General features: G+C 51.5%; 86 protein-coding genes and 1 pseudogene (2 of these 87 cut by a window edge). 57 read left to right on the forward strand and 30 right to left on the reverse strand.

The features are described 5' to 3' along the window. The 7 genes from NST26_RS03120 to NST26_RS03150 all read left to right on the forward strand — a co-directional run. Positions 1-652: the end of a sensor histidine kinase gene (locus tag NST26_RS03120; RefSeq protein WP_340978483.1), read on the forward strand. Its footprint begins 1,448 nt before the window's first position; 652 of the gene's 2,100 nt are visible here — the last part of the coding sequence; its start codon lies beyond the left edge, outside the window; it ends in the stop codon at positions 650-652. Further along, positions 652-2,646: a hypothetical protein gene (locus NST26_RS03125; RefSeq protein WP_340978485.1), complete on the forward strand. Its 1,995-nt coding sequence runs from the start codon at positions 652-654 to the stop codon at positions 2,644-2,646. Before NST26_RS03120 ends, NST26_RS03125 begins: the two co-directional genes overlap by 1 nt. A 393-nt stretch (positions 2,647-3,039) precedes the next feature. Continuing rightward, positions 3,040-3,327 (forward strand): hypothetical protein, encoded by a 288-nt coding sequence (locus NST26_RS03130; RefSeq protein ID WP_340978486.1) that lies wholly within the window; start codon positions 3,040-3,042, stop codon positions 3,325-3,327. A 632-nt stretch (positions 3,328-3,959) separates the two neighbouring features. Next, positions 3,960-5,759, forward strand: coding sequence for an MrcB family domain-containing protein (locus NST26_RS03135; protein ID WP_340978487.1), 1,800 nt, complete (start codon positions 3,960-3,962; stop codon positions 5,757-5,759). Continuing rightward, the gene (locus tag NST26_RS03140; protein WP_340978488.1) at positions 5,731-8,145 is read left to right on the forward strand and encodes a restriction endonuclease-like protein; all 2,415 of its coding nucleotides are present in this window, start codon (positions 5,731-5,733) and stop codon (positions 8,143-8,145) included. Before NST26_RS03135 ends, NST26_RS03140 begins: the two co-directional genes overlap by 29 nt. A gap of 19 nt (positions 8,146-8,164) precedes the next feature. Further along, on the forward strand, positions 8,165-9,001 hold the full coding sequence (locus tag NST26_RS03145; RefSeq protein ID WP_340978490.1) for a copper amine oxidase N-terminal domain-containing protein: 837 nt from the start codon (positions 8,165-8,167) through the stop codon (positions 8,999-9,001). Between the two features lie 23 nt (positions 9,002-9,024). Continuing rightward, entirely contained in the window at positions 9,025-9,555 is a 531-nt protein-coding gene (locus tag NST26_RS03150; RefSeq protein WP_340956106.1) for an NADAR family protein, read from the forward strand. A gap of 206 nt (positions 9,556-9,761) precedes the next feature. On the opposite strand, the gene NST26_RS03155 is transcribed toward NST26_RS03150, so the two are convergent. Continuing rightward, the gene (locus NST26_RS03155) at positions 9,762-9,845 is read right to left on the reverse strand and encodes a putative holin-like toxin (RefSeq protein WP_219214875.1); all 84 of its coding nucleotides are present in this window, start codon (positions 9,843-9,845) and stop codon (positions 9,762-9,764) included. 1,169 nt (positions 9,846-11,014) lie between these two features. Here NST26_RS03155 and NST26_RS03160 point away from each other — a divergent pair. Next, positions 11,015-12,118 carry a slipin family protein gene (locus NST26_RS03160; protein ID WP_340958157.1) on the forward strand — a complete coding sequence of 368 codons (1,104 nt, stop codon included), beginning with the start codon at positions 11,015-11,017 and terminating at the stop codon, positions 12,116-12,118. A gap of 64 nt (positions 12,119-12,182) precedes the next feature. Here the strand turns inward: NST26_RS03160 and NST26_RS03165 are convergent, their stop codons facing one another. The 5 genes from NST26_RS03165 to NST26_RS03185 all read right to left on the reverse strand — a co-directional run bounded on the left by NST26_RS03165 (position 12,183) and on the right by NST26_RS03185 (position 19,408). Next, positions 12,183-13,940: a hypothetical protein gene (locus NST26_RS03165; protein WP_340978492.1), complete on the reverse strand. Its 1,758-nt coding sequence runs from the start codon at positions 13,938-13,940 to the stop codon at positions 12,183-12,185. A 56-nt stretch (positions 13,941-13,996) separates the two neighbouring features. Beyond that, positions 13,997-14,887: a carbohydrate ABC transporter permease gene (locus NST26_RS03170; protein ID WP_340978494.1), complete on the reverse strand. Its 891-nt coding sequence runs from the start codon at positions 14,885-14,887 to the stop codon at positions 13,997-13,999. A gap of 11 nt (positions 14,888-14,898) precedes the next feature. Then, positions 14,899-15,861: an ABC transporter permease gene (locus NST26_RS03175; RefSeq protein ID WP_339312744.1), complete on the reverse strand. Its 963-nt coding sequence runs from the start codon at positions 15,859-15,861 to the stop codon at positions 14,899-14,901. A 202-nt stretch (positions 15,862-16,063) separates the two neighbouring features. Then, positions 16,064-17,629, reverse strand: coding sequence for a response regulator (locus NST26_RS03180; RefSeq protein ID WP_340978495.1), 1,566 nt, complete (start codon positions 17,627-17,629; stop codon positions 16,064-16,066). Positions 17,630-17,641: 12 nt separating this feature from the next. After that, positions 17,642-19,408 (reverse strand): sensor histidine kinase, encoded by a 1,767-nt coding sequence (locus tag NST26_RS03185; protein WP_340978496.1) that lies wholly within the window; start codon positions 19,406-19,408, stop codon positions 17,642-17,644. Positions 19,409-19,622: 214 nt separating this feature from the next. Between NST26_RS03185 and galA the strand changes: the two genes are divergently transcribed. After that, the gene (gene galA / locus NST26_RS03190) at positions 19,623-22,394 is read left to right on the forward strand and encodes a beta-galactosidase GalA (protein ID WP_340978497.1); all 2,772 of its coding nucleotides are present in this window, start codon (positions 19,623-19,625) and stop codon (positions 22,392-22,394) included. An 8-nt stretch (positions 22,395-22,402) separates the two neighbouring features. On the opposite strand, the gene NST26_RS33960 is transcribed toward galA, so the two are convergent. The 6 genes from NST26_RS33960 to NST26_RS03215 form a co-directional block, all read right to left on the reverse strand. Further along, positions 22,403-22,465 carry a putative holin-like toxin gene (locus NST26_RS33960; RefSeq protein ID WP_445323359.1) on the reverse strand — a complete coding sequence of 21 codons (63 nt, stop codon included), beginning with the start codon at positions 22,463-22,465 and terminating at the stop codon, positions 22,403-22,405. A 457-nt stretch (positions 22,466-22,922) separates the two neighbouring features. Next, positions 22,923-24,476, reverse strand: a complete 1,554-nt coding sequence (msrAB, locus tag NST26_RS03195; RefSeq protein WP_340956091.1) for a bifunctional peptide-methionine (S)-S-oxide reductase MsrA/peptide-methionine (R)-S-oxide reductase MsrB — start codon at positions 24,474-24,476, stop codon at positions 22,923-22,925. 18 nt (positions 24,477-24,494) lie between these two features. Continuing rightward, positions 24,495-25,211 (reverse strand): cytochrome c biogenesis CcdA family protein, encoded by a 717-nt coding sequence (locus NST26_RS03200; RefSeq protein ID WP_339312759.1) that lies wholly within the window; start codon positions 25,209-25,211, stop codon positions 24,495-24,497. Positions 25,212-25,255: 44 nt separating this feature from the next. Then, complete coding sequence (locus NST26_RS03205) at positions 25,256-26,296, reverse strand: sensor histidine kinase (RefSeq protein WP_339253573.1); 1,041 nt, start codon at positions 26,294-26,296, stop codon at positions 25,256-25,258. Next, positions 26,296-27,000 (reverse strand): response regulator transcription factor, encoded by a 705-nt coding sequence (locus tag NST26_RS03210; protein WP_339253575.1) that lies wholly within the window; start codon positions 26,998-27,000, stop codon positions 26,296-26,298. The genes NST26_RS03205 and NST26_RS03210 overlap by 1 nt, the downstream gene beginning before the upstream one ends. Before the next feature lie 75 nt (positions 27,001-27,075). Beyond that, positions 27,076-27,708 carry a hypothetical protein gene (locus NST26_RS03215; RefSeq protein WP_340956088.1) on the reverse strand — a complete coding sequence of 211 codons (633 nt, stop codon included), beginning with the start codon at positions 27,706-27,708 and terminating at the stop codon, positions 27,076-27,078. A gap of 223 nt (positions 27,709-27,931) precedes the next feature. Here NST26_RS03215 and NST26_RS03220 point away from each other — a divergent pair, with 223 nt between their 5' ends. The 4 genes from NST26_RS03220 (at position 27,932) to NST26_RS03235 (ending at position 33,612) form a co-directional block, all read left to right on the forward strand. Continuing rightward, the gene (locus NST26_RS03220; protein ID WP_340956086.1) at positions 27,932-29,089 is read left to right on the forward strand and encodes a 5-methyltetrahydropteroyltriglutamate--homocysteine methyltransferase; all 1,158 of its coding nucleotides are present in this window, start codon (positions 27,932-27,934) and stop codon (positions 29,087-29,089) included. 910 nt (positions 29,090-29,999) lie between these two features. Beyond that, positions 30,000-31,067: an ABC transporter substrate-binding protein gene (locus tag NST26_RS03225; protein WP_209875348.1), complete on the forward strand. Its 1,068-nt coding sequence runs from the start codon at positions 30,000-30,002 to the stop codon at positions 31,065-31,067. Position 31,068: 1 nt separating this feature from the next. Further along, entirely contained in the window at positions 31,069-31,836 is a 768-nt protein-coding gene (locus NST26_RS03230) for a (2Fe-2S)-binding protein (RefSeq protein ID WP_340956084.1), read from the forward strand. Positions 31,837-31,887: 51 nt separating this feature from the next. Beyond that, complete coding sequence (locus NST26_RS03235; RefSeq protein ID WP_340978498.1) at positions 31,888-33,612, forward strand: AraC family transcriptional regulator; 1,725 nt, start codon at positions 31,888-31,890, stop codon at positions 33,610-33,612. Positions 33,613-33,643: 31 nt separating this feature from the next. Here the strand turns inward: NST26_RS03235 and NST26_RS03240 are convergent, their stop codons facing one another. From NST26_RS03240 to NST26_RS03265, 6 genes are all read right to left on the reverse strand, one after another. After that, positions 33,644-34,075, reverse strand: a complete 432-nt coding sequence (locus tag NST26_RS03240) for a hypothetical protein (protein WP_340980787.1) — start codon at positions 34,073-34,075, stop codon at positions 33,644-33,646. After that, positions 34,075-34,278, reverse strand: coding sequence for a helix-turn-helix transcriptional regulator (locus NST26_RS03245; RefSeq protein ID WP_036730779.1), 204 nt, complete (start codon positions 34,276-34,278; stop codon positions 34,075-34,077). Before NST26_RS03245 ends, NST26_RS03240 begins: the two co-directional genes overlap by 1 nt. Positions 34,279-34,515: 237 nt before the next feature. Further along, the gene (locus NST26_RS03250; protein WP_340978500.1) at positions 34,516-35,709 is read right to left on the reverse strand and encodes a hypothetical protein; all 1,194 of its coding nucleotides are present in this window, start codon (positions 35,707-35,709) and stop codon (positions 34,516-34,518) included. Between the two features lie 24 nt (positions 35,710-35,733). Next, positions 35,734-36,579 carry a hypothetical protein gene (locus tag NST26_RS03255; protein ID WP_340978501.1) on the reverse strand — a complete coding sequence of 282 codons (846 nt, stop codon included), beginning with the start codon at positions 36,577-36,579 and terminating at the stop codon, positions 35,734-35,736. Continuing rightward, entirely contained in the window at positions 36,576-37,262 is a 687-nt protein-coding gene (locus tag NST26_RS03260) for an ABC transporter ATP-binding protein (protein WP_340978503.1), read from the reverse strand. The genes NST26_RS03255 and NST26_RS03260 overlap by 4 nt, the downstream gene beginning before the upstream one ends. Continuing rightward, complete coding sequence (locus NST26_RS03265) at positions 37,259-37,675, reverse strand: GntR family transcriptional regulator (RefSeq protein WP_340978504.1); 417 nt, start codon at positions 37,673-37,675, stop codon at positions 37,259-37,261. Before NST26_RS03265 ends, NST26_RS03260 begins: the two co-directional genes overlap by 4 nt. A gap of 187 nt (positions 37,676-37,862) precedes the next feature. On the opposite strand from NST26_RS03265, the gene NST26_RS03270 reads away from it, so the two are divergent. The 5 genes from NST26_RS03270 to NST26_RS03290 all read left to right on the forward strand — a co-directional run bounded on the left by NST26_RS03270 (position 37,863) and on the right by NST26_RS03290 (position 45,166). Continuing rightward, a complete protein-coding gene (locus NST26_RS03270; protein WP_340978505.1) occupies positions 37,863-39,596 on the forward strand; it encodes an ABC transporter ATP-binding protein in 1,734 nt (577 codons plus the stop codon). Beyond that, a complete protein-coding gene (locus NST26_RS03275; RefSeq protein WP_340978506.1) occupies positions 39,593-41,347 on the forward strand; it encodes an ABC transporter ATP-binding protein in 1,755 nt (584 codons plus the stop codon). Before NST26_RS03270 ends, NST26_RS03275 begins: the two co-directional genes overlap by 4 nt. 73 nt (positions 41,348-41,420) lie before the next feature. Further along, positions 41,421-42,968: a GGDEF domain-containing protein gene (locus NST26_RS03280; protein WP_340978507.1), complete on the forward strand. Its 1,548-nt coding sequence runs from the start codon at positions 41,421-41,423 to the stop codon at positions 42,966-42,968. Beyond that, entirely contained in the window at positions 42,958-43,899 is a 942-nt protein-coding gene (locus tag NST26_RS03285) for a phosphotransferase family protein (RefSeq protein ID WP_340978508.1), read from the forward strand. Before NST26_RS03280 ends, NST26_RS03285 begins: the two co-directional genes overlap by 11 nt. A 97-nt stretch (positions 43,900-43,996) precedes the next feature. Then, a complete protein-coding gene (locus tag NST26_RS03290) occupies positions 43,997-45,166 on the forward strand; it encodes a DUF4317 domain-containing protein (RefSeq protein WP_036730773.1) in 1,170 nt (389 codons plus the stop codon). A gap of 472 nt (positions 45,167-45,638) precedes the next feature. Here the strand turns inward: NST26_RS03290 and NST26_RS03295 are convergent, their stop codons facing one another. Continuing rightward, on the reverse strand, positions 45,639-46,241 hold the full coding sequence (locus NST26_RS03295) for a DUF4304 domain-containing protein (RefSeq protein ID WP_340978509.1): 603 nt from the start codon (positions 46,239-46,241) through the stop codon (positions 45,639-45,641). Positions 46,242-46,393: 152 nt separating this feature from the next. On the opposite strand from NST26_RS03295, the gene NST26_RS03300 reads away from it, so the two are divergent. The 5 genes from NST26_RS03300 to NST26_RS03320 all read left to right on the forward strand — a co-directional run bounded on the left by NST26_RS03300 (position 46,394) and on the right by NST26_RS03320 (position 59,868). Next, a complete protein-coding gene (locus NST26_RS03300) occupies positions 46,394-47,128 on the forward strand; it encodes a hypothetical protein (RefSeq protein WP_340978510.1) in 735 nt (244 codons plus the stop codon). A 283-nt stretch (positions 47,129-47,411) separates the two neighbouring features. Continuing rightward, positions 47,412-53,723, forward strand: a complete 6,312-nt coding sequence (locus tag NST26_RS03305) for an S-layer homology domain-containing protein (protein WP_340978512.1) — start codon at positions 47,412-47,414, stop codon at positions 53,721-53,723. A gap of 836 nt (positions 53,724-54,559) precedes the next feature. Continuing rightward, positions 54,560-55,870 (forward strand): radical SAM/SPASM domain-containing protein, encoded by a 1,311-nt coding sequence (locus tag NST26_RS03310; protein ID WP_340978513.1) that lies wholly within the window; start codon positions 54,560-54,562, stop codon positions 55,868-55,870. Positions 55,871-56,611: 741 nt separating this feature from the next. Beyond that, positions 56,612-58,282, forward strand: coding sequence for an ABC transporter ATP-binding protein (locus NST26_RS03315; protein ID WP_340978514.1), 1,671 nt, complete (start codon positions 56,612-56,614; stop codon positions 58,280-58,282). Positions 58,283-58,623: 341 nt separating this feature from the next. Continuing rightward, the gene (locus tag NST26_RS03320; protein WP_340978515.1) at positions 58,624-59,868 is read left to right on the forward strand and encodes a S41 family peptidase; all 1,245 of its coding nucleotides are present in this window, start codon (positions 58,624-58,626) and stop codon (positions 59,866-59,868) included. A gap of 227 nt (positions 59,869-60,095) precedes the next feature. On the opposite strand, the gene NST26_RS03325 is transcribed toward NST26_RS03320, so the two are convergent. Both NST26_RS03325 and NST26_RS03330 read right to left on the reverse strand, forming a co-directional pair. Further along, positions 60,096-60,242 carry a hypothetical protein gene (locus tag NST26_RS03325; RefSeq protein ID WP_340978516.1) on the reverse strand — a complete coding sequence of 49 codons (147 nt, stop codon included), beginning with the start codon at positions 60,240-60,242 and terminating at the stop codon, positions 60,096-60,098. Positions 60,243-60,276: 34 nt separating this feature from the next. Then, positions 60,277-61,218, reverse strand: coding sequence for an AraC family transcriptional regulator (locus NST26_RS03330; RefSeq protein WP_340978517.1), 942 nt, complete (start codon positions 61,216-61,218; stop codon positions 60,277-60,279). 194 nt (positions 61,219-61,412) lie between these two features. Here NST26_RS03330 and NST26_RS03335 point away from each other — a divergent pair, with 194 nt between their 5' ends. The 10 genes from NST26_RS03335 (at position 61,413) to NST26_RS03380 (ending at position 76,103) form a co-directional block, all read left to right on the forward strand. Next, positions 61,413-62,432 carry a glycoside hydrolase family 88/105 protein gene (locus NST26_RS03335; RefSeq protein WP_036730724.1) on the forward strand — a complete coding sequence of 340 codons (1,020 nt, stop codon included), beginning with the start codon at positions 61,413-61,415 and terminating at the stop codon, positions 62,430-62,432. Positions 62,433-62,444: 12 nt separating this feature from the next. Beyond that, positions 62,445-64,616, forward strand: coding sequence for a 1,3-beta-galactosyl-N-acetylhexosamine phosphorylase (gene gnpA / locus NST26_RS03340; protein ID WP_340978518.1), 2,172 nt, complete (start codon positions 62,445-62,447; stop codon positions 64,614-64,616). A gap of 79 nt (positions 64,617-64,695) precedes the next feature. Then, positions 64,696-65,454 (forward strand): peroxide stress protein YaaA, encoded by a 759-nt coding sequence (gene yaaA / locus NST26_RS03345; protein ID WP_339312785.1) that lies wholly within the window; start codon positions 64,696-64,698, stop codon positions 65,452-65,454. Positions 65,455-65,695: 241 nt separating this feature from the next. Next, the gene (locus NST26_RS03350; RefSeq protein ID WP_340978520.1) at positions 65,696-69,079 is read left to right on the forward strand and encodes a HEAT repeat domain-containing protein; all 3,384 of its coding nucleotides are present in this window, start codon (positions 65,696-65,698) and stop codon (positions 69,077-69,079) included. A 280-nt stretch (positions 69,080-69,359) separates the two neighbouring features. Further along, positions 69,360-70,487: an ROK family transcriptional regulator gene (locus NST26_RS03355; protein WP_340978521.1), complete on the forward strand. Its 1,128-nt coding sequence runs from the start codon at positions 69,360-69,362 to the stop codon at positions 70,485-70,487. Positions 70,488-70,690: 203 nt separating this feature from the next. Beyond that, the gene (locus tag NST26_RS03360) at positions 70,691-71,731 is read left to right on the forward strand and encodes an NAD(P)-dependent alcohol dehydrogenase (protein WP_340978522.1); all 1,041 of its coding nucleotides are present in this window, start codon (positions 70,691-70,693) and stop codon (positions 71,729-71,731) included. A 689-nt stretch (positions 71,732-72,420) separates the two neighbouring features. Then, the gene (locus NST26_RS03365) at positions 72,421-73,044 is read left to right on the forward strand and encodes a glycoside hydrolase family 11 protein (RefSeq protein WP_036730699.1); all 624 of its coding nucleotides are present in this window, start codon (positions 72,421-72,423) and stop codon (positions 73,042-73,044) included. A gap of 166 nt (positions 73,045-73,210) precedes the next feature. Beyond that, the gene (locus NST26_RS03370; protein WP_340978523.1) at positions 73,211-74,071 is read left to right on the forward strand and encodes a formylglycine-generating enzyme family protein; all 861 of its coding nucleotides are present in this window, start codon (positions 73,211-73,213) and stop codon (positions 74,069-74,071) included. A 228-nt stretch (positions 74,072-74,299) separates the two neighbouring features. Further along, on the forward strand, positions 74,300-75,865 hold the full coding sequence (locus NST26_RS03375; protein ID WP_340978524.1) for a glycosyltransferase family 39 protein: 1,566 nt from the start codon (positions 74,300-74,302) through the stop codon (positions 75,863-75,865). Continuing rightward, positions 75,855-76,103: a hypothetical protein gene (locus NST26_RS03380; RefSeq protein ID WP_340956031.1), complete on the forward strand. Its 249-nt coding sequence runs from the start codon at positions 75,855-75,857 to the stop codon at positions 76,101-76,103. Before NST26_RS03375 ends, NST26_RS03380 begins: the two co-directional genes overlap by 11 nt. Before the next feature lie 62 nt (positions 76,104-76,165). Here NST26_RS03380 and NST26_RS03385 read toward each other — a convergent pair whose 3' ends face one another. Both NST26_RS03385 and NST26_RS03390 read right to left on the reverse strand, forming a co-directional pair. Next, entirely contained in the window at positions 76,166-76,696 is a 531-nt protein-coding gene (locus NST26_RS03385) for a ClbS/DfsB family four-helix bundle protein (protein WP_340978528.1), read from the reverse strand. A gap of 314 nt (positions 76,697-77,010) precedes the next feature. Beyond that, a complete protein-coding gene (locus NST26_RS03390; protein ID WP_340978530.1) occupies positions 77,011-77,565 on the reverse strand; it encodes a histidine phosphatase family protein in 555 nt (184 codons plus the stop codon). Positions 77,566-77,631: 66 nt separating this feature from the next. Here NST26_RS03390 and NST26_RS03395 point away from each other — a divergent pair, with 66 nt between their 5' ends. Together NST26_RS03395 and NST26_RS03400 are read left to right on the forward strand one after the other, a co-directional pair. Continuing rightward, the gene (locus tag NST26_RS03395) at positions 77,632-78,549 is read left to right on the forward strand and encodes an AraC family transcriptional regulator (protein WP_340978531.1); all 918 of its coding nucleotides are present in this window, start codon (positions 77,632-77,634) and stop codon (positions 78,547-78,549) included. A gap of 30 nt (positions 78,550-78,579) precedes the next feature. Beyond that, positions 78,580-79,233 carry a GNAT family N-acetyltransferase gene (locus NST26_RS03400; RefSeq protein WP_445323360.1) on the forward strand — a complete coding sequence of 218 codons (654 nt, stop codon included), beginning with the start codon at positions 78,580-78,582 and terminating at the stop codon, positions 79,231-79,233. 539 nt (positions 79,234-79,772) lie between these two features. Here the strand turns inward: NST26_RS03400 and NST26_RS03405 are convergent. Beyond that, positions 79,773-81,548, reverse strand: a complete 1,776-nt coding sequence (locus NST26_RS03405) for an ABC transporter ATP-binding protein (RefSeq protein WP_340978534.1) — start codon at positions 81,546-81,548, stop codon at positions 79,773-79,775. Then, entirely contained in the window at positions 81,535-83,310 is a 1,776-nt protein-coding gene (locus NST26_RS03410; RefSeq protein WP_340956018.1) for an ABC transporter ATP-binding protein, read from the reverse strand. Before NST26_RS03410 ends, NST26_RS03405 begins: the two co-directional genes overlap by 14 nt. Positions 83,311-83,541: 231 nt before the next feature. Here NST26_RS03410 and NST26_RS03415 point away from each other — a divergent pair, with 231 nt between their 5' ends. Beyond that, positions 83,542-84,921 (forward strand): amino acid permease, encoded by a 1,380-nt coding sequence (locus NST26_RS03415; protein WP_340978535.1) that lies wholly within the window; start codon positions 83,542-83,544, stop codon positions 84,919-84,921. A gap of 139 nt (positions 84,922-85,060) precedes the next feature. Here NST26_RS03415 and NST26_RS03420 read toward each other — a convergent pair whose 3' ends face one another. Then, positions 85,061-86,038: a DUF4003 family protein gene (locus NST26_RS03420; protein WP_036730667.1), complete on the reverse strand. Its 978-nt coding sequence runs from the start codon at positions 86,036-86,038 to the stop codon at positions 85,061-85,063. 170 nt (positions 86,039-86,208) lie between these two features. On the opposite strand from NST26_RS03420, the gene NST26_RS03425 reads away from it, so the two are divergent. From NST26_RS03425 to NST26_RS03480, 12 genes and pseudogenes are all read left to right on the forward strand, one after another. Next, complete coding sequence (locus tag NST26_RS03425) at positions 86,209-88,602, forward strand: GH36-type glycosyl hydrolase domain-containing protein (protein WP_340978536.1); 2,394 nt, start codon at positions 86,209-86,211, stop codon at positions 88,600-88,602. A 19-nt stretch (positions 88,603-88,621) separates the two neighbouring features. After that, positions 88,622-89,461, forward strand: coding sequence for an aldo/keto reductase (locus NST26_RS03430; protein WP_340978538.1), 840 nt, complete (start codon positions 88,622-88,624; stop codon positions 89,459-89,461). 158 nt (positions 89,462-89,619) lie between these two features. Continuing rightward, positions 89,620-90,516, forward strand: coding sequence for an SDR family oxidoreductase (locus NST26_RS03435; protein ID WP_340978539.1), 897 nt, complete (start codon positions 89,620-89,622; stop codon positions 90,514-90,516). Positions 90,517-90,846: 330 nt separating this feature from the next. Then, a complete protein-coding gene (locus tag NST26_RS03440; protein WP_036730659.1) occupies positions 90,847-91,548 on the forward strand; it encodes an ABC transporter ATP-binding protein in 702 nt (233 codons plus the stop codon). A 103-nt stretch (positions 91,549-91,651) separates the two neighbouring features. After that, a pseudogene (locus NST26_RS03445) lies at positions 91,652-94,108 on the forward strand (ABC transporter permease); the annotation flags it as partial. 596 nt (positions 94,109-94,704) lie between these two features. Further along, on the forward strand, positions 94,705-96,450 hold the full coding sequence (locus NST26_RS03450; RefSeq protein ID WP_339253643.1) for a peptide-binding protein: 1,746 nt from the start codon (positions 94,705-94,707) through the stop codon (positions 96,448-96,450). 120 nt (positions 96,451-96,570) lie between these two features. Next, positions 96,571-97,542 (forward strand): ABC transporter permease, encoded by a 972-nt coding sequence (locus NST26_RS03455; RefSeq protein ID WP_036730648.1) that lies wholly within the window; start codon positions 96,571-96,573, stop codon positions 97,540-97,542. Positions 97,543-97,601: 59 nt separating this feature from the next. Beyond that, positions 97,602-98,561, forward strand: a complete 960-nt coding sequence (locus NST26_RS03460) for an ABC transporter permease (protein ID WP_339257296.1) — start codon at positions 97,602-97,604, stop codon at positions 98,559-98,561. Beyond that, the gene (locus NST26_RS03465) at positions 98,528-99,544 is read left to right on the forward strand and encodes an ABC transporter ATP-binding protein (RefSeq protein WP_076081945.1); all 1,017 of its coding nucleotides are present in this window, start codon (positions 98,528-98,530) and stop codon (positions 99,542-99,544) included. The genes NST26_RS03460 and NST26_RS03465 overlap by 34 nt, the downstream gene beginning before the upstream one ends. Then, positions 99,541-100,566, forward strand: a complete 1,026-nt coding sequence (locus NST26_RS03470; RefSeq protein WP_339253646.1) for an ABC transporter ATP-binding protein — start codon at positions 99,541-99,543, stop codon at positions 100,564-100,566. The genes NST26_RS03465 and NST26_RS03470 overlap by 4 nt, the downstream gene beginning before the upstream one ends. Before the next feature lie 237 nt (positions 100,567-100,803). Further along, positions 100,804-102,183, forward strand: coding sequence for a hypothetical protein (locus NST26_RS03475; RefSeq protein WP_340978541.1), 1,380 nt, complete (start codon positions 100,804-100,806; stop codon positions 102,181-102,183). Positions 102,184-102,216: 33 nt separating this feature from the next. Further along, a complete protein-coding gene (locus tag NST26_RS03480; RefSeq protein WP_340978543.1) occupies positions 102,217-102,873 on the forward strand; it encodes a M48 family metallopeptidase in 657 nt (218 codons plus the stop codon). 366 nt (positions 102,874-103,239) lie between these two features. Here the strand turns inward: NST26_RS03480 and NST26_RS03485 are convergent, their stop codons facing one another. Continuing rightward, positions 103,240-104,115, reverse strand: coding sequence for a GNAT family N-acetyltransferase (locus tag NST26_RS03485; RefSeq protein ID WP_340978545.1), 876 nt, complete (start codon positions 104,113-104,115; stop codon positions 103,240-103,242). Between the two features lie 262 nt (positions 104,116-104,377). On the opposite strand from NST26_RS03485, the gene NST26_RS03490 reads away from it, so the two are divergent. The 6 genes from NST26_RS03490 (at position 104,378) to NST26_RS03515 (ending at position 110,101) form a co-directional block, all read left to right on the forward strand. After that, positions 104,378-106,303: an asparagine synthase-related protein gene (locus tag NST26_RS03490; RefSeq protein ID WP_340978546.1), complete on the forward strand. Its 1,926-nt coding sequence runs from the start codon at positions 104,378-104,380 to the stop codon at positions 106,301-106,303. 28 nt (positions 106,304-106,331) lie between these two features. Further along, the gene (locus NST26_RS03495; protein WP_036694602.1) at positions 106,332-106,457 is read left to right on the forward strand and encodes a paeninodin family lasso peptide; all 126 of its coding nucleotides are present in this window, start codon (positions 106,332-106,334) and stop codon (positions 106,455-106,457) included. 138 nt (positions 106,458-106,595) lie between these two features. Further along, positions 106,596-107,534 carry an aldolase gene (locus NST26_RS03500; protein WP_340978547.1) on the forward strand — a complete coding sequence of 313 codons (939 nt, stop codon included), beginning with the start codon at positions 106,596-106,598 and terminating at the stop codon, positions 107,532-107,534. Next, positions 107,531-107,836 (forward strand): lasso peptide biosynthesis PqqD family chaperone, encoded by a 306-nt coding sequence (locus tag NST26_RS03505; RefSeq protein ID WP_036730627.1) that lies wholly within the window; start codon positions 107,531-107,533, stop codon positions 107,834-107,836. Before NST26_RS03500 ends, NST26_RS03505 begins: the two co-directional genes overlap by 4 nt. Beyond that, a complete protein-coding gene (locus tag NST26_RS03510) occupies positions 107,833-108,291 on the forward strand; it encodes a lasso peptide biosynthesis B2 protein (protein ID WP_036730624.1) in 459 nt (152 codons plus the stop codon). The genes NST26_RS03505 and NST26_RS03510 overlap by 4 nt, the downstream gene beginning before the upstream one ends. Before the next feature lie 13 nt (positions 108,292-108,304). Beyond that, complete coding sequence (locus tag NST26_RS03515) at positions 108,305-110,101, forward strand: ABC transporter ATP-binding protein (RefSeq protein WP_340978549.1); 1,797 nt, start codon at positions 108,305-108,307, stop codon at positions 110,099-110,101. A gap of 595 nt (positions 110,102-110,696) precedes the next feature. Here NST26_RS03515 and NST26_RS03520 read toward each other — a convergent pair. Continuing rightward, entirely contained in the window at positions 110,697-111,893 is a 1,197-nt protein-coding gene (locus NST26_RS03520) for a nucleotidyltransferase domain-containing protein (protein WP_340978550.1), read from the reverse strand. Positions 111,894-112,121: 228 nt separating this feature from the next. On the opposite strand from NST26_RS03520, the gene NST26_RS03525 reads away from it, so the two are divergent. Further along, positions 112,122-112,823: a DUF554 domain-containing protein gene (locus NST26_RS03525; protein WP_340978551.1), complete on the forward strand. Its 702-nt coding sequence runs from the start codon at positions 112,122-112,124 to the stop codon at positions 112,821-112,823. Here the strand turns inward: NST26_RS03525 and NST26_RS03530 are convergent. Together NST26_RS03530 and NST26_RS03535 are read right to left on the reverse strand one after the other, a co-directional pair. Next, positions 112,820-113,272: a hypothetical protein gene (locus NST26_RS03530; protein ID WP_340978553.1), complete on the reverse strand. Its 453-nt coding sequence runs from the start codon at positions 113,270-113,272 to the stop codon at positions 112,820-112,822. The genes NST26_RS03525 and NST26_RS03530 overlap by 4 nt on opposite strands. A 164-nt stretch (positions 113,273-113,436) precedes the next feature. Further along, positions 113,437-114,384 (reverse strand): NADP-dependent oxidoreductase, encoded by a 948-nt coding sequence (locus NST26_RS03535; RefSeq protein ID WP_340978554.1) that lies wholly within the window; start codon positions 114,382-114,384, stop codon positions 113,437-113,439. 209 nt (positions 114,385-114,593) lie between these two features. On the opposite strand from NST26_RS03535, the gene NST26_RS03540 reads away from it, so the two are divergent. Both NST26_RS03540 and NST26_RS03545 read left to right on the forward strand, forming a co-directional pair. Further along, a complete protein-coding gene (locus NST26_RS03540) occupies positions 114,594-115,034 on the forward strand; it encodes a HEAT repeat domain-containing protein (RefSeq protein WP_340978555.1) in 441 nt (146 codons plus the stop codon). A gap of 101 nt (positions 115,035-115,135) precedes the next feature. Beyond that, positions 115,136-115,343, forward strand: the 5' end (the start) of a protein-coding gene (locus NST26_RS03545) for a hypothetical protein (protein ID WP_340978556.1). The gene runs 365 nt beyond the window's last position; the window shows 208 of its 573 coding nt (coding positions 1-208); the start codon lies at positions 115,136-115,138; its stop codon lies beyond the right edge, outside the window.

Consider the following 115,343-nt stretch of genomic DNA (forward strand, 5'->3'; position numbering starts at 1 on the left):
CCATGAAATTTATAATTTCATGCATAAAACAACTTCTACTCTTAACACCTTGGGGAGTAAAGCTCCTAGTCATCTGAAAAATGATATTGAACTTTTAGAGATTAATTTTAAGTCATTAAAGACTATGTTGTCACAGATAGATGAACAAGCTATAACCCTGCGTAGATATAAGTCTACTGTAAATCTTGTTCAAGAATTAATGAATATAGTAGAAACAATGAATAACGTTGCTCTAAAATATGAAACGCCTATCAAAATAATGTTGATAACAGAAGTTTCATCAATAAAAGTTAAGGTGAATAAAGGGCTGCTGATTCAACTGTTTGATAATTTGATACTAAATTCGCTATATTGGATAGATTCTCTTAAAATGTCGGATGGCTCGGACCACGGACTAGTGGAAATCAAAATTTTCGAAAATGGTTTAGTTTTAGTTTCTGACAATGGTCCTGGCATATCAAAAATTGATGCAGATGCAATATTTGAGCCATTCTTTACGAGAAAACAGAATGGTAGAGGACTGGGGCTATTTATTTCAAGAGAAATCGCGGCATTTCACGATATTAGCCTTGAGCTTTTGAGTCTGCTTAATCAACAAAGACGATTTTATTGTTTCCAAGTAGATTTTTCAAAGATACTGGAGGATAACTAATGATTATTAATTCCAACTCGATTAATAATTTGAAAATTCGAAAAATTTTGATGATTGATGATGAGCTGAAAGAACTTGAGGGCGATAAAAAATTTCAAATGGCACTCTCTGTTATATCGAGATTCAGTGCTGATCAAAATCTTTACAGTAAGCTCGTTCAGCTAATTGATGAAAATATAGTTGAGGATATTTTAAGTTATGAAGACTTCAATATTTTATACGAAAATGAAGATATTAGAGACATAGTTATAAATGCTGTTTGTGAATTTAAAGCAGATGCTTTCTATGGTTCTGCCTACCCTATCTATCAGAAGCTATGTACTGCTTTTCAAGGTATTAATGTTGATTTTCTTACAGATCCATTAAAACCAGGAAAGAAGAAGCTGGCAGACTATGACCTCATTTTTATGGACTATGAATACTCAACTAACACTACTGCGTTGGAGATTATACATAAATTAAAGCTCAATAGGGGATCTCTTAACTATATTATTTTTTTAAGTGGTAAAGATACCTTCACCTATCATAACGAAAGTTATAGTATGACAGGGCCAGAGTTTAAGCAGGATCTCCTTCGTAAAGTTAGGAGTGATAATTTTTCAGAATTTAGCGCGTTGATAAACTATCTGAATAAAGAAAAAACTACCGATGAAATTATCTTTAATTATGAATTGAATCAAATTCTTGAAGAGTTTAATTCTGGTAGAATAATGACTGAATCAATTGAATCATTGGGTAAATTATTAATAGACGGAGTAAATGATGCACAAAAGCAGTTAATGTTGACTAATACAAAAACAATGAAGGCAGTAATCACTGAAAAGTTGGAAAAAGAAGGTGTATCTGAAACTAGTTTTTTAATTGATTTATCTGTATCCATAGTAAAAAATTTAATAAACAGTAACATTCCCCAACTAAAAAATATACACAAAAAAATCGAAAATATTACTGGTTGGGAAGGGGCAATTTGGGACTACGAAACAGATAAACATATTAGAGATTTAAGAGAATTACAGATACTCGATAAAACAGTTAACACGCGGTTTTCTCCAGTTGATTTTGGCGATATATTTACTTTCAGTCTTAATGGAAAGCAGGTTAGAGGACTGCTAGTAGCTCAGACTTGCGATCTAATTGTAAGGTGGCAAGATGAGGCCTTAGGTCGACATGCTAATGTATCCATGTTTATTCTGGAGGAATCAGAGGAGACTAGGCAAAAAAAGGGGATACTTAAATATAGAATTGGAGAACATAAAATTACGTGGAATCTTCGCCGGAAATTATTAGTTCCGACCAAAATTTTAGATTTAGCTAGTCTTAACCTTGATGGTGCATGTTCCTTTAAGGTTGATCAAGAGATTACAAGGCAGTTTAGCTGGGGTTCTTACTATACTAATCATATGAAAAATTGTATTAAAGATATAGCTAGTGTAATAACAAAAAAAGGCGTGAACATTTTTTGGGAAGACGGGATTGCTTGGCCCTTTAAAAGAAGGAAAGATACTATAACTTTTCCATTGAGTCGGTGGGCAAGATTAGATTACCTGCATGCATTAGAGATATATAAACAGTTTTTAGATATTGAGTCGAGAGTACCAATAGTCAAAGACATCTCTGATGAACCATTATTACTAAAACAGATTAAAACTAAGTTTAATAATAAGGATGCACGAATTAATGCCTTGATTAACGAGCTTGGTGGTTCGAATTTTTACTTTGATTATGACAATTTAATCAGTTTTCTCAAACAGGAAACAAGGGCTGAAGGTTTGTTTGACTCGTTAGCTAGTGAATTAAAAATGGATCACTTTATTGCAAAACAGCAACATGGTAAGAGACTCTTAGAAATTGACCCAAAGAATTCTATCCTTACTGAGCTACTTTCAAATTATGGTATAAATATCAACCTTTCAAAAGACAAAACCTTAGTGAATATATTCTTTAAACCTAATAAATGGAAAGGAGAGGACGAAGTCGCTGCATTAAGTGAGTAAAAGGAGTATAACTTGGAATTGGCTACTCTGTGTCCAATAATTTTTATTTTAATTCGATGTTCGCATTAAAATAACATTTTCCTCGCATATAATTTGGCTATATTGTGAGGTGATATGTAAATGAAGAATTAAAAATAGTTTTCTGGTACAAAATTCATTAAAGTGCGAGTTGTAGCCTTTGAAAAGCACAGCGAATTAAAATGTTTTTTAGGAAGGGGGACAAATGCACAACTCGGGCAGCAGTAACGTAGTAACTGAAGCAGGGAATTCTAATATAATAAATAGTAATAAATTGGTTTAGGCACAGAGTCGTAAGGTGGATGAACTCATTAATCAGATTTACTCAGAAAAGAATGGATATTTTGTTTGAACTTTTGTCTTGGAGGAGATGTTGTGAGCTTTCCAGTATGGTTTATACAAACGGTTCAAGCTCGGTTGGATGAGGTGAGCACACGGCTTGAACGTCAATCGGAGCCTAGACAAGCTTTTGAACAAGAGCGTAAAGCTTTTCAAGCGTTGTTTGCCTCCATCGATATTGCACGTAAGCCAGAGTTTCAGTATTGGGAGGATAAGCTTTCTTTAAAGCACTCCCTTCTTTATGAAAGTCTATATCTACAAGGGCTTAAGGATGGAATGCAGCTTGCTAATGCAGTTGCTACTTCTTCAGTCCTATCTGATTAAGATAGGAAACTAGGGTATACCTTATGTTAGGGCTGTCCATGCGACGGTCCTTTTTGATTTGGAAGGAATACATTCCCAAATTGTCGAATTACCATATATATTGTAAGTAAGGCTGTTGAAGGTCTTCTTGAGTAATCCTATACTACTAAAATCATTAACGATTAAAATCATTAACCATCCTGGAGGATTCCATGCCACTACCAGAAATAGTCACACAGATTTTTAAGCGTAAGCAAAAGTCATATATGATGGTCCTAATCCTATCCTTAATTGAAGAGCTTAGAGCGTCCAAGCGGGAGCGAGTGTCATATGATCGCGTTAAACAGCGGTTCCTTAACTATTTTATAGCTGAACAAGAAAAAGGAAATCGGGTTGATTTGCCACAAGGGAAGAAGTTATGGAGAGAAGCATCTAACAGTCGGTTGAAAGATATCATTAACAGTCCTGTTAATGCACTTTCGCATATTTTGTATGTAGATTTGAGAGAGAACACTATTGGGTTTAATAGCCAGATTCATAGACAGCTAGGGGAAGAGGGGCTCTCACAATTAGAGCGGCTTGCCAACGAGGAGCTACAGGCTTACAACGCTGCTTTGCAGCGGTTCTCTTTGCAAGGTTATCTGGAGAAAATCTTGGCGGAGTACACCTCTGCTAAAATGGAAGGCTTTGCGGGCCATTCACTTGGCACATTGTTTCGTCAGACCCTTCCTTCGGAACTTAAAGCTTTACCCTTCATAGATGATCAATATAAAGTTCAAGGCTCGGTCGGACAAGGGAATTGGGCAGCGGTTCCTTGGCTGGCAGTTCTGGATAAACGAATCACGGAAACGACTCAGCATGGGGAATATGTTGTGTATCTGTTTGCTGAGGACATGAGTGCTGTGTATCTTACATTTAATCAGGGTGTAACAAAGCCCATTCAAGAGAAGGGGCGCAGAGACGGCTATGCTTATCTGAGAGACCGGAAAGAAGCGCTTCTAGACTTTCTTGCTCTGACTAATATGAATAAGGATGAGAATATTCGTCTCGTGGATAGCGGTCTAGGACAAGACTATCAGGTATCGACGGTTGCTTACATTAAGTACGAAAGAGGAAACGTCCCGAACGATGAGCAGCTCATTCAAGATCTTGAGAATGTAATCGAAGATTACCGTCTATATGTGGAATCGGCGATGGCTCCCAGTGATGACGAAACCAGTGATGAGGAAGTGGAACTATTGCCACAAGAAGCTGAGCCGCTGGAAGACGGACAAGTCCTAAGTATCCTCCACCACATTCAATCCCACATCCGCCGCCAAGGCTTCTTTTTCCCGGAGCACCTGATCGAGAACTTCTACCTCTCGCTGAAGGCGAAGCCTTTTGTCATTCTGGCGGGGATATCGGGGACGGGGAAGACGAGGCTGGTGAAGCTGTTTGCGGAGGCGCTGGGGGCGATGCGGGATAATGGGCAGTATACGTTGATTCCGGTGCGGCCGGATTGGAGTGATCCTGCGGATCTGCTGGGGTATAAGGATCTGTCGGGCAGGTTCCAGCCGGGTCCGATCACGCAGGTGTTCGTGGAGGCGCAGCAGCCGGAGAATCGGCATAAGCCTTATTTTATCTGCCTGGATGAGATGAATCTGGCCCGGGTGGAGCATTATTTCAGTGATCTATTAAGTGTGCTGGAGACGCAGGAGTGGCGGGAGAGTGAGATTCAGACGCAGGAGCTGATCTCTCGTGCCTTGCTGGGTACGGCTGAGGACCAAGTGACCTATGGCGGCCTGGGCATCCCGGAGAATGTATTCCTGATCGGAACGGTGAATATGGACGAGACTACGCATCCTTTTAGCAAAAAAGTTCTCGACCGCGCAAGCACCCTGGAGTTCAATTACATCAATCTGCAGCAGTATCCGCAAGGGGCTGAGCAGGACGCGGGTGATCCCGCTGATCTTAATGAGCTGAATCATCTCTTCCTCCGTTCCGATTATTTGCAGCTGGTGGATGCCTATGATACTCATCAGGAGCTTGTTGTGCGGACAACGGAGAGACTGGTTCAGATTAATACGCTGCTAGAGGATATCCATGCTCATGTGGGCTTCCGGGTGCGGGATGCGATTTGCTTCTATATGATCTATAACGAGCGCTATGGTCTGATGGATGAGGAAGAGGCGTTTGACTGGCAGCTGCTGCAAAAGATTCTGCCGCGTATCCAGGGAAGTCATTCCTCCGTGCGCCGGGTGCTGCTTAATCTGATGAAGGTTGCGATAGGCAGCGATGCTGGCATAGCGGTTAATGTTCGAGAACTCATGGACGATGATGCTTCGCCACTCTATCTGAGATGGGCTGCCGGGCAGAATCCGCTTGGGGTGAAGCATCCGCAAAGTGCCCGTAAATTGGCTTATATGCTTAGGAGGCTGGAGGAAGATGGATTCACCTCATACTGGCTCTCTTAATCAGGCGGTGGAATTGCTCCGTATCGAGACGGAGCTTTTTACACTATATGTGCAGGGGCGGCCCTATCATCCTACGGTGGAGACGTTGCAGCTTCATCGCTCCCCGGATCAGGAGTGGGTGAATGCTCAGCTTGGAATTACATGCTCGCAGCGGCTTGGGGAAGTGCAGATTAAGGTGTTCTCGCCTGAAGCCTATGGGCTGATCGACTGGCAGCCGGGAGAGTCTTCCTTTCCTTGCTTTTATGAGACGCAGCCGTATGAACTGGTGATTCAGAATAAGAAGGGGGCCAAGCTTACTTTCTATCATGACAATGTGCTGCTCCGGCAAGCGGTTAAGCCTCTGGGTGATTCTATTCTTGCAGGTGTGCTGAACTTTGGGAACGAGGTTGGGCTGACGGAATGGGAGATCCGGGGCGAAGGGCAGACGCTGCTGCGGGTGGAGATGGAGATTTTCCCCTCGAAAATGGATTATAAGCGGGATTACCAGAACCTTCTGCATGAGGTGAACGCGCAGATCTATAATTTGGCTTTTGATTTTCTGCGCCGGACCTATCAGCTAACTGGCCTTAAGGAGACGCAGCATCAGAGCCTGACGGAGTTCTTCGCGATCCTACAGCATGTATTCAGACAGCTCTTGGATGCCGTTGAGCGGATCAACAAGAATCCTAATGTTGCGCTGCTCCAGGAGCGGCGGTTAATGGATGCAGGCCGGGTCAAAAAAGCCGGAAGAGAGAACATCCGCGAGCTCGCGAAGCATCCTGAACGGTTAAGAGAAGACATGAATCATGGCTTCTTAACGATCGACAACCGTAGCTATACAGCATCGCACTTAATGGAAACACGGAAGCGCCTCGCCTATGATACGAGTGAGAACCGGTTCGTCCGCTGGATGCTGGAACGGATTCATGGCAAGCTGAAGGAGCTTAAGAGCCGCTGGAAAAAGAACGGCCGGACCTCAGATCCGCTGCTCATTCGAAGAATAGACACGATGCTCACTCAGCTGGAGCGGGTGCTTAAGATAGATTTTCTGCGGGAGGCCGGAGCGCTGAAGCAGATGTCTGTTACGCTTGTGCTGCAGATGGCCCCCGGATACCGGGAGGTCTATCGCTGTTATCTCATGCTGCTCAAAGGCCTGTCGATCCAAAGCGACCTGCTTCGCCTATCCATGAAGGATGTCGCGCAGCTCTATGAATACTGGTGCTTCCTTAAGCTGAATCAGCTGTTGGGGCAGAAGTATAGGCTGGTGAAGCAGGATATCATCAAGGTGAACCGGAACGGGATCTTCGTTACGCTGGACCGCTCGCAGAGTGCGCAGATGGTCTATGAGAATCCGGTTAACGGGGAGCAGTTCATCTTGTACTATAACTCGATTCCGAGAACGGATAAGACGCCGACACTGAGTCAGCGTCCCGATAACGTGCTTACCCTGAAGAAAAGGGATGCGGGTCAGATCAAGGAATATAAGTATGTTTTTGACGCGAAGTACCGCTTGAATCCTGCCTGTCCGGACACTCCCTATGAGAAAAGGTATGGGCAGCCCGGGCCGGAGGAGGACGACATTAATACGATGCACCGCTACCGGGACGCGATCGTGTATCAGGAGAAGAGCTCGGGGGAGTATGAGCGCAGCATGTTCGGGGCGTATGTGCTATTTCCTTATCCGGATGAAGAGCGGTTCAAGAGCCACCAGTTCTACCGCAGCATTGAGCTGCTCAACATCGGTGCCTTCCCGTTCCTGCCGAATGCCACAGGTCTGGTGGAGCAGTTCCTGGATGAGATTATCCGCGACAGTCCGGAGAAAGCCTATGAACGATCCACACGCCCGCGCGGCACGAAGGAGTATTATGCCAATAAGCTTGGGGGCAAGAATGTGCTGGTTGGTTCTGTCCGGGGGCCGGAGCAGGTTGGGGTGGCGGTGCGGAACGCTTTTTATCATATGCCGCTTAAGAATCTTGCCCTCCAGAAGCTGCTGACCCAGATCGAATACATCGCGATGTGCCAATCCCGCAAGAAGTTCATTGATCCCGCCAAAACAGGCATTCACTGGGTAGGCAAGGTAGCGGATTGGCAGGTGCTGCGGCGTAAGGAGATCACGGAAATCCCTTGTAGGCCGGGTACCAAGGAAGAGCTGTATGTACGCTTCACGATTGAGGAATGGAAGAGGTTAGCTGATCCTATCGCGCTGGGAGGACAAGGGATTTACAAGGTGCTCTTTACGAGTAAGTACATCCTGGACCGGGCCTTGGAGATTGCCGAGCTGCGGCTGGACACGGAGGAAGCGCTCCGGGAATGGCGTGAGAAGCGCCGCAAGGGCAGAGTGCAGGTGAGGCTGGATCATGAGGAGTATGTGGATTTAGGTAGGGTTGTGGAGGTTAGGAATATTTGAAGAAAAGGAGTAATGAATTATGAATGATCGACATCGTCCATTCTTTCGGCTGGCTATGAAAGCCTTAATTATGCTGCTGCTCGCTGGTCTGCTGCCAGCCGTACATACGGCGGCTCAGGTGCAGGCAGAGCCGGTACTGGGGAATCAGATCAGGCCGCTGCTGATTGATAACCAATATGTGCTGTTTCCAGGTAAGTTGGCTCCCTATATCCAGGCGGGTAAATTAATGGTACCTGTCCGTGCGTTTGCTGGTGCGCTGGGTGCACAGCTGACCTATGATGCCGCCAGCAAGAGCACCACGATCTCGCTTCTTGGGGAGAGTGTGGGGAAGCTGCGGGCCGGGCAGGCTACGGCGGTAACCAGAGACGGGAGTGCGATATCGCTGGGAGTGTCCCCGCAGTTGCAGGATGGGGTGCTGTTTGCACCCATGAACCCGATCCTCACTGGACTGAAGAAGGTGAAATGGGAGAACATGTCCAACCTGCTTAACCGCAATGTACTGATAGTGCAAGGCCGGGGTGACACAGTGCTGCCGCAGGCCAAGGCGTGGCAGAGCGTGACTCCGTTTGAAGATGTGCCTGGGGAGCGCCAGCATCCCTTTTATCCTACACTGATGACGCAGTCTGCCGACGGCAAGGGCTTCCGGCTGACTCTCAGCGTGCTTAACGCCTCCGGGTCTGTTATTCCCAAGGGCGCTTCCAGCTTGGAGTTCGTCGCTGTGAACAGCCAAGGGCAGGCGGTAGTCCGGCAGCTTCCCGGCCCTTCGCAACCGACTCCTAAGGCGGCTGCCCTGTCATTCACTATTTATGTTCCCTCAGCGCCGGATTATGTGATTTTCAATTCGCGGATCAAGTAAAAATCAAGGAGGTTAGGTCTGCCATGGACATCCCGGAACACATTCAGAAGCTGCACGATGATCATAGAAAGGAATGGTTATCGGCTAAGCCAGAGGCGCGTGTGATACGCTTCTATGAGACGGATAAGCCTTACGGCTGCTTTTCTAATTTTGCGAAGTATCCGATCCTGTTAAAGGGCAAAGAGTGGGCGACATCGGAGCATTACTTCCAGGCGCAGAAGTTTGCGGGAACAGAGCATGAAGAGGAAATCCGGCTCGCCAGTACGCCTATGATAGCGGCCAGGATGGGACGGGAGCGGAGCCGGCCGCTGCGCCCGGATTGGGAGGAATGCAAGGTTCAGGTGATGCGGGAAGCGCTCATGGCCAAGGTCGAACAGCATCCTGCAATCAAGTCTATCTTGTTATCCACTGGCGATTGTACGCTTGTTGAGCATACCTCGAATGATGCCTATTGGGGAGACGGCGGGGACGGGCAGGGCGGCAATATGCTGGGGAAGCTGCTGATGGAGATTCGGGACGGCCTCAAGAGCGAAGCAGTCACCGGAGGCTCTTAAGGAGTAAGATGCGTATTTCAATAGATAACTTCATACATTTTCTTACTTTATGAACTGATTTGTGGTATAGTAAAGGCAGAAAAAACGTAGAATACAAAGAGAGCCGTGCTGGATACACGACTCTCGGAGCAATAGCCGCTTTTAAGGGCGGTGGCTTCAAAAGGTAGACCGTCAAAGAATAGACCGTATCCCTTGGGCAGGGCGGTCTATTTCTTTTTGAGGTAATTTAGCAGCGCAATAATGAACATGCCAAACATGAACATTAGGGACAATGCTTGATAAACCTCCATTGGCGTCACCTCCCTTCCGGGAGATTAGCCGACCGCCCATATAAGCCTTTCTATTGCTCTTGCGATTATACCACGGATGGAAAATTTTGAATATACGAACAGCGCAGACTCAACCAATGGAGCCCGCCGGAAGAGTGGGCTTGGGCTAATGAGAAATTTTAAGAGAGTGGTGCAACAGGCAGGAGAAAGTATAATAAAAAAAGAGAGTCGTGCGCTAACACGACTCTCGGAGCAATAGCCATTTTTAAGGGCGGTGGCTTTGGGAATATCAGTTAAAGAATAGACCGATTCCTTTGGTGAGGGCGGTCTATTTCTTTTGGGCTAATTTTGAATACACAAACCAAATCTCCTACTCAAGCCCAAAAGCAGGCTCCCCCACCTGCCTTTGGATTTTTTTTCATTGATTGGGAAATTATTATTTCCGTGCAATGTGGATAAGTGTCTTGGAGCATCCGCAGGAGACTATACTCTGGAATGACTTCGCTGTTCACCGAACACAATGGGCTGCCCGTGGACCTCTGGGCTGGAGGCGAATATGGTCGAAAAACCGACCACATTCGCAATGGCGATGCCGCAGGCATTTTGTTCATGTCTCTTCCCCCCCTGGAAATTTATTCTCCCATCGTAATACTTCCGCCATGTTCGCCACGCTGGATATCAGCGATGATAGAGCCTGTAAGGTAACGCCAAGCGCGTTCATCCTACATCCGGTTCTTATCCGAACGGGCGTAACGAGGCGGGGATCTCAGGTGATCCCGCAGTGCCGGCATGTATGTTACGGTATCCTGTACGGTCCGTTGCGGTAAGAGCACCTAAGGGGTTCGATTCCCCGATCGCCTTCACAGCGACGTTGGTTACAGTACTCGATTTCCATCGAGCGACTATTGAAGCACAATCGGAGTAAGGAAACCAATGGACAGGATCTCTGGCGGCTAGTCTAGCGCACTGCGGAAGGGCTTTGCAATCCGTGGATACCGATAGTGCGGCAGCAGGGGAGGACAGTGGCAAGGACAGAAGGGAACGAAGGCCGGCTGAAGGTTGGGTTAGCCTCAGGTCTCAAGAGTCCTCCCGGACCTCCCGGCAGACCGCTGTCTCAAACGTGATTCCGCCCGGTCTGCAGCGGGATTCTGTCATCCATTGGTCCAATCATGAAGGGGGTAATACATATGATGTTGAAGCCAATCACGATTCAAGCGGACCAGCGTGGTCTGCTCTTTCATAAAGGAAGTTATGTGAAGCGGCTGCTGCCGGGAACCTACCGTTACTTCTCATGGTCGCAGCATACGGTAGTAGTATTGAACATTGGCAGACCGTTTAGTGTCGAGGGCAAAGACCTGGAGCTGTTCTTACAGGAGGATGAACTCCTGCGGGAGCTCGATGTCGTACGCGTACAGGATCATGAGATTGTTCTGCACTATGAGGATGGCCAATTTAAGCAGCTGCTGAAGCCGGGTGTGTATGCTTATTGGAACCTCTTGAGGAAGCACACCTTCGTGCATATGGATATCCGGCAGCCGGAGCTGCCTGCCGGGATCGACCGCTCAATTATCCCGAAGCTTACTCCGTATGTGCAGTGCTACGAGATTGCGAGCTACGAGCAGGGCTTCCTGTTCTATGATCATACACTCCAGCGGGAGCTTAAGCCGGGTAAGTATTATTTCTGGAAGGGACCGGTCTCGGTGCTGACCAAGACGGTAGATCTAAGACAGCAGCAGATGGATCTGGTGGGCCAGGAAATGATGACAGAAGATAAGGTCTCGCTGCGTCTGAACTTCGTATGCCAGTACACCATCGTAAGTCCGCACCGTGTTCTGGAGATGAAGGGGTTTGACGAGCAGATCCACATCCAGCTTCAGCTCCTGCTCCGGGAATATGTCGGGACGCTGAAGTTGGACGATCTCCTGAAACGAAAAGAGGATGTTGCCACCTTCATTCTGTCCCGTATCCAGGAGAAGGGAGAAGAATTCGGGGTACGTTTTGTCGGGGCGGGGGTGAAGGATGTGATTCTGCCGGGGGAAATGAAAGACATCCTGAACACCGTCCTGCTCGCCGAGAAGAAGGCGCAGGCGAACCTGCTTACCCGCCGGGAAGAGACGGCTTCTACACGCAGCCTGCTGAATACGGCGAAGCTGATGGACGAGAATCAGACGCTGTTCCGGCTCAAGGAGCTGGAATTCCTCGAGAAGATATGCGACCGGATCGGCTCCATCTCGGTCACCGGCGGCGGCGATCTGCTGGAGCGGTTAAGCTCACTCATCGGGGCCAATAAGTAGACGACTTAAGATATAAATAAAAGACGCCCGGGAATGTCTCCCCGCAGCGTCTTTCTTTGTTAACTTATTGATAAGTTCCAGTATACTTAGGCGATACCAGCTTAGTACCTGTGGCTTCTTTGAGTTCCTGGACGCGGGCGTTCTTCGCGGCTTCGATATCCTTCAGGCCCAGCTTGTCCAGGGTGGCGAGGGCTTCTGTGTAGACGGATTCGAATTCGGCATCGCTTTTGGCGAAAATGATTTTGGGAACGACTTGTGCCCAGTAGACATTAATTTTCGCTTCGGCATTGGCTTCCTTGGAGCCGGGCTCATACGCATCGAACAGGTTGCCGGAATCCATAACATCATTACTGAACATATATTTGGCTGTGCCGGAGAACAGCTTGTCCATATATTCCGTCTGCTCGGTCTTTTCGGCTTCTTTGACATCCTTCAACCATACCTCATTAACCATCCACCAGATGGAGTCGAAGCCCCATTTCTTGGAGGCGGCGTTCCAGTCCTTATTGATGGCTTCCTCAATTTCGGCGTTCAGCTTGTATTTACCGTCTGCTGTTACCGTGAAGGTCTCGCCTTCCTTGCCGAAGCTGTTGACGGTCTGGCCATGCTCGCTGTACAGATATTCCAGGAACTGAATTGCGCGGTCCTGCTGCTTGGACTTTTTGTTGATAAAGGTCAGGGTCCAGCCCTTGTTGAGCGATCTGCCGTATTGCGGTAGCGTGCCTTCCTTGGACTGAATAGCGTCAACGGTTACATATTTCGCTTCTTTGTCCGCTTGGTAGAGATTGTTGACCGGATCTTTGTAGTCGGCATAGCTGCCGATCTTCATGAAGATGGAGCCCTGCGTCATTTTCTCCGCAATCTGGTTGTGGTCGCTTGTGAAGTTCTCCAGTGACAGCAGATCTTCCGAATACAGCCGGTTGACGAATTTCAGCACATTCTTGAATTCGCTGGTGCGGCGGACATCTGAATAAGAGCCGTCCTCTGTCTCGCTAACGGCGCCGAAGGAGCCGCTCAGCACGCCCAGGGAGTCGTTGATATATTTATCCTTATCGTCCAGATAGACCGGAATGACATCCATACCTTTATATTTCACCCCGGCGGCCTTCACCTTCTTCAGCGCTGCAATCAGGGAATCCTCCTGCTGCAGCTCTTCCATAGTAATGCCAAGATCGTTCATGATGTCCTGCCGGACCAGAATCTGGCCGTTGGAGCGTTCATTGTAGAACTTCTTCACCCCGGGATACTGATCCAGCATCTCCGGAGATACATAGTAGTTCGGAATGGAGTAGAGATTGCCGTCCGGCTGGGTGTACCAGTCTACCATGGATGGCGGCAGAATGGTGGTCAGGTACGGATCATACTCCTCCATTAGCTTGTTAAGGGGAGCCACCGTGCCGCTGCTCATCAGCGTCTGGATCAGCGAGTTGCTGTTCCAGCGGTCGAGTGTGATAATGTCGGGCAGATTGCCGGTTGCCATCATCACGTTGAATTCGGAGTTCACATCATTCCCGGCGAGTACATAATCGACGCTGACGCCGGTCTCCCCGGTAATAAGCTTGTCTACATAGTTGTTCTGCGCATCCCATTTCTTGGAGTACCCCGGTACGCCTACATACCAGGACAAGGTGGCAGGCGCTGTGTTGGATGTCCAGCCGGGTTCTGAGGCTGTTGCTGTATTTGCGCCTGTGTCCCCGCTGCCGGCAGTCGCTGTAGGCGACGGGGTGGTTTCGTTATTGGCGTTGCCCGCTTTGGAGCAGCCGGTTAATACGAGTGTCAGACTGAGACAGATGGATAATAAGGCCGTTGCTGTTTTCTTCATTTTTTTACCCCCAAGTTATCATCGTAAGCTATATGTTCATCCCACCTTAAGCGGATTTATCCTTTGACAGAGCCTATGAGCATGCCCTTGATGAAATATTTCTGTACAAAAGGATAGATCAGCACAATCGGGAGCGATGCGGCGACCATGGCGGCTAATTGCAGGGTCGTTGTCGTGACGGTACTGTGCGCCGTACCGACGGTGCCCGACATATTAGCCAGCAGTAGAGCGGCTTCCGTGCTTTGAACCAGCTTCAGGATATAGAGCTGGACCGTCTGCAGATGATCGCCGAACGTATAGATCATGGCGTCATAATAAGCATTCCAGTGGCCGACAGCCGTGAAGAGCGAGACCGCGGCGATCACGGGCTTGGATAAAGGCAGAATAAACTTGAAGAATATAGTGTATTCCCCGGCCCCGTCGATTTTGGCCGATTCGATCAGCGCTTCCGGCAGCTCGGCGAAATAGGAGCGGAACAGAATCACGTTCCAGAAGCTGAACAGGGCCGGAATAATGAACACCAGGAAGTGATTGTACAGCCCCAGCGAGTTGATCAGAATGAAGAACGGAATCATTCCGCCGCTGAGGTACATACTGCTGAGTCCCAGCATGGAGTAGAATTTCCGGTATTTAAGGTTCCGGCGGGAGAAGGCGTAAGCGAACATAGCTGTAAACACAATATGGGTGAACGTACCGATCACCGTCCGGGCCACGGTAACCCCGAAGGCCCGGATCAGAGCGCTGTCGCTGAACAAAGCGCTGTAGTTGTCCCAGGTGAACTGCCGGGTGAACAGGTAGACGCCGCCTCTGGCATAATCTGCGCCTTCGTTGAAGGAGCCGATCACGGAATACCAGAACGGATAGAGCGTAAATACAATCAGAATGAGCATAATCAGAACATTGCATGCATTGAACAGTTGTTCACGCCATGAGCGATCCTTAACCACGAGCGTACCCCCTAGAAGATTCCTCTTTTTGTTATTTTTTTGGCCGTGAGGTTGGCAAGATAGAGCAGGACAAGCGCAATGACCGTCTTCATCAGACCCACAGCCGTAGCGTATTCCATACGGAACTCCCTGAGCCCCACCTTGTAGACATAAGTGTCAATGACCTCGCTGCTATCAATATTCAGAGGATTCTGAAGCACGAAGAACTGGTCGAAGCCGCTATTCAGGATATTACTGATGGAAAATACGAGCAGAATAACAATCGTGCCGGTAATGGACGGCAGCGTAATGTGCCAGATGCGCTGGAAGCGTGTGGCTCCGTCCATGTAGGCCGCTTCATACATTTCCTGATCGATGCCCGCAATAGCGGCGAGATAGAGTATGGCCCCCCAGCCCAGCTCCTTCACGAGGTTCGTTAGCACCGCAAGCAGCCAGAAGTAGTCCTGTTCCCCGAGGAAATGGATCGGCTCGGAAATGATTCCAAGCTGCAGCAGCACATAGTTAACGACACCGCTGCTCGGCGACAGAATGTTGATAATCAATCCGCCGAAGATGCTCCAGGAGATAAAGTGGGGCAGATAAGTGACCGTCTGCGTCAGCTTCTTGAAATGCTGTGAAGTCAGCTCGTTGAGCATCAGCGCGAACAGGATGGTCAGGGGGAAGTTGATGAGCAGCCCCAGGATATTGATGCCAAGCGTATTGCGCAGCATATTCCAGAAGTTGATATCGTTCACGAACTCCTTGAAATTGTCCAATCCGACCCATTCTGCCGTAAAGATGCCTCGAATTCCGGTGACGATGTTATATTCCTTGAAGGCAATCAGTACACCGTAGAGCGGAATAAATGTAAAGACGAGAATGAATATAATACCGGGAAGAATCATCGTCTGAAGCGACAGCTGATCCTTGTTCCGGAAGTTCCTGCCTGTGCCCGGGGATTTGCGCGCCGCGAGCGTAGCCTCTGAATCTGTCATCTGGCAACCTCTTTTCTCTTGTGCTTCATCAATTGTAAGCGGATTAAGAAAGCGATAACAGGATTGGAGGTTATGAAAAGGTATCATTATTCATCCTGAACAGACAAAAAGCCCCTCCTTTCGCGTGAGCGAAGCGGGGAGCCTGCGATCATGAGGCAGAGTGAGACAGAGTGGGGCGGAGGAAGCTCCGCTTAGGTTGAGTTCACCGGGAATGCTTCTGATATTCCTTCGGACTGACCCCGAAATAGCTTTTGAAGACACGGGAGAAGTTCTTAGGGTTGCTGTAGCCGAGCTGCTCGGATACTGTATGGATTTTGACATTGAGTCCGCTGAGGGCCTGCCTGGCGTATTCCATCCGCTTCATCGTGACATAATCCTGGAAGTTGACCCCGGTGCTGTCCTTGAACATTTTACTGAAATAGTTATAGCTCATATTACAATAATTGGCGATAAAAGCCATGTTGATGCCGTTCAGCAGCTGCTCCTGCACATAGGTCTTGGCAATCTCCACCACATCGCCGCTGTGCGCCAGACTTGCGCGGGCTTCGATCATGTGCAGGATACAGGACTTGAGGTACAGCCGCAGGGCCTCGCTTCGTTCGAAGGTAGAGAGGTCGCGCTTCTGGCCGGGCAGCCAGCCGATCGTGTGCAGGATGATATCGTAATTATGGCGAATGCTGCTCATGCTGCTGCTCTTCAGGGCTTCTTCGTTAAAATAATGCTGGATCAGCGGGAGCACCTGCTCCCGGCGCCCCATATCGATCAGCTCCACCAGCGTTCTCAGATGCTCCGGCTTGATCCGGGTATCTTCTTTGTTCAGAGTATCCTCGTACACAATAAGGCTATGCCGGGAGGCGGTCAGCTTGTACTGAAGCGTGTCCAGTGCGCTCTGGTAGGCAAAGGCCAAGCCGCTCGTGCGGCTACCGGACTCAGTAGCACCGGCTGCTGCGGGCTGAACCGCACCGGGTGCACAGTGCACCGCAGCACCGACGGCAACCGCGGTGGAGCCGTCCGCCAGGAACGGCTGGAGCAGCTTGTGTATGCCGCCAGCATCATACAGCTGATCATTATAGTTGAGCCAGAGGACCAGGTCATTATGTCGGTTATAGAAGGGGAGCAGACTGAGATGGGGCTGCTCCCAATCGGCAGCCAGCAGAAGCTGCTCCCAGTTGCCGCCGGTGGAAGGCTCGTGCGGAGCCGGTTGGCTCACGGAGACGATGGCCGCCGCAGTGACAGGATGAGGGAAGCGGCAGCCCAGCTCACCCAGTACGGCCTGGATGGCATCATGGTCATCCGGGGCAGTGTGCAGAACCTGATTCATGCCCCGGCTGGCCTTCTCCAGCAGGGCCAGTTTTTGCTCGGAGTGGCCTTCAAGGTCCTGCTGCTGCTCCTGCTGAAGCTCGTGCACTGTCTTGTTCAGCACCTCGGCAAGGTCGCCGGAATGGACCGGCTTCAGCAGATAGTCGCGCACGCCCAGCTTGAAGCTCTCCTTCACCAGATGGAAATCATCGTATCCGCTGATGACGATGATCTTATGGCGCTGGTGCCGTTCGCGGAGCGTACGGAGCATCTCCAGCCCGCCCATGCCGGGCATGTTGAGATCTGTCAGCACGATCGGCGGTTCTTCCCGCGCGATGACCTCCAGCGCATCCGCGCCATCGCGTGCGGTCAGCAGCGGGCCGATCTGAGGCACTTCCAGGTACTCGATAATATCCTGAAGGCCTTCGCGTACCATTTTCTCATCATCCACGATCAACAGCTTGTACATCCCTGAGCCCTCTCATTCATAAGGAATTCTAATCTGAACCTTCGTATAGTCATTGCTCTTGCCCTGCATGGTAATGGGGTAGGCGTCGCCGTAATACAGGCGCAGTCTGGAGTTGATATTGTGCAAGCCGATGGAGCGGCGGGGCGGCTCGGCCGCAGGGTCCTCGTAATGGAGCGGGGCGCGGAACTGTTCATTCAGGCCGGCAATCTGTTCTTCCTCCATCCCCCAGCCGTTATCGGTGATATCGATGATGACCTGCTGCTGAATGGCGTAGGCCCGCACCTGGATATGCAGCAGCTCCCGCCGGGCGGTTTGTCCGTATTTAATACTGTTCTCCACGATCGGCTGGAGCAGGAACTTGATCACCGGAAAGGTTTTTAACGATTCCTGGACCTCAATGTCCAGCCTGATCTCCTTGCTGCTGCTCAGCGATTGCAGACTGACATACTTGCGGATTAAGCCGATCTCCTCGTTCAGCGTCGTATGCAGGGTATTGTCGCTCAGGTTGTAGCGCAGGATCTGCCCGAAATCCGCCAGCCGGTCCGCCGTATCGAAGATCCTGGCCTTAATCAGCTGCATCCGGAAGATGTCTAGAGTGTTGTATATAAAATGCGGGTTGATCTGATATTGCAGCGCCTTGATCTGGGCTTCCTTGCGCAGCCGCTCCTTCATGACCACCCGGTGGATCAGCTCGTTATTGCGCTCGATGAGATCGTTGAAATCATGCGCGAGCTGTCCCAGCTCATCCGGCCTGTTATCGGGAATGCGGATCGAATTGTTGCCGGTAATGACCTGGCGCATGACCGACACAATTTTGTTGAGCCGCAGAAAAATCATTTTGAACATGAAATAACAAGTGATCATCAGCAGCAGAATACTGAACACGATCAGCAGGATCTGATTCCACACATTTTTGCGGACAGAGGCATTGAGCTGCTCCAGTGATACCTTATACACGAGGCTCTGGCCGATGGAATCGAGGTTACGATGCAAATATAAATATTCTCCCTGGATAAAATAAGCTCTCTTATCGCCGATATGCTGCTGCAGGATGGCTGCTTCCTCTGCTTCGTCCAGCTCTGCGGTAGACAGACCAATATGGCCGCCGGCATAGAGGAATTGGGCGTTCGACAGATTGGCGGGCTCCTCCTCGATGCTGAACAGGCTGTCCTCGGCCAGCGTAACCACGGCCAGTCCCAGCATGCCGCGGGCAGGCGAATACAGCTTGGTAAGCAGCGTATACTTCCTGCGCTCATCTTGTAGGCTGGCGGGGCCCAGCCCACGGTCATCCGGCAGCAGCCACAGCCGGGTCTCCGAGTCCTTTTCCACAAATTTCTGTAGCTTGGGATGAGAAGAGTAGTTGCTCAGATGAAAGAAATAAGGCCACGACTCCGGGATGGCGTCATTCCCCATATAGACACGGATGGAATAATCGTCACTCTCTGAGAAAGCGGTCGCATATTTGATAATGGGCGTGACGGTGTCCAGATATTCCTTTAGAAATTCCGATTGATCCCCCAGATAGGGGTCATTGATGAATTCGAGCATTTTGTTGTTCCGGCTGACCATGGAGGTCAGATCCGATGCTACCTGGATGCGGTCTTCAATATCCCGATAGGACTGGTCGAAGGCATGGGACATATTGGTGATGAAGCTGTCCTGGATGTTGCGCGTGGTATGGGTGCTGTTCCACACGAGCAGGACGGAGAGCAGGATAAACGGAATGGTATAGAACACTATCATTTTGACCATAATGCTGTTTCTTCGTTTGGATATCATAACGTTTCACCTTCTGCGGCAGATCTTTACGGGTCCGGGAAGCCGGTAGCCGTATGGGTATTTACGATCTACTATGAACGCTGCCGTCCAAAAGAACAATCGAAAATGCATTAATGTTCATTTTGTGCGATTGGTTCCCTCCCTTTGTACTAACGTCTTTCGTTCCGCTTTTCTACAATAGAAGTATTACAACGATAGAGAGGTATTGACCTATATGAGAGAACGGTTAAGCATGGACAAGGATTGGCTGTTCCATCACGGAGATATAGCTATCCCGGCGGAAAACAGCCACAAAGCGGTATACGGCAACGCCAAAGCAGGCGGCATCATGGGAGCGGCCAGCATCGAATGGAACGATAATGAGTGGGAGACGGTAGGGCTGCCGCATGACTGGTCTTACCGCCAGCCGTTCGACCGTGAAGGCGGGGTGCCGGACTTCGGCTACAAGCCGCGCGGCATTGGCTGGTACCGCAAGAAGTTCAAGCTGGAACCGTCCGATAACGGCAGGCAGCTGCTGCTGGAGTTCGACGGCATCGCCACCTATGCGACGATTTATTTGAACGGCAGCGTGCTGGGGCGGAACTTCTGCGGCTATACCAGCTTCGTTGTGGATATCACGGACAACGTCTTCTATGGCGACCGCCCCAATCTGCTGGTGGTGAAGGTGGATGCTTCGGTGTCCGAGGGCTGGTGGTATGAAGGCGCGGGCATCTACCGCCATGTGTGGCTTACGAAGAAAGATCCGCTGTCCATCGCAGACCGCGGCATCTGGGTCAATCCGGTGAAGCAAGATGCGGACAAGTGGCTGACGAACGTGGAGACAAGGATTACGAATGAGCGGGAGACGGCTGCGGAGGTTGAACTCCTGTCCCGGGTAGTGCGTGCCGACGGAGCAGTGGTGGCGGAGGAACGGACGACTGGCCGCGCGGAAGCGGGGGAAGCCGCCGTTCTGAAGCAGGAGCTGCCTGTTAGCTCGCCGCTGCTGTGGGATGTGGATGCTCCGCACCTGTACAAGCTGCACTCCACCCTGCTGGTGGACGGAGAAGAGCGGGACACGGTCACGACTTCTTATGGTTACCGCAGCATCCGGATCTGCCCCGATACCGGATTCTATCTTAATGAACGCCCGCTCAAGATCAAGGGCACCTGCAACCATCAGGACCATGCCGGGGTTGGCGTGGCGTTGCCGGATGCGCTGCATGAATACCGCATTGCACGGCTGAAGGCCATGGGAAGCAACGCTTACCGCTGTGCCCATCACAATCCTGCGCCGGAGCTGCTGGAGGCCTGCGACCGTCTCGGTATGCTGGTGATGGACGAGAACCGTAATTTCGACAGCTCGCCGGAAGGGCTGCGCCAGGTCGAGAATATGGTGACGCGCGACCGAAATCACCCGTCTGTCGTGTTCTACAGCCTGTTCAATGAAGAACCGCTGCAGGGCACACCGGTCGGACGCAAAATGTTCAAGCGGATGAAGCAGGCGATCCTGCGTCTGGACGATACCCGTCCGGTTCTGGGAGCCATGAACGGCGGCGTCATGGAAGACGGAGGTACCGTCGATGTGATGGATATCGCCGGATTCAACTATATGCATGGCGGCTATGACCGCTTCCACGAGAAGCATCCGGGTCAGCCGATGATCGGGTCCGAGACGGTCAGTGCTTTTGCCACACGGGGGACTTACGTCAGCGACACCGCGCTGCAGTTTTTTGACAGCTATGACCGGGAACGGGCGAATTGGGGCAACACCGCAAGAGAGTCGTGGCAAGCCATTAATACCCGCGACTATATGATGGGCACCTTTGTCTGGACAGGCTTCGATTACCGCGGCGAGCCGACGCCTTATGAATGGCCCAGCGTCAGCACCCATTTCGGCATCCTGGATACCTGCGGATTCCCCAAGGATTCCTATTACCTGTACCAGGCGTTCTGGCTGAACGAGCCGGTTGCGCATATCGCGGGCGGCTGGAACTGGCCGGGGAAGGAAGGGCAGCCGGTGACCGTCATGACGCATACCAACTGCGATGAAGTGGAGCTGTATGTCAACGGCAAGCTTCGGTACAGACAGGCTGTCGAACTCTATGAGCAATGCCAATGGGAAATTCCTTATGAGCCGGGAACGCTGCGGCTGGAGGGATATCGTCAGGGCAAGCGGGTCGCTGTGGATGAGAAAATAACGCCCGGGGCAGCTTGCGCGCTGCGCGTGGAGACGAGCAAGGCGGCTCTGCTTGGCGACGGGCGGGACGCGGTCGTGGTGAATGTCTACGCCATCGACGCCGCAGGGCGGTTTGTGGAGACGGCGGAGCAGCAGGTATCCTTCTCGCTGACCGGCAGCGGCAGTATTCTGGGAGCGGGCAACGGTAATCCCAATTCCCACGAGCTGGATCATCTTATGGAGCGTTGCCTGTTCAATGGCTGTCTCCAGCTGATTGTCGGCAGCGTTGGCAGCGATGCGGGGCATACCGCTATTGAACTGACGCTTCAGGGGGAAGGCTTGCAGCCTCTGGTGCAGGTCATCCCGGTAGAAGCGGCGGAGGAGCCTCCCTATGTATTGTCCGTTCACGAGCGGTATATTAACAACTGGCTGCTGACACAGGAGCTCTCTCCGGAGCGTCCCGACCCCAATGTGGAGATTCATCCTACGGATATGAATTCCTGGGAGAAGGTCGACGTCAGCTTCGGGCCGCAGCAGCTGCTCCAGGGAGCAGACGGCTATGTGATTTACCGCAGCTCCATTACCCTGACGGAACGGGAGAAGAACAGCAGCCCATATCTGTATTTCCACGCGCTTAGCGGGGATACCGAAATCTACGTCAATGGCCGGCTGCTGGCCAAGCAGTCCTCTCCATGGCCAATGACCCTGGAGGTTGCGCTTGACGATGTGGAGCTTGGCGATGAGACGGTTTTGTCCGTGCTGGTCGGCATTCAGCCGGATGTGTACAAGCCGGGCATTAACGGTGCGGTCTCGATGGGGTTGAGGGGGTAGGGGGCGGTCTATTTCTTTTGGAGGTAGTTTAGCAGCGCGATAATGAACATGCCGAACATGAACATTAGCACACTGAAGTCACTGGATGCGGACCAAAGAGCAAATGAAACGGCCCCTCCTTTAAAAGGACGGTGTAGCCGTTTCTACTTGGTTATCTATAAGCTGCATCAGTAAAAATGTTGTAATTTTTGCAACTTGAATCCCAAGATGCCGTGTGTTTGTGAGGCTTGTTGCACAAATTGCAACAATTGTCGGGTTAATCCGCATGCAGAAGAGGAAATGTTTACTTTTGTACAACAATTTTGAAATTGAGCCGAAATAAACAGGGGAATGTTGTATTATAGGCAGGATTTTTAAGTCGGCAGATTCACGTGACAATGTCGGCTGCCCAGGAAGTCCCCTTATTCACTTGGGGCAGGCTGGATGATGGGAACTTAAGAAATAACAATCGCCCTCCACACCGCTCTGTTGAGCGGATGGAGGGCGATCTTTTTATGAGACACTCTTCGTCTGTACGTTTCACCTAATCTACTCCACCAACCCGAGCAAATACCCGTAATGCTCCCCCTCCATCTGGTCTAGAGGGATGAAGCGGATAGAGGCGCTGTTGATGCAGTAGCGCTTGCCGCCGCGGTCAGCGGGACCGTCGTCGAAGACGTGGCCCAGATGAATGTCGCCGGATTGGCTGCGGACCTCGGTGCGTTCCATGCCGAAGCTGGTATCCGTATCATAGGTGACGACCTGCGGGGCAATGGGCCTCGTGAAGCTGGGCCAGCCGCAACCGGAATCGTATTTATCCTTGCTGGAGAAGAGGGGCTGACCCGTGGCGATATCGACATACAGGCCAGGCTCATAATTATCCCAATAGTCGTTGCTGAAGGCACGCTCGGTGTCATTCTTGACGGCTACAGCGTATTGGTCGGCGGTTAATCGCTCCTTCAGTTCTGCGTCGGAAGGGCGCGGGTACTGGGCCGGATCGATAACCGGCTCTTGCTCATCCAGGATGCTTAAGTCAATGTGGCAATACCCGTTCGGGTTCTTCTCTAAGTAGTCCTGATGATATTCCTCCGCCAGATAGTAGTTCTCCAGAGGAAGGACTTCCGTTACAATCTTCTTGTCATATTTGGTCTGCTCCTGGGCTACGGCCTGCTGGATAACAGCTGTATCCTCCGGGGACGAATAGTAGATTCCTGTCCGGTATTGAACGCCCCGGTCATTACCTTGCTTGTTGAGGCTGGTCGGATCAACGACCTTGAAATAAGCTTCCAGGAGCTGCTTCAGGGTGACCTGCTTCGGATCATACTTCACATGCACAGTCTCCGCGAACCCCCGGTCCCCGCGAATGACATCCTCGTAGGTCGGATTCTCACCTTTCCCGTTGGCATAGCCTGAGGTGACGTCCTGAACTCCCTGAATGCGGGCCATATACGCCTCAACGCCCCAGAAGCAGCCGCCCGCCAGATACAGGTCACGCAGATCCTTGTCAGCTATACTTGCGGTCTTGACCGCTGGAACTGGAGCGGCGGCTGAGGCGGAGCTCATTCCCGCGAAGGTGTCCTTAATCTGCTCGTTGGAGGCATGACCCGGGAGGGACTTCACCAGCACCCCTTCTTCATCGATATAAAAAGAACTGGGATACGCCCGTACCTGAAACTCCTTGGCCCATGTCCCATCTTCATCGAGCAGCACGGTCAGATTGTCATACGACTGCTTGTTGAACCAGTCCGTGAACTCCTTGGCGGATTTCTCGCCTTTGTAGCCGGGAGTTACAATCGATACCACCTGGAAATCCTTCTCCTGTCCGGCCAGCGTATTCAGTTCCTCCAGACCGGCAAGACAGATGGAGCACCAGGAGGCCCAGTATTTCACATACACGTTCTTGCCTTTCAGATCCTCCAGCTTCATAGGGTCGCCCTTCAGATCATTTAATGCGAATGCGGGTGCTGGCTTCCCCTTGTTCATGGTTGCCGGGGAGTCCGTCTTGCCGGATGCTGTATCGGGCTTCGCACCGCATGCAGCCAGGATCGACAGCAGGCCGCCAATCACCAGCATATATCCCATCCACTTCCATATCTTTTTCATACCAGATTCCTCCACCGGTTATTGAATCCAGCTCACAATCGTATTCAGCTGGTCTGTCATTAGCAGCAGCCCCATGGCGATCAGCATACAGCCGGAGGCGATCTTGATCCCTCCCATGAACCGGTACAAGCGGCGAATCCGCTGCACCAGATAGTCCGAGAAGACGGATAGTACGAGAAAAGGAATCGCCAGACCCAGCGTGTACAGCAGCATGAGGAATCCTCCATAGGCAGGGGAGCCTTCCCCAGCGGCGATACTGAGAATGCCCGCAAGTACCGGGCCGATGCACGGCGTCCACCCGAAGCTGAACGTCAGGCCGAGCAGGAAGGCCCCGATATATCCTCCTCGTGCTGCGCGGGGACTGGACAGCTTTTTTTCCCGTTCCAGCCAGGAGATCTTGATCAGTCCGGTCTGGTAGATTCCGAATAAGATGACAATCGCTCCGCAGACGGCAATGAACCTGGAGCTTGAAATGACATTGCCAAGAATACCGGAGCCGAAGCCCAGGGTGATGAAGACCACAGACAGTCCAAGCACGAAGATTAGGGTCCGCAGCATGAATACCGAACGGAACCGCAAGGAGCCTGTGTCCACCCCGCCCTGATTCACATTGCCCGCCAGGCTTCCGGACAGATACGAGACATAGACCGGAAGCAGCGGCAGAATACAGGGTGCAAAAAACGATAATACCCCTGCGCCGAAAACGCCGAACAGGAATACAAAATCACCAGCCATCTCTGTCACCACCTATATGAGTACTGCTTCTCTAACGCTAAGGCTTACCGGCTGGTGTAGATGGGAACAGTGAACCAGAAGCAGCTTCCTGAACCCTTATTGCTCTCTACACCAATCTTGCCGCCATGCAGCTCCACAATGGATTGTGCGATAGCAAGACCCAGTCCGGCGCCTCCGCTATTCTTACTGCGCGATTTATCTATCCGGTAGAACCGTTCGAAGATCCGTGCGGTCTCCGCCGCTTCAATTCCCTGCCCCTCATCGCTAACGGCGATCCGCAGGAACGGGCCTTCCTCGGCGGCGGACAGCACGATATGGCCTTCTTCAGGAGAATGTTGAATGGCATTCTGCACAAGATTGGACAGTACCCGCTTGATCTGCGTGGGCATCATCAGGGCCGCGGGCAGCTTATCCGGCAGCTCAATCTCGGCCTTCAGCCGCTTCTCCGCCAGATGGAAGGAGAAGCTCTCCAGCGTGCTGATCAGCAGCTCATCTGCATGGCAGGGCTGCGGGTCGAAGGTTCCGCCGCTCGCCTCCAGACTGGATAGCTCAAAGAGGTCCTGGATCAGCCCCGCCAGCCGCTTCGTCTCCAGCCGGATCGTATTCAGATACCGCTGGAAGGTCTCTTCGTCCTTGATCACGTCATCCTCCAGCGCTTCCACGAACGACTGAATGGAGGCAAGAGGGGTCCGCAGATCGTGGGAGACATTCGCGATCAGCTCCCGGCGGGCGGATTCGGACTGGTGGAGATGGTCGAAGCTCTCTTTTAGCTTACTGCTCATCTCATTGAATTGCCGGGCCAGCAGCTTGAACTCGTGCGGGCCGATCGTGGGGACTTCGGTGTGAAAATCCCCCTCGGCAATCCGTACCGTCTGCTCCGTAATCCGGGCAATGGACTTCTCCACCGGCCGTGTCAGCAGATGCTGGAGGATGAAGGAGAACAGGCCGATCCCGGCTGTGATGCCGGACAGATAATATAGCTGATCGATGGTCAGCAGCATCCGGGAATAACTGACGAATAGACAGACTAGCAATACGCCGATCCCCGTAAGACTGGACAATAGTAGATAGGTACGCAGCTTCATTAGATGCCATCACCCGCAAACTTATAGCCGATTCCCCAGACCGTCTTGATGTATTTCGGGTCAGAGGGAGTCTGTTCGATCTTCTCGCGTAATCTCCTTATATGCACCGTAACGGTAGTCGTATCTCCTTCATAGCTGAAATCCCAGATCTTGCTCAGCATCTGCGTCCGGGAGAACACCTGCCCCGGATGGCTCGCCAGCAGATACAGCATTTCGAATTCGGTCACCGTCAAGTCAATCGCCTGCCCGCTGATCTCCACGGTACGCTTCCCGACATCGAGGGTCAGTCCTTCGTACTTGATCGTGTGCTCAGCGGCGGTAGCCGGCGATACCTGGACATATCTCATTCTGCGCAGAATCGCCTGCACCCGCAGTACGAGTTCCCTTGGACTGAAGGGCTTGGTCAGATAATCATCCGCACCCATCGTCAGCCCCATTAGCCGGTCCTGTTCCTCGCCGCGCGCCGTCAGCATGATGATCGGAAGATCTTCGGTCTGCCGGATCTCGCTGCACACTTCCCAGCCATTTTTATGTGGCATCATCAAGTCGAGCACAATCAGGCTTGGAGACTGGCTGCGCCATAGCTCTAGCGCCTCCAAGCCGTCCTTGGCGGTGGTGACCAGATACCCTTCCCGTTCCAGATATCTGCGGCAGACATCGGTAATATTCGGATCATCATCCGCGACCAGCACTCGTTCATTCATCCTAACCCACCCCATATCCGGAAAAATCCATTTGATTCCATCATATCACAGGGTGAGGGCATCGCTCATCCCGTCTTATTTCATGGCCTTGGCAGGCTTCATGTACATGGTCACTACCGTATCCGCCACATAAGTGCTTCCATCGTACAGGGCAGGGGCCATGCTCAGATTGACGGTCTTACCGTCGACCATCATTTTTTTCGACCCGATCATTACCTTGATCATCTTGGCCGCCGGCTTCATGCTGTTGTCCATCATCTTGCCGTCGTCCATCATCTTGCCGTCGTCCATCATCTTGCCGTCGTCCATCATCTTGCCGTCGTCCATCATCTTGCCGTCGTCCATCATCTTGCCGTCATCCATCATCTTGCCGTCATCCATCATCTTGCCGTCATCCATCATCTTGCCATCATTCATCATCTTGCCGTCGTCCATCATCTTGCCATCATCCATCATCTTGTTGTCGTCCATCATCTTGTCGTCATCCATCATCTTGTCCATGTACATCAGCGATACGGAGCGGTCCTTGCTGTTCCATTCAATGCTGTAGCCGTACATCATGGCGGCCTGTCTTAGGTTCATTAGCTCCATGCCGTCTTTTTTCATCGTCTTGATGCCTGCCGCTGCGCCGGAGATGCCGGACACCGCCAGAGAAAGTACCAATACTGCCGCCATCATGAACCGTTTACCTGCTTTTCTGTTACCCATGCTTATCACGCTCCATATCTTTTTAGTGGTTTACATGGAACAGCATAAGCGGCAGAGCTTACGATTCTCTAAGCGAAACCTTACGATTGTATTACGGCAGCGCAAAGAGCGTATAACTTCTCCCTATAGCCAGATATCAGTTATAAGTGTTACTCCTAAGGCCGCACTCCATGCTAGAATTTATACACAAAGACAGAACAGTGGAACTAGAGGAGGGCTAATCATGTGTGATAGATTTCAGATCGTAGGCAGCCTGCTGCGTCCGGCGGAGCTATTAGAATATAAGCAGCAAATCGAACACCGGGACGATATCCAGTATCCTTTTTACGAGGATTTCCAGGGCTATGAGCAGTGTGAAGCGAAGGCGATACAGTCGGTAGTCGAGCAAGCGAGCGAGAATGGGCTGACAATTCTGACGGATGGGGAGTACTCCAAGTCGATGTGGCATCTGGACTTCGTGTGGGGCTTCCAGGGCATTGAACGCTATATTGCGGATCATGGATATTTCTTCAGAGATATTGACGGTACTTCCAAATACGAGACGCGAAAAGACATCGGTCTGCGCATCACAGGTGAACTCGGCGGGAAGAATCACCACTTCCTTCAGGCCTACCGCCAGCTTCAGGCTCATGCCGGAGACCGGGAGACGAAGCTGTGCGTGCCTTCGCCATCCCATATCTTCGGAGAGCTGTCCTGGTCGGATAACCTTGGCGGCGAGGGTGCAGTGTACCAGAACCGTGATGAGCTGAAGGCGGGTCTGGTGACGGCGTATAAGGATTTCGTAGGGGAATTCGCAGCCGCTGGCGGTAAGATTCTGCAATTCGACGACTGCCTCTGGGAGCTTTTCGCGGACGATAATCCGAATTCGCCATTTACCGGTGAGAAAATCAACCACGAGGAAGTACAGAGTCTCGCCACAGAGTTCATCGATATTAACAACACCATTATTGATTACGGACATAGCCTGGGGTTGCTCATGTGGACCCATAACTGCCGCGGTAATTATGATTCCCGGAATATGGGCGGCGGCTCTTATGTGAAGATTGCCAACCTGTTCCTGAAGCAGCTGAAGTACGACCGCTTCTTCCTGGAGTGGGACGACGAACGCGCTGGCTCGCTGGAGGCACTTGCTGTGTTCAAGGATAGACCGGAGACGGAAATTGTACTTGGCTTGCTGTCTTCCAAAACCAGTACGCTTGACGATGAGACCCGTGTCCTCCGCATGCTGGATGAAGCGTCCACGATCATTCCGAAGGAGAGATTACTGCTCTCCCACCAATGCGGCTTCGCGTCCTGCGACGGCGGCAACGAATTGACGGAAGCGGAGCAATGGGCGAAGATCAGACAGGGGCAAAAGATTGCCCAGCAATACTGGGCTTAACTTCATTAATAGGTAGCAGCTGTTCATAAAAGCAAGCCCGCATCTGGCAACAGGATGCGGGCTTGCTGCTGTTTATGAAACTAAGTAGTCTTTGAAACATCTGAATGAGGAGCAGATGGAATGTATATGAAAAACCGAACACAATATGCTACCACGAAGGTAAGTTGCCCAATGTATACGGAAATCCGAATACATTGGGTGCTGCTGCGATGAAGCGTCGCGCTATGCTCCACAGCCAGTAACATTTATAGAGAAATCCTGCAGGAAGTGCAACAATACTGCCCCATAGATGCGGTCTATGCTGAAATCCTGCAAGAAATGCAGCAAATTCAGCGCTAATCTGCTCTAAACACCGAAATTTGTGCAAATAATGCAACATTGTACTTCAGCCAGTAATAGGTAAGGAGGAATCCTGCAAGAAGTGCAGCAATTCTCTATACAAGCGGCTGGTGAGAGAAGGCATCAGCATCCTTCACCCGGTAGGGTGATTTCCTAATGTTTCCGTCTATATCACCTGCTATATAGATTAAACTTGAAAATTTAAGTTAAGGGAAAAGTGGCGGAGGGGAATTTTGGAACTGTAGGAGCGGTAGCGTCCGCCTGAAAGCTTTCCGCAGGAAAGCTCGCATCGTAAGCATAGGCTGTGTTTGGATTTCCACCGTGCGTAGCAGTTTTAATCAAGAAATTCAAACACAACAGTGCCGGAAGTCCAAAACTTCTCTGGAGTCACGGCCATCCCAAAACAAAAAAATCAATAGTTCAATTTATATAGCTAAACACCATGTCGCATTTATCCGGCTGCAATGTCGCAAAAGTACATGGAAACAGAGGCTACAGATCGGCTATACTCGCTGTAACAATTATGATAATGAAAATCATTATCACATAATACATAACAGGGGGAGTCAGCGTGAACAGAGCAACACAGAAACAAGGGGCCGGCAGGAAGAAATTCGCCGCTGGGCAATCAGGATTATTCATGGTATGGATGCTGGCGCTGGTACTGGTACTTACAGCTTGCGGTTCTGGGGGAGGCACGAATGCAGGTACAGCCGCACAGCCGTCTGCATCAGCGGAGCCGTCTCCATCGCCTGAAGCACAGACGCAGGCAACACCGGAGGCACAGGCTACAGCAGCCTACCCGGTTACCTTCAAACATATCAAGGGCGAATATACGCTTACGGAGAAGCCGAAGGTGATCGCTGTGCTTGACGTGAAATTCGCCGATCAGCTGATCGCGCTTGGAGAGAAACCGACAGGCAGCGTAGTTGCCGGAACCAAGGACGAGTTCCCGGAATATCTGAGTGCTCAAATGGACGGGGTGAAGGTCCTGGGTACACGCGATGAGCCCAATCTGGAAGCAATTGTGGCGCTGAACCCGGATCTGATCTTGATGACGGATTTTCAGGAGGAGGCCTATGAGAGTGTTAGTAAAATCGCGCCTACCATCGTCCTGGACTTCTATGAGGATTGGCGGGATACGCTGGCTACCATCGGTACAATAACAGGGAAGCAGGCAGAGGCTGAAGTGGTGAAGAAGGCCTACGAGGACAAAATCACCGGACTGCGTGAGCAGCTGTCGGCGAAGCTGGGCGACGAGACGGTGGCGCTGATTCGTCCAAGACCGGAAGGAATTCGGGTACATGGTCCCGAGCACCGGACAGGAAGCATTCTGTATGAGGATCTGGGATTAAAGGCTCCAGCGTTCGTTCAGGCGATCAAGGATGATACCTCAGTTGAAATATCGATGGAGACTGTCTCTGATATCGGGGCAGATCACTATTTCCTGCTCTCGGATGATCTGTTCGCCAAAGAGGCAGAGGCTCTGGCCAGCAGTCCGATCTGGAAATCCCTTGATGCAGTCAAGAATAACCGTGCCTATGATGTGAATTCAACGCTCTGGATCGCGTACTATGGTCCTCTTGCGATTAATATTATTGTAGATCAGGCCTCGGAAGCGCTGCTTGGAGCTCACTGAGATGGACCACTATCTGTCGTCGGCCCCCTGGAGGGAACTGGCGGAGGATTACAGGATGAGGCTGGGGGAGCCGCCTGCGGGCACCGTTCGCACCATTGCTCTGAGTGAGCTGCAGGACGAAGCGGTGTGCCGCGAGTATGTCAGCTGGCTTAAGGATTATATCGGTGCGCCGGACATGCAGGTTGCGGCTTCCATGCTGGCCAAACGGATCGGCTATCTGTGGATCGCGCCAATACTGACCGCCATGACCGTTCATAATCGTGAAGTCTTCTTCCCGCTGGACAGAAGCTTCCTCTATCATCCGGCCTCTGCAGAAGAGACGACATTCCCTTTCCTGGCACTGGACGGGCTTCAGTCAGCCTCACCACCGGAGGATAGGGCCGTGTGGCGCGAAGCTGTTATTGAGGAGAATTTTGCGGTACGGCTTGCGCCGCTGCTGCAGACGCTTGCCGCCGTGGGCCCCGTCTCCATGGCCGTGCTGTGGGAGAATATAATGGTGCGTATTGCCCCGCTGTATGCCCTTGGAGCAGACTCATCCGACGAAGAAAGGCTGCGGATGCAAGAGGATTTTGTGTATCTGACCCGGACGGCTCCCGGCGCATTGTTCGGCGCAAGGCGCAATCCATTCACCCGGTTCACCGAGGGGAATGACGGGGCTCCGGTTGCGAAGAGCAAGCGCATTACCTGTTGCTTTTACTACCGGATGTCCGGAGAATATTGCAGAAAGTGTCCGAAAATTGACAATGAGAATGAATCTCAATTAAAATGACAGCAGGTCTATCCGTTAAGCAAAGGATACTGTTGTCAGGAGATGAGAGAAATGCCGCAACAAGAACAGGCAAGTCTATGGAGTGATACAGCGGTCAAGACACTTGATGTGCGCAGTGGTACTGTGCCGCCCGGCGGTGTGCTGAGCGAAACGGGACTGGCGTCTAATCAGCTGCTGCTGGCCATCGGCGGGCAGGGAGGGCTTGTGATGAATGGTGAAGGCTGCCATGTCCAGGCCTCTTTTGCTTGTCATGCCGTCAAGGGATCAGTCTACACTCTGAGTGCGGAATCAGACAACATTCATTATACAGCTATTAGCTACAAGGCCATTCCTGTGGCGGGAGCTGCACATGTCCTCTTCCCGCAGCGCAATCACCCGCTGCGCACTTCGTTCATTCACCATTCCGGGTCCCCGGCGGAACTGCATATGGCGGCGGAGAGAATTGCCGCCAAATGGAGCCGGGGAGAAGGGCTGGAACGCTTCCATGCCAATGCGCTGCTGCAAGGTATGCTCTACGAGCTTATTATGGAGCATGAACGCGGTCAGGGCGGGGTAGAGCCCGATATGGTGGAGGTTGTTGCCGCCTATATCGAGGGGCACTATCGTCAGGAGCTGGGGCTTAAAGAGCTGGCCGCGCTGGCCGGATGCGGCGTGCGGCAGCTCCAGCGGCGGTTCAAGCAGGAGAAGCGGCTCGGGCCCATGGAATACGTAATCCGGCTGCGGATGGAGAGCGCAGAGCGGATGCTGCGTTATACGGATGCTTCCATCGGCGAGATCGCTGAGCGGACAGGCTACCGCGACATGTATTATTTCAGCAGGGCGTTCAAGAAGCATTATGGAGTTCCCCCGCAGCTCTACAGGCGCACTGCCGCTTCAGCTCCCGCTGTACTCTCCGCTCCTTCGGGACGGTCAGAGAGCGTGGCCTTCCCGCACGAGTCACCACAGGGTCCGTTGATCCACCATCTGCGCGGCGAATATCTTGTCACCGCTGCTCCGCAGCGGATCGCCGTACTCGATGTCCAATATGCGGACCATTTACATGCCCTGGGGATGTCCCCCGCAGGAAGCGTAGGATTCGGAAGCGGGTCGCTGAATTTCCCCGCTTATTTCCGTGAGAGATTAATAACAACGGAAATGCTCGGAACCTACGAGTACCCGGACCTGCTGGCTGTTGAACGGCTGCGCCCGGATCTAATTATCTGCACCGAGGTGCATGCTCCGCACTATGAACGCTTAAGCCAGGTGGCGCCAACGATCATGTTCAAGCGTAATGAGAGCTGGCAGATGATTCTGAGGCTGTTCGGCGAACTGACAGGCAAGCAGGCGGAGGCGGAACGGATTATTGCCGATTATCTGCGCCGTACGGCATTGCTGTCCGCAGAGCTGGCTCCGGTACTCGCGGGTAAGAGTGTGGCTCTGATCCGTCCGCGGGAGTCCATCGTCCGGGTACATACGGCTTCTCACCGCACCGGCGCTGTGCTGTACCGGGACCTTGGTCTGCCTGCTCCGCGATTTGTGGCGGAACCCGCCTCCGACACGGCTTACCATATTTCCGTGGACAGACTGCCGTCTGTGCATGCCAACTACTACTTTTTGCTTAGTAATGAGAGGATGCAGGAGGGAATATCGATGACAGAGCACAGTGTGAGGGGCATGCTAGGTGCAGACAAGCGGCAGCTTATATACCCGGTAGATGCTGCTACCTGGATCGGCTGTTATGGACCGACAGGCATCAACTGCATTCTGGATCAGGTGGCCCAGGCGTTACTGGCTTGAGCGGACTAGCGGCAGACGGAACCGCTGCCAATTACATCTCCCGATCATACTTGAACCGGTAATAGATGCCGTATCCAATCGTGAACAGGTAGGCGAATACCAGTAACAGCACCACGGTGAGGTCAGCCTCCATCAAGGCAAAGGCGAGCATTAAAGCCCCGAATACAAAAACCATCATATCATAGGCCTTCGCCTTCGCCCGGGTTGCAATGGCGATATTGCGTTCATCGTGCTTGTTGATCTCCATCTGCTTGGCGATGGCGGGGCTATTCTTCAATGCGCGCCGTCCGAGTAGTTCCCCCATCCCGCTGCCGAACAGGCCAGAACCCAGTCCGATACAGATAAAGGGCAGTGTCCGCAGCACCCCCTCCGGCTCTTGAACTGTTCTAAGGAAGTACAGACTGCCTGCCAGCAGGACTACACCTGCAATAACCAGAAGATAAGCCGAGACGGATTTCTTCATCAATTCTCTTCCTCCTCATAAATAAAAATCTCCTCAATGCTCAGCCCGAAATAACGGGCAATCTTGAACGCCAGCAGGATGGACGGATTATAGCGGCCGTTCTCCAGTGAACCAATCGTCTGCCTGGACACCTCAAGCGCCGCTGCTAATTCCTCCTGCCTGATTCCGCGCTGCTTGCGTAACTCTTCCAAACGGTTGTTCATGGAATCACTCTCTTCATGGAAAGTTAACTTAACATGGTGATTGTATCGCATGATGCTGAGGATGTAAAGCTTACTTTCCATCTTGTGAAAAGATCCCGACTACTTGTGCTGTCCACGCGACAGTCTTTTTCTTGTGCATTACCATTCATATAGAGACAATTGAATCCATAGCAAATAGCCCGCTTCTTGTTCTTAAGAAGCAGGCTCTATTTTTTTATTCTACGAATATTTCTACAATTAATCGGAATTAATAAAATTCAAATCCATGTTAGCTTCATCTTCAGCCTGATTTGCAGCCTCTGCTGACACTACTTTTCCTTCGTATTCAAGGTTACTGCTTGTCAAATTGAATACATATAGACGATTACCTTTGAGATTCTTATAACCCACAATATAGAGATGGTCTTGTTTAAACTGATAGGTAATGTTTTTACTTAAATCTATATTTGTATTCTTCAGAATAGTCTCATATTCTTTACTCACGAGATCGTATGAAATAACAGTGAATCCTATATTTTCCTTGCTCGATAGAGCTTTTTGCAGGAAATATATTTTCTGTCCATAGACGTTCATAATATTATTCAATAACATTTCATGTCCTTGGAATGTGAGTGGCGAGACTTGTCCTGTTTTCACATCCACTTGATATGCCTTTTTATGATTATCTTTACTAACACTTAAAATCCATTGATCCGTTTGTTCCAGGTTTTGATTGGCTAGCCTTACGAATTGATTATCCCCATTTGCTGCTACAGATGTAGCTCCTGGTAATATGAGCGGTTCATTCGTAATCTCCTGTGTTGTTAGATTTACACGGATAATCTGCGGTTCAGATACATAACCTTTGGCACTGTGACTCAAAGACACCAATGCAACAAGCTGTTGACCGAGAAGCTGTACATTTTGTACAAAGATATCTGAAACATCATGATCTACATGGATATCGGATCTGATTTCCTGCGTATTGTCCTTCTGTTTGTTAAGCACAGAAATACTGAGCTTAGCATTCTTCTTCGCTAATGGATCATTTGATTGCTGCTTATCTACAGTGGAATTCACATAAGCAAGGATATCCTGATTTTCATAGAACCCAGTTAAGATATTCTTCCCGCGCATAAATTGACGATGCTGATCTATCCATACATCCAATTGCGTTTTCACTGGTTCCCGGTTTAAGCTTTGGCTTATCTTTAACTTTTCATCTGGATATTCTGCACCATTTGTAGTGATGTAAGCTCGTCTGATGCCAAAAACGCTATCCTTAGTCATATAATTTCCGTATAATGTTATACCTTCAACGAGGGAAGCATCCCCTTGAACCGTCGTCAGCTTATAATTAGGTAGTATCTCTTGTGAAGCCCGTACATAATACGTCCCGATTGTAATAACCGCGAACACTACCAGAACGGCGGTAACCATATATTTTCTCATTCCTTAACCTCCATAGCCCTTCGATTATACCGATATTTTCTTGCGCAACAGATACAAGCTATACCAAAGCGAGCCTCCAGCAACGATCACTATTAATCCGAGACAAGTGCCCAGAATTTCTCCTGGATAGAAGTAGCTATCGTATCTGCTATAACCCATAACATAGGGGATTGAGGCTAATCCAGCTAGAAGCGCTAAGTATAGTACGATAAAGCCGATCCCTTTCAGTTTGTAGCTCCGCTCCATTAGAATCGCTGTGAACAAGACGATCAAACCAGTAATGCCCAGTCCATAGTATAGTACAAACTCAGAAAAGTAAGGTGGAACCAGAGCTTTAAGCACAGTAGAATACTTCAAATAATCAAATACCGAGATGTTCCGATATAATTCAGCAGGAAGAATCGACTGTGCAATCAAACGCTCCAGTGGAACAAGGATAATTTGCAGGGCGACAAGTCCAAATGCGAATAGCAAGATCGTAACCAGCTTGGCAAAATACAAATTCGCCCGATTGGAAGGCAACGTGAGCAGGCGATATACTATCGTATGTTTACCTCTCCAGTCACGGTACCAGATGAAGCAGCTATATAATAGCAACACTGTGATGCTCAAAAATATAGGTCCGAAATATAGAAGTCCATTATAGGTAGGGTACATCATACTGTTTAGCTGAATATATCCAGTCACATTGTGATATTGCTCAAGGGTCCATTGATTCACTCTCATTGCCTCGTTCGCAGAATCCATCCAACGATTAGCGCCGATGGTGACTGCTGCAAGCTGCATAGCAACTGTCAGCACCATGAGTCCAAAATATATTTTGGCAAATCGGTTCATTTCAAAATTCAATAGCTTCACAAAAGCTCTCATTGCATGTACACCTCTCTCATTACGTCCGTAATGGACTTACCTTCCTGCTCGCGAACTTCTTCACAGTAGAATTCACGTTCTACCTTCCCATGCTGCAGCAAGACCGCTTTATCAATTAAATGCTCAATATCGTTAATTTCATGAGTTGTAATAATCACACCACGATCCTCGATCAATTCACTCGTGAACACAGCAGTAATTTGCTCGCGGCTGAATATATCAATCCCTGAGAACGGTTCGTCCATTAGGATGTAATCACAATCCAAGGCAAGTCCGAGCACCAAATTTAACTTCGCAGCCATCCCCTTCGACAATGAAGACACGCGATCTTTAGAGCTCAGTTGGAAGAACTTAAGCAATTCCTTTGCACGTTCAGCGTTCCAATTCCGATAAAAGTCAGCCATAAAGCTGAAGCAATCCGCAATTCGCATTTTGGAGGGCATCGTTAACGAATCTGGAATAAAAGTCATTTTCTCATACATCGCAGGTGTTAGTGATGCATTATCGATTAAGACTTCACCTTTGTATGGTGTTAGTCCCATGATGGACTTCAGCACCGTTGACTTTCCGGCACCATTGATTCCGATCAGGCAGGTGATCTCTCCCTTGGCAGCAGTGAAGCTAACGCCATTTAGTACCTTCTTGAATCCATAACTCTTCACCATCTGATTCACTTGGATCATCTTGTATCACCACCTTCTGGAGATAATTTTCGCTCGGATGTGTATTTTGTCTTTATGATATCTACCAGTTCTTCAACTGGAATTTGAATATTCCGAATGGAGCCGATGAATATATCCACTGCACTTTCGATTAATTCAGCACGAATCGAGCTTAGTATTTGCTGATCCTGTGTAATTCGACTTGGGGAATTTCCCTCTGTTACGATCAAACGCTGTTCCTCCATTTCCTTATATGCCTTCTGCGCCGTGTTCGCATTAATCTTCATTATTGATGCCAGTTCACGCCGTGAAGGAATTTGGTCTCCCGCTCCGATTTGCCCTGTGGCGATCTGTTCCTTGAAATGACGTACTACTTGAATATATACCGGCTCACGAATATTAAAGCTGACGCCTGATTTCTGTTCTTCTGTCATACAACCAACTCCATATGGTAAGTGTGTGTACTAAGTGGTTCATACATCTTATGTGTGTACTATACGTGTAATACACTTTTGTGTCAATAGATTAATTTGAGCACGGGCACCAAAAGGATTATTAATAGTAGAGTACGAACATCCGTGCTACAATACTCTCTGTGAATATATGGAAGGTGGTGGAGCAGTGACTGCAAGACGATGGGTGATGACGTTCATACGGATGCACAAGCTGGTATTTGTATGCGGTTTCCTGGTAACTACGGTAATGACCCTGGTGAATCTGATATATCCGTTCCTGGGCGGACGGCTGATTAATATCGCTTTTTATGACCAGGATCTGAAGGCCTTCCTGAAGCTGTGCCTGATCTATGCCGGCATTCTCCTGTTCAATCAGTTCATTGTGGCAACGCTTAATAATCTGATCTCCTCCCAGCTGATGACGGGGTTCGTGTTCGATATCCGGCGGGCGCTATTCCGCAAGATTCTGCATCAGAAGGGGAAGGATCTCTCCGGGATGTACAGCGGCGACCTGATCAGCAGGATGAACCGCGATGCCAAGGACATTATGAATCTCCTCTTCTGGAGCGGACTGTGGGGGTATTCCAATCTGCTGCATATTGTGTTCGCCGTGGGCTTCATGTTCTATTATCATGTCCTGCTGGGCGTGTTCACGGTTGTGCTGGTTCCTGTGGTGTTCATGGCCTCGAGATATTTCAAGCAGAGAGCGCTCCGGGTCAACCGGGATCTGGCGGCAGAGCAGGGCAGGCTGTCCTCGTACTTATTTGAAATTGTGGCCAATATGCGGGAGATCAAGCTGCTGAATGCCGGGAGGCTGGTAACCCGTACCTTTCTCAGGCGGACAGTCTCTATCCATCACAAGCATGTGGACAATGGAAGAATCGAAGTAACCACCGAGCGGGTGAACGCATTTATCACGCTTGCTGCACAACTGCTGCTGTTCATCATTTGTGCCCGGCTGATTGTGAAGGGGCAGATGCAGCTTGGTGTTTTTGTGGCTGCCGCCAGCTATTTCAATATGGCTGTGACTTACTTCAGCTCGATGAGCGGCAAGATTACCGATACCTGGGGGCAGTCGGTGTCCTTACAGCGTGTTGCGCAGCTCCTGAATGAGCAGGAGGAGGACTATAGAGAAGCGCTTCTGCCCACACTGATTAAGGAGGGGACGATTGAATTTCGTAATGTCAGCTTCGGATATACGGAAGAGAGGCGGGTGCTGGACGGGTTCAATCTCCGTGTGGAGGGAGGGAGCACCGTGGGCATTGCCGGAAGGAGCGGAGCCGGGAAAACAACGCTAGGAAGCCTGCTCTGTAGCCTCTATCCCGTTGACGGCGGCGAGCTGCTGATCGATGGCCGCAATGTGAACGAATATAACCTGCACAGCTTGCGGAGTCAGGTGGGCGTGGTTCATCAGGAGACGGTTCTGTACGATAACACGCTGCGGTATAATCTCTCTTTTACGAATAACCGTGATCGGGACAGCCTGTTACTCGAAGCACTTAAGAGAGCTGCGCTGCATGAGCTGGTCCAGAATCTCCCGGAGGGGCTGGACACAGTGCTGGGGACTTCCGGGCAGGAATTATCGGGCGGCCAAAAGCAGCGTCTGGCTATTGCACGAATCCTGGTCAAGAACCCAAAAATTCTGGTGTTCGATGAAGCGACTTCGTCCCTCGACAGCAAGAATGAGGCGCTGATCCGGCAGATGACTGGTGAGCTTGCGCAAGACCGGACGCTGATCATCATCGCCCATCGGCTGTCCACGCTTAGAGGCTGTGACCGGATTGCAGTGCTGGAGGATGGCCGGATCACAGGCTACGATACTCACGACGTGCTGATCAGAAGCAACAAAACGTATATAGATCTATTCAGCGAACAGCGTGCAGGAGGCGAAGCGGTATGACTATGACAAGATGGGCCGCCTATAAAGCGCTGACTCAGGGAATTGAAGGTGTCCGTAAGCCGCTGCTGGCGCTCGTGCTGTTCAAGCTGTGGAATCTGGTCTGCGGACTGCTTCCGTTATTCCTGTACTCTCTGCTCGTCAACCGCGTGCTGGTGGAGAAGCACCTGAGTGGGCTATGGCCGGTTATCGCGGGTTATCTGGGAGTATTCGTGCTTACGACGGCCGGGATTGCGGTCAGCAAGCGCTACTCCAACCAGCTGCTTCTGAAGTATGACCTCAGGCTTAAGCGCAAACTGCTGAATAGAGTGAACAGCCTGGATTATGAGGAGTATAGCGGGTACAGCATTGGTGATCTGAAAAGCCGGATCGAGCAGGATTCAGCCGTAGCCGGGCGGTTCTTCACGGTTCATCTGTTAGATTTCAGCTACGCTGTCCTGTATGCTGCTGCGCTGGCTGCGATTCTTGTAAGCTATGACTGGCGGATCGCCCTCCTCAGCTTCGTCTTCGTTCCGGTCTCCCTGCTGACCGTGAATCTCCTGGGTGAGAAAACGAGGAAGGCGGGGGAGGAGCTATGGAGGCTGCAGAACGGGTACGAATCTTTTTTACATGCGAGTCTGCAGAACTGGAAGGATATTAAGACCAACAATCTGGAGGAGGCCCAGCTTGAGGAATTGAACGGGCATTATGCAGCTATCCGTCCGGTGTGGTTCCGCAGCCAGCTCTATCAGCACCTGGGCGTTACGTATTCGTATTTCACCAAGAACTTCATTACCCAGCTGTTCATCTATTTCATTGGCGGACTTTTCGTGATTAAAGGCTACTCGGAGGTCGGAGTCCTGCTGGTGTTCATCAGCTTCTATGGGCAGTTCTTCGGGTTCATCGAGACGATCAGCAATGGCCTGATGAATTACAAGAATGATTCGGTGAATATCAGTAAAGTGATCGGACTGTTGCAGGCAGAGGCGGACCAGCGGCCTTACAAACGCATTAGCGGACAAAAGATTGAGGTTCGGAATTTGCGGTTCCGCTATGAGGGGAAGGATGCCTTCGCACTGGACGGGATTTCGTTCTCGGTGGGGAAGGGGGAACATCTAGCCATCGTAGGGCAGAGCGGCAGCGGCAAGTCTACTCTTGCCAGACTGTTGACCGGACAGATGAAGCCTCAGGGCGGGAGCGTCCGCATCGGAGGTACGGATCTGTATGCGGTGAACAGCGGGAGTGCGGCGGCCAAGGTAAGCATTGTGGTGCAGGAGCCTGTTCTGTTCAATATGACGATCCGGGAGAACCTGCTGCTGGCGGGGGACGGGGCAACGGAAGCAGAGCTGATTGCCTGCTGCCGCAGCGCCAATATCTATGACTATATTGCATCCTTGGAGGAAGGGCTGGATACGGTTATCGGGGAGAAGGGGGTGAAGCTCTCCGGGGGCCAGAAGCAGCGGCTGTCGATTGCGCGGGCGCTGCTGCAGAAGCGGGACATTATTATTTTCGATGAAAGTACAAGCGCCCTGGACCCTGAGAATGAGAGCGGCATTAGGAATGAGCTGAAGCGTCTGTCTGCCGGAACTACCATGATCTCGATTGCGCACCGTCTTTCTACAATTCAAGACTGTGACAAGGTGCTGGTACTGCAAGCCGGGAAGGTGGCAGCCTGCGATACCCATGCTAACCTGCGTGGCCGGAATGAAGCCTATGATCTGCTGTTCCACAGCCAATACGCCGCCTTAAGCCATACCACAGAACTTGTTCATTGACGGCGTCTCCGCCCGGTAATATATTAAAATTAAGATTAACTATGTCCGTGACAGACTGTAGAGGAGAAGAGAAATGAGCCCGACCCATGTATGGATACCTGTCGTATTTTATTGGCTGCCGATGCTCTTCTTTTTCTACATGGGAATGGATGTGCTGCTGCGCAACCCGCGGCAGATTGAACATCGTCTGGTAAGCGCTACAATTCTGTGCTATTTCCTGATGTTCCTGGAGGAGTACTTCCGGTATATGCTGCCCATGGAATATAGTCCGCTGCTGGCTGCGGTCTGGTTCGCCAATGTCGGTATCCTTATTCCAGGGTTGGGGTTCCATCTGATTGCCCGGTTAATCGGCTTACATAAGCGGATGTCCCGGCCATGGTACCCCTATCTGTTCCATATCCTAACGCTGGCGATCCCGGCGGGACTCATTGGTCAACGTTCCTATACCTCCGTCCAGCTGTTCATGGTATCCGGGGTCTGGAAATGGCCGATAGCCAATGCAGCCTACTACGGGACCTTAACGGCAAGTCTGCTGCTTAGCTTCATTCCCATCGTCATGCTGCGAAGTGCGCGCAAGTGGAGTGCCGCCGATCCTGATTATCAGGAGCATGGCGGTATCTTCAAGCTGCTGGAGTATGGCTCCTGGGTGACATTCCTCTGGGTAGCGGTGTTCGGCTATTTCCGCTTCAATGAAATGCTGCCGCCTTATACGTATATCTACGGAGGACTGATCTGGTGCTTCGTTCTTCGGCTGTCCATGCAGCGGTATGAGTTCCTTAATCATGCGGGACAGCGCTACAAGAAGATGTTCCAGATCAATTCACAGGCTGCGCTGCTCGTCTCGTTGTCAGGCAGCATTAAGGAAGCGAATCCGAGTGCCGGTAAGATGTTTGGCCGTCTGAACCTGGGGAAGGCTAACCTTACCGATCTGGGCGGTGCAGAGATCGTGGCGAAGCTTGAGGCACAGGACGATATCGGTGAGCTGGAAATGGTTCTGCATAACGGGGAGAGTCCGGTCGAGGTGATGATTAACGGAGATTACGTGACCGTGGATCATGAGATCCATGCGGTGCTGCTCATCCGGGACATCCGGCTGCGCAATCAGCATGTGCGGCAGATTGCCTTCATGGCCTACCATGATCCGCTGACAGGGCTGCCGAACCGCAGGCAATTCTATGATAAGCTGGAGGAGACTCTTGCAGAAGCAGAGCGCAGCGGCGGGGAAGTAGCCATCCTCCTACTTGATCTCGACCGGTTCAAGCAGGTGAACGACCGCTGGGGTCATGAGGCCGGGGACCAGATGTTATGCAAGGTAGCGGGCATGATCCATCAGCTGGTTCAGCCTGACGGGCTGGCGGCCCGCTTCGGTGGTGACGAATTCGTGCTGTTCTGCCCCGTGGGCGGGGACGGGCTGACCGCCGCAGAGCTGGAGCACCGGCTGCTGGCGGCGGCTGCACAGGCCACGCTGGATTATGAAGGCGAAGAGCTGAAGATCGATATGAGCATCGGCATCAGCTTGTATCCGCAGGACGGAACGGCTCCGGATGCTCTTTTGCGCCAAGCCGACAAGCGGATGTATGCGATCAAGCGGGGAGAGGCGGAGGGAAATCATGAGATTTGAGATTGGCGGGGGGATGGATTTAATTGAGGAGACTGTGCGGCAATTCCTGTCTGATAAGGCAAAGGTCCTTGATGTCGAGAGCACCCGATTGCATTCGGGCTATCAGGCGGTGGATTTATTCCGGCACCGGATTCTCGTGGAGAGTGAAGGCAGGCAAGAGTATAGCTCTGTGATTACCAAAATGGCGAATGGAATTGAACGCCGGGTAATGAACCGGTTATTGGATCAGGGGGCTAATGTCCCTTTTAATAGAGCGGGTAATCTGGATTCGGACCATCGGGTGCTCCTATGTATTCAGGACGTAGATTATAAGACGAATTATCAGAATCTGGATATCGGGATGCTTCAGCACAAGGAAATGCAGGCGCTGGCTTATATTCATAACCGAAATCGCGGATTGCAGGAGGAGTTATCCTGGCTCCCTAGGGTTAGCCGTACATACATAGAGAATATAATTCATGGAGTATGGCGACCCGCATGGGAAGCGGCCAAGCACAATGAACGGTTCGTGGAGACCTTCGGGACGTATATGTCTGAGGTCGATACCGTATCGGGGAAAATCGTGGATGAGCTCGAAGCCGTCTGGAAGGATGAGACCACTCACACGCTTATACATAATGATCTGAATCCCGGAAATGTACTGGTACACAATAATGATGACGTCATGTTCATTGACTGGGAAGAAGCGAGGTACGGTTCCCTGTTCCTCGACATCCCTATGCGGTTTGACCGGTCTCAAGCTGGAGAATACCGTGAAGTGCTGGCTTCGCTGGGATGGGTGCTTCCTGCAGATACGTTCGGGCAGAGCTATAGAGCTGCTTCATGGTATCTTGGCCTGCGTTATATGACTTGGAGCTTGGGGGCCTGGCTAAGGGACCCTGGTACTGAGGCGGGGCTGCGGCGGTATTTGGATATGGTTACAGCCATATAACTACGATCACTGGATGGAATACTGAACTAGCGAAGGTTAATGCCTATCGTTTATACTGATACAACCAATTCATTTCATAGGAGCTGTGTTCCAAGCCATGATTAAGAAAGAAGCCGCACATATACGCAAGCAGTTCAAGATGGACCATGATCAGCTGAATCTGTACGATATTCTGAATGTCTATATTATGAAAGAAACGAATGAAATCTACCACTTCGAACGCCAGCCGTTCGCCATGCTGGAACGCGAGAAGCAGGAGCTGTATATGAGTAACTTCCGGAAGCTGCTGACGGGCGAGCTGGACCAGAAGCTGTTCGAGCTGAAGTTCCTGGAGGAAGCAGAGGAGCCGTCGCAGGTGATGCTGCACCAGGGGCTGATAACCGGTGACCCGGAGGAGTGGCAGGACCTGATGCTTATGCTGGTGGACAAAATGCTGGTGGATGCCAAGTATGAGAAGGATGCGGTCATCACCTTCGTGCGGGGACAATACTTCCGGCCGACCAAGGCGCGTAATGATGAGGCCGAGGAGACCGGGAAGGACGAGGTATTCGCGCATCCGTTCATTCTGTGCAGCGTGAATTCCACGGAGCAGCAGCGTAAGACGCTTTTGTTCGATTATGTGGAGCGGGAGTTCAAATACAATATCATGGTGGATCCCATCATCAAGCTCAGCACGCCGGAGCAGGGCTTCTTCTACCCGAGTGTGACCGACAACTATTCGGATATCAACCGGGTGCTGTACTGCACGGGAAGCGCGAATAATCCAAACCCGCAGTTCATCGAGCAGGTGCTGAATGCGGAGCGGTCGGTGACGGCTCTGGAGGAACGGTCTATTTTTGAGGATATCGTGAAGGAAGTGGCGGGCGAGCAGATCGATGTGGCGACGATTGCCCAGGTATACGAGGAGATTCATCAAGTGATTGAGGACAACGCGGAGGAGGAAGAGCCGCCAAGACTTGATTACCGCGATGTGGAGCGTGTGCTGAAGGCCAGCGGTGTGGAGGATGTGACGGCGGAGAAGGTGGAGCGCGCATTCGAGACCATCGTGGACAATAAGCACTATGAGCTGAAGGCCAGCAGTGTCATCCCTAAGTTCACCTCCAAGTCGATCAAGATCGATACGAAGGTTGCTTCCATCACGATCAGCCCGCAGGACCTGAGATATGTGCGGCAGGTGAATTACCAGGGCAAGCGTTGCATCATGATTGAGATTGATGAGGATGCGGTGATCGAAGGCTTCACGCTGCTGACGGAGAACTTATCCTAATCTGGAATGATGTATATTGAAAAAGGGCTATCCCGATGTCTCCTTACGAGAGCGGGAAGCCCTTTATGTGTAGGGCCGGTACGAGTGCGCACGGCCCAATGCCAACAAACCTGCCTTTCAAGGCACAACGCCAGCATGAAAATGAGTAGCGAGAGTTTATCGCAGGTTGTACCAAACTTAATTTCACAGAAAAACAACCACAATTGGACCGGGTGCGCTGGGTAGGCGAAATGTAGTTGGAAAAGCGACTACAATTGGACCGGGTGCGCCGCGAAGGCGGAATGTAGTCGGAAAAGCGACTACAATTGGACCGGGTGCGCTGGGTAGGCGAAATGTAGTCGGAAAAGCGACTACAATTGGACCGTGTGCGCTGGGTAGGCGAAATGTAATCGAAAAACCGACCACAATTGGACCGTGTGCGCTGGGTAGGCGAAATGTAATCGAAAAAGCGACTACAATTGGACCGGGTGCGCTAGGAAGAGCTCCCGTATTTCTCCCAGACCGCTGCATACTTCTTCTCCAAGATCGCCCAGCGCTTCTCGGCGCCGTATTTCGCTTGGAGCTGCTTCAGGTATTGCTCCGCAATCTCTGTATCCCCTGTATCCAGCAGGAACCCGAAGGTCTCCTCACTTAAATGCAGTGCTATCTTCGGCATATAGTATTCAATAATGGCCCTGGCATCGGTTAGGGTATACATGAATTGGAGCCCCTGATCCAAGTGGAGCAGCAGGTCTGCCGTGAACTTGTCCACATCTACCTCCGGAGTCAGGAAGTAGCGTTCCGGGGCGGCGGGGACGATGTTCCTGATCCGGACATAGAAGTGAGGCAAGCCCAGAGACGAAGCAGGCCTATATTGCGCAAGCTCTTCGGAATTAAGGCTGTAATTCACATAGAAGCTGAGTTCCTTGTGTGTATTGTACTTGAATTTCTGGATATTGATTTTATAGCTGAGTTGGCCTTCTGTTTTGTAGAAATTCAGATCCTTTGTACGATAGCCCTGTGCGGAGAAAAAAGGTTTGACATCCTGCTTGATGATCTGCTTGAACAATTCCTTCATATCTAACAATTCATTCATAGTAAGTAAATCCTCCTTCACCTGGGGTGATAATAGACTGCATATTATAACGTGTTGGCTAACAGCTATAATTGTACTATAAACAGGATCGCCTCAAATGACTTCATTCTGGGTAAATATAGGATAGGAGGCAGGAAAGGAGAATGCAGGAAGTGAAGAAGAACGTTAAGATTTTATTGTTTTTCTTTGGGTTTGCGGCTGTGATGGTGCTGCTGTTCGGATGGGGGCTGCCGGTAGTTTTTCAATTATTCCTACATAACGATTACATAAGAAGTCTGACTTTGCTGGTTGTGTTCAGTATGGTGGTGTTAGTCAAAAGGTTGAATTGGTCCACTTATTTGGTCTTTGCCATCGCCCTCTTCTCGTTCTTGGGCATGATGATCGACACGGCCGGGAACCCCATAACCAACAAGCCGCTGGAATGGATCGTCTCTCCTATAGGTCAATTGCAGCTGGACCAGGATGTCAATAATTATGCGCCAGGCCAGTACGTGATTTCGGATAAATTCTCCATTCTGAAGCCGGGCGAGGAGACGGTCATGCTAAGGACCGTATGGTTGTACTTGTACCGGTGCGCCCAGTATTTGGTGCTCTATTCGATTGTAGGTACTTTGCTTGCAGCAATCCGGGGGAATAAGCCAGAACGCTGGCCGGTGCCTGCCGCGACGGTAGACGAGGCGTTGACGCCGGAGATGGAGCAGCGGGTAGCGGCTGAACTGAAGCGCCGGGAGGCAGCAGGCACTACACTGAAGGTCGTTCCCGAAGAGGTCCGGGAGCATGTCCGGCAGTTAAAAAAGGATGGACAGCTCATTTTGGCCATCAAGCTGGTCCGCCAGCATACCGATCTTCCCCTTGGAGATGCCAAGCGGTATGTGGAAGAAATGTAGAGGAGATTTATCAGTCCGTTCTGTTCAATCGACAGAGCGGGCTTTTTTTGCGCGCATTTTCGTCTTTTTAAATTATACAAGGACTTAAAGCGCACTTATTGACGATATGACTGATATTTATTTGTCGAATTTGTTAACTTTAGCGCGAAAAATGTCGATAAACCATTATGGAAAACTAATGCTTGCTAATGCCGGGCATGTGCAGAGTGTGTGCAGCATGTTCAGAGGTTTACGGAAGCGTTATCAATATTATGGAAATGTTCATTCGACAAGGAGGAAAGCGATGTTTAAGAAAATGGGCAAAATCGGGCTGGCTGTGGTATTGGTGATCGGACTGCTGCCCATGATGTCACTCCGTGCTTATGCGGCGGTACCGTCATTTAATGAAGCGGCTGATTTTGTAATTGAGCCTCCGGTTACGTATTCGGCGGGCAAGAATCTGGCAGATGCGAAGGGTCTACAGGATGGAAGTACGGCGGTTCTGCTGAATTCATTCGTCTATCAGGGGAATTCTTACACAGCCTCTAATTTCTTAAGGGTCTTTAACAGCACAGGAACGCTTATAACGGACGTTAACCTGGGCAGCCTGATGGACACCTATTACAAAATGACGTATGTGAGCATGCTTGCGCTCAATAACGGCAATCTGCTGATTATGTACAGTAAAAGCGACTCCAGCGAATACAACCTGCAACTGGGCACAGTTACTGAGAGTACGCCGAATGCCTATTTCATGGTGCTGGATAAGAACGGCCAGAAGGTGACCGGCCAGACCCGGCTGAACACCTTCAGTGCGGCCAGTCTGCCGCAGCTCACGCGCTTTATCTCTGCGGCGGAGCTGTCTAACGGCGATATCGCTTTTTCCTGGCAACGAAATGATAATAAAAGCACGGTTACCCGTGTCTTCACTGCTGCGGGCGTACCAGTGTCAAGCGAAACCCTGCTGGTAGATGCTAATGCGAGCATGTCCTACGTAGCCGCTGGTGATGGCGTGTATATGGCTGCGTATAATTCAGGACCCTCGAATGATAATATCTATCTGCAGTTATTCAATAACAACGGAACCTCCATAACCACCATTAATATTGGGGCGAGAACGAATGAGAAACAGCTGTATCTGTCTACGCTGAGCAACGGGAATTTCATGTTCAGTCAATACAGCTGGCAAACCGGAATCACCAGTGTCTCCTTATATGACAATGCGGGTGTAAGCCAAGGCGGATTCAACGTAAATGGTTCGCTGGGCGAGGCAGCTGCCGCAGTCTACAAGAAAGGCGCGATGCCGGGATTCGTAACGGTTAGTACGGACCCTTTGTCCAATAAAGCCATCGATGATGCCTACAATTACGGTACAGAATGGTCTGGAACCCAGTACGCTTACTTGAATTACTATGACAATGACGGGACCCTGCTGTATACAACGGATCAGCCGGTGGATTCCGCACCTGCTGTATTCCAGGGATACAATGAAGACACCTGGATGTTCAATGTGGAATATTATCCGAAGTTTGCCGTATATCCGGCCTTCGGCGACAAGATCGTTTTCATCACAACAGATAATACAGACGCCAGTCATTTCAGAGTAACCGGCAAGCTGTTTAACAGGGAGGCCTTAACTCCGGTTGTGCTGCAATCGGCTGTAGCGGACGGTGTGCCAGGAACCACAACTTCAACGAAGATTGATCTGACCTTCGATGCTGCGATTGCCGGACTGACGGCAGATGATATCACGATTACAGATGTTACAGGCTCTGCGGTAAAAGGGTCCTTAAGCGGGTCGGGAACCGCTTGGAGCCTAGCGCTTACTTCAGTCACCGGCGAGGGCGATGTGTCCGTGGCTGTGAATTCGCCAAGCGGATACACGGTTAGCGGTTCGCCGCAGACGGCAACTGTATCGCTGTTCAAGCCAGCGCTGGAGCCGACTCCGGCAGCGGTGATCGATTATGAAGCCGAGCAGCTGAGCGGTCTGACGGCGAATGGTACGTATACCGTGAACGGTACAGCGGTAACGGCGAGCGCAGCTGGTACGCTTGCGCTGGAGCAAAGCTGGCTGGGAGAGTCCCTGAGTATTGTGAAGCAGGGGAATGCTTCGACAACCGTAGATAGTGCAGCGCAAATGCTGAGCATTCCCTCCCGTCCAGCGGCACCTACAGGTGTGACGGCAACGGATGAACTGGCGATAGAGGCGAACAACGGTAAGCTTGAGAATGTAACTTCAGCGATGGAGTACAAGCTAAGTACCGGGGGAGTATGGACAGATGTGACCGGTACAGCAGTGACGGGACTGGCTCCGGGGACGTACGAGGTCCGTGTGAAGTTGACGGCGTCGTCTTTTGTATCGGAAGCGCATAGTGTAACGGTGAATGCTTATGTGCCATTAGCAGAGCCAACCCCGGAAGCGGTGATCGATTATGGGACCGAGCAACTGAGCGGTCTGACGGCGAATGGCACGTATACCGTGAACGGTACGGCGGTAACGGCGAGTGCGGCTGGCACGCTGGTGCTGGAGCAGAGCTGGCTGGGAGAGTCCCTGAGTATTGTGAAGCAGGGGAATGCTTCGACAACGGTAGATAGTGCGGCGCAGATGCTGAGCATTCCATCCCGTCCGGCGACACCAACAGGTGTGACGGCAACGGATGAAATGGGAATAGAGGTGAACAACGGTACACTTGAGAATGTAAATTCAGCGATGGAGTACAAGCTAAGTACCGGGGGAGTATGGACTGATGTGACCGGTACAACGGTGACGGGGCTTGCTCCGGGTACGTACGAGGTCCGTGTGAAATGGACGGCGTCGTCTTTTGCCTCGGAAGCGTATAGTGTTACGGTGAATGCGTATGTGCCAATGGTAGAGACAATCCCGGCAGCGGTGATTGACTATGAAGCCGAGCAGCTAAGCGGTCTGCTGGCGAATGGTCTCTATACGGTGAATGGCACGTTATCGATATACGCGGATGCGGCGGGCAAGCTGGCACTGGATAGCTCTTGGCTGGGAACCACTCTGAGCCTTGTGAAGCAGGGAAATGCGTCCACGACCATTGACAGTGCGGCGCAGACCGTGAGCATTCCTGTTCGTCCGGCAGCACCTGCTGGAGTTACGGCAACGGATGAGACGGCGATTAACGCGAAGAACGGTACGCTTACGAATGTGACTCCGGCCATGGAGTACAAGCAAGGTGCCGCAGGCGTGTGGACGGATGTGACGGGAACAACAGTGACGGGGCTGGCTCCGGGTACGTACTACGTCCAGACCAAGGCGACTTTGACGGCTTTTGCCTCGGTAGCACACATCGTGAATGTGGTAGCGTATGTAGCGATACCGGAAGCCACTCCAACAGCGGTCATTGACTACGAAGCTGAGCAGCTGAGCGGTCTGACTGCGAACGGTACGTATACACTGAATGGTTCGTTGACCGTAACAGCAGATGCAGACGGCAAGCTGGCGCTGGATAGCTCTTGGCTGGGCAGCTCCCTGAGCCTAGTGAAGCAGGGGAATGCATCGACAACCATAGATAGTGTGGCGCAGAACTTGACTATTCCTGCCCGTCCGGCAGCGCCTGCCGGAGTTGCGGCAACGGATGAGAAGGCGATTAACGCGAAGAACGGTACGCTCACGAATGTGACTACAGCCATGGAGTATAAAAAAGGTTCAGCAGGCGCATGGACAGATGTCACAGGCACTAGCGTAAGCGGGTTGGTCCCGGATACGTACTCTATCCGTACGAAGGGTACGGTGACAGCTTTTGCCTCGGAAGCACAAGTTGTAACGGTGAATGCCTACGTACCCACACTGGAAGCCACTCCAACAGCGGTCATTGACTACGAGGCTGAGCAGCTGAGCGGTCTGACTGCGAACGGTACGTATACACTGAATGGTTCGTTGACCGTAACAGCAGATGCAGACGGCAAGCTGGCACTGGATAACGGCTGGATGGGCAGCCCCCTGAGCCTAGTGAAGCAGGGGAATGCATCCACAACCATAGATAGTGCGGCGCAGAGCTTGACTATTCCTGCCCGTCCGGCAGCACCTGCGGATGTAGCTTCAACAGACGAAACGGCGATTCAAGCGAAGGATGGCACGCTCACGAATGTGACAACAGCCATGGAATACAGAAAAGGTACAGCAGGCGCATGGACAGATGTTACAGGCACCACCGTCACAGGCCTTGCACCAGGCGTCTATGAAGTCCGCACGAAGGCGACAGCAACGGCGTTCAGCTCAGCTGCGGTGGAAGTGACAGTGACCTCCTTTGCATCTGAGGCGGAAGTGACGCCTGCGGCGGTGATTGATTACACCGCTGAGCGATTGACAGGTCTGATTCCAGAAGGGGTATACACCTTAAATGGTACGGCTGTAACGGCCGCCACAGATGGAACGCTACTGCTAGACAGCAGCTGGCTGGGAACCACCCTGATTATCGTGAAGACGGGCGACGGGGTGACTACCACCGATAGTGATGCGCAAATGTTGAGTGTTCCCGCGCGTCAGGCCGCTCCAGTCGGAGTGAGTGTCACGGATGTGACCTATAACGGAGCCAATGACGGAACACTGCAGAATCTGACCGTCCAGATGGAATACCAGATTGGGGACACTGAGGCTTGGACAGAAGTTACAGACACTTCGCTTACCGGTCTTGCACCGGGCACGTATTATGTGCGGTTGAAGGCTACGTCAACGGACTTTGCTTCTGCTATTGCTCAGGTGACCGTGCATGACTCGGATGCCGTGATCCCAGCGGCTCCAGAAGTGGTAGCGGATGATCTGAACAATACGATTATGGGCCTGAACACTAGCATGGAATTCTCCTTGAATGAAGGACCCTTTGTACGTTATGACGGAACCAACTTGCCGGACCTGAGCGGCGAGCATACGGTGAAGGTACGGGTGGCGGCCAGCGGATCGGTTCCGGCGGGACCGGCAACTACGCTGACTTTTACAACGAATGTCTTGATCCCTGCCGGGGACTTGGGTGTGAGTGCCAGTGATCCGGGTGGTGCAGAGAGTAACGGCTATACACAAATCAAGGTTACCCCTGCACCGGCTGAAGGACATAAGCTGCTGTATAAGAACTTTGGTTCTGGCAGCATCATCGTGCCGAATGTGGGAGACCTTCTGACCGGATACACGCTTGTAGGCAGTGAAGGGCTGATTCCGGCAGCCAATGGGGATACGATTGGCATTGCTGAGGTAGATGCGGAAGGCATGGTGGTAAAATACGGCAGCGTCATTGCAGTAGTTGCGCTGACTACTCCGTTAACGCCAACTCCCGATCCGGTCAGCCCGGGCAGCGGAAGTAACCCGAACAGCGGGACCCCTTCCGGGAATGCGGCCAGTACGGTTACCGATGTGATTGTCCTTGTGAACGGCAAGGAGGAGAACGCGGGCAAAGCAACGACCACGATCTCCGGTAACCTTAGAACGACGACCATCGCGGTAGATCCGGCCAGATTGCAGGCGAAGCTGGATGCCGAGGGGAACGGCGCTGTAGTAACTATCCCGATGATGCTGGATTCGAATGTGATTGTCGGCGAATTGAGCGGCCAGATGATCAAGAATATGGAGAATGTGGCGGCCACCCTGGTGCTTCAGACCAGCAAGGGAAGCTATACGTTGCCTGCATCCGAGATTAACATCGGCGCATTGGCCGCAAGATTAGGTAACGGGGTTAAGCTGGAGGATATTACGCTGAGGATTACCATTGGAGATGCTTCGGCTGCCATGAATCAGGTGGTTACCGCTGCGGCAGTCAGAGGCGGCCTGACCCTTGCAGCGCCTATCCTGGATTTCACAGTTACTGCTTCTTTCGGAACCTCAACAGTAGAGGTGAGCCGGTTCAATGCATATGTATCGCGGACAGTAGCGCTTCCGCAGGGGATTAACCCGAACCGGCTTACAACAGGTATCGTTGTCGATCCGGATGGAACGGTGCGTCATGTACCAACCCGAATCATCCTGAAGGATGGTAAATATTACGCAGAGATCAACAGTCTGACGAACAGCACCTATTCGGTGGTCTGGCATCCGCTAAGCTTCAAGGACGTGGAACAGCATTGGGCGAAAAATGCAGTGAATGACATGGGCTCGCGTCTGGTCATTAACGGGGTGAACGAATCCACGTTCAGCCCGAACGCCGACATCACCCGTGCAGAATTCGCAGCAATCATCGTACGCGGTCTGGGCCTGAAGCTTGGAGAGGGAGCTGCGAAGTTCGCAGATGTTCCGGCGAGTAGCTGGTATGCAGCAGCAGTCGGGGCAGCCTCCGAGGCGGGTCTGATCAACGGCTTCGAGGACGGAACCTTCCGTCCCGGAGACCGTATCACACGCGAGCAGGCCATGAACATCATCGCTAAGGCGATGAAGCTGACCGGTCTCGCAGAACAGACCGGCATAGTGGACACCGCAGGTGTGCTTGCAGCCTTCACAGATGCAGGCCACACGGGAGCCTGGGCGAAGGATAGTCTGGCGCTCGCAGCATCCGCTGGCTTAATCAGCGGCCGCAGCGGCAGTAAGCTGGAGGCCAAAGCCAACGTTACCCGCGCAGAAGTGGCGGTGCTGATCCAGCGTCTGCTCCAGAAGTCGAAGCTGATTGATTAACGGTATAAACTATACTATGTAAACTAGAAAAAGCGGATTCAGTCATTGAGCTGAATTCGCTTTTTTGGCTTGCGCCTCACACTCACATTATCTCAAGGTGATTCTAAACCGTCTCACCTTGAGAACTTTATTTATAGAAAGCTCAAGGAGGGGGTGTTATTTGAATGAATTCGCCTCATCACTTGATTCCATTTATGGGGTTTTTCATAAAAATTTAGTGGAACAAATGGATGGCCCATTGTTACAACCATGTAAAGTTCTACAATTAGCATTACAATTACCCGTACAACCTCCGCCTCCGCCCGATCCCCATTCATGATAATTAGGTTTAATGATATATTTCATTTTTTCACCTCCTTTCATTTTTTAATCTAAGATTTTAAATTCAGGGATTAATCTTACTTCCACAACATCAGAATCAATATTTTTAATTATTTCGGATTGTTAGTTATATGCTTTTTTGTATTTTAAACCAAAATATTAAAGTATATATATGTAATTTATCACATGATTGTATTGAAGAATATGCTATTAATATAAAAAGGGAAATTTATCTAATTAAATTAAGATTCACATTGAAATCGAAATGAATCCTTGAAATGTCTGAACTTAATAACCTAATCGCAAAAAAAACATACCATCAATTCAGATTGAAGAGCCAACTTGTTTTACTTGTTTTTTCGTAATAGTTCAAAAATACTAATTTAAAAATTGAATTGATATTCGTTTTTTTATTTCTTTAAAATAGTTTATATTTTAAATATTGTAAATAAATAATACAAATATTATAGTTAACATTATATTCAATTAATTACATATTATTAGGAGGGGTATATTTGTATAAAGAATCAAAATTTAATATTAGTTTTATTAGGGAAAATGCTAATTATATGTACAACAGTCATACGGGGAGTTTGGCAACATTAGACGAAGAATATCAAGCAAGTCTAAATTCTATTAATCAAAAAGATTTAATGAACATTCCTGATGATCATATTTTGAAGCTAAAAGAAGCAGGATTTATTGTGGATGAGGGAATTGATGAATTTCTAATATATAAATACATGACAAATAACTCTAAATATTCTAATCACTTCCTAGGTCTAACAATTGCAACAACATTGCAGTGTAATTTCAGATGCCCATATTGTTATGAGGAACATTTAGATTCTTATTTTGATGTAGAAAAAGAAGAGAATTTGAAAAAATTTATTTTCAATAACCTTGAAGATAAAAAAGCGTTATCAATTACTTGGTATGGTGGTGAACCACTTCTACAGAAAAAAATGATTGATCGAGTATCAAAGGAACTAATTAAGTTTTGTGATGAAAAGAAAATTACATACAACTTTGATATGATCAGTAACGGATATTTACTCACAAAAGAAGTAGCACAGCAATTGGTTAATGAAAATAAAATAAATTCTGTGCAAATCACGTTAGATGGTGGGCCAGAAACACATAATCAGACAAGATATCTTAGAAATGGTCAGGGATCCTTTGATAGAATTCTTGAAAATATAAAAGATATTGCTGATATTATCAATGTGAATATTAGAGTGAATGTTTCTCAAAACAATGTTGCTGATATTCATAGGCTAATCCCGATTTTATTGAGCAATGGATTGAACAAAAAAGTTAATTTGTACTTCGCACCCGTTACTGTTCATGAAGGAACTTGTCAATCAGTCTCAGAGTCATGTCTGGTCACTGAAGAATTTTCGAAATGGGAGACTGAACTAATTGATTATGCTGACAACCTAGGATTTGAAATGGGGAACATGTATCCCTCGAACTTGGGGGGGGGAGTGTGTACTGCAGTTAGTAATAATACCTTTGTTATAGATTCTGAAGGCGATCTCTTCAAATGCTGGAATGAAGTGGGGAAAAAGGAATCAAGAATTGGATCATTGACAGAAGGGATAACTAATATAAATCAATATGTGAACTGGATTGAGTGGAATTTCCCGGAAAAGTGTATGGATTGTTCAATATTCCCCCTTTGCAAAGGTAGATGTCCTGATATGAGTCGGAATGGTAAAGAAGTAGAGTGTAACCAATTGAAATTTAATATAGTAGATAGATTAATTCGATATTGTATGAACAACCCCTCTACCCCCTCGGAAAATGAAATGATTAAAATATAAGATTATTCACTTTAATTGAAGGGAGGTGAAAAAATGAACTATATTGTTACTCCTAATAGTCACGAATGGGGTTCTGGTGGGGGTGGCGGTACCTGTACCCAATACTGCAGTACTAAAGTAATCATTTGTCAAACGAATACCCCGTGTGGAAGTAATTGTAACAAATCTTGTTTTATCTATTTTCCATAATATATCATTAATTAGTAATAGTTAGTCACACAAAAAGAAGAGGGTGAAGAAATGGATTATATTGTTACACCTAATAGTCACGAATGGGGCTCAGGTGGAGGTGGAGGGACATGTACTGGGTATTGTAGTACGAAAATAGAAGTATGTAAGACCAACATGCCTTGTGGGACTAACTGTAATAAGTCTTGTTTTATTTATTTCCCTTAATAAAATTAAAATTACTATAAAATGTTAAGAAGGTGAAGGAATGGACTATATTGTTACACCTAATAGTCACGAATGGGGCTCAGGTGGAGGCGGAGGGACTTGTACTGGCTATTGCAGTACGAAAATAGAAGTATGTAAAACTAATTCACCTTGTGGAACTAACTGTAACAAGTCTTGTTTTATTTACTTCCCTTAACAAGGATGTTTGCAAGTTCCAAAATAATCCTTGAACTTTGATGTTTTTACATAAGGAATTTATTTTGGTTTGTAAGCTGGATTTAATACCTCTGTACTTACAGATTATTGTATACAATAATCTGTAAGTACCTAATCGGAGTGGAAAATATGAGAATTCAGCCAATAATGTATTTTTTGAAAATATTGAAATCAAGAAAATTTGTTTTTTCAGTGATATTTTTGATATTTTTAAATACATTTACGTCTTACTTATCACTTGTGCCAGCATATTTAACACAGATTATTTTTGATGATGTTATTGTAAGTTTTAATCTTAAATTGCTATTGAAAGTAATTTTCTTATTATGTTCCTTTTTTGTAGTTAGCGGTATCTTAAACATATTTAATACCTTGTTTTACGTTAAACTATTGAATTCATCTAGCTTAAAATTTAGGATTGAATATCTCACTGCTTATTTATCAAAAGATTTTAATTCTATTTCTAACTACTCAGAAGGAGATATTATTTATCGTGGAAATAATGATATTCAAAATATGTGTGAATTATGTTTTGAATTGATAATAAGAACTTTTACTCAGTTACTATTTTTAGTTGGGATATTATTTTTCATGTTTAAGAATAATGTTTTATTAAGTTCATGTGTAATAACTTTAATGCTAATTGAGTATATTTATAATTATCTATCGTCAAACAAATTAAAATTAAAAGTGGACAAAGTTAAATCAACAGATGCGAATTTGTTGGAAATTTATAAGCAAATAATTAATAGATATATATACATAAGACTAAATAGACTGCAAAAATATGAAAGTGGTCGTTTTTCAGGAGTAATAATTGAATCATTAAAAAATAGAGAAAGCTATATTTTGAGTCAATCTATTATATCAGGAGTCACTAATATCATTTCTGGTTCAAGACAAATGATTATACTTGCTATCGGTGCATACTTAATATCAAAGGGGCAGCTAAGTATAGGGTTGCTTATTGCATTTAATCAGCTAGTTCAATCTCTTAGTAGTCCAACTCAATTTTTCAGCAATTGGATTCATCACTATAAAGATCTCCTATCTTCGTTTGAAAGAGTAGAAGAAATACTGCGTACCACCAAATCAAGTAGATATAAAGTAATTAATGATCCTAATACTAAACTAATTTGTGAAAATGTGAATTTTGAAATGAATAATATATCGTTAATTAAGAATTTGAATATGTCTTTACATACAAAAGAGAAAGTTGCAATTGTGGGTGAAAGTGGGTCAGGTAAGTCAACATTATGTAAACTCATTGCTGGTTTATATGATTATGAAGGCAATATCTTTATGTCAGACTCTTTATCACCGGATAAGACTAATATTAGCTTTATGTTAGATGAAAGTACATTATTTAGAGGAAGTCTTTGGGATAATCTAACCTACGGTTTGGAAGATAAGCAGAAAGAAATTAGTGTTTTAAAAGAAGCTCTAAAGAAAGTGAAACTTGACTATCTGTACGAACAAACAGATGGGTTTAGATCTATTATAGATAAAAATATACTTTCAAAAGGAGAGAAACAGCGTCTTGAGATAGCTCGAATCATACTTGTTAAACCTGATCTTATCATACTTGATGAACCAACTTCGGGATTAGACGAAGATACTGAAAAAATTGTTTGGTTTAACTTACGAAAAGAGTGTGAAAATTCAACAATTTTATTTACTACACATAAAAAGAATATTATCTTTAAGAATGATAGAATTTTAAGTATAAGCAAGGGAGGACTTATTGAAGAATTAGAAATGACTGAACATTCCGATTTTAGAATATTGCAGAATGTATAATGTGATTTTAAAATATAAGCAGTCCTAAAAAACTTATAAATATGTTACTTATCGCTGACCGGCCCTTTATAAGGATAGATCCAGTATTTCCGCTGGTTCTCCAACAGGTAATTCTGTGCTAAATCATCCAGAGGCAAACAGACTCCTGCCGGACGAATCAGGCGATTGCTTTTCACTGCGGCGATGACATTAAATCCCCTGCGCTTACAGGTAGTACCAGGTAGAGGGATACCATAAGTGCGGTATATCTCCTTTATATTGGGAAATTTTAATTTAATCGTTATATTATTATATTTTTTAATTGTTTATGTTTTGATGACACGCATTAGTAGGTGAAAGTTTTGAAGAAAAATAAATTACCTTATGTTTATATAATGTTAGTCCTTTTTTGTGCCGTTATACTTGGGCTTATCTTCAATAGAAGTCAGAACGCGGTGAGGATTGATTGGAAACCTGACTTACAATTGTTAAAGCAAGAAATGCTTAATAATGAAGTTAGTTTGGCAACTAATAAAAAGCTTAGTGAAACATTTGCCCAAAGTATTGATAGGGTAATTGGGAATCTAAAGGATTATGGGAATGATGATGAAATAAAAATTGAAGTATCCAAAGTAATTGCATCACTAGGACAAAGTCATACCGCACTTCAACCATGGGATGAAAAAATAATTCCAATTAAACTATACATGCAGGACGATAAACTATATGCTATCGATACAATTAAAGGTTATAGTGAAATTCTCTATTTAGAGCTTTTGCAGATTAATAATCATCCTGTCAAAAAAGTGATGAGACAATTATCTGTACTCATCTCAAAAGATAATAATCAAGGTTTAAAAGTTAAAATTCCTGTGTTTATGATTTGTCCTTCCATTCTGTATGGTCTGGGTATTATTGACAATAAAGAGGGGATACAACTAGAATTTCGCGGAGGAAACAAAGATGTAAAGATCAAAATTGATCCTATAAAAATAAATAAGGCACAATCTGGATTTTTATCTCCATATAAGGAGAAACTTTTATACAACAAATTCATTAATAAGAATTATGGGTTTGAATATTTGCCCACTAACAAAAGCTTGTATGTAGCGTATAATTTTTGTGAAGAGGATACCAACTATGCTCTTAGTAAATTTGAAGATGATATAATAGAAACACTTCAAAGTTATCAAGCTGAGAAAATTATAATTGATTTAAGACGTAATCCTGGTGGAGACTCAACGTTGTTAGAAGCTTTAATTCACCGATTGGAATCTCAAGAAAGATTCCAAGGACACGTCCTTGTCCTTATAGGACGTGGAACTGCATCATCTGCAATTCAGAATGCTATTAAAATTCAAGAAATGTTAGATGCAAAGCTGATGGGTGAAGCAACTGGCGGAGATCCTAATAAACCGGGGGAAGTTCGTTCCTTGACACTTCCTAATTCTGGTTTGCACTTAAGCTATAGTACTCAAAAATTTCATTTGCAAAACAAGGGTATAGATGCTCTTTTTCCAAATATTCAAGTGGATTATTTAGTTGCAGATTATCAAAATGGTATTGACCCTGTCTTAACTGCGGCTTTAGATTATGATTTTCAGTAAAATTTTCGGGTGGGAAAATCATTAATAATTAAATTTAACATTAGAAATTTACATTTTTAAGATGGAGAGCCGACTTTAAGCCTAGTTGGCATCAATGGATATCACAATTAGAGACTAGAGATCTAGAAGTCTCAGTATATGAAACACAGGAGTATTTTTTTGTAAAAATATGTTATCTCCGCAATATGGATTCCATTATTCCTTTGAACTCTACTCCATATTTTATTTCAGTTACCGTGTCCTCTCACCATCCACTTTTTGTCCATTTCTACTTTACAATAGCTCTCAGGCAGACTCTTTTGCAGGCGGGCAAGCTCCTCTTCATTTGCGGACACCGGCTCTGTCGAATCCTGCCTTTGATCTGTGTTTTTCATGGGAAAGACCTCCTAGTTACGTTCAGTATAGGGCTCACACCCACCCCGTGAACTCCAGAATACTCGCTTTCGCCGATTGCGCCTCCGACTGCGCACCCTTGCGCCATTCCTTGGGCGGGACGCCCATCAGCTTGGAGAAGCAGCGGTTGAAGCTGGAGATGGAGTGGAAGCCGACCTTCTCCGAGATCTCCAGAATTGAATCCTCGGTGCTCTTAAGCTGCTTGCAGGCTTCCTCAATCCGGGTGCTGCTCAGGAAATCCAGGGGGGCGGTGCCCATCGTATCATGGAATTTGCGGCGGAAATGGGTGGTGCTCAAGTGGCACAGCCCGGCCAGGTCATCGATGGTCATCGGCGCCATATAGTTGCGGGTGATATACACCAGCGCGGGGGCGATAGCGAAGTCACCGAGGAGCGTATGCCCGGCCTCCTGGCCGCTCAAGGCTTCGTTCGTAGAATGAATGCGGAGCAGCTCAATGTACAGGGACAGCAATAAACCGTACGCACTCTCCTGATAGTAAGGCTTCTGCTGCTGCAATTCGAGGACGATGGAGGTAGCCAGCGTATAGACGAGGGGGTGCTTTTCCCTGCTCAGAATACAGTTCCTGCCCTGCACTGCCCAGAGATTCGGCTCGAAGCCAGCGTAGGCGCTCTTGAAGGAATGCTGAAACAGATCCTCCGGCGAGAAAAACAGATAGGACCACAGACTGGCCTCACCCGGAGAACTGTACGTCGTATGGGGCAGATACCGCGGCAGGAAGGTCACATCCCCGGCGGCAAAAGGCACGTTCTCGCCCTTAATCTCCATAATCCCGCTATCTGAATAGCAGATCCCGATCTCCAGGTGGTTGTGGAAATGCAGGTGCTCGCTCTTGATGTCAGAGATCTTCCAGCGTTCGCCGCTGAGCAGCAGGACAGGGAAATGGATCGGCAGGCTGTAGTGGCGGTACTCAATGACGGGTTTCTTTTTTCTGGGCATCTTCAGCAGCTCCTGTCCTTCTTGCGTTAGAATAGGAATGAAGAATAAAGGGTCGAAATTGCGCAGTTTTGATGTGAATGTGCTTAGATGTAGAACATTTTACTGCTTACAATAGATTATGTAAAGCGCTTCCAAGCGGTTGGACGAATAATAGCTGCCTTCAGAGACGCAGGGAACAGGAGAGGGGAATACACATGCTTCAAGTTAAATATAACCGTGAAGAAATCTTAAGTGTAATCGATAAAGTGGCAAGGAAGACACTGGCGATGGATTTAACATGGGAGTGGCCTTGCGGCGTTGCCTATTATGGGGTATCCAGAGCCTACCAGACCACGGGGAACCAGGAGTATCTGAACCAGCTGGTGAAGTGGGTGGATGAATATATTGAGCTGGGGCTGCCCGACTGGACGGTTAACACCTGTGCGATGGGCCATATGCTGATCACCTTGTACGAAGAGACCGGGGACCAGAAGTACTGGGATATTGTCATGAGTAAAATCGGCTATATCCGGGGGAGCGCGCTGCGGTTCGGGGATCAGGTGTTGCAGCATACGGTCTCGGTGTCCAATGACTTCCCGGAGCAGGCCTGGGCGGATACGCTGTTCATGGCTGCGTTCTTCCTGCTGCGTGTGGGCAGCAAGCTGGAGGATCAGGAGCTGATCCAGGACGCGCTTAACCAGTATTACTGGCACATCAAATATTTACAGGACCCCAGCACCGGCCTCTGGTTCCACGGCTATAACCATGTGAAGCAGGACCATATGTCCGGGCTGTACTGGGGCCGGGCGAACGCCTGGGGAGCCTATACCATGTCGCAGGTGAAGCCGCTGCTTAAGGAGTGGTACCTGTACCCGCAGTGTATGGATGTGGAGTGCTCGCTCCGGGATCAGCTGGCGGCGTTGAAGCTGGTACAGACGGAGGACGGCCTGTGGCGTACGCTGCTGGACGATGAGGAGTCCTATGAAGAGGTGTCGGCATCCTGCGGGATCGCTGCGGCCATGGTGAATAACGGCAATCCGCTGCATACCAAATATGTGCAAAAGGCCCTGAAGGGCATTCTGGAGAACATCACTGAAGACGGACGCGTATTGAACGTATCGGGCGGGACCGCCGTCATGAAGGACCGTGAAGGGTACCGCCATATTCCCAAGGACTGGACTCAGGGCTGGGGCCAGGGCCTCGCGCTTGCGTTCCTGTCGGATCTGCTGAAATAGGAGGAATTCCCGTTGCCGAAATTATCTATAGGCTCCACAGGAGCTTTTACCCTGCCGGGGGAAGCCGGTTATGAAGCACTGACGCTGAAGCTTGCCGAACGCTGGGGGGCCGATGTCATTCGTGACAGTGACGGCACGCAGTTGTCAGAAGAGATTATTAATGCCGGTTACGGCATCTATTCGACCCTGTGCATCATCCGCGACCATAACGGCTGGGCGGCGAGGAACCCGGACAAGCTGCAGCAGGCCTTCCTGATTACGAGTCCGAAGGTGGCTGTGCAGGATTACATATCCATCTATCTGCTGGAGGATTTCTTCGCAGAGCAATTCAGGGTGAATGATTCCCCTGAGGCATTCAAGTACTGGCAGGTGTTCGACCGGACAACCGGGAAGGAGGTGCCGGGGGAGCAGTGGAATTACGACCGGGAGTCCGGCAATGTGGTGTTAACCGGCATTACGCCTTGGCATAAATATACCGTCAGCTTCATGGCCTACCGGATCTGGGAAGAGATCTCCATGTACAACCACACGACGAATCACTGGGACAAAGAGCATCTGATGCAGATCGATCCGATGTATAAGGGGACCCGGCAGTACCTGCTGGACTGGATGGAGGACTGGTGCCGGGAGCATCAGGCAACGACAGTGGTCCGGTTCACCTCTCTATTCTATAATTTTGCCTGGATCTGGGGCAGCAGCGGGCAGAACCGCCATCTGTTCTCGGACTGGGGCTCCTACGACTTCACGGTTAGTGCGCGGGGCCTGGATCTGTTTGCGGAGCAATACGGTTATTCGCTGACTGCAGAGGATTTCGTGAACGGCGGCAAATACCGTGTCAGCCATATTCCGGCGGAGCAGCGTAAGCTCGACTATATGGCTTTTATCAACGATTTCGTCATCGGGTTCGGCAAGCAGTTAATTGACATTGTCCATAAGCACGGCAAGCTGGCCTATGTCTTCTACGATGACAGCTGGGTGGGCGCTGAGCCCTACAATGACCGCTTCGGGGAGTTCGGCTTCGACGGGATGATCAAATGCGTGTTCTCGGGTTATGAAGCCAGGCTCTGCTCAGGGGTGAAGGTGGAGACGCATGAGATCCGGCTGCATCCGTATCTGTTCCCGGTTGGCCTGGGCGGTGCACCTACCTTCATGGAAGGGGGCAATCCCACACTCGATGCGAAGCAATACTGGATCAACATCCGGCGCGCCCTCCTGCGTGAGCCGGTCGACCGGATCGGCCTGGGTGGCTATCTGCATCTGGTTGAGCCTTACCCGGATTTCTGTGCGTACATGGAGAAGATTGCGGATGAATTCAGGGAGATCAAGGAACTGCACCGGCAGGGGCAGCCTTATCACATCAAGACTAAGGTAGCTGTTCTGCACTCGTGGGGCAAGCTGCGGTCATGGACCCTGTCGGGCCACTTCCATGAGACGTATATGCATGACCTGATTCATATCAATGAGGCCTTGTCCGGCTTGCCGGTGGAGGTGCGCTTCATCGACTTCGGGGATGTCCGCCAGGGGGCTTTGCAGGATGTGGATGTGGTGATCAATGCAGGCAGCGCCGGTTCAGCGTGGAGCGGCGGGGACCACTGGAAGGACAGCCAGGCGGTGGATGCCTTGACAGAGTGGGTATATAAGGGCGGTGCGCTCATTGGAGTGAATCAGCCTTCCGCCGTGGACGGCTATGATCACTACTTCCGGCTGGCGCATGTTCTCGGGGTGGATGAGGACACCGGCGCCAGGGTAGCGCATGGCAAATGGGCTTATGAGGCTCAGCCGGTGCAGGGTCTGGTGCCGGATGGCGTCAGTCTCACGCCGAAGAACGGGGTCTATCTGACGGACGGGGCTGCTGCGGTGATCCATGAAGCAGAGGGCAAGCTGGCCCTGACTGTGAATAGCTTCGGAAAAGGGAAGGGCATCTATCTGCCATCCTTTGCCTTCAGCTGGGAGAATACGCGCCTGCTGCTGAATCTGATCCGCTTTGCCGGCAATGAACTGGAGGAGACCCGTTACCTTCCGGATAATCTCTACACCGAGTGTGCGTATTATCCGCAGAGCAAGCGCCTGGTTGTGATTAACAATAGCGGCCAGCCGCAGCAGACCACCATCGAGACGGACTATGGTCCGCAGGTTGTGGAGCTGGAAGCTTTTGATACGGTGATTCGGGTGATTGGGGGATAGCGGGCGGGGGCCGGCGTGGAGATAATATGATACTATAGAGGTACATTTATTTTCCCGTAGGGGTAGAAAAGAGCATATCATGAGAATCATCATTTCACCTGCCAAAAAGATGAAGACGGACACGGATTTCCTGGAATCCCGCCAGGCTCCGCAGTTCTTAAACGAGTCACAGACGCTCCTGGCCCTGCTTCGTAAGCTCAGTTACGCAGAAGCCAAGGCGCTGTGGAAATGCAATGACGCTATTGCTGCGCTGAATATGCAGCGGATTGAAGAGATGGATCTAACCCGGAATCTGACCCCGGCGATCTTCGCCTATGAGGGCATCCAGTACCAATACATGGCGCCGGGGATTTTTCAGACGGAGGAGCTGGACTATCTGCAGCAGCATTTGCGGATACTGTCCGGGTTCTATGGCATCGTCCGGCCGTTCGACGGGGTGGTCCCTTACAGGCTGGAGATGCAGGCCAAGCTCGGCGGGCCGGGCTTCAGTACCCTCTATGAGTTCTGGAACAGAAGATTAGCGGACCAGTTGTTCGCAGAGACTGACACGATTGTGAATCTGGCCTCCAAGGAATACAGTAAATGCATCTCTCCGTACTTGGGCAGCCATGTCCGGATGGTTAGCGTAGTATTCGGTCAGGAGATCGGTGGCAAGGTGGTGGAGCGGGCGACGCTGGTCAAGATGGCCAGGGGCGAGATGGTCCGGTTCATGGCGGAGCAGCAGATTACCAGCGTCGAGGAGATTCAGGGCTTCAACGGGTTTGACTTCCGGTATGAAGCGGCCTTGTCGGACGAGAACACGTATGTGTTCGTCCAGGCGAAGCAAGACAAAGAGTAGACTGATAGAGTGAGCAGTATAGAGGGTAATCCTGAAGATGGTGGAAGCACCGTATTCGGGGTTACCCTTTTGTTTGAAATATAAGAATGTATACGTTTCACTCAATAACTTATCCTTATATTTCTCGCTGAAACGTTACCGTCCTTCAAAAGGACGGCAAAGCCGTTTCCACTTGTTGCGGGCGGAAGCTCGCTTTTTGTAAAATAAGGAATAACTCAGAACAGATTCAGGAGGAGGACTTATGAGTAGGAGACGAGGCCCACTTACTAAAGAGCGCTTACTGGGGGAGCTGGATGCACTGGGGTATTCCGATAGAATCAAAGCAATCACAGGACTAGGCCGCGATCACCTGGGGTCCCCGGAATATTCACAGTTACTTACCTCCTTACTGGAGGACGGGGCTTATGAAGCGCGTCTGGCCCTGATGGGGGCGATCGCCACGCTGGATGCTTCTGTGATTCTGGCGGGGCTGAAGCACCCCATGGCAAGCATCCGGAATGTGGCTGCGGGCCTGCTGCCCAAAGTCGCCTCAGGCGAAGAGATTGAACGGGAGCTTCCGCAGCTGTCACAGGACTGCCGCCGCAAGCTGCTGCGCACGGTAGCCCTGATGAACCGCCAGGAGCTGGCGGAACGGCTATTGCCAGCGGTACAGGCCCGGTGGGGCCCGGAAGAGGCGGCAATTGTGCTGCAGGCCTGCTCAGAGGTAACCGTCCGCGCCCGGATTGTTGAGCTGGGGTACGCCATTAAGGATTGGAAAAAGCTGGCCAGCCGACACCTGGAGGTGGTCGCGGAGTATTTCACCAGAGAGCTGGAAGCAGCTCCGCTTAGGGCCAAGGGGACGGTCTGGTCACGGTTCTCCTCCGCGCTGGAGCATCTATGCAATCACAAGCCTGACCTGGTGCTGGCTTATGCGGTGAACCATGGACCGGCAGACATGCTGCCGCCTGCGCTTAAGGCGAATCTCGGCACACTGATGCGCATGAGACCAGGCGCGGTGTATGAGCTGCTGATGCGGACACAGACGCGTGGTGAGCTTATGACTTACGGTGTGCCTGAAGCTGTGCTCAAGCGGGCGAAGCTCCTCTCCATGGACGAGTGGTCGCAGCTTGCCAAGCTGCTGGCGGACCAGCCCCAGCATGTGGCGCGGCTGCTGGGGCATCTTGCGCCGTCTAAGCGCCAGGAGATTTTCGATGCTGTGTATGAGGAGGAGAAGCGCGGGGAGTGGATTTTCCCGGAGGGGCTGCTATATGTATTGCCGCATGAGCTGCGTGACCGGGAGGCTGCCCGCATGCTGGGCCTGCGTGAGATCAAGGAAAACCGGGAGTGGACCCTGCGCATTACTGCTGCCCGCTCCATTCTTCAGGTCCGTGAGCAGCTTGAGCAGGCCACCCGGGTATCGAATGCCGACGAACGCGCTACGGCGCTGATGCAGCTAATCCGCAGCACGGTTCTTGCAAGGCAGGGAATGGATGCCACACTGCTGACCTTAGGCCGCATCCGTAATGATCAGGACCCTGTGCGGAGCGCGGTGTTCAAGGAGCTGTCGGAGAGTCCGGCGTCTGTGTACGAGGCTGCTCATGTCCCTGCGCTTACTGTGCTGGTGGACAGTGTAATTGATGCCAGAGACACCTCCTACGGTACTAGGTACTCTGTGCAGCAATTGGCCTTCTCGATTCTGCGCCATCAGGCGGCGGAGCCGGGCGGGGAGCTGTTCAAGTTCGCGCTGAACACGCTCCAGAAGCTGGCGAAGCAGGACGGGCAGCTCTCTCTGCCGTCCCTTGCGAAGAATATGCCGCAGGGCGTGGAAGAGATCATCTTTGACAGTATCTATTCCTACGCCGCACAGGCGGGGAAGCGTGAGAATTACAACCTGGTGCTGAGCCTGGCGAATTCTTTTGGCAAAAGGGGGTGCGGCATCGTCAAGCTACAGCAGCTCTTACGGGAAGCCACCCGGGCCAAAACCGAGGGAACCGCGATCCGGGCAACCCGGCTCTGGCTGGAGGCGCTGCAGACGCGGGATGAACGGGTGAAGGAGCTGCTGGATGCAGATCCATCGTATATTACCATCCACGAGGTATTCTTGCATCTGCATCTGAAGCGTCAGGAATGGCTGGACCCTTACCTGTCGGGCGCTGCGATCAAGGGCAAGTTCCTCTCAGGCAAAACGGTATATCCTGTTCCGGCTGCGGACGGGTTTCACCGCTGGCTGCCGCGCCAGCAGGAGGCGTATAGTGCCCTGTTAAGCACAATCGCCTTCGGTCCCAAGTACAGCCTGTTTGAACGTTCCAGAGCGATCAGAATTATGGCAAGTATGCCGGATGGGAACCCGAAGCTGCTGTATGAGCTGGTACAGGACAAAGAGGTGGCGGTAGCGGAGGCAGCGCTTCATGCCTTGTCCCTGCTGGAGGAGCCGGAGAAATCCCTGCCCGTGCTGCTGGAGCATCTGGATAGCGACCGGGCCCGTGTAGCGATGTACTCCATCCCAAGGTGCATCCGCCGGGTCAGTCCGCAGCAGCTGTCTCAGGCTCTGAAGGCGCTGCTGAGCCGGGAGAAGCTGAAGATCACCGTCCGCAAGGAAGCCATCCGCCTGCTTGGTGCGTATAGAAGTGAGGACAGTCTTTCGCTGCTGTTGAATGAATTCTCGAAGCCTGCTGTGCATAAGGATGTGGTGATTGCTGTAGGGCATGCTGCCAGAGGGCTGCTGGACGATGAACGGAGCTGGGAGGTGCTGCGCGCCATCGCGGCTTCTCCAGAGCGTGATATCGCAGTGAGCTTGTTGTCCCGACAGCCTGATGCACTTCCGCTTGCCTACAGACCGCGCTATCTGGACTTAATCATAGCCATTGCCGATCACCCGGATGTATCCGTCAGCAGCCAGGCTTATAGTTCCATGAAGTGGTGGACAAGCGGTTATGAAGGTACCGTTGCGGCGGCTGCGGCTCAGGCGGTTGCGGGTCTGAAGGACAGCTCCAGCTGGGAGTTCGCGTTGATGACACTGATTGAAGCCGCCCGGGACGGCAAAGTGAATGCGGTTGTGGCCGGGATCTGCCGGCAGCTGGCGGCAACGCCCATGACACAGGAATGGAATGCAGCGGCAGACAGAGATCTGCCCCACCGGCAACGCTTGCAGGTGCTCATCAACCAGCTTACAGGTCTGCCCAAGAGTACAAGGGTGCAGCTTACCCCGTTGTATCTGGAGATGATCGATATTCTGGCTGCCGATGAGACATTACAACAGCTGGTCCTGACCTTATATATTGCAGTGATCGACTGGAGTAACGTTGAGGAAGCGTCCGTGTATGTGAAGCGGATCGCGCAGGAGGTAACCCGTCAGCCGCAGCTCTTGAGCGAGTTGTACCGCGGGCTTGCCGTCAGCCTGGAGAACAGCGCCGGATACTGGACACCGGAGACACTGCTTGAGATTGTGGATGTGCTGCGGGCAGAACCGTCTTATGAAGCTCCGTATCTCGGACTGTCCTTGCTGGAAGCAGCGGGAAGCGCGCTGCGCTGGAGCCCGGAAACGTCAGAGCGTCTGCGGGAGTACAGGAATTGCAGCCATGCGGCAGTCCGCACACAGGCGCTGAATATTTGGACCGCGAGGGAATCCCGGCTGTTCATGCTATAACCGCATATGCAGGATGGGCCAAGGCTTGCCTTGCTCATCCTGTTCGGAGCGGGCGTAGACACGGAAGCCTAAATGTTCGTAGAATCCGGTAGCATTAAGAATAAATAAGAATCGAGATGTCCCAAAAGATTAATGACGGGACTTCCAATTCTTGATACAATAAAACCACTTACGTGAAAATATTCACAATTAAAGCGGCTAATGATTGCTATAACGGGTGTGATTGCATATTATATGTATAAAATTATAAAGTACATTTGTAAAAGTGAGGGGGATTCGAATGGCGACACATCGCTTGAACAGTATGGAAGTTAAAAAGATGAACCGGAACGCCATTTACCGGTACCTGTATCACCGTGAATCCACTTCCATTCAGGAGATTGCGCAGGCGCTAGGTCTAAGTCTTCCCACCGTGACACAGAACCTCAAGGAGCTGCAGGAACGCGGGCTGATTGAGGAGACCGGGCTGTATGAATCCACCGGAGGCCGTAAAGCCAAGTCGTTGGCCTGCAACAGGGTGGCGGGTTATGCTGTCGGATTGGATGTTACCCTGAATCATGTGGGAATTGTCGTCATTGACTTGAGCGGCAGGATCATTAGGAATGTCAGGAATAATTATCCATTTGCGAATGAGGAGACTTACTTCCGGGGAGTAGGCAAGCTGGTGGAGGATTTCATAGAGGCTTGTCAGCTGGACCGCAGCCAGATTCTCGGTGTAGGCATTGCGCTGCCCGCGATTCTATCCGGGGACCGCCAGACAGTGAGCTATGCTACAGTCATAGATTTCAAGGGAGGCAGTGTCCGGCGGTTCGCCGAATACATCCCTTATCCCTGCGTCCTGAGCAATGATGCGAATGCGGCGGGACTCACTGAACTGTGGGGAGAGCAGGACATACACAATGTGGTCTATCTGTCCCTTAACAATAGCGTGGGCGGTGCCATTATAGTAGGTAATCAGATCTATGCAGGCCAGAACCACCGCAGCGGGGAGTTCGGGCATATGACAATTCTGCCTGGAGGCCGGACCTGCTACTGCGGGCAGAAGGGCTGCGTCGATGCCTACTGCTCCGCGAGAATCCTCTCGGACAGCACCGGGGGCAGTATTGTGGAATTCTTCAGGCTCTTGGGAGAAGGCCAGAAGGAGCAGCAGGCCATCTGGCAGGAGTATGTGGGCTATCTGGTCATTACAGTGAATAACCTGCGGATGCTGTACGATTGCGATGTGATTCTCGGCGGCTATGCCGGGGCTTACATGGAGGAATACATCGATGATCTTCAGGCGTTAGCAGCGAGTAAGAACACCTTCGAACAGGACGGCTCCTACCTGCGGGTCTGTAAATATAAGCTTGAAGCCACCGCTGTGGGCGCTGCTCTGGAGCTGGTGACGGAGTTTATCGACAGCATCTAGATCCGGGTTGATTTTATCCAAATACAATATCTGCTTTCCCCGCTCCTCCAGAAGAGGGACGTTGCTGCAATCGCGGCACTGTCCTTCTCTGGGGGAGTTTTTGTTGACTTCACTTTAAATCTGATTATAATCTTATTTAAATAGTTTTATAAAAGTATATCATTATACTAAGAGTACCTAATGTCCCTGAGGAGGAGAAACAGATGAAGAACAGAGCTTGTTATATGACAGATCTGAAGCAAATGGCAATGAAGGAAATCGGCATGCCTGTAGCCCAAGCGGGCGAGGTCATTGTGAAGCTGGAGGTTGTCGGCATCTGCGGCTCGGATGTGCATTACCTGGAGCATGGCCGGATCGGCGATTTCGTGGTGAACGGAGATTTCATTCTGGGGCATGAATGCGCCGGAGAAGTGGTGGAGCTTGGCCCTGGCGTGAAGCATCTGAAGGTGGGGGACCGGGTGGCGCTGGAGCCTGGTGTGACCTGTGGACAGTGTGAATTCTGCAAAAGCGGCAAATATAATCTGTGCCCGGATGTACAGTTTCTAGCGACTCCGCCCTACCATGGCTGCCTGATGGATTATATGGCTTTTCCGGAGAACATGGCGTTCAAGCTTCCGGATAATGTGTCTTCGAAGGAGGGGGCGCTGGTGGAACCGCTGGCGGTAGGACTCCATGCTGCGGCACAGGGCGGCGTTAAGCTGGGGGACCGTGTGGTGATTCTGGGAGCGGGCTGCATCGGGCTGGTCACTTTGCTGGCCTGCAAGGCATACGGGGCTACGGAGATTGTAGTGGTGGACATCATTGAGAAGCGGTTGGAGGCGGCGATGAGGCTAGGGGCTACGCGGGTGATTAACGCCAGACAGGAGGATGTACTGGAGGTCATTGCGGCCTGGACCGACGGCGCGGGCGTGGATAAGGTCATCGAGACGGCAGGCAGCGAGAATACGGTGAAGCAGACCCCTTATCTGGTCAAAAGAGGCGGAACCATCGTCCTCGTCGGCCTCGCCGCCAAGGATATCATCGACTTTGACTTCATGCAGATTATGTTCAAGGAAGCCGACATCAAGTCGGTCTTCCGGTACCGCAACCTGTATCCGGCAGCCATCGGAGCCATCGCGGACGGCAAGATTGACGTCAAGGGCATCGTCACCCACGAATTTGACTTCGAGGAGACGCAGCAAGCGTTCGATTACGTGATCAACAATAAGGAGGATGTGGTTAAGGCGGTCATTAAGATGGGCTAGAGGAAAGATAGATAATGGGTGAAGATCAACGGTGAATAGATTACCCTATGGATGAATAGTGACAGGTGAGTATAGCTGAACAGTCAGAGCTGTCCCGTTCCGGGGCGGCTTTTTGGCGTTGGGCGGATATGAAGGCGGGACGAGGTGGAAGAAAGGGACCCATCCCTTTGGTGGGCCGGAGGATGAACTGAAAGGCCCACTCTCAGGTTACGAAGAGCATTAGTACACCTGATTTCAGCATAAGTGGGGTGGATGAGCCAATGAAGAGCATTAGTGCACCTGATTTTGGAAAAAGTAGGCCGGATGAGCCAATGAAGGGCATTAGTACACCTGATTTCGGCAAAAGTGGGCTGAATGAGCAAATGAAGAGCATTAGTGCACCTGATTTCAGCAAAAGTAGGCTGAATGAGCCAATGTTAGTCCGCCGCTGCCGAAATTTCCCGAATTTCCGCCACTTGCTTCCCGCGAGAGCAAAGATCCCGTCGATTAGACCCAATAACTTCATAATATCAATAAAAATTGGGGGTTAATCTTTAGTTTGCAGAGAGAAATGTAAACGCTTACTAGATATAATCATCTCGAAAGGAGGACAAGTAAATATATGGGATAACCATCAGGATAAGTTATATTCTACGGAGAGAAGCAAGCTGCAAGCAAACACCATTATAATCGGGAGGTATTAATTTACAATGAAAAAGAAACTTCTGACGGTATTAATGACAGCGGCACTCAGCTTCAGCGCGTTCGCAGCGACAGCAGGCGCAACAGATTATTGGCAGAACTGGACCGATGGCGGAGGAACCGTGAATGCGGTGAACGGAAGTGGCGGGAATTACAGTGTGAACTGGTACAATACCGGGAACTTCGTTGTAGGTAAAGGCTGGACCTATGGTTCCCCGAACCGGGTGGTGAATTATAACGCGGGAGTCTTCTCGCCTTCCGGCAACGGCTACCTGACCTTATACGGATGGACCCGGAATGCCCTTATTGAATATTACGTGGTAGACAACTGGGGAACTTACAGACCTACCGGCGATTACAAAGGCACGGTGAACAGTGATGGCGGTACTTATGATATCTATCGTACGATGCGTTACAACGCTCCTTCCATTGACGGAAATGCTACGTTCCCGCAGTACTGGAGTGTAAGACAATCCAAACGGCCTATCGGCAGCAATGTCCAGATTACGTTCAGCAACCACGTGAACGCCTGGCAGAGCAAATCGATGTATCTGGGAAGCAGCTGGTCATATCAGGTACTGGCTACCGAAGGATATCAGAGCAGCGGCAGCTCCAACGTAACCGTGTGGTAATGGACAAGCTGACCGGCACCTTGCCGTTACGGCAGCGCCGTAAGCTCAGCTAATCGTTGACAGGCTAAGGCCGGCCGGGTGTACAAGCTGCCGGCCTTATCATTTTCACACACTGAACTGTGCTTAGGTCCTGTACCTTGCCCATCTGCTCAAAGGAGAGGTATTCATGAGAAAACCATTAATGATTCTGATTCTGTGCATGGCAATCGCGGTTATAGCCAGTGCCTGCTCGCAGGAGAAGCCTGCCGCTGATGAGCGTTTAGTGCGGGTGGAAGGCGGTGCTTTTAAGGATACGAAATCCAATTATTACGGGACAGAGATGATCCTCCCGGACTTCTACATCGGTAAATATGAGGTCACCCAGCAAGAATGGCTGGAAGTGATGAAGAATAACCCCTCGCAGTTCAAAGGAGATAAGCTGCCGGTAGAGAGCGTAACCTGGTATGATGCCGTGGAGTACTGCAATGAGCGGAGTGTGAAGGAAGGCCTGGCCCCCTATTATATTATAGACAAGAACACGGTCGATCCGAATAATACAAGTGACCGGGATTTCATGAAATGGACTGTAACGGTGAATGAAGGGGCGGACGGTTACCGTCTGCCGACAGAAGCCGAGTGGGAATATGCAGCAGGCGGAGGCCGGATGAGCACAAGCAACCCGTATAGCGGAAGCGATAACCCGGAGGAGGTAGCCTGGTACTGGCGGAATTCCGGCGACCAATTCCTGACCGGGGACTGGAACTGGCCTGCGATTGAGAACAACCATAGCCAGCCGAGAAATACCGGCCTCAAGCAGCCCAATGAGCTGGGACTGTACGATATGTCAGGGAATGTAAGGGAATGGTGCTGGAACTGGTACGGAGAAGGGGATTCGAATAGCAAGACCGGCTCGGTCCGGCTGGTGAAGGGCGGCGGCTGGATCGGCGGGGTGAACAACACAGAGGTATCCTTCCGGGGTCAATACGAGCCGAGCAGCCGGGGGAATGACCAGGGGTTTCGTGTGGTTCGGGCTGTAGCTGGCAAGTGATTCACCCGTACGTATTCAACAGGAACAGAATAGTTTAAGCAGCAAGCCTTCGGGAAGCTTTTCCGGCATGAGCGCATCTATGGATGCGGCGGCTGGAGAGGACACGGAGGTTTTTTTATGCTCAGGCAGCATCCTTTCAACTTACATTCAGATTCACTATGTATACTCCGTATATGGATTAAGGCACATGCGAAAGACTCGCCGGACGCTGCCGATCAGGAGGGTATCATGGTACAAAGAATCCAGCAAATCGTAACGTTCATCCTCGCCTTGTTCATTGGGCTGTTCATCGCTTCATCCTTCTTGTTCCGGGCAAAATATAATTATTCCGTGTATGGTGACCGGGCGGTGCTGGAAGGGCAGCAGCCGCTTGTGTTCCTGCTATGGATTGTAGTTGTTCTGGTACTGGGCTTTGTGCTGTACAGACTCTCCCGGAAGCTTGAAGGGTATAGCCGGGCGAAGGTTATTCCTGCCGTTCTGCTGTTGTCGGGTACCCTGCAGCTCGTGATTATTTTCCTGTTCACCCGCATGCCTACAGATGATTCACAGACGGTGCTGTCCCTGGCCTGGGCTATGCTCTATGACAAGGACTATTCCTCCTTTCAGTCAGGCGGATACCTGTACATGTTCCCGTTCAATTTCTCCTTCGTGCTGTATCTGAAGACGCTGCTGCTTCTGTTCCCGGACAATTATCTGGTGATCAAAAGCTTCAATATTCTCTTCTCGCTCGTCACCACGCTGGTTATCTATCTGCTCTGCCAAGAGCTTAGTCCTCAAGCCCGCAAAAAAAACTATGGCCTTCTGATTGTGGCTGCGACCTATGTTCCGGCTTTGTTCATGAGCAACTTCATCTATAATGATGGAATTGCCACGGCTCTGCTCACCAGCGCGCTCTACTTCGGAGTCAGGTTCATCCGCAGAAGATCCATGAAGGATATGCTGTTCGCGGCAGTACTGCTGACACTCGGCAACTACTTCCGTAGTATAGGTATGATCTTCCTGATTGCCATTGTTCTCAGTCTGCTTCTCAACCTGCGGGCGATTGGCGTGAAGAAGGTCATTGCCGCCCTTGGAGTAACGCTGCTGCTGTGGGTTCTTCCTGCCTGGATTCAGAATACGACACTTCAGGCAACAGGCATTGTGGACGAATCGCCGTCCAGTAATTCTGCTCCAGTGTACATGTGGCTGAATATGGGGATTAATCTGGAGACACTCGGGTTCTGGGATGACCGGGAGAGCTATAATATCTACCAACAGGAAGCCGGCTATAATAAGGCGGAGAGTGTAGAACTGTTCAAGGCGTCTATCCGCAGCAAGCTCTCCGGTGCGACCTTAACCGGGCTTGCAGAAATGTATTATAAAAAGCTGATCTGGACCTGGACGGAAGGGACGTATCAGATGGAACGCTACGGGATCGGAAATGAAGCAGCCTCCTCCGGCGGAGGAAGGGGCGGCATGGTGATGGGCCATTACAGCTATTCCACAGCTGCAAGCAGGTTGTTTCAAGGCGATTCCGCCTATCGGAGCGGCTTGCTGTGGGCCTTATATGTCCAGAATTTCCTGATGTACGTCTTCATTCTGATCCGGTTAATCCGGGGACTGCGGGCTAAGCGCTTCGCGGAGACCCCGCTCCTTCTGGTGATTCTTGGCTTCATCGGGTTCTACCTGCTCTGGGAGATTAAGTCCCGGTATCTGTACCCTGTGTATCCGCTGCTGCTTGTCTTATCCTACTTGGGTGTTCAAGACTTATATATATTACTGACCGGGACAAGGAGGTCTAATCATGCGGACTAAGAAATATTACATCACCTTAATGATTAGTATGCTTAGCTGTTCGCTGCTGCTCACTTCCTGCGAAGCAGTCACGGCTCAGAATATTACCAGTGCAGACTTCAATTCCCGGCCCGGCGGGTTCCCCGGCATGAACGGCGGCGGCACCAACTTCAAGGAGGGCAGCAGGGGAATGAACCGGGAAGGCCCCGGCAGGAGGGGGATGCAGGGGCCAGACGGGAGGGCAGACAGCACGGAATGATTGCGAAGCAGTGGACGCTAAGCTGCTGTACCCCTTTGGCATACTGCCACTCTGGCACTATGTCACTCTGCCAGTCCTTCAGGACAATGCTTTTTCCACTTCCGGATCTTTCCCCGAAAAGTCTTGAATGGAGCGGCAGAGTTAATGTGAATCCAGCGGGCCATCGGCCAGTTCTCCTTGGTTCCGGTCCATTGACGTGCGCCCTGGATGAACAGTTCCTCTTCCGTCAATGTGCCAATCCAGTCCAGCCACTGCTCTTCGGATTGCCGGAAGAGCTCACGCAGCTCGGACAAAGAATACTCCGCATATTTGCTGTAGAAGGACTGATACAACCCGCCGAGCTGATTCCACTTGTAATCCGCAGCGGGCATCTGGACTGTTCGTTCCGCCAGCTCATCCTTCTCCCAGCTCCGCACCAACTCCAGCCAACCCAGCTGATAAGCGATGATCTCGGCTGGGGTTTTGTCCACCTCGGGAATTCGCGTATCCTTATATGTATTGTTAATTCCATCATACTCGGCATCCAAGAGCAGGTACAGATTATGGATCGTGTCTATCAGCTCCTGACGGGACGAGTATTCATAGCTTGCCATAACAATCACTCCTTTCCTCTGGTATACCACAGGGTTGTGACAACAGTCTGTCCAGTTCAACCGGGCATTTAGAAACTATGAATAACATTGAAGCCGATTTTCAGCGATAGCTGTATTTTATACAATTAAAAAGCGTGAAAAGGAGACTTTTCCTCTTCTAACTGTAGTTTGTACAACTAAATTTGCCCCAATGGTGAGAACCCCGGTATAGAGGGGAGTTTAATTGTACGAAATGCAGCTAAACGGATATTTGGCTGTAATTCAGACGATTTAGTTGTACAGAGTGCATTTATGCACGCTACCTTCGCACCTTACTAGTGCCAAATACGTTGCACGCCCACAAGCTTGTCCTTACGGAAGCTTAGCTTATAGATGTCGGGCATTTCTAACTGCTTCCAGAAGCTATAATCATAACGCTTATCCAGAGCATTCATGATCAGGACCATCATATTACCGTGCGTTCCGATAGCGATCGAATTTCCTTTATATTGCTGCAAAACTTTATAGAGTGCTTGTACGCCCCTATTCTGGGCAACCCGATTGGATTCTCCTCCCGGCCAGGCGAAGGAAAAGTCCTCCCATACCTTGGTCATTGCCTGCCCGAAGTCGGTTACAGGTTCTGCAGACAACACTCTTTCTTTAAAATCATCTTCGATTACAATCGTAGTCCCAAGCGGTTTCTCCAGTCCCTGAATGGTCTGTATAGCCCGTTGATAGGGACTTGAGATTAGAATATTAATATTCTCATGGAGGAGTAGTCGGGTAACTCTCCAGGCGTCTGCCCGCCCCTTCTCAGATAAAGGTCTATTCAATTCATCGGTAGAATAAGTAGAGTGGGCATGTCGTACGAAGTAGAGAGTGGTAACCATTGACTATCGCCTCAGCCATTTATATTTGTACAGTATTGTAACACGAAAGAGACGGAGGATTCAGCGATGAAGGAGCAGTATGGGGAGAGGATTAAGCAGGTTATTGCCTACATAGAAAATCACAGCAGCCAGCCGCTGCGGCTGGATCAGCTGGCGGAGGTCTCCCATTTCTCCAAATATCATTTCACCAGAATATTTACAGCCTTCACGGGCATGACGCCCATGGCCTTCGTAACCAGGAAGCGCGTCGAGCAGGCCATGGTGCTGCTTAGCCGGACGAATCAGACGATTCTGGAGATTGCAGGGGAGAGCGGTTTTGAATCGGTTTCCGCCCTGAATGTCCATTTCAAGCGGCATTACGGCTGCTCGCCTGGCACCATCAGAAGCAGGAACCGTAAACATAGCAATTTCCCGTCAGTCCTCAGCAATAAGCAGGCAGAGCCGGCCGCCCTGGCAGATTACAATGTAGCAGAAGGTAATCCGCTGTTAAGGAGGGCATGGGACAGTATGGTAGAACTTAGAGAAATTGCAGAAGTTGGGGTCGCTTATGTCCGGCATATTGGAAGGTATCTGGACACATATCACACATGGGACAAGCTAAGCCGCTGGGCAGCTCAGCAAGGGTTCCATCCGGCGAATCAGCAGTTCATCGGAATCTCACTGGACGACGGGGAACTTACGGAAGAGTCTGCCTGCCGCTATGATGCTTGTGTTACACTCCCGGAGGGATTCGAACGGGAAGCCCCCCGGAAGGAGGTAGAATACAAGACTCTATCCGGCGGGCTGTATGCGGTGTATTCCTACTATGATACGGTAGATAGATTTGTCCTTGCGTACGATACTATGTTCAGCGTATGGTTACCTCGCAGCGGCTATGAAGCCGATGACCGGCCATGTCTGGAATTCTGTCTGAATGATCCTGCGCAGGACCCGCAGGGCAAGTGCATGGTTGATTTGTACGTCCCCATTAAGCGAAGCGCTTAAGGATCAGAGAAGGGAGTGCCCCGGGTGAAGATGGAGATAGTGTTTGACCAGTTACCTGTCTTAAGGTCAGAGGAGCTGGTACTGGGCAAGATTGAGGAGGAGCATCTGGACGGGCTGTTCGAGATTTACAGCAATGACCATGTGTTCGAATATTGCGGGATTATCCCCAAGCACAATAAGACTACAGTCAAGAGCATGATCGGTCATTATGAACGGGATTATGGCAAAAGATCGCGGATCAAGTGGGGCATCTTCGCCCCAGCAGACGATACGCACCTGCTCGGGATTATTGAAGCCTGTGACTTCAATCAGAGGGTCAATATGGTCACCATCGGCTACTTCCTTGCGGAAGCCCAGTGGGGGAGGGGCCTCGCCTCCAAAGCCGTTGAGCTGTTGACAGCATTCCTGTTCCAGCAGGCTCAGGTGAATAGAATTCAGGCGGAAGTGATGCTGAATAATGAGCCTTCCAAGAAGGTGCTGCTGAAGAACGGATATGTCAAGGAAGGGATGCTTCGGCAAGCAGCCCTCTGGTCCGGCAAGGGAGTGGTTGATCTGGAGATCTACAGCATGCTTAGGGAAGAGTATATGAAGGTTCTACAACCGGACCATGAGGCCCTTATTTTGCAAGTGGAAACGGCATTGCCGTCCTTTATAAGGACGGTACCGTTTCAGCGAGAAAGATAAGGATAATGATAGCGCGAAGCATATAAATTCTTATCTTTTGAAAAAGACAGCTTTACCACTCGCCCTCGGACTGAGAGGCCGTTATAAGGCCAGTTGGTGATTAGAATGAGTCAAGAGCGACTGGTTAAGTGCATGTGAGTCCGCCTGGCCCGCAAAATAGTGCAATTTACAGGAATAGCGGCTCTCCAGTCCGCATGGATCGCAGCAGGAGTGCTGCTTAATTGCACAAATTGATGAAGCCAGCAACCAGCAGACTTAGGTGGTAACGGATCGTGCATGCGGACATATTCTTCACTGAAGATGTGCTGTACGGTCCATCCATTCATGCCAAAACCGCAGACAGGGGCGAACCCTTGCTGCGGTTTTTGGCGATTTCTTAAAATATAAGAATCTATATGTTTCACACGATAGATTATCCTTCTATTTCTTGCTGAAACGGTACCGTCCTTTAAAAGGACGGCAAAGCCGTTTCCACTTGTTTGAGACTATATAAATTGAACTACAAGTACAATCTATATATCCTTATCCTGCACTGCACATCAAGCTTCCATCTTCTGCGCCGTATACAGCCGGTGGTACAGGCCGCGGCGGGCTATCAGCTCGTCATGGGATCCGCTCTCGGCAATGCCCTTGTTCGAGACATACATGATCCGGTCGCAGTTCTTCACCGTAGACAGGCGGTGCGCAATGATGAACGAGGTGCGTCCCTTCAATAGCTCGTTCAGCCCCTTCTGGAGCAGACGCTCGGTCTGTGCATCGATGGAGGAGGTGGCCTCATCCAGGATGAGAATCCGCGGGTTGGCCAGCAGCGTTCTGGCGAACGAGATCAGCTGCCGCTGTCCCTGGGAGAGCTTGGAGCCGCGTTCGTTCACCTCGGTCTGGTAGCCCTGATCGAATTCGCGGATGAAGTCGTCCGCGCAGACTGCCTTCGCGGCAGCGATAACCTCTTCCTCGGTCGCATCCGGTCTGCCGTAGCGGATATTATCCAGAATGGTTCCCGAGAAAATGAAGCTGTCCTGCAGCATGATTCCCATCTGGCTACGCAGCGATTTCAGCGTGATCTGTGAGATATCCTGCCCGTCGATCAGAATGCGTCCGCCAGTCAGGTTATAGAAGCGCGAGATCAGGTTGACGACGGTGGTCTTGCCCGCACCGGTCGGACCGACCAGAGCCACGCTCTCTCCCGCTGCGACATCGAAGGAGATGTTCTCCAGGATATTCAGGCCCGGATCGTAGGCGAAGGTGACATCATCGAACGTCACCCGGCCCTGAACCGGCGGGAGCGCCTTCGCACCGGGGATATCGCTGACCGTTACCGGCTCATCCAGCGTCTCGAAGATCCGCTCCAGATAAGCCACCGCATTAATGAAGTTATTGTACAGGTTCGATAGATTCAGGATCGGCTGCCAGAAGCGGGCAGCATAGCTGCTCATGGCGAGAATGACGCCCAGCGTCATGTTCTGCGGGTCCAGAGTCAGCAGGCCGACCAGGAAGATCATAGCCGTAACAATGGTAGACAGGTTATCGACACTGAACGGAATCAGAATGTTGTAACGCAGCGCCTTCATCCAGGCCGTGCGGAAGTTGCCGGCCAGACGGGTGAAGATGCCTTCATTGCGCGTCTCCCGCGAGAACATCTGTGTGACGCCGATGCCGCTGATGCTCTCCTGCAGATAGGCATTCAGGTTGGAGCTTTTGTTCGATACCGCTTGCCAGGCCCGGCGCTGCCGGGTCTTGATCAGCAGCATGACGCCGAGGAACACCGGCAGTCCGGCCAGAATGATGAACGAGAGCCGCACATCCACGGCGAACATGAACACCGCGATGAAGACCAGGTTCACGATTTCCAGGATGAAGTTGATAATTCCGTTCGACAACACATCGGAGACCCCGTTGACGTAGTTCACGACCCGGATCAGGATTTTACCCTGCGGCCGGTCGTCATAATATTTGAAGGGCAGCTCCTGTAGATGCTTGAACAGGTCGGTGCGGATATCGAAGATAATATCCTGTCCGACGCTCGTCATAATTCGCGAGCGGATCGTAGCCAGAATGACGCTGACCACGATGGTTGCCAGCATCAGCAGGGACCAGCCCGCCAGTGCGCCCATGTCTTTGGCCGGAATCGTCACATCCACGACATGCTGCATGATCAGCGGAGCCGACAGGGCAATCGCCGCCGACAATGCACTAAGCGCGAACGCGATAAGCATCGGCTTCTTCTTGCGTCTGATATAGACCATGGCCCGCCGGAAATGCTTGATATTGAACGGCGATTCCAGATTCTCATCGACATCGAATTTATTTCTGGCCACTTTCGGTCACCTGCCTTCCAATACCCTCGTTCTGAAGCATGAATACATCATAGTAATACCCCCGCTTCGCCAGCAGCTCGGCATGGGTTCCTTCCTCAATCAAACGCCCGCCCTCCAGAATCAGAATGCGGTCAGCCTGGGCGGTAGTGGATACCCGCTGCGCAATGATGATCTTCGTGCAGGGGTACTCCAGCTCACGCAGACTGCGCTGAATATGCTCCTCCGTCTCCAGATCGACCGCAGAGGTCGTATCATCTAGAATCAGAATCGGACGTTGGACCGCCAAGGCGCGGGCCAGCGCAATACGTTGCTTTTGACCCCCGGACAATCCGACACCGCGTTCCCCCACTACGGTATCGTAGCCTTCAGGCATTTTGACAATGAAATCATGGGCAGCGGCAAGAGCCGCGTAAGCCTTCGCATCCTCCTCAGGCAGATCGGGATCGCCGTAAGCGATGTTGCCGTCAATGGTATCGGAGAACAGCAGCACATCCTGCGTAGCCATCCCGATATTCCCCCGCAGCTCATCCAGCTCCAGCTCCCGGACATCTCTGCCGTCTACCAGCACTCGCCCGCCAGCCACATCATAGAAGCGTGGAATGAGATTGATGAGGGAGGTTTTGCCGGAGCCGGTGGCTCCCATGATCGCAATGGTCTCGCCGGGGGCTATCGTGAAGCTCACATCATCAAGCACGGTAGCGTTATCATATTTAAACCGGACATGGTCGAATTCAATCCGTCCCTCATAGCGGCGGCGCTCCACCGGGTTATGGTCATTGGCAATTGCCGGACGGGCGTAATAGATATCGACGATTTTGGATAAGCTGGCAAAGAAACGCTGAATATCATTAATAATTATTCCGATATTGCGCATGGGGTTCGAGACGGCCCAGATCAGCGAGGAGAACGCCGTGAACTCACCGAAGGTAATCCGCCCCTCCATCACGTAGTAACCGCCGGCCAGCATCAGGACCACGTTGAAGCCTTGTGCGAACGACTCCAGATAAGGGAAGTAGTCGAGCCAGACGAGGGCTGCTTTTTTATTCGCCACCGCGTAGTTGACATTCTTCTCCGTGAACTTGGCAATCTCGAACTCCTCACGGGCAAAAGCCTTCACCACACGGTTCCCCGAGATATTCTCCTGTGTCGTCGTATTGAGCTGGGACAGCCGCTCGCGCAGGTCGATGTACATCGGGCGCACTTTCTTGGCGAAGATAAAGGCCACCACAAAAATCGGCGGTGACAGGATCAGCATCCACAGCGTCAGCTTCACATCAATCGTGAGAAAATAAATGACGGCTGCCAGAAAAATCGTAAGCGATTCAATAATCGTCTTGAAAATCCACGCCATCGAGTGGCGGACCATATCCAGATCCCCCGTCATTTTGGTCATCAGGTCCCCGGTGCGGTTGCGGTCATAATATTCCCGGTCCTGGCCCTGAATCTTGTTGTACAGATAAATCCGGATATTGTACATCATATTCTGTGAAGAAATTTCGTACTGCATGGTCGTGAAGTATGCCAGCCCTGTACGTAGCAGGGAGAAGCCGATCATGCCCAGGCAAAGCGCAATGAGCAGCCCGCGTCCTGTAGCAAGATTCGCTCCTGCGTGGTCACCGGCAATGAACGTATCGACAATGCGCTGGCTGATGTAGGGGTTCACAATCGTAAGACTTGAGCCCACCACTGAGAGGCAGAGCGCCACGATATACCGCGCCCGGTTGCCCTCCAGGTTCTGCCACAGCCATTTGATTTCAAACATCTGATCACCTGTTTCCTGTTGTCTTGTGATAAACAAAGTGATTATAACACTATGAACCAAAATGTATAGGGATACGATTAATTTCTTTTTACAAAAGCTTGAACTTTGTAATGGAGTAATTCTGCATTGCGTTAATGTATGTCACAGCATACAATGATGCTTACATATTAAGATAGATTGCGTTGAGTACATGTGAGGTGTACAGGTGTACATATGAGGGGGAGCATTTCGTTGGAATTCAAACAGTTAACCAGAGGACTTAAGCCACGGCATATCGAGCTGATCGCACTGGGCGGCACGATTGGCGTGGGATTATTCATGGGCTCGGCAAGCACGATTAAGTGGGCGGGGCCTTCCGTGCTGCTAGCGTATCTTTTGGCAGGAATCATTATGTTTTTTGTGATGCGGATTATGGGGGAGATGCTGGTGGTGGAGCCGGTGACTGGTTCGTTCGCCACTTTTGCCCATAAATATATCAGCCCGCTGGCCGGCTTCCTGACCGCCTGGAGCTACTGGTTCCTATGGGTGACGGTAGGCATGGCCGAGGTTACGGCAATTGGAATCTATGTCGGGTACTGGTTCCCGGATATCCCGCAGTGGATTCCGGCGCTAATTGGTGTGGGCATCATTGCAGCAGCCAATCTGGCGGCGGTGAAGCTATACGGGGAGTTTGAATTCTGGTTTGCGATGATCAAGGTGGTTGCCATTGTCGTGATGCTGGTGATCGGCACCGGGGTGATTTTCTTCGGTCTCGGAAATGGCGGGCAGCCGCTCGGACTGTCCAATCTCTATAGTCATGGCGGTTTTTTTGCCGGAGGACTGAAGGGCTTCCTGTTCGCGCTCTGCATTGTCACGGCGGCCTATCAGGGGATTGAGCTGGTGGGGATTACGGCAGGGGAAGCGGAGAATCCGAAGCAAACGCTGCGAAAAGCGATCAAGAATATCATCTGGCGCATTCTGATCTTCTACGTGGGGGCCATCTTCATCATTGTGACCATCTATCCGTGGAATGAGATCGGGGAAATCGGCAGTCCGTTCGTGTTGACCTTCGCCAAGGTCGGGATTGTCGCTGCGGCCGGCATTATCAACTTCGTGGTGCTGACAGCGGCGATGTCGGGCTGCAACAGCGGAATTTACAGTGCGGGAAGAATGCTCTACACCCTCGCCCAGAACGGACAGGCTCCGAAGTTCTTCGGCAGAGTCTCGGCCAGCGGAGTGCCCCGCAACAGTATTATTACAACGATCTCCCTGCTGCTGGTCGGCGTGCTGTTCAACTATCTGATGCCGGACTCCAAGCTGTTTCTCTATATTTACAGTGCCAGCGTGCTTCCGGGAATGATTCCGTGGTTCGCCCTGGCTTTCAGCCAGTTCAGATTCAGAGAGCGGTGGGCAGGCGAGATGGCAGCCCATCCGTTCAAGTCCCGCTTTTTCCCGGTCAGTAACTATATTATCATTATCTTCCTGTCGCTGGTCATCATCGGCATGTGGTTCAACCCGGATACCCATCTGTCGCTGATCGTCGGCGCGTCGTTCCTGGCTATTGTTGTGGCGGGGTACTATGCGTTTGGAATTGGTAAACGCCGGGTGCCCGGGGATGGGGAGGAAGTGTAGGCTCCTCTAATTTGGATTGGAAACGAAGTGTCGGATTTTATGAGCGGCATGGCTTCAAGATGTGGTATGTCCAAATGTATCGTTAATAAAAAGGCTTCCGAAGCAAACTACGCTCCGGAAGCCTTTTGTATGTCAATTCCTAAGACGAAGCTGCCGCCGCCGCAGCAGAGGCCGCAGCTACAGCAATCGCTGTCTGCTGGGCAATGATGATGTTGGTCAGGCTGGTAGACAGCGTGGATTCAATGATGCCGTTTCTGACATCATCGACATATTGATAGGAGACGAGTGCGGCAGACAGCAGGAGCAGCTCTTGCTTGTTGATCGACCAGCCGCCGAAGCCCTTCTGCGGGCGCAGGAACTCATAGGTATCCGAGACATCGCTTACCAGCTGCTGCTGCTCGTAGGGGATCAGGGACAGGATGCCAAGGGACGAGAGTGTATACTCCTTATCCAGCCGGATATCCCGTGCCCGGAACGCTTCACGCAGGCTAAGCACCCGGCTTGCAAGATCCCCGCCGCCTAGCACCAGCACCTGTGTCAGCGCCTGAACACTGTTGCCGGAGAAGAACTCGGGCTTGAGCGTAACATAGAGCTGTTCCAGCTGCTCCAGTCCTTGCTCTACAGGGATATCGGAGAGCCCGAGCATGGCAGCGAAGATATAGTCATCCCGTCCGGTCAGGAAACGGTGCTTCGACCGCATCCCCTCGTAGAACGCTTGGGTGCGGTCTATGGCTGCGGCATATTGATCGTACGGAGTATGGGCAGCGATCTGATAGGCGGCAATGACCAGGTAGTCGGAGGCCCGGAATTTGCGTTCCTTGAGCAAGTCATATACAGCCAGCGTATTTGCAAGCTGCTGCTGCGGCTGGGGAGACAGGGAGAGCAGCGCAGCAATACAGATGGCTGAGGTTCCCCGGAAGGACGAGAAGCCCCGGGTGTTATCCTTGACCATCTCATGGTACAGGCGGATCGCTTCCACATTGGCCATCTTGTCTTCCACGGCGTAGAGCAAGGCGGCCAGCCGGTTCACAGAGGCATTTTGCCAAGGGAATTCCTGTTTGATCTGCTGGGCGTTAGTTACGAATAATTCAAGCCTGGCTATGTATGATTGCTTCATAGGATGCACCTCTCATCTAGTGGTAGTTATTTGGGTTTATTCTACTATAAAAACCAAAACGATGAAATTGAATCTCTTCCCGCAGACTTGCCCCCAAACCTATGAGAGCGTATTCTTGAATAAAGATTACTAGAATGATGGATATTTATTCCGGAAAGAGAGGCACTAGTATGATAAGAGCATCTGAAGATAACGAATACTATGAGCTGTCCAGTCCCACCATTCTCCCCAAAGCTTCGGGGTTTCTGTGGAATGAACAGATGATGATTCATATGAACTGCCGGGGCTATGCGGTAGCCCAGTTCATGCAGCCGGAGCCGGCCAAGTACTCCTATGCGCCGAATCTGGAGGCCAAGACGTTCATGCAGCCGGAGCAGCCTTATTATGCCCATCACCCCGGCCGTTTCGTCTATGTCAAGGATGAGGAGAACGGAGATCTGTTCTCTGCCCCTTATGAGCCTGTCCGCACCCCTCCGGATCATTACACTTTTGCGGTGGGTAAACATAATATTGTATGGACCATCGAGAAGAACGGAATCGCGATAGAGATGACGCTAAGCCTGCCAAAGGATGACCCGATGGAGCTGTGGCGGGTGAAGGTGACCAATCTGTCTGCGGCGCGGCGGAGGATCAGCATCTATCCCTACTTCACCATCGGCTACATGTCATGGATGAATCAATCCGGCGAGTATAAGGAAGCTTTGCAGGGAATCGTGGCTACAGCGGTCACACCTTATCAGAAATATCAGGATTACGACAAAATCAAGCATCTGAAGGACAAAACCTTCCTGCTGGCCGACCATGCCCCGGCCTCCTGGGAAGTGAATCAGGAAGCCTTCGAGGGCGAAGGCGGAATCGGCTCGCCGTCCGCGCTTAAGAGCGAACGGCTGGCGCAAGGCGAAGCCCGTTATGAGACCCCGGTTGCCGCTCTGCAATACAGTCTGGATCTGGCTGCGGGGGAAGAACGTGAATACCGCTTCGTCTTCGGCCCGGCCCGGAGTGAGCAGAGAATCGCGGAGATCCGCCGGAAGCTGTTCCTGGATACCGATGCGGCAGGCGAGGACGGATTCGTGCGCGCCGAGCGGGAATATGCGCAGTACATTGCGGAAGGCAGAGGGAGCATTGAGATCTCCACCCCGGATGCGGACCTCGACAATCTGGTCAACCACTGGCTGCCCCGGCAGATGTACTATCACGGGCAGACCAACCGCCTGACGACCGACCCGCAGACCCGGAATTATCTGCAGGATAATATGGGGATGAGCTATCTTAAGCCGCAGACGGCAAGAGAAGCGTTCCTGACGGCCTTAAGCCAGCAGGAGGCCAGCGGAGCGATGCCGGACGGCATTATTTTGCATGAAGCGGCTGAACTGAAATATATCAATCAGGTTCCGCATACAGACCATTGTGTCTGGCTGCCGATTTGCCTCAGTACCTATCTGGATGAGACCGATGATTACAGCATTCTGGATGAGGAAGTATCGTATGCGGGCGGCCTGGAGACAGGACCTGTACATGAGCATATCGACCGGGCGGTGCAGTGGCTGCTGCATGAGCGGGATGAGCGCGGCCTGAACTATATCAATCAGGGGGACTGGTGCGACCCGATGAATATGGTAGGGTACCGGGGGCAAGGCGTGTCCGGCTGGCTGACCATCGCTACCGCGTATGCGTGTATGGTCTGGGCGGATATTTGTGAGCGGAGCGGCCGTACGGATATCGCCAAGACCTTCCGTCATGCGGCGGAGGAGACCAATGCGCTCGTCAATCAATACTTCTGGGATGGCGAGTGGTATGCTCGGGGAATTACTGATGACAATGTAGTGTTCGGAATCAGCAGCGACAAGGAAGGCCGGATCTTCATTAATCCCCAGGGCTGGGCGCTGCTCAGCGGTGCGGCCGATGAGGAGAAGCGGGCGAAGCTGATGAAGTCGGTCCATGAACAGCTGGAGACCCCGTATGGAGTGGAAAAGCTCGCCCCGTCCTATACCGCCATGCGCGAGGATGTGGGCAGGGTCACCCAGAAGCATCCGGGGACAGCCGAGAACGGCGCAGTCTATAACCATGCCGCAGCCTTCTATATCTATGGCTTGTATGCGGTGGGTGAGCAGGACCACGCGTACCGTCTGCTGCGTAAAATGCTCCCCGGGCCCGATATCGAGGATATCATCCGGCGGGGCCAGCTCCCGGTGTTCATTCCTAATTATTACCGGGGCGCGTATAAGCAATTCCCGCAGACTGCCGGACGCTCCAGCCATCTGTTCAATACCGGAACCGTTCCCTGGGTATACCGCTGTCTGATCGACGGATTGTTCGGGCTGCAAGGGAACCGGGACGGGCTGCAGGTGAAGCCGCAGCTTCCTTCCGGCTGGCAGGAGGCCACCGTGAAGCGCAGCTTCAGAGGCGCTGAGCTGCAGATTGAGATGAAGCGTGAGTCCGGCGTAGCGGCAATCGAGGTATATCTGGACGGACAGCTTGTGGAAGATGGTGTTCTGAAGGAACTGAAACCGGGTAAGCATTATCAGGTGCTGGTTAAGATTCCGGCTGGGGCTGTTACTATCTAAATACAGGAGGCGCATGAACATGACGAATCATATTCCGGAAGTACTGCTGAACGATGGAATGAAGGTGCCTGCGATTGGCTACGGAACGGCCTGGATCAAAGGTACAAAGGGCGTGCAGAATCTGAGGACTGCCCTGGGTTTGGGGTATCGTCTGATTGATTCGGCATTCAACTATGAGAATGAAGGCGTTGTCGGGGAAGCGGTACGGCAGAGCGGGGTACCCAGAGACCAGCTGTTCATTACATCCAAGCTGCCCGGACGCCATCACAAGTATGATGAAGCGGTCGAGACGATTGAGGAATCGCTGTACCGGGCCGGACTCGATTATTATGACCTGTATCTGATCCACTGGCCGAATCCCAAGGTGAACCTGTATGTGGAGGCGTGGCAGGCACTGATCGATGCCCGGAAGCAGGGATTGATCCGTTCGATCGGAGTCAGTAACTTTTTGCCGGAGCATCTGGACCGCCTGATTAAGGAAACGGGGGTGGTACCGGCTATGAACCAGATTGAACTGCATCCCTTCTATCAACAGGCGGAGCAGCGCGCATATCATGAGCAGCACGGAATCGTCACAGAATCCTGGAGTCCGCTGGGACGCGGCACGGAGCTGCTGAAGAATGAACAGCTGATTGCGATCGCCACAGCCCATGGCAAATCCGTCTCACAGATTGTTCTGCGCTGGCATGTGCAGCTTGGAGCGGTTCCGATTCCAAGATCGGCGTCGGAGGAGCATCAGAGGGAAAATTTAGAAATTTTCGACTTTGAGCTATCGGAGGCGGAGATGAAGGTGATTGCGGAACTCCCGTCCACCGGACCGCTGTGGGACCAGGACCCGGCCGTGTACGAAGAGTTCTGATTCGTTGATGTTATAGTTATAGCCCCTTGCTCTTTGGCAGGGGGCTATTGTTTTGTTACAGCGCTCATACATAATTCGTTTAAGAAAAAGGGAAGCTGGTTACATAGAAAGAGTCAGAAGCCTACACAATCAGAAGCGAACAGAGGAGGAATATTATCATGAGTAATCAATATAAGATTCAAGATCCTGTGCAGCAATATGAAAAGGCTACGCCTGAATTCGAGCAGCAGCAGCCCAGTCCGGGCTTAGAGACGAAAATGCACCCGCGTCCCGATGACGGAGCGGGCACCTACAAGGGCAGCGGGAAGCTCACCGGACGGAAGGCCGTCATTACGGGAGCTGACAGCGGAATCGGGCGGGCGGTAGCGATTGCTTATGCCCGTGAAGGCGCCGATGTGGTGCTGGCCTATCTGCCGGAGGAAGAAGCTGATGCGAAGGAAGTCGTTAAGCTCATCGAGGAAGCCGGACGCAAGGCGGTGGCCCTGCCGGGCGATCTGAAGGACGAGAAGTACTGCGAGCAGCTGATTGCCAAGGCCGTAGAAGAGCTGGGCGGAATTGATATCCTGGCTAACATTGCCGGTAAGCAGCAGTTCGTGAAGGACATCACTGATCTGACGACGGAGCAGTTCGATGCTACCTTCAAGACGAATGTCTACTCGCTGTTCTGGCTCTGCAAGGCAGCGGTGAAGCATATGAAGCCTGGGAGTACAATTATTAATACCTCATCGATTCAGGCCTATGAGCCTTCAGAGATTCTGCTGGATTATGCCACTACGAAGAGTGCCATTAATACCTTTAGCAAAGCTTTTGCCCAGCAGGTGGCGCCTAAGGGAATCCGGGTGAACGTTGTCGCACCGGGACCGGTATGGACTCCGCTTCAGGTAAGCGGCGGACAGCCGGAGGAGGTCCTGAAGGAGTTCGGAGCCAAGACCCCGCTGGGACGCCCCGGCCAACCGGCTGAGATGGCTCCGGCCTATGTATTCCTGGCCAGCCAGGAATCAAGCTATGTCAGCGGTGAGACCCTGAATGCCAACGGCGGAATGCCGACCCCATAAATAAGAATGAGTAACAACACGCTTGAGCAGGAACCTCCGTCAGGAGGTTTTTTGCTGTGAGGGGAATACTTGCAGTAGTCTGAAATATAAGAATGTATATGTTTCACGCTATACATTATCCTTCTATTTCTCGCCGAAACGTTAGCGTCCTTTACAAGGACGCTAATGCCGTTTCCACTTGTATCACCTGGATTTAGCAGAGGCGGGGCTTCCGGCTCCCACTTTTGCCATCATAGGGGGTTCATGTGCTACACTTGAGTCAATGAATTGAAATCGTATCTGCCAGTTCTGGTGCATTAGCGGTTTGTGGAGAAGACAGGAGGAGACGGCATGGCATTCGTAACGGTGAAGGGCGAATATAAACGCTATAAGATGGGGGAGACCCTGATTGTTGCCAACGACGGCATTGAGTTCGAGATCGAGAAGGGTGAATTTGCTGTAATTGTGGGGCCCAGCGGGGCGGGAAAATCAACGGTGCTTAACATACTGGGCGGGATGGATTCCGCCGACGAAGGCCAGGTCATTGTGGACGGTACTGACATCGCACGTTATAGCGCCAAGGAATTGACCGGCTACCGCCGTAATGACGTGGGTTTCGTGTTTCAGTTCTATAATCTGGTCCCTAATCTGACCACTCTGGAGAATGTCGAGCTGGCTTCGCAGATCTCGCCCCGGGCCCTCGATGCCCGGAAGGTGCTGGAGGATGTGGGCCTTGGCGCGCGGCTGAATAACTTCCCGGCCCAGCTCTCGGGCGGGGAGCAGCAGCGCGTGGCTATCGCCAGAGCGCTGGCGAAGCAGCCGAAGCTGCTGCTCTGTGATGAGCCGACCGGTGCGCTCGATTACAATACCGGCAAGCAGGTGCTTAAGCTGCTGCAGGATACCTGCCGCGACACCGGCACTACGGTGATTGTAATTACGCATAACCTGGCGATTGCTCCAATGGCCGACCGGGTCATTGAGATCAACAACGCCAAGGTACGGAAAATGGTGAAGAATCCAGCACCGGTATCCGTGGAAGATATCGAATGGTAAGGAGCCGGGAATGATGAAGAAACGGGCACTATGGAAGGATGTTTTTCGGGAGATCGGCCGCACCAAGGCGAGGTTCCTCTCGATCTTTGCAATTATTATGCTGGGGGTCAGCTTCTTCTCCGGGATCAAGTCGGCCGGGCCGGATATGCTGGACACCGCAGCGACATATTATAAGGATCTGCGGCTGATGGATCTGCGGGTCCAGTCCACTTACGGCCTGTCAGAGCAAGGGATCGAGAAGCTTCGGGGGATACCCGGGGTGCAGACAGTTCAGCCTGTATACAGCTCCGATGTCTTTCTTGGCGACAGCGGGCTGATTGCCAAGGTCTATTCGTATGCGGACAATAATGAACTGAACGGCTACAAGCTCACCGCCGGGCATCTCCCGGCAGCCTCTGGAGAGATTGTACTGGATGAACACCTGCGCGAACAGGAGAAATTCAAGCTTGGCGATTCCATTATCTTCGGCGGCGAGGCCGGGGAGACGCCTGAACAGAGCTTCCGGACCAAGACCTATACGGTAGTAGGCTTCGCGCAGAGCCCACAATATATTGAGACCGCGAACCGTGGAACGAGCCGGATCGGCAAAGGGACTGCCGATGCGTTCGCCGTCATCCCGGAAGAGGATTTCACACTTCCGGTGTATACGGAGGCCTATCTCAGCTTCAAGGATACGGCTGCGGAGAGGGCCTATACTCCGGCCTATGACACGTTGGTTGAGCGCCACCTCACAGAGACAGAGCAAGCGCTCAAGGATTACCCGGCGCAGCGTCTGGAGGAGCTGAAGGCGGAAGCGGCCGCCAAGCTGGCTGCGGGCCAGCAGGCAGCGGATGCCTCACAGCAACAACAGCAGACAGCGGCGCAGAGCCAGCCGGAGCTGCCTAAAGTATATGTGGCCGATCGCACAATGAACCCGGGATACGCCGAATACAAGGATAATGCGGACCGTCTGTCCGCGATTGCGTCGGCTTTCCCGGTATTCTTTTTCCTGATTGCAGCGCTTGTCAGCTTAACCACGATGACCCGCATGGTGGAGGAGCAGCGGCTCCAGATTGGGACGTTGAAGGCACTTGGGTACGGTGCTATGGACATTATGACCAAGTTCCTGGTGTACGGAACACTTGCCAGCCTAGCGGCATCCATCGCGGGTCTGGCGGTCGGCTTCACGTTCTTCCCGGACCTGATCTATAATGCTTACAGCTCTCTCTATAACCTGCCGGATGTGATCAAGAGCTTCTACCCTTCTTACGCCGTTATTTCTATAGTCGTGGCGCTAATCTGTACAACGATGACGGCCATGGTCGCTTCACGGGTGGAGCTGCGGAGCAACGCGTCTGTGCTGATGCGGCCCAAGGCACCGAAGAGCGGGCAGCGGATTCTACTGGAGCGCTTCAAGTTCCTGTGGACCCGGCTCAGCTTCGTGCAAAAGGTGACAGCCCGCAATCTGTTCCGCTATAAGCAGCGGATGTTCATGACCGTTATCGGGGTGGCAGGCTGTACCGCGCTGATCCTGACCGGCTTTGGACTGAAGGATTCCATCGGCAGCATCGCCGAGCGGCAGTTCGGCGGGATTATGAAATACAGTGCCCTGGTAGCCCTGCATGATAATGCAGCCGCCGCAGAGCAGGCTTCCTATAAGAAGCTGATTGAACAGGAGACTGCGGTGACAGGCACGCTGAATGTGCTGCAGGAGGCTGTGACCGCCCGGGCCAAAGGCGTGAACGACCAGGAAGTGCGGATCTTTGTTCCCTCGGATACAACCGCACTGGCGTCTTTCGTTAATCTTAAGGACCGCAGCACCGGTAAGCCGCGTGTACTGAGTGACGAGGGCGCGGTCATTACAGAGAAGCTGGCTAAGCTGTATGATGTTGCCCCCGGGGGTACGTTGACGCTTCTGGACAGCAACAATGAGCCATTCCAGATCAAGGTAGCGGCGGTCACCGAGAACTATGTGCTGCATTATGTATACATGACCCCGGCGTACTACACGGAGGTGTTCGGCAAGGAGCCGGTCTATAATACTCAATTATTGAACTACAGCGGCAAGGATAAAGGGTGGGAGAGCGCCTTCGGGGAGAAGCTGACTGCGAATGGGCAGGTGGCCTTGGTCAGCTTTTCCAGCGGTGTGGGAGAGGCCTTCGAGGAAACTATGGACAGTATGGATATCGTCATTGTGGTGCTGATTGTCTCTGCTGCCGCGCTGGCCTTCGTGGTCCTGTACAACTTGACTAATATCAATGTGTCTGAGCGGGTCCGCGAATTGTCTACGATTAAGGTGCTCGGCTTCTATGATAAGGAAGTCACTCTGTATATTTACCGGGAAAATATTCTGCTGACCTTGCTTGGTATCTTGTCCGGCAGTGCCCTGGGGGTGATCCTGCACCGGTTCGTCCTGTCGACTGCCGAGCTGGATGCTACCATGTTCGCTCCGCTCATCAAGTGGCAGAGCTACATCTATGCAGCCTTGCTGACCATACTATTCTCAGGCATCGTAATGGCTTTCATGCACATCAAGCTCAAGCGGATTCATATGATTGAAGCGCTGAAGTCGGTAGAGTAGTTCAGTCACGATTTTGTCAAAAAAATAAAAAAAGCATCAGCATACAAGGAAGGATAATGAGCCGAGGGCAGAGGGAGCCCGGAGCCGTTATCCTTCTTTTTTGTGCCTGAAAAGGAACCGATGGCTGGGGAATTAGCGCTGAAACATACGAAAATATGACGAACAGTGTCGGAAAATCGCGAAAATGATAAGAAAGTGTCATTAAAACTAACCCGATTAAACTTATTATAATAATGTGTAAAAGGTATTTTTACAGTTATTTCAAGATACATTGGAAGTAAATGTTTCAGGAGCAAAAAAGTAAGATTGTACAGCGGTAAATAAATATATTGACGTAAGATATATTCACATGTAATATAAACCATAATTTATGAGGGAAGTTGTGAGGCTTCCCGCCGGGAATGTTATCCCTGACCTTAATTGACCCGCGGTCTATTCAACGCATTTCTACAATATATATTAGGTGTGATGTTATGTCACATGTAATGCGTAGGCGGTCATTAGTGGTCTTAGACGGATAACGATCCGGAGCATCCCAGTCTCCCGAGAAGCTTTGAAGAGCAGGTACAAGCACTTAACTAAGGAGGAGTAAAGGAATGGCGAAAAAGAGAAAATGGTGGTCAGGTTTACTAGTCTTATCGTTGGTAGGGGTTCTATTTACAGGTTGCAGTACGAATAACACTGCGGGTTCTTCAACAAATGCGCCTGCAGCCACTACAGCACCGGCAGAGAGTGCGGCGCCTGATGCTACGGAAGCACCTGCAGCTGACGCGCCGGTTGACGGCGGAACACTAGTTACAAGCTCATTCTCCGATATTGTTAATATTAATCCGCTCTTAGTTAATGACACCGCGTCTGGTGATGTGGCCCAGTTCGTCTTCGCCAAGCTGTACAATCTCGACCGTGAAGGCAATGTACAGGCAGAGGATTGGTCGCTGGCTGCCGCGCTGCCGGAGATCTCTGAAGATGGCTTGACCTATACTGTGAAGCTGAAGGATACCGCCAAATGGAGTGACGGTCAGCCCGTCGTTGCAGATGATGTAATCTATACCATTGAAACGGCCAAGAATAAGGAGACAGGCTCTCCGCTGATCAGTGCCTTTGACAAGGTGAAGAGTGTTGAGAAGGTGGATGACCACACCGTCAAGATCACAATGTCCCAAGTCTATGCGCCGTTCCTGTATGCGCTGGTCCAGGAGATTGTTCCAGCCCATGTCCTGAAGGATGTGAAGCCGACCGAAATGCAGAAGAACCCCTATGGTACTGATCCGGCCAAGACCGTTACAAGCGGACCGTGGAAGTGGACAGCCTGGAAGCAAGGCGAGAGCCATACCCTGGATGCTGATCCGAACTATTGGGGAACCGTGAAGCCTCATATCGCTCAGGTGATCTACAAGATCTATGCTGACCAGAACACTGAGGTTCAGGCGATTATGAAGGGCGACACGGATCATATCAGTGCGATTCCTGTAACCCAGGTTGAAGCAGTTAAGGCTGACGGGAAAATCGATATCATCCAGAAGCCGGGCGCGCAGTACGAATATGTTAACTTCAACTTTGACGGCAAAAACTTCCCGGATGGCTACGGCCTGTTCCAGGGACAGAAGACCAGACAGGCGATTGCCCATGCCTTGAACCGACAAGGAATGGTGGATAATATCCTGAAGGGCGTAGGCGCGCTGATGAATGCGCCGTTCCTGCCGGATACGTGGGCTGACCCGGGTGATGCTGCTGTGAACTATGATTACAATGCTGAAACGGCCAAGAAGCTCCTGGCTGAAGACGGCTGGGTTGCGGATGCCAAGGACGGCATTCTGGTCAAAGACGGCCACCGCTTCTCCTTCGAGCTGCAGTATAATGCCGGCAACAGCCGCCGTGAACAGGTAGCTGCTGTTATCCAGCAGAACCTGAAGGATGTCGGCATTGAGGTGAAGCCTAAGGCGATCGACTTCGCTGCATGGATTGACCAGAACGTAACGCCGGGTAAATATCAGGCCCTGCTGCTGGCATGGTCCCTGAATACACCAGACCCGGATGCAGAGAGCATCTTCTCCTCCAAGTACTTCCCGCCTGCCGGACAGAACAGCGGCTGGTATAAGAATGAGAAGCTGGATAAGCTGTGGGTAGACGGATATTCTACGGTAGATCAGGCTAAGCGCAAAGAAATCTACAAAGAAGTAGGTAAGGAAATTTCAACCGACCTTCCTTATGTATTCCTGTATCAGTATGGTCAGGCGATCGGAACAGGACCTAGAGTGCACTGGGCAGAGGAGGATGCTCCTGAGCCGTCACTGGGCTACGGACAGTTCTTCCACGCTATCAAATGGTGGGTAACCGAGTAACGTACCGACTAACTGAATAGACTTGCGGGAGGTGAAAGAGAATTCTCTTTCACCTCCCCCTTTTGTATAAATGGGGGGCCTCCGTAATCTATCGCCTTACCATCTCTAGGAGGATAGCCAATGACAGAATACCTGATACGTAGAGTGCTTCAATCGGTACTGGTCATCTTTCTGATTACCATACTAACCTTTCTTCTCATCCATGCGGCTCCGGGCGGACCCACACAAGTGATGCTGGCCCCGGGCTTGACTCCCGAAATCTTCGAGCAGCAAGCCAAGAATCTGGGTCTGGATCAGCCGATTCATATCCAGTATATCCACTGGATCGGCGACCTGCTGCAAGGGGATCTGGGGTATACCTTCAAGAACCATATTGCGATCTCGGACCTGCTCTGGCCGCGTATCGGCAATACCATAATCCTGATGGGTGCGGCTTGGCTGGTATCCCTGCTAATCGCAATCCCCTGGGGAATCTACAATAGTACCAAAGTCTATGGTTTATCGGATCAGACGGCTTCGTTCATTTCTTATCTGGGCTTCGCCATGCCGACCTTCTGGTTCGGGATTCTATTGCAGCAGTGGCTGTCGCTCAAGCTGGACTGGTTCCCATTGTCGGATATGCATACAAGAGGCAAGGAAGACAGTATCGCTGATTTATTCATGCATCTGGTGCTGCCGGTAACGGTACTGGCACTTGGGTTCCTGGCTTCTTATATGAAGTATGCGCGGGCCAGTATGCTGGAGGTGCTGGATCAGGATTATATCCGGACGGCACGGGCCAAAGGCGTCAAGGAACGGAAAGTCGTCTTCCGCCATGCCCTGCGCAATGCACTAATTCCAATTATTACAATACTAGGCCTTGATCTTCCGATCCTGGTGGGAGGGGCCGCACTAACAGAGAATGTATTCAACTGGCCGGGAATGGGCCGTTGGTTCGTAGAGATGGCCACTGCACGCGAATATTCGGCACTGATGGCTGTGACTATCGTCACGGCTGTGATGGTCGTCATTGGCAATCTGCTGGCAGATATACTGTATGTCGTAGTTGATCCCCGGGTGAAGCTCGGCAAGCAAGGGGGGAAGGCAGCATGAGTACAGATAATACAGAGCTTATCAAAGGGAAGGTCTCCAAGCCGCTGCGAACGCCGGATATGAGTCCGATGCCGGGCGGGACCGACCCGGAAATTCCGGTGGTGGATATGGACAGACCTCCCGGCCCGTGGAGAGTGCTGTGGAAGAAGTTTTCACGCAATCCTTTTGCCATGGGCGGGTTGGCCGTCCTGCTTATCTTTGTCCTGCTGGCGATCTGCGCACCGTACCTGACCTCCTATGGGCCGGAGAAGATTGATCTGATGTTCGCCAACCTGAAGCCGGGGGCGGAGGGACATCCCCTCGGCACCGACGAGCTGGGCCGCGATATTCTAAGCAGACTGCTGTATAGTGCGCGGATTTCGCTGCTTATTGGTTTCTCTGTTGCTTTTGTATCCGTGCTGGTCGGCTCGATAGTCGGAGCCATTTCGGGTTACTTCGGCGGATTCGTGGATACGGTATTCATGCGGATTGTTGACGTCATGAACTCTGTACCGTCTCTGTTCCTGAATATCCTGGTAATGGCGCTGTTCGGAACAAAGATTGAATTCATGATCCTGATTCTGGCGTTCACGAGCTGGATGAGTATTGCCCGGCTGGTCCGGGGAACCTTCCTGCAGCTGCGGGAAATGCAGTATGTGGAGGCGGCCAAAGCCATCGGCGTATCCAGCTGGGGAATCATCTTCCGGCATCTGCTCCGCAATGCGAGCTTCCCGATCATTGTTAATGCCACATTGATGGTCGGCGGCGCGATTCTCAGTGAATCCGCATTGTCCTATCTGGGTCTTGGTATCCAGGCTCCGGCTACGAGCTGGGGGCTGATGCTCAGTAACGCCCAAGAGTTCATGCTGATTGATCCGATGCAGGCGGTGTATCCGGGCTTTTGCATCCTGATGGTGGTGCTGGCGGTTAACTTTATCGGCGACGGCATCCGGGATGCCCTTGATCCCAGACAGCAAGTGACCAAATCCCGGAGGAGGCTGGAACAATGGCGCAAAAACTACTCGAAATCCGGAAACTAACTGCCGGCTTTGCGACAGAGAAGGGACTGCTCAAAGCAACCGACGGCATCTCCCTTACGGTGAATAAAGGTCAGACAGTCTGTATTGTAGGCGAATCCGGCAGCGGCAAAAGTGTCACCTCGCTGGCGATCATGCGCCTGATCGATTATGCGGGCGGTATGATCCTGGATGGACAGATTGACTTCCATGGACAGGATCTGGGGGCGAAAAGCCAGGAGGAGATGCGGGAGATCCGCGGCAACCAGATCGCTATGATCTTCCAGGACCCGATGTCTTCGCTAAATCCGGTCTTCACCATAGGGGAACAGATTGCTGAGAGTCTGCGGCTGCATCAGAATAAGAAGGATGCAGAAGCGCTGAAGCTGGCGGTCGATCTGATTAGATTGGTGGGCATACCGGCACCGGAGATCCGTGCGAAGCAGTACCCGCATGAGCTGTCTGGCGGGATGTGCCAGCGCGTAGTCATTGCGATTGCGCTGGCCTGTAACCCCGAGCTGCTGATTGCCGATGAGCCGACCACCGCACTTGATGTTACGGTCCAAGCGCAGATTCTGGACCTGTTGCGCAAGCTTCAGTCGGAGCTTGGCATGTCCATCCTGCTGATTACCCACGACATGGGAGTTGCCGCTGAGATGGCGGACCGCATTGCTGTCATGTATGCGGGCGCTATCGTGGAAGAAGGCGGTGTGGAAGAGATCTTCGACCATCCCAGCCATCCTTATACGATAGGTCTGCTCCAGTCGATTCCGGGGTTCGAAGGCGGACGGGGAGGCGAGCTCTATACGATCAGCGGAACGATCCCGCCGATAGGACAGCTGCCTGCGGGCTGCCGCTTCCATCCGCGCTGTCCGCATGCGATGGAGATCTGCCGGAGCCAGGAGCCGCCGGATTTCCTGATCTCTGATGATCACCGGGCCGCCTGCTGGCTGTTCAAGGATAAGCCGGTTTCAGCGTATACCAGCGGGGAGGCGAAGCGCGCATGATGAACAAGACATTGGCCAAGCCAGATCGTAAGGTAGCTGCCTCCTCAGAAGTACTGGTGGAGGTTAAGGATATTAAGAAGTATTTTCCGATCACCAAGGGTCTGCTTAACCGGACCGTCGGGCAGGTCAAGGCGGTGGATGGGGTCAATCTGGCGATCCGCCAAGGCGAGACGTTCGGGCTGGTCGGGGAATCCGGCTGCGGCAAATCCACCTTCGGACGGGTACTGCTCCGGCTGCAAAGTGCGACCGGGGGGCAGGTGCTATTCAAGGGCCAGGATATCCATTCGCTGGGTTCGCGTGACATGCGGAAGCTGCGGGAAGAGATGCAGATTATTTTCCAGGACCCGTTCGGGTCGCTGAATCCGCGCTTCCTCGTCAAGGATATTATCGGCGAGCCGCTGCGCATTCACTGGAAGATGTCCGGCAAGGAGATCGATGCCCGGGTGGTCGAGCTGATGGAGCTGGTGGGTCTGGATGCCAGCCGCCGGAACCGCTATCCGCATGAATTCTCCGGCGGACAACGCCAGCGCATTGGCATCGCCCGGGCGATTGCGCTGAATCCGCAGTTTATTGTGGCCGATGAGGCCGTGTCCGCGCTGGACGTATCCGTGCAATCCCAGGTCATTAACCTGCTGATGAAGCTGCAGAAGGAGCTGGGTCTAACCTTCCTCTTCATTGCACATGGTTTGAACGTAGTCCGTCATATCTCTGACCGCGTTGGGGTCATGTACCTGGGCAAGCTGGTGGAGGTGGGGGAGACGGAGGAACTGTTCGCGGCCCCGCTGCATCCGTATACTGCCGCCCTGCTATCGGCCATTCCCAAGCCTACGCCAAGGCGTAAGCAGGAGCGCATTATGCTGGAGGGAGATGTGCCCTCCCCGGCCAATCCGCCCTCCGGCTGCCGGTTCCATACCCGCTGCCCGTTCGTCCAGGACAAATGCCGCTTAGTGGAGCCGCTGCTGGAAGAGGTCCTGCCGGGCCGTCCGGTAGCCTGTCATTTCCCGTTGCTTCCGAAATCCTGACCAAGGATTAACCTGTGCTGTACCGAAGAGGGACACTGCTGAATCTTACGCAGTGTTCCTTTTTTTGATTTTGGGGCGCCCCGCAAAGTGCCTGAGTCATCACCTACGCTAAAGCCCCACTTTGTGGGGTTATTTTGTAAGGCCGCTTCAAACTAATCATTGTGCTACAGGCATTTCTATAAGAAAATGAGAAAAAGACTAATCAATACCGCAAAGCTTGCGGAACCGGAGGCTATGGTGAAAAAGGTCAATACAGCAATTTCAGCACTCTTTATCCTTGTTATGATACTAGCTGTCTGGGTATGGGCAGTGTCGGTACATACCTGGACCCTGGCGGGGGCCTTGGCTTCCCTGCTCTGTCTGGCCCTGTTTATCTGGACGGGCCTGCGGGCCATTCCCGCTATAACCGGGTACATCATGAGCCCCGGCGAACTGCGGACGGTGAATACGGACGACTCCCCGGAGGAACGGCAGCGGACCTGGTGGAAGATTGTGCTGTGGGTGATATTCAGCCGGGTGCTGCTAATCCTTGCGGCTTATGTATTCTGGGTGCTTCGGGAGGGAGGCTCCGGCAGCCTGTTCTCCCGCTTCATTGAGATGTGGCATATCCGCGGAATTGATGCGATGTCCTATCTGGGCATTGCCGAGCGGTGGTATGTGACGGAAGGGGACCCCAGATTTCATATTGTATTTCTGCCGTTTTTCCCCGTTATGATCAAGCTGGCGCAGTTCTTCACAGGCAATTATATGGCTGCAGGATTTGCCGTAGCCAATCTCTGCACGCTTGCAGCGGCGTTGTTCGCTTATGAACTGGCCCGGCTGGATATGGGGCGCAGGAATGCCCTGCGGGTAGTGAAGTACATCTTCATCTTCCCGTCGGCCTTCTTTTTCTTCCTTCCCATGACGGAGGCGCTGTTCCTGCTGCTCTCCCTGATGGCGCTGTATTTTGTGCGCAAAAAGCGCTGGCTGCTGGGCTGCCTCTGTGCGGCGCTGGCCGGATTCACCCGTTCCCCGGGGATTCTGCTGGCCGTGCCGATTGCCGTGGAATTTGCCCGGGAGCTGGCCGCTGGCTACAGGTCAATGGACCGGAAGGCTTTTACGAATAAGCTGATCTTGGCTGTTCTCTCCCTGGTGAGTGTCTCGTTCGGTCTGCTGGCTTATCTCTACATTAATTACAATGTGACGGGCAACGCGTTCCAGTTCAGTATTTATCAGCGGGAGCACTGGTCGCAGCGGTTCTACTTCTTTTTCGATACTGCGAGATATCAGATGGAATATGCGGTGAATACCTTCAAGGATGCCGATTACCGGTCGTTCTTAGGGCTGTGGCTGCCGAATTTGTGCGCGATCTTCCTGGTTCTCTTCATGATGCTCCGCAGTACGAAGAAGCTTAATCCCGCCTACATGGCGTACGTGATCGCCTATTTCGTCTATGTAGTGGCCCCGACTTGGCTGCTGTCTGCTCCGCGTTATTTCGCTGTTGCGTTTCCGCTGGCGTTCGCGGCTGTGTTGTTGACGGAGGATAAGAAATGGAAGGATATCCTGCTCACTACGCTATTTATTGCGGGGGGTCTGCTGTATCTGGCAGTGTTTGTATCCGGTTATCCGGTATATTAGTGTGTATTAGAAATTACAGAAACGATGGTGGCTATGCAGATTCAACTAGAAGATCAGATGGTTACGTTACATGTCCAGTATGCCAAGCGCAAGAAGCTATCCGTAACGGTGGACGGCTCGGACCTCATTACCGTTAAGGCGCCCAAGGGAACGAGTGAAGAGGCGATCCTCGGTGCGGTAGCAAGTCTAGGCCCGAAGATTCTGGAGAAGCTGCGCAGTAATGCGGCAGCCCGGCAGGTGCCGAGGGTTAAGGCTTATGAGGGCGACGAAGAAGCCTTCTTGTACTTGGGGAAGGAATATGCGCTGCATGAGCTGATTGGGGACCGGCAGGCGGATGCGGAGGAGCTGAAGCTTGCGCTGAAGAAATTCTATACAGCCAGTCTGAAGAAAATCATCGCAGAGCGCATCAAGCCCTACCAGACGCAGCTCAGAGTGAAGCCGAAGAGTGTGGAGATTGTGGAGTCGCGGACCAAGTGGGGGAGCTGCAGCTTTGACGGCAAGCTGACGTTCAATTACCGCCTGGCCATGGCGCCGCCTGAAGTGATTGACTATGTCATCATTCATGAGCTGTGTCATCTGCTGCATTTGAATCATGACCGTTCCTTCTGGCGGCGCCTGGGCAGTATCATGCCGGACTATAAGGAGAAGGAAGCGTACCTGGCCCGGCAGGGGCAGTTCATGACGCTGTGACCTATGTGACCTATCGAAAGAAATGAATTCATTCCATAGATGCGGTAATGTATGGACTATCGTTCTTTCGCCGAAGCGAACATTCGGTGATAGTTGTATTCTGTACACTTAAAAACAGTGGAAAAGAAAGAATTCCTCTCTTAAATGTAGTCTGTACAACTAAATCCGCCTGAATGGGTGAGAACCCGGTGCAGAGGGCATTTTAGTTGTACGAAATACAGCTAAACGGAGATATGGCGGCACATCAGACGATTTAGTTGTACGAATTGCAATTAAGCATACCACTTGTACCTTCATCGGGGCATGGCAAACCTTCAACAAGCGACTTAGTTAAGCTGTTCTCACATATTGCAATCTGATGCTTCACTAGGCGATGGAAGTAGCCGGATGCTTAACGTTAGCAGGATATTGCTGCCCGCCCTGAGTCCGGACGAATAGGCCCTCTGAATGGCTGCTGCCTGACAATTCCAGGCCAGGGTCATCCGGGGTGAAGTGGAAGACGATCGTCTCCGTATCGCTGTCCGCAAGCTTCAGGGCGATGTCGCGGCAGGAGACGGGCTGTGTGCTGATCAGATCGAAGAGCTCAAGCTGCCCATTCTCCTGCTGGCAGACGGCAATGAGATTCTCGTCCTCCAGGTAGTAGAGCTGATCGCTGAACACATTCAGGCAGTAGAACATCAGCAGTCCATGGGCGCTGTTGACGCCAAGACGCTCGGATACCGGTACCCGCTGCGCTCCAAGGGTGGAGACCAGGCTCAGATCACGCGGGTCGTCTAGATCCAGCTTGCGGATTGCCGCAGATCCGGCAGTGCCCCCGGGGCAGGCCATGGAGAAGATCTGCTCTTCCACCGGGTGGAAGCCGAACTTAGGATAGAACTCCAAGACTGACTCATTGGCAAAAAGATACATGAATTCACACGCTTGCCCATACTCCTCCAGTACCTTGTCCATCAACCGTGCAGACAGGCCGCGTCCTCTATAGTCAGGATGAGTCATCACCGTCCCGATCTGCACAGCAGGGGACTTCACCCCATTAATAATTAGCTCTATGAGATTCACCGAGACATTCGCTACGATCCGGTCTCCCTCCGCGTAAGAATAAGGAACATACTTATCCGTCCAGAAGCCCCCCTCATACCAGCGCTCCAGCTCTAGCTCGAACGTATCTTTTGCCAGCTCGAAAAAGCTGTTCCGCAGCGGCGCTATGTCTTTGTAATCCCTGACAAACTTCAATTCTTGCAAGGCTTATCACTCCGTATCATATATTTGTTGCCCCTACAGTATAAGCCATTATATACCATAGGTCATATTTCAGGGTTTTAATACCATAGATTTTAACTAAAGTCAATACGCTAAAGGATACCTAAAAGTACTCTCTGGTACTATTCACATTTAATGGCAAGAACGTTATCTTAGGTAATAAGAAGTGTTCACTATTAAGAACCTGTTGTAATGAACCTAGTACTGAAACGGTAGCGAAATTATAGACAGCTGGAGGTAACCCATGAGTGCAATCGCCGGGATCTATTCTATGCAGCATGGGCCGCTGGACCCGGAGCTCGGCCTGCGCCTGATGCAGGAGCTGCAGCGTTATCCGGCGGATGATGCCCGGGGCTGGAATACGGAGGGGCTGTTCCTCGGGTGCCACGCACAGTGGATTACCCCGCAGTCCCGGGGCGAGGTGCTTCCCTATTATGATCCGCAGCGGAAGCTGGCGATTGTAGCGGATGCCATCATCGATAACCGCAGCGAGCTCTTTGGACAACTTCAGGTTGTCCGGGAGGATCAGGAGTCGATGCCGGACAGCCTGCTGATTCTTCTGGCCTATGAGAAATGGGGGGATCAGGCTCCGGTGCATCTGGTCGGAGATTTTGCCTTCATGATCTGGGATGCCGTCAGGCAGACGCTGTTTGGAGCGAGGGATTTCTCGGGGAGCCGGACGCTGTACTTCCACCGCTCAGGCAGACAGTTCTCCTTCTGCACCGTTATTCATCCATTGCTTACGCTAATGGATGGAGAGCACGCGCTGCATGAAGGCTGGATCTCGGAATATCTGGCGGGCCAGGGCCGGATGGATGTCGCGGATATGTTCTCCACGGTCTATCAGGGTGTGGAGCAGCTGCCCCCGGCGCATTCAATGACAGTAAGCCCGAAGGGGATTACATTCTCCAGGTATTACACCTTCCAGACTCCGTCCCCACTCCGGCTGCGCAGCAATGGCGAGTATGAGGAAGCGTTCCGTGAGGTGTTCGGGCGTGCAGTCCGGGACCGGCTGCGTACCCACCTTGAAGCTGGTGCGAACTTAAGCGGCGGGCTGGACTCAGGGGCGGTGGTGAGCTTTGCGGCAGAGGAGCTTCGCCGCACTGGCAAGCCGCTCTACACTTTCAGCTCGTATCCTTTGGATCACTTTACAGGGTTCAAGCTGGGCCAGCGGGTGACCGATGAGCGTCCATATATTCAGGAGACCATCGACTATGTCGGGAACATTGAGCCTAGCTTTTACAATTTTCCTGACCGAAGCTCTTATGGCGAAATCGACGAATGGCTCGATATTATGGAGATGCCTTACAAATTCATAGAGAATTCCTATTGGCTCAAAGGCATATATGAACAAGCCGGACTGAAGAATGCCGGAGTGCTGCTCAGCGGACAGCGGGGCAACTGGAGTATCTCCTGGGGACCGGCGCTGGATTACCAGGCGAAGCTGCTGCGTGAATTCCGCTGGTTCCGCTTTTACCGGGAGAATAAGCTGTACAGCCATTCGATGGGAGTAAGCCGCAAAAGAATGCTGAAAATAGCCGGGCGCAAGGTGTTCCCCGCTCTAGGCCAGCTGATGGCCGGGAGGCAGGAGGCTCCGCCGGAGCTGATCCACCCTGAATTTGCCCGGCGGACCGGAGTGCAGGAGCGAATGAAGGAGCTGGACCAGTCGCCTGCTTCTCAGACTGTGTACGATATCCGCAGAGAGCATTTCCGCCAGCCGCATGTCTGGAATGTGAACGGAACGGCGGCTACCAAGCTGTCGCTGAAGTACAGGGTATGGGACCGGGATGCGACGAATGACCTGCGTGTCATCAACTTCTGTATGTCGGTGCCTGAGGAGCAATATGTCCAGAACGGAATGGATCGCTCGCTCATCCGCCGGGCGATGGAAGGGCGGCTGCCGGATAAGGTCAGGCTTAACCAGACCCGGCGCGGTATCCAGGGGGCGGATGGCATTACACGTATGCTGCCCGAATGGCAGAGGTTCCAGCAGGAGCTGAGGGAGATGCTGCAAGATCCCCGTACTTCGTCTTATCTGAATCGTCCCGGGCTCGCCGGATGCTTGGACCGGCTGGGTAGTGAGCCCGAACCATTATTAATCTTTAACACGGATTTTCGCCTTCTTACAAGAGGACTGGTGTTTTACCGCTTTTTGAAGCGGCTCTCCTGAAGGACGTTTCTTGAAAGGGGGTGACAAGATGAAAAAGGAATACAGCAAGCCTGCATTGGAAGTGTTGGATGTGAAAATGACTATGGCTGGCCCGGGGGTATCCATTGCCGATGCGTTCCAAGCCGATCCAGATGAAATCGTTAGTCACTCCTAGTCTTCCTGCATTACCGCTCAGCCCTAATCCCTCTTAGCTTGCTGGAGGGGGATCAGGGCTATCCCTTTATCCGAAGTAATGTTTCCACTTGTCATCCGCAAGACAACGGGTGAAATTGACTGAGATGGAGTGAGCAGTATGGCTGGCACAGTGCAATGCCTCGGTTATAAGGCTTTTGGCCTGCAAATCCTCAGTGAGTTCGCGCTACCAGAACTTCCCCGTACAGATCACCCTGGAAGGATAGGGAGCCTGTCGGTAGTTGAAGGCCGTCTGGCGGAGCGATGGGAAGCGATACCGAAGATTACGCCGAATCTGGGCATCGCGGCGCATGAAGTGATGTTCATGGTGAAGGGCACCGCTATTTTTTCCATACAGAACGGCAGTACGATTACAGTCTCTCCGGCAGCAGGCGCAGATCCGGATAGCATCCGCTTGTTCATTCTGGGCAGCTGTATGGGTGTAGTATTGATGCAAAAAGGGATACTGGCCCTGCACGGCAGCTCGCTTGTGCTGGACAATAAGGCCTATGCGCTGGTGGGGCGTTCAGGTGCGGGTAAATCCACGCTTGCCTCCTATCTGATGGATCAGGGGTATCTCCTGGTCAGTGACGACGTTATTCCCGTGTTGGTGCATAATGGACATCCATTGGCTGTTCCAGGTTATCCGCAGCAGAAGCTGTGGCAGCAGAGCCTGGACTATTTGGGAATGAATTCGTCTGCGTACCGTCCGCTGTTTCAGCGCGAGACCAAGTTCGCCGTACCGGTGCATGACCGGTTCCAGAGTGAGCCGCTGCCGCTGGCCGGCATATTTGAACTGTCTGTGGTGCAGGACGGGCCGGTGGCCGTAGAGGCGATAAGCGGCTTGGACCGGCTTCATACCTTATACAATCATACTTATCAAAAAGCGCTGGTCGACCCAATGGGTGTCAGAGAATGGCACTTCGGGCTGCTGGCCTCGTTCGTAAACCGGCTGCCGATGTACCGGCTGACCCGCCCTGAGCAGGGCTTCAGTGCACCGCAGCAGACGGAAAAGATTATGGAGACGATTATGCCCAAGGTGAAGGAGATGAACCTATGAATATGAATACTACAGAAGTGCTGTCGCCGGATTCGGTACTGGTTCAACGGGAAGGCAATATCGCAAGTGATATGGACGGCGAGAAGGTCATGCTGAATGTGAAGAACGGCAAATACTACAACCTCGGCGAAGTTGGCGGTGAGATCTGGGAAGCGCTGGCTTCACCGGTATCGATTCGGCAGATTGCCGGGAAGATGCAGGAGATCTTTGAGGTGCCAGCAGAGGTGGCACAGCAGGATGTCATTGATTTTGTACAGAATCTGCTGAATGAGGATCTGGTCTCCATCGTTAGCGGACCATGATGACCCTCCGGAGGCTCCGTCTTCTGCTGGTGCATGACAAGGCGTTGCTTGCGCTGCTTCCCGAGACATTATGGCGGCTGATGCTGGTCCGAATCCAGCTGTTGTTCCCCTTTGCCAGGACAGCCCCTCAGCTTGGGGTGAAATCCCTGGAGAGTCCCGCAGTATCCAAGCCTTCCGATCTTCGCCGCATCCAGCAGATTACCAAGGCAATCCGGGTGATGAGCCGCTATACTCCCTGGAAAAGCACCTGTATGGTCCGGGCGGTAGCCGCCCTGAAGATGCTGGAGAAGCGGGGCATTGAGAGCACCCTCTACATGGGGGTCGCCCGTGATAAGCAGGGACAAATGATTGCCCACGCCTGGCTGCGCAGCGGTTCCCATTATGTCTCCGGGGATGATGCGATGCAGGGCTTCGTGGTGGTGGAGAAGTTCGCGAAGGTGTTACAAGCCGAGTAATCGAGGTGGGTCCATGCAAGCCATAATCTACTACGTCCGGCAGCTTCAGCGGTTGTCGGGCATGAAGCTGTATCTTAATCTGTTTGGCATGGTGATCAGCGGTCTGCTGGAGAGCTCTGCCATTCTGCTGCTGGTTCCCATGCTCGGCATGGCCGGCATTCAGCTGGGCGGCGCGGCGGCGGGCTTTCATCTTCCCATGCTCGGATTCATCAGTGAGCTGCCGCAGTCCACAGCGCTGCTGCTGGTGCTGGGCAGTTATGTTCTAATTGTGCTCTGCCAGAATCTGATCGCAAGGTTCGTGGCGATCCGAAATGTCGAGATTCAGCAGACCTATGGCAGGCAGCTGCGGGTTGAGGTCTATAGCGCATTGCTGCGGGCGCAGTGGTCTTTTTTTCTGAGAAAACGCACCTCTGATCTGATCAATATGATGACCACCGAGCTGGCCAGAGTCCTGGCGGGTATCAGCGGCTTCCTGCAGTTTCTCACGTCGCTGTTGTTCACCCTGGTGCAGATTGCCTTTGCTTTCTGGCTGTCCCCCAAGATGACACTGGCGGTTCTCGTCTGCGCGGCGCTGCTGTCCATCTTCTCCCGGCGGTTCATCCGTAAGGCGAAGAGGCTGGGTAGCCGCAGCACGGAGCTGGGCAAGACGTATCTGGGCGGCATTACCGATCAGTTGAACGGAATCAAGGATATCAAAAGCAATAATCTGGAGCAGTCCCGCCTCGAATGGCTGCATGCCTTCACCGGCGAGGTGAAGCAGGAGCAGCTTGACTACACGCGCCTGCGCTCTAACTCCCAGCTCCTGTATAAGCTGTCTTCCACGCTGCTGATTGCCGTATTTATCTTCGTATCCTTCCGGTTCATGCAAGTGGAAGGGCCGAATCTGCTGCTGGTCATTCTCGTCTTCACCCGGTTGTGGCCGACCTTTTCGACGCTGCAGTCGCTGCTGGAGCAGCTTGCCTCAGTAGTGCCATCCTTCAAACAACTGCAATCGCTGCAGGAAGAATGTCTGGCCGCTGTCGAGCATGAACCGGATCAAGCCGGAGAACGGGTGCTGCCTATGACGCTGGAGCAAGGCCTTGAGGCCCGGAATGTCGATTTCCGTTATCATGCGGACGAGCCGCAATATTCGCTCCAGAACGTCAATGTGCGGATTCCCGCCCGGCAGATGACGGCGATTGTCGGACGTTCAGGCGCTGGCAAAAGCACGCTCGTCGATCTGCTCATGGGACTGATGCAGCCGGAGAACGGGGAGATTCTGGCGGATGGTCAGCCGGTCAGAGGGGAGCGGCTGCTGTCCTACCGGAGGTCCATCGGATATGTGGCACAGGACCCGTTCCTGTACAACGCTACCATCCGCGATAATCTGATGATGATCAAGCCGGATGCGGAGGAAGCGGAGCTGTGGGAGGCGCTGGAATTTGCTTCCTCGGCGGACTTTGTCCGCAAGCTGCCGGACGGACTGGATACACTGCTCGGCGACCGGGGTGTCCGCCTGTCGGGCGGGGAGCGGCAGCGCCTGGTGCTGGCGCGCGCCATTATCCGCAAGCCGTCGATTCTGGTACTCGATGAGGCGACCAGTGCGCTCGACACTGAGAACGAGCAGCGGATTCAAGAGGCGCTGGAGCGGATCAAGGCTTCCGTAACGGTCATCGTCATCGCCCACCGCCTGTCCACGATCCGTGGAGCCGATCAGATTCTGGTCATCGACCAGGGCCGGGTCATCCAGCAGGGTGTCTACAGCGGCCTGGCTTCGGAGAAGGGCGGCATGTTCAGCCGATTGCTGAAGGGCCAGGAAGAGGCAGGGTAAGGGTATACCTTAAACGCGAATTAGGCGAAAAACCGAACACATTCGGTGCTGAGTGGGAGTGTGGTCCCAATGTAATCGAAAAACCGATTACATTGGATGGGAGCAGAGGTTGTAGCCCGAATGTAATCGAAAAACCGATTCCATTGGGCGAGCGCAGAGGTTGTGGCCCGAATGTAATCGAAAAACCGATTACATTGGGCGAGCGCAGAGGTTGTGGCCCGAATGTAATCGAAAAACCGATTACATTGGGCGAGCACAGAGGTTGTGGCCCGAATGTAATCGAAAAACCGATTACATTGGATGGGCGCAGAGGTTGTAGCCCAAATGTAATCGAAAAACCGATTACATTGGGCGAGCGCAGAGGTTGTAGCCCGAATGTAATCGAAAAACCGATTCCATTGGGCGAGCGCAGAGGTTGTGGCCCGAATGTAATCGAAAAACCGATTCCATTGGGCGAGCACAGAGGTTGTGGCCCGAATGTAATCGAAAAACCGATTACATTGGCTGACCGCCACCCGGCTCCGAAACCGTAAAAAGGCACGTGCTGCAATTAACTAGCAGCACGTGCCTTTCTATATGCATTGGTGGGCCTCCGCTACATCTCCTTCTCCGCGCCCGTCACCTTCCGCCAGCTCCACAGCAAAGGCCGCAGCGGGAAATACAAGAAATGCAGCGGCTTCGGCAGCGGCAGGGTCTTGGCATCCGCTGCATAGGGATAGAGGAAGCTGGCGGAGCGGAGCATCCGGCTTCGGGTGGATAGAATGCTTGGAAGGTACCGGTTGAAATGCTGCTCCACCTCCGGCTCCAGCGGAGGGGTATTCAAATTCACGATGCGCGGGAGATAGAACAGAATGTCCTGTGCGAGCCTGCGGGCCTTGGGGTTGTCCATCATCGGGGACAGCGCCGGGTCAACCGGCGTCTCCAGCAGCTCTCTGGCCAGAATCAGCGTCTGTCCTCCTATGGCGTTGTGATCATAGTGTTGTAGTAAGCGGACTAGCTTAGCGGAATCGGGCGGCGGCTGTCCCATTAGCAGCATCTTGATGTCCTGCAGCCATCTCAGCCGGGACCAGGCATGTCTGGCACCGTGTACAGCCAGGAACATGAACAGATCCTCCGGCCCCAGATAGCGGACATTCTGGCCGAAGGTGCTGCTGGTCCGCGAATGACGCCAGAGCTCGTCGAACGCAGGCTCTTTGGCGGGCCCCGGTCCTAACCGCCAGTGCAGCTCCAGGTTGACGTTGCTGACAGGATGCACGAACGTTGAATGATGCTCCCGCCATTTCCAGTCGCCAAGCAGGCTCTCGAACTTGTCTTCCTTCTCATAGCCCAGCCGGATCAGCAAGGTTTCGGCATCCTCTAGCTGTTCCATCGGCACCAGGAAGTCGAGATCCCGGGAGGTGCGCTGCGACAGGTCTCCGTACAGCTCCTGCCCAAGCACCGGCCCTTTGAGGAACAGACAGCGGATATTCAGCTCGGCCAGCTGACCTGCGATATTGCTCATTTCGCCGCTAAGCTGGAGCATCTGTACCGTATTCCTGCGGTATTGCCACTTCAGCTGCTCCAGAACGTCAGAAGGGATCACCTGCTCCTCCATCTTGCTCAGCCTGGAATATAGGTAGGGATACACCCTGTGCTGACGGTTCAGCTCCACGAATAAGTCCCAGTTCACCTCTGTGAACAACTGCGGATGCTTCCGCGCCGTCTCATCTGGACTTCCGGAATTCAGTAGTGCAAGAATAAGGTGTACTTCCTTGGTTAAGCTTGCCTGATCAAGAATCTTCCGGTCAGTCATAGGGACGCTCCTTATCTGAGTTGTGAACAGATCCGCACCGGATTTGTTCTATTAAAAGAACGATATTAGTGAGCGTACCATCGATAACCGAAATTTGTCAATTTTTCGCCAGGTGTGTCACGGAACTTATCATTCCTGCCAGTAGAGAATCATCTTGACTCCACGGGGACGGCTGCCCTTATAATGCAGATTAAGAGAGAAAAGAATCGACGGGAGAGTTGCTGAGGAATGGTACTGCTCGGACCAATCGTGAATGGAATAGCAATAATTGCCGGAACTCTGCTGGGCAAGCTGCTGGAGCGGATACCGGAGAGTATGAAGAACACCGTGATGCAAGCGATTGGACTGGCGCTTATGCTTCTTGGGGTGCAGATGGGCCTGAAAAGCGGGAATTTCCTCATTGTCATCCTAAGTCTGGTGATCGGCGCTGTAGCCGGGGAGTGGATCAACATTGAAGACAAATTCACCCGTGCGGGCGATTGGCTGGAGCGCAGAGTAGGTGCCGGCGGACAGGGGAGTATCTCGCTGGGTTTTGTCACGGCAAGTCTGGTGTTCGTTGTAGGGGCCATGGCTATTCTAGGCGCACTGGACAGCGGCATCAAAGGCAATCATGAGATTCTCTACGCTAAATCCATTATGGACGGATTCATTGCCATGATTCTGACTTCTACGCTGGGCATCGGAGTGATGTTCTCGGCCATTCCTGTTGTTCTGTATCAAGGGGCCATCGCTTTACTGGCTACGCAGATTACCCGGTTTGTGCCTGATGTGCTGCTGAGCGACTGTATTGCAGAGATGACCGCTACAGGCGGGGTGATGATTATCGGCATCGGGCTGAACCTGCTCGGGATCACCAAGATCAAGGTAGCTAACCTGCTGCCCGGTATCCTGGTGGCTGTACTGCTGGTTGTGCTGGTACATAACTTTTAAGTGAATTGAGGGAGGATCTTTTCTGCTTGAGCTTCAAGAACCTGCTTGCGTCTCTCGTTGATCGAACTAACCCACTGCTGAGTTTGATCTACTTTCCAAGCGGCGCATTCCTCCTGTTCTCCGTCTGTGTATGTAATTCTTAACAGTGGCTGACCGGCCTTCCCGGTTTTGCCGAGATGTGCAGTGGCTGTATCAACACTTAGGATAGATTTCAGCGGGAGGATCAGGCTTCTGGTGGGCAGATACATTTCCCATATCAGATCGTCCTTCAACAGAACAAGCCAGCCATTACCCCGGATTTGTCCCTGACCCAGTGTAGAGCGGCCATAGAAGTTGGCAAGACGGTCCGAGACAATAATCGTCTGGTCCTGCAACTGGCGGCGGATTCGCAAGATCCTGACACTTACTATAATTGCAGCAAGCAACAGTACTGTGAATACAATGATCATTGTAATGTCAATCAGCCCCTTACCTGATTTGAGATTATTCGTTGTGCAGCTTCTATGAGGAAATTATCATATGCTGTGGCCGACGGAAATGAGGTTGCGCACAGTATAGTCAGATGCGCTCGCACGGCTACAGCTAATGCTCCGGATGTTCCTCTTTTATCCCTCTATTCTTTGATTACAATAGCAATAACACCCCGCGCCTTTCCGCTTGCGCTAAGCGCATGGGCAGTGCGCAGCCCTTCTTCACTAAGTGGAAAAGCACCGCAGATCAGCGGCTCCAGCTTCCGCCCTGCCGTCAGCCGGGCCAGATCGCTCAGCTGGTAGGGATCGGCAGCCGGAGTCAGATAAGCTGCTGTAACTCCTTGCTGTGCTGCCAAGGCCGGATCAGGCTGTTCAGCAGTGGAGATCAGCCTTCCGCCCGGAGCCAGTACTGCGAAGCTTCTGTTTAGCACACTGCCTCCTGCGGTATCAATCACCACATCGATGCTCTGCCCCAGAATCGCGGCAAAATCCTGCCCGCCTCTTTGAATCGCCTGATCGGCCCCGAGGCCCCAGGCAACATCCAGCTCATCACCGCCGCTGACGGTAGTAATCACCGTAGCGCCCCGGAGCTTGGCCAGCTGTACCGCGAAGCTGCCGATTCCGCCAGTACCGTCCTGAACCAGCACGCGGTCCCGGCTGGAGACCTTGGCGGCAGCCAGCGCCTGCCAGGCGGCAAGCCCGGCAGCGGGTAACACCCCGGCTGCTGCGAAGGATAACCCCGGGGGCTTAAGTGCAAGCTGATCCTCCTTGGCACACGTGTATTCTGCGTAACCTCCGCTCTCGGCAGCAGGCTTCAGACCGAATACCTCGTCGCCAGGCTTGAAGCGGCTCACCGCTGCGCCGGTGTCCGCAATGATTCCGGCTACAACAACGCCTGGAATGAACGGACAGACAGCAGGGTGTTTCCCGCCGGCAATCCGTGTTTCATCCAGTATTCTGCAATCTGCCGGATGAACCGAGGTCGCATACATCTTAATCAGCACCTCATGTTCACCCGGAACAGGCAGAGGAATATCTATTTCTTTTAAGCTCCCGGACGAGTCGGACACTTCTAAGGCAATGGCTTTCATCTATAATGAGCCTCCTTTTTCGGCTGGCGGATGATTTGGTACATACTATACTCATACGGCTACGGTTAGTCAAAATCCGTCCTCCAAGGCTTTTTCCATGAATGTTTGGACAAAAGATTGAAATCAAGCAGCGCAGTACGGTAGAATTGCACTAGGTAAGATGATTACGTTCGATATATCAGATTTAACCAAGAAGGGGATTGTAACGCTTGAATAATGAAGAAGTAATCCAAGAGCTGCCAGAGAACTATGACGAACTGAAGAGAGCCGCCGGACGTTCCGCAGACTGGAGAGCGCGTCTTGAAGCGGTAGAAGAGCTGGGCCGCTACAACCACAAACAAATTATCGATATCCTTAATCGCCTGATGATCAGCGATCCTGTATATACCGTGCAAGAAGCCGCATATAACAAGCTGGTGGCTTTTGGCGAAGAGGTCAAGGTTCCATCGAAGAACAAAGCTGAACTGTTCAAAGGGGTATCCAAGATTATTCTGCGCATTAAGAAGAGCCTGCCCAAGGATCATTCTTACGAAGAGTTCAAAGAGAAGCTGAAGAAGATGCGGGTTGATGTCTACGATGCCTATGAAGGCGAGAAGGGCGCGGATTTCGATCAGTGGCTGGAGAAGATGTGGGCTTCGGCTGCCAAGTAACCAGTCTCAAATAACATAGCAAATTAGCATGGCAGCACCAAGCGGAGAGATAGGGGCGTTCCTTATCGCTCCGCTATATTTTTGTGAGAAAGGATGATTACATGCTTACCGGTACATTTCAGGAATTCCTTAAGCTGTCCACGCAGCTGCGTCCCGGGTACGCCGCCAGTCTGGGGAAGGCTCCGGCAGGGGGCAGTGAGGCGATATTAGAGTTTACACCCGAAGTTCCTGCGCTTCTGCGGGCAGTATATGATACGGTTCTTGGAACGGGCGGCGCCGAGGAAGATCCCAGTCTGCTGGAGTTCATTC

The organism is Paenibacillus sp. FSL R7-0128 (assembly GCF_038002245.1).
Classification (GTDB): domain Bacteria; phylum Bacillota; class Bacilli; order Paenibacillales; family Paenibacillaceae; genus Paenibacillus_AQ; species Paenibacillus_AQ silagei.

What these genes read in the sequence shown, in the direction of transcription:
- NST26_RS03505 (WP_036730627.1), top strand. Translation starts at nt 107,531, where the DNA reads ATGAATATGAATACTACAGAAGTGCTGTCGCCGGATTCGGTACTGGTT.
- NST26_RS03150 (WP_340956106.1), top strand. Translation starts at nt 9,025, where the DNA reads ATGGACATCCCGGAACACATTCAGAAGCTGCACGATGATCATAGAAAG.
- NST26_RS03220 (WP_340956086.1), top strand. Translation starts at nt 27,932, where the DNA reads ATGTGTGATAGATTTCAGATCGTAGGCAGCCTGCTGCGTCCGGCGGAG.
- NST26_RS03440 (WP_036730659.1), top strand. Translation starts at nt 90,847, where the DNA reads ATGGCATTCGTAACGGTGAAGGGCGAATATAAACGCTATAAGATGGGG.
- NST26_RS03255 (WP_340978501.1), bottom strand. Translation starts at nt 36,579, where the DNA reads ATGAGAGCTTTTGTGAAGCTATTGAATTTTGAAATGAACCGATTTGCC.
- NST26_RS03520 (WP_340978550.1), bottom strand. Translation starts at nt 111,893, where the DNA reads ATGACTGACCGGAAGATTCTTGATCAGGCAAGCTTAACCAAGGAAGTA.
- NST26_RS03515 (WP_340978549.1), top strand. Translation starts at nt 108,305, where the DNA reads ATGCAAGCCATAATCTACTACGTCCGGCAGCTTCAGCGGTTGTCGGGC.
- NST26_RS03470 (WP_339253646.1), top strand. Translation starts at nt 99,541, where the DNA reads ATGATGAACAAGACATTGGCCAAGCCAGATCGTAAGGTAGCTGCCTCC.
- NST26_RS03295 (WP_340978509.1), bottom strand. Translation starts at nt 46,241, where the DNA reads ATGAATGAATTGTTAGATATGAAGGAATTGTTCAAGCAGATCATCAAG.
- NST26_RS03145 (WP_340978490.1), top strand. Translation starts at nt 8,165, where the DNA reads ATGAATGATCGACATCGTCCATTCTTTCGGCTGGCTATGAAAGCCTTA.
- NST26_RS03215 (WP_340956088.1), bottom strand. Translation starts at nt 27,708, where the DNA reads ATGGGTAACAGAAAAGCAGGTAAACGGTTCATGATGGCGGCAGTATTG.
- NST26_RS03375 (WP_340978524.1), top strand. Translation starts at nt 74,300, where the DNA reads ATGGTACAAAGAATCCAGCAAATCGTAACGTTCATCCTCGCCTTGTTC.
- NST26_RS03380 (WP_340956031.1), top strand. Translation starts at nt 75,855, where the DNA reads ATGCGGACTAAGAAATATTACATCACCTTAATGATTAGTATGCTTAGC.
- NST26_RS03185 (WP_340978496.1), bottom strand. Translation starts at nt 19,408, where the DNA reads ATGATATCCAAACGAAGAAACAGCATTATGGTCAAAATGATAGTGTTC.
- NST26_RS03530 (WP_340978553.1), bottom strand. Translation starts at nt 113,272, where the DNA reads ATGATCATTGTATTCACAGTACTGTTGCTTGCTGCAATTATAGTAAGT.
- NST26_RS03285 (WP_340978508.1), top strand. Translation starts at nt 42,958, where the DNA reads ATGAGATTTGAGATTGGCGGGGGGATGGATTTAATTGAGGAGACTGTG.
- NST26_RS03465 (WP_076081945.1), top strand. Translation starts at nt 98,528, where the DNA reads ATGGCGCAAAAACTACTCGAAATCCGGAAACTAACTGCCGGCTTTGCG.
- NST26_RS03535 (WP_340978554.1), bottom strand. Translation starts at nt 114,384, where the DNA reads ATGAAAGCCATTGCCTTAGAAGTGTCCGACTCGTCCGGGAGCTTAAAA.
- NST26_RS03510 (WP_036730624.1), top strand. Translation starts at nt 107,833, where the DNA reads ATGATGACCCTCCGGAGGCTCCGTCTTCTGCTGGTGCATGACAAGGCG.
- NST26_RS03260 (WP_340978503.1), bottom strand. Translation starts at nt 37,262, where the DNA reads ATGATCCAAGTGAATCAGATGGTGAAGAGTTATGGATTCAAGAAGGTA.
- NST26_RS03330 (WP_340978517.1), bottom strand. Translation starts at nt 61,218, where the DNA reads ATGCCCAGAAAAAAGAAACCCGTCATTGAGTACCGCCACTACAGCCTG.
- NST26_RS03245 (WP_036730779.1), bottom strand. Translation starts at nt 34,278, where the DNA reads ATGAACAACCGTTTGGAAGAGTTACGCAAGCAGCGCGGAATCAGGCAG.
- NST26_RS03210 (WP_339253575.1), bottom strand. Translation starts at nt 27,000, where the DNA reads ATGAATGAACGAGTGCTGGTCGCGGATGATGATCCGAATATTACCGAT.
- NST26_RS03305 (WP_340978512.1), top strand. Translation starts at nt 47,412, where the DNA reads ATGTTTAAGAAAATGGGCAAAATCGGGCTGGCTGTGGTATTGGTGATC.
- NST26_RS03430 (WP_340978538.1), top strand. Translation starts at nt 88,622, where the DNA reads ATGACGAATCATATTCCGGAAGTACTGCTGAACGATGGAATGAAGGTG.
- NST26_RS03420 (WP_036730667.1), bottom strand. Translation starts at nt 86,038, where the DNA reads ATGAAGCAATCATACATAGCCAGGCTTGAATTATTCGTAACTAACGCC.
- NST26_RS03315 (WP_340978514.1), top strand. Translation starts at nt 56,612, where the DNA reads ATGAGAATTCAGCCAATAATGTATTTTTTGAAAATATTGAAATCAAGA.
- NST26_RS03490 (WP_340978546.1), top strand. Translation starts at nt 104,378, where the DNA reads ATGAGTGCAATCGCCGGGATCTATTCTATGCAGCATGGGCCGCTGGAC.
- NST26_RS03350 (WP_340978520.1), top strand. Translation starts at nt 65,696, where the DNA reads ATGAGTAGGAGACGAGGCCCACTTACTAAAGAGCGCTTACTGGGGGAG.
- NST26_RS03525 (WP_340978551.1), top strand. Translation starts at nt 112,122, where the DNA reads ATGGTACTGCTCGGACCAATCGTGAATGGAATAGCAATAATTGCCGGA.
- NST26_RS03385 (WP_340978528.1), bottom strand. Translation starts at nt 76,696, where the DNA reads ATGGCAAGCTATGAATACTCGTCCCGTCAGGAGCTGATAGACACGATC.
- NST26_RS03410 (WP_340956018.1), bottom strand. Translation starts at nt 83,310, where the DNA reads ATGTTTGAAATCAAATGGCTGTGGCAGAACCTGGAGGGCAACCGGGCG.
- NST26_RS03235 (WP_340978498.1), top strand. Translation starts at nt 31,888, where the DNA reads ATGCCGCAACAAGAACAGGCAAGTCTATGGAGTGATACAGCGGTCAAG.
- msrAB (WP_340956091.1), bottom strand. Translation starts at nt 24,476, where the DNA reads ATGAAAAAGATATGGAAGTGGATGGGATATATGCTGGTGATTGGCGGC.
- NST26_RS03125 (WP_340978485.1), top strand. Translation starts at nt 652, where the DNA reads ATGATTATTAATTCCAACTCGATTAATAATTTGAAAATTCGAAAAATT.
- NST26_RS03500 (WP_340978547.1), top strand. Translation starts at nt 106,596, where the DNA reads ATGGCTGGCACAGTGCAATGCCTCGGTTATAAGGCTTTTGGCCTGCAA.
- NST26_RS03240 (WP_340980787.1), bottom strand. Translation starts at nt 34,075, where the DNA reads ATGAAGAAATCCGTCTCGGCTTATCTTCTGGTTATTGCAGGTGTAGTC.
- NST26_RS03160 (WP_340958157.1), top strand. Translation starts at nt 11,015, where the DNA reads ATGTTGAAGCCAATCACGATTCAAGCGGACCAGCGTGGTCTGCTCTTT.
- NST26_RS03155 (WP_219214875.1), bottom strand. Translation starts at nt 9,845, where the DNA reads ATGGAGGTTTATCAAGCATTGTCCCTAATGTTCATGTTTGGCATGTTC.
- NST26_RS03435 (WP_340978539.1), top strand. Translation starts at nt 89,620, where the DNA reads ATGAGTAATCAATATAAGATTCAAGATCCTGTGCAGCAATATGAAAAG.
- NST26_RS03370 (WP_340978523.1), top strand. Translation starts at nt 73,211, where the DNA reads ATGAGAAAACCATTAATGATTCTGATTCTGTGCATGGCAATCGCGGTT.
- NST26_RS03425 (WP_340978536.1), top strand. Translation starts at nt 86,209, where the DNA reads ATGATAAGAGCATCTGAAGATAACGAATACTATGAGCTGTCCAGTCCC.
- NST26_RS03365 (WP_036730699.1), top strand. Translation starts at nt 72,421, where the DNA reads ATGAAAAAGAAACTTCTGACGGTATTAATGACAGCGGCACTCAGCTTC.
- NST26_RS03495 (WP_036694602.1), top strand. Translation starts at nt 106,332, where the DNA reads ATGAAAAAGGAATACAGCAAGCCTGCATTGGAAGTGTTGGATGTGAAA.
- NST26_RS03205 (WP_339253573.1), bottom strand. Translation starts at nt 26,296, where the DNA reads ATGAAGCTGCGTACCTATCTACTATTGTCCAGTCTTACGGGGATCGGC.
- NST26_RS03455 (WP_036730648.1), top strand. Translation starts at nt 96,571, where the DNA reads ATGACAGAATACCTGATACGTAGAGTGCTTCAATCGGTACTGGTCATC.
- NST26_RS03180 (WP_340978495.1), bottom strand. Translation starts at nt 17,629, where the DNA reads ATGTACAAGCTGTTGATCGTGGATGATGAGAAAATGGTACGCGAAGGC.
- NST26_RS03250 (WP_340978500.1), bottom strand. Translation starts at nt 35,709, where the DNA reads ATGAGAAAATATATGGTTACCGCCGTTCTGGTAGTGTTCGCGGTTATT.
- NST26_RS03265 (WP_340978504.1), bottom strand. Translation starts at nt 37,675, where the DNA reads ATGACAGAAGAACAGAAATCAGGCGTCAGCTTTAATATTCGTGAGCCG.
- NST26_RS03275 (WP_340978506.1), top strand. Translation starts at nt 39,593, where the DNA reads ATGACTATGACAAGATGGGCCGCCTATAAAGCGCTGACTCAGGGAATT.
- NST26_RS03290 (WP_036730773.1), top strand. Translation starts at nt 43,997, where the DNA reads ATGATTAAGAAAGAAGCCGCACATATACGCAAGCAGTTCAAGATGGAC.
- NST26_RS03480 (WP_340978543.1), top strand. Translation starts at nt 102,217, where the DNA reads ATGCAGATTCAACTAGAAGATCAGATGGTTACGTTACATGTCCAGTAT.
- yaaA (WP_339312785.1), top strand. Translation starts at nt 64,696, where the DNA reads ATGAGAATCATCATTTCACCTGCCAAAAAGATGAAGACGGACACGGAT.
- NST26_RS03325 (WP_340978516.1), bottom strand. Translation starts at nt 60,242, where the DNA reads ATGAAAAACACAGATCAAAGGCAGGATTCGACAGAGCCGGTGTCCGCA.
- NST26_RS03230 (WP_340956084.1), top strand. Translation starts at nt 31,069, where the DNA reads ATGGACCACTATCTGTCGTCGGCCCCCTGGAGGGAACTGGCGGAGGAT.
- NST26_RS03390 (WP_340978530.1), bottom strand. Translation starts at nt 77,565, where the DNA reads ATGGTTACCACTCTCTACTTCGTACGACATGCCCACTCTACTTATTCT.
- NST26_RS03280 (WP_340978507.1), top strand. Translation starts at nt 41,421, where the DNA reads ATGAGCCCGACCCATGTATGGATACCTGTCGTATTTTATTGGCTGCCG.
- NST26_RS03395 (WP_340978531.1), top strand. Translation starts at nt 77,632, where the DNA reads ATGAAGGAGCAGTATGGGGAGAGGATTAAGCAGGTTATTGCCTACATA.
- NST26_RS03450 (WP_339253643.1), top strand. Translation starts at nt 94,705, where the DNA reads ATGGCGAAAAAGAGAAAATGGTGGTCAGGTTTACTAGTCTTATCGTTG.
- galA (WP_340978497.1), top strand. Translation starts at nt 19,623, where the DNA reads ATGAGAGAACGGTTAAGCATGGACAAGGATTGGCTGTTCCATCACGGA.
- NST26_RS03335 (WP_036730724.1), top strand. Translation starts at nt 61,413, where the DNA reads ATGCTTCAAGTTAAATATAACCGTGAAGAAATCTTAAGTGTAATCGAT.
- NST26_RS03165 (WP_340978492.1), bottom strand. Translation starts at nt 13,940, where the DNA reads ATGAAGAAAACAGCAACGGCCTTATTATCCATCTGTCTCAGTCTGACA.
- NST26_RS03355 (WP_340978521.1), top strand. Translation starts at nt 69,360, where the DNA reads ATGGCGACACATCGCTTGAACAGTATGGAAGTTAAAAAGATGAACCGG.
- NST26_RS03400 (WP_445323360.1), top strand. Translation starts at nt 78,580, where the DNA reads ATGGAGATAGTGTTTGACCAGTTACCTGTCTTAAGGTCAGAGGAGCTG.
- NST26_RS03140 (WP_340978488.1), top strand. Translation starts at nt 5,731, where the DNA reads ATGGATTCACCTCATACTGGCTCTCTTAATCAGGCGGTGGAATTGCTC.
- NST26_RS03200 (WP_339312759.1), bottom strand. Translation starts at nt 25,211, where the DNA reads ATGGCTGGTGATTTTGTATTCCTGTTCGGCGTTTTCGGCGCAGGGGTA.
- NST26_RS03460 (WP_339257296.1), top strand. Translation starts at nt 97,602, where the DNA reads ATGAGTCCGATGCCGGGCGGGACCGACCCGGAAATTCCGGTGGTGGAT.
- NST26_RS03360 (WP_340978522.1), top strand. Translation starts at nt 70,691, where the DNA reads ATGAAGAACAGAGCTTGTTATATGACAGATCTGAAGCAAATGGCAATG.
- NST26_RS03175 (WP_339312744.1), bottom strand. Translation starts at nt 15,861, where the DNA reads ATGACAGATTCAGAGGCTACGCTCGCGGCGCGCAAATCCCCGGGCACA.